This window comes from Nocardiopsis sp. NPDC101807, from assembly GCF_044766605.1.
GTDB lineage: Bacteria > Actinomycetota > Actinomycetes > Streptosporangiales > Streptosporangiaceae > Nocardiopsis > Nocardiopsis tropica.
This window is the reverse complement of the sequence record NZ_JBIWMK010000007.1, coordinates 324,358-439,035: the sequence shown is the minus strand read 5'-3', so window position 1 is coordinate 439,035 and position 114,678 is coordinate 324,358. Positions and strand designations below refer to the sequence as shown.

At 73.7% G+C, this 114,678-nt stretch carries 96 protein-coding genes and 3 tRNA genes (1 of these 99 only partly in view); 59 read left to right on the top strand and 40 right to left on the bottom strand.

From position 1 onward, the window contains the following. A tRNA-Ala gene (locus ACIRPH_RS23275) sits at positions 1-52 on the top strand; it begins 21 nt to the left of the window's first position. A gap of 606 nt (positions 53-658) precedes the next feature. On the opposite strand, the gene ACIRPH_RS23270 is transcribed toward ACIRPH_RS23275, so the two are convergent. Next, the gene (locus ACIRPH_RS23270; RefSeq protein WP_402917646.1) at positions 659-1,891 is read right to left on the bottom strand and encodes an epoxide hydrolase family protein; all 1,233 of its coding nucleotides are present in this window, start codon (positions 1,889-1,891) and stop codon (positions 659-661) included. A gap of 63 nt (positions 1,892-1,954) precedes the next feature. Between ACIRPH_RS23270 and ACIRPH_RS23265 the strand changes: the two genes are divergently transcribed. Together ACIRPH_RS23265 and ACIRPH_RS23260 are read left to right on the top strand one after the other, a co-directional pair. After that, positions 1,955-2,956, top strand: coding sequence for a helix-turn-helix transcriptional regulator (locus tag ACIRPH_RS23265; protein ID WP_402917643.1), 1,002 nt, complete (start codon positions 1,955-1,957; stop codon positions 2,954-2,956). A gap of 163 nt (positions 2,957-3,119) precedes the next feature. Beyond that, positions 3,120-3,758: a dihydrofolate reductase family protein gene (locus tag ACIRPH_RS23260; RefSeq protein WP_402917641.1), complete on the top strand. Its 639-nt coding sequence runs from the start codon at positions 3,120-3,122 to the stop codon at positions 3,756-3,758. A gap of 61 nt (positions 3,759-3,819) precedes the next feature. Here the strand turns inward: ACIRPH_RS23260 and ACIRPH_RS23255 are convergent, their stop codons facing one another. Further along, positions 3,820-5,442: a glycoside hydrolase family 13 protein gene (locus tag ACIRPH_RS23255; RefSeq protein WP_402917638.1), complete on the bottom strand. Its 1,623-nt coding sequence runs from the start codon at positions 5,440-5,442 to the stop codon at positions 3,820-3,822. A gap of 99 nt (positions 5,443-5,541) precedes the next feature. After that, on the bottom strand, positions 5,542-6,564 hold the full coding sequence (locus tag ACIRPH_RS23250; protein ID WP_402917635.1) for a LacI family DNA-binding transcriptional regulator: 1,023 nt from the start codon (positions 6,562-6,564) through the stop codon (positions 5,542-5,544). A 220-nt stretch (positions 6,565-6,784) separates the two neighbouring features. Here ACIRPH_RS23250 and ACIRPH_RS23245 point away from each other — a divergent pair, with 220 nt between their 5' ends. From ACIRPH_RS23245 to ACIRPH_RS23235, 3 genes are read left to right on the top strand one after another with little or no spacing between them, the layout of a single operon-like run. Then, entirely contained in the window at positions 6,785-8,092 is a 1,308-nt protein-coding gene (locus ACIRPH_RS23245) for an ABC transporter substrate-binding protein (RefSeq protein ID WP_402917632.1), read from the top strand. A gap of 56 nt (positions 8,093-8,148) precedes the next feature. Then, entirely contained in the window at positions 8,149-8,994 is an 846-nt protein-coding gene (locus ACIRPH_RS23240; RefSeq protein ID WP_402917841.1) for a carbohydrate ABC transporter permease, read from the top strand. Further along, on the top strand, positions 8,994-9,893 hold the full coding sequence (locus ACIRPH_RS23235) for a carbohydrate ABC transporter permease (protein WP_402917629.1): 900 nt from the start codon (positions 8,994-8,996) through the stop codon (positions 9,891-9,893). The genes ACIRPH_RS23240 and ACIRPH_RS23235 overlap by 1 nt, the downstream gene beginning before the upstream one ends. An 88-nt stretch (positions 9,894-9,981) precedes the next feature. On the opposite strand, the gene ACIRPH_RS23230 is transcribed toward ACIRPH_RS23235, so the two are convergent. After that, the gene (locus ACIRPH_RS23230; protein ID WP_402917626.1) at positions 9,982-10,530 is read right to left on the bottom strand and encodes a TetR/AcrR family transcriptional regulator; all 549 of its coding nucleotides are present in this window, start codon (positions 10,528-10,530) and stop codon (positions 9,982-9,984) included. A gap of 53 nt (positions 10,531-10,583) precedes the next feature. Here ACIRPH_RS23230 and ACIRPH_RS23225 point away from each other — a divergent pair, with 53 nt between their 5' ends. Next, positions 10,584-11,669, top strand: a complete 1,086-nt coding sequence (locus ACIRPH_RS23225; RefSeq protein ID WP_402917623.1) for an FAD-dependent monooxygenase — start codon at positions 10,584-10,586, stop codon at positions 11,667-11,669. On the opposite strand, the gene ACIRPH_RS23220 is transcribed toward ACIRPH_RS23225, so the two are convergent. Together ACIRPH_RS23220 and ACIRPH_RS23215 are read right to left on the bottom strand one after the other, a co-directional pair. Then, entirely contained in the window at positions 11,656-12,825 is a 1,170-nt protein-coding gene (locus ACIRPH_RS23220) for an alpha-hydroxy-acid oxidizing protein (RefSeq protein WP_402917620.1), read from the bottom strand. The genes ACIRPH_RS23225 and ACIRPH_RS23220 overlap by 14 nt on opposite strands. Before the next feature lie 241 nt (positions 12,826-13,066). Continuing rightward, complete coding sequence (locus ACIRPH_RS23215) at positions 13,067-14,824, bottom strand: ABC transporter ATP-binding protein (RefSeq protein ID WP_402917838.1); 1,758 nt, start codon at positions 14,822-14,824, stop codon at positions 13,067-13,069. Between the two features lie 138 nt (positions 14,825-14,962). Between ACIRPH_RS23215 and ACIRPH_RS23210 the strand changes: the two genes are divergently transcribed. After that, entirely contained in the window at positions 14,963-15,562 is a 600-nt protein-coding gene (locus ACIRPH_RS23210) for a TetR/AcrR family transcriptional regulator (protein WP_402917617.1), read from the top strand. A gap of 49 nt (positions 15,563-15,611) precedes the next feature. Here the strand turns inward: ACIRPH_RS23210 and ACIRPH_RS23205 are convergent, their stop codons facing one another. Beyond that, a complete protein-coding gene (locus tag ACIRPH_RS23205) occupies positions 15,612-15,905 on the bottom strand; it encodes a co-chaperone GroES (protein WP_267950283.1) in 294 nt (97 codons plus the stop codon). Between the two features lie 154 nt (positions 15,906-16,059). Here ACIRPH_RS23205 and ACIRPH_RS23200 point away from each other — a divergent pair. The 4 genes from ACIRPH_RS23200 (at position 16,060) to ACIRPH_RS23185 (ending at position 19,356) form a co-directional block, all read left to right on the top strand. After that, positions 16,060-16,132, top strand: a tRNA-Ala gene (locus tag ACIRPH_RS23200). 518 nt (positions 16,133-16,650) lie between these two features. After that, entirely contained in the window at positions 16,651-18,036 is a 1,386-nt protein-coding gene (locus ACIRPH_RS23195; protein WP_402917614.1) for a CoA transferase, read from the top strand. A 154-nt stretch (positions 18,037-18,190) separates the two neighbouring features. Continuing rightward, the gene (locus tag ACIRPH_RS23190; protein WP_402917611.1) at positions 18,191-19,057 is read left to right on the top strand and encodes an SRPBCC domain-containing protein; all 867 of its coding nucleotides are present in this window, start codon (positions 18,191-18,193) and stop codon (positions 19,055-19,057) included. After that, positions 19,054-19,356: an ArsR/SmtB family transcription factor gene (locus ACIRPH_RS23185; protein WP_402917608.1), complete on the top strand. Its 303-nt coding sequence runs from the start codon at positions 19,054-19,056 to the stop codon at positions 19,354-19,356. Before ACIRPH_RS23190 ends, ACIRPH_RS23185 begins: the two co-directional genes overlap by 4 nt. On the opposite strand, the gene ACIRPH_RS23180 is transcribed toward ACIRPH_RS23185, so the two are convergent. After that, a complete protein-coding gene (locus ACIRPH_RS23180) occupies positions 19,334-19,540 on the bottom strand; it encodes a hypothetical protein (RefSeq protein ID WP_402917605.1) in 207 nt (68 codons plus the stop codon). The genes ACIRPH_RS23185 and ACIRPH_RS23180 overlap by 23 nt on opposite strands. 190 nt (positions 19,541-19,730) lie before the next feature. On the opposite strand from ACIRPH_RS23180, the gene ACIRPH_RS23175 reads away from it, so the two are divergent. The 4 genes from ACIRPH_RS23175 to ACIRPH_RS23160 all read left to right on the top strand — a co-directional run bounded on the left by ACIRPH_RS23175 (position 19,731) and on the right by ACIRPH_RS23160 (position 23,294). Continuing rightward, positions 19,731-19,803 (top strand) — tRNA-Ala (locus ACIRPH_RS23175). Between the two features lie 448 nt (positions 19,804-20,251). Beyond that, positions 20,252-20,623 carry an ArsR/SmtB family transcription factor gene (locus ACIRPH_RS23170; protein WP_402917603.1) on the top strand — a complete coding sequence of 124 codons (372 nt, stop codon included), beginning with the start codon at positions 20,252-20,254 and terminating at the stop codon, positions 20,621-20,623. Next, positions 20,616-21,089 (top strand): SRPBCC family protein, encoded by a 474-nt coding sequence (locus ACIRPH_RS23165; protein WP_402917600.1) that lies wholly within the window; start codon positions 20,616-20,618, stop codon positions 21,087-21,089. The genes ACIRPH_RS23170 and ACIRPH_RS23165 overlap by 8 nt, the downstream gene beginning before the upstream one ends. Positions 21,090-21,185: 96 nt before the next feature. Beyond that, positions 21,186-23,294 carry an ATP-dependent DNA helicase gene (locus ACIRPH_RS23160; protein WP_402917597.1) on the top strand — a complete coding sequence of 703 codons (2,109 nt, stop codon included), beginning with the start codon at positions 21,186-21,188 and terminating at the stop codon, positions 23,292-23,294. A 105-nt stretch (positions 23,295-23,399) separates the two neighbouring features. On the opposite strand, the gene ACIRPH_RS23155 is transcribed toward ACIRPH_RS23160, so the two are convergent. Then, on the bottom strand, positions 23,400-23,927 hold the full coding sequence (locus ACIRPH_RS23155) for a DUF6315 family protein (RefSeq protein WP_402917594.1): 528 nt from the start codon (positions 23,925-23,927) through the stop codon (positions 23,400-23,402). Positions 23,928-24,101: 174 nt separating this feature from the next. Beyond that, positions 24,102-24,449: a hypothetical protein gene (locus ACIRPH_RS23150; RefSeq protein WP_402917591.1), complete on the bottom strand. Its 348-nt coding sequence runs from the start codon at positions 24,447-24,449 to the stop codon at positions 24,102-24,104. A 220-nt stretch (positions 24,450-24,669) separates the two neighbouring features. On the opposite strand from ACIRPH_RS23150, the gene ACIRPH_RS23145 reads away from it, so the two are divergent. Next, positions 24,670-26,214: a hypothetical protein gene (locus tag ACIRPH_RS23145; protein WP_402917588.1), complete on the top strand. Its 1,545-nt coding sequence runs from the start codon at positions 24,670-24,672 to the stop codon at positions 26,212-26,214. 215 nt (positions 26,215-26,429) lie between these two features. Here ACIRPH_RS23145 and ACIRPH_RS23140 read toward each other — a convergent pair whose 3' ends face one another. Continuing rightward, positions 26,430-27,263, bottom strand: a complete 834-nt coding sequence (locus tag ACIRPH_RS23140) for a glutamate racemase (RefSeq protein ID WP_402917586.1) — start codon at positions 27,261-27,263, stop codon at positions 26,430-26,432. A gap of 243 nt (positions 27,264-27,506) precedes the next feature. Between ACIRPH_RS23140 and ACIRPH_RS23135 the strand changes: the two genes are divergently transcribed. The 5 genes from ACIRPH_RS23135 (at position 27,507) to ACIRPH_RS23115 (ending at position 33,459) form a co-directional block, all read left to right on the top strand. Next, positions 27,507-28,958 (top strand): FAD-binding oxidoreductase, encoded by a 1,452-nt coding sequence (locus ACIRPH_RS23135; protein WP_402917584.1) that lies wholly within the window; start codon positions 27,507-27,509, stop codon positions 28,956-28,958. A 60-nt stretch (positions 28,959-29,018) separates the two neighbouring features. Continuing rightward, complete coding sequence (locus ACIRPH_RS23130) at positions 29,019-30,305, top strand: class I SAM-dependent methyltransferase (protein WP_402917581.1); 1,287 nt, start codon at positions 29,019-29,021, stop codon at positions 30,303-30,305. A gap of 154 nt (positions 30,306-30,459) precedes the next feature. Beyond that, positions 30,460-30,960 carry a hypothetical protein gene (locus tag ACIRPH_RS23125; protein ID WP_402917578.1) on the top strand — a complete coding sequence of 167 codons (501 nt, stop codon included), beginning with the start codon at positions 30,460-30,462 and terminating at the stop codon, positions 30,958-30,960. A gap of 198 nt (positions 30,961-31,158) precedes the next feature. Then, positions 31,159-32,445, top strand: coding sequence for a sugar ABC transporter substrate-binding protein (locus ACIRPH_RS23120; RefSeq protein WP_402917576.1), 1,287 nt, complete (start codon positions 31,159-31,161; stop codon positions 32,443-32,445). Between the two features lie 108 nt (positions 32,446-32,553). Continuing rightward, a complete protein-coding gene (locus tag ACIRPH_RS23115) occupies positions 32,554-33,459 on the top strand; it encodes a carbohydrate ABC transporter permease (RefSeq protein WP_402917835.1) in 906 nt (301 codons plus the stop codon). A gap of 38 nt (positions 33,460-33,497) precedes the next feature. Here ACIRPH_RS23115 and ACIRPH_RS23110 read toward each other — a convergent pair whose 3' ends face one another. Then, positions 33,498-33,785 (bottom strand): hypothetical protein, encoded by a 288-nt coding sequence (locus ACIRPH_RS23110; protein ID WP_402917573.1) that lies wholly within the window; start codon positions 33,783-33,785, stop codon positions 33,498-33,500. 177 nt (positions 33,786-33,962) lie between these two features. Here ACIRPH_RS23110 and ACIRPH_RS23105 point away from each other — a divergent pair, with 177 nt between their 5' ends. Beyond that, complete coding sequence (locus ACIRPH_RS23105) at positions 33,963-34,865, top strand: carbohydrate ABC transporter permease (RefSeq protein WP_402917572.1); 903 nt, start codon at positions 33,963-33,965, stop codon at positions 34,863-34,865. A gap of 250 nt (positions 34,866-35,115) precedes the next feature. Here ACIRPH_RS23105 and ACIRPH_RS23100 read toward each other — a convergent pair whose 3' ends face one another. Further along, the gene (locus tag ACIRPH_RS23100; RefSeq protein ID WP_402917569.1) at positions 35,116-36,693 is read right to left on the bottom strand and encodes a long-chain fatty acid--CoA ligase; all 1,578 of its coding nucleotides are present in this window, start codon (positions 36,691-36,693) and stop codon (positions 35,116-35,118) included. A gap of 332 nt (positions 36,694-37,025) precedes the next feature. On the opposite strand from ACIRPH_RS23100, the gene leuS reads away from it, so the two are divergent. The 3 genes from leuS (at position 37,026) to ACIRPH_RS23085 (ending at position 40,853) form a co-directional block, all read left to right on the top strand. Continuing rightward, entirely contained in the window at positions 37,026-39,521 is a 2,496-nt protein-coding gene (leuS, locus tag ACIRPH_RS23095; RefSeq protein ID WP_402917566.1) for a leucine--tRNA ligase, read from the top strand. 70 nt (positions 39,522-39,591) lie between these two features. Then, positions 39,592-40,182 carry a hypothetical protein gene (locus ACIRPH_RS23090; protein ID WP_402917564.1) on the top strand — a complete coding sequence of 197 codons (591 nt, stop codon included), beginning with the start codon at positions 39,592-39,594 and terminating at the stop codon, positions 40,180-40,182. 44 nt (positions 40,183-40,226) lie between these two features. Then, positions 40,227-40,853 (top strand): hypothetical protein, encoded by a 627-nt coding sequence (locus tag ACIRPH_RS23085; RefSeq protein ID WP_402917832.1) that lies wholly within the window; start codon positions 40,227-40,229, stop codon positions 40,851-40,853. A gap of 40 nt (positions 40,854-40,893) precedes the next feature. On the opposite strand, the gene ACIRPH_RS23080 is transcribed toward ACIRPH_RS23085, so the two are convergent. Then, positions 40,894-41,994, bottom strand: a complete 1,101-nt coding sequence (locus ACIRPH_RS23080; protein WP_402917561.1) for an alpha/beta hydrolase family protein — start codon at positions 41,992-41,994, stop codon at positions 40,894-40,896. A 230-nt stretch (positions 41,995-42,224) separates the two neighbouring features. Then, on the bottom strand, positions 42,225-42,944 hold the full coding sequence (lexA, locus tag ACIRPH_RS23075) for a transcriptional repressor LexA (protein ID WP_402917559.1): 720 nt from the start codon (positions 42,942-42,944) through the stop codon (positions 42,225-42,227). A gap of 715 nt (positions 42,945-43,659) precedes the next feature. Here lexA and nrdR point away from each other — a divergent pair. Next, positions 43,660-44,160 (top strand): transcriptional regulator NrdR, encoded by a 501-nt coding sequence (gene nrdR, locus ACIRPH_RS23070; RefSeq protein ID WP_402917556.1) that lies wholly within the window; start codon positions 43,660-43,662, stop codon positions 44,158-44,160. Positions 44,161-44,316: 156 nt separating this feature from the next. Further along, entirely contained in the window at positions 44,317-47,154 is a 2,838-nt protein-coding gene (locus tag ACIRPH_RS23065; protein WP_402917553.1) for a vitamin B12-dependent ribonucleotide reductase, read from the top strand. A 289-nt stretch (positions 47,155-47,443) separates the two neighbouring features. Here ACIRPH_RS23065 and ACIRPH_RS23060 read toward each other — a convergent pair whose 3' ends face one another. Beyond that, complete coding sequence (locus ACIRPH_RS23060; RefSeq protein ID WP_402917551.1) at positions 47,444-47,743, bottom strand: hypothetical protein; 300 nt, start codon at positions 47,741-47,743, stop codon at positions 47,444-47,446. A gap of 314 nt (positions 47,744-48,057) precedes the next feature. On the opposite strand from ACIRPH_RS23060, the gene ACIRPH_RS23055 reads away from it, so the two are divergent. Together ACIRPH_RS23055 and ACIRPH_RS23050 are read left to right on the top strand one after the other, a co-directional pair. After that, complete coding sequence (locus ACIRPH_RS23055) at positions 48,058-49,845, top strand: SPFH domain-containing protein (protein WP_402917548.1); 1,788 nt, start codon at positions 48,058-48,060, stop codon at positions 49,843-49,845. After that, positions 49,846-51,303, top strand: coding sequence for an SPFH domain-containing protein (locus tag ACIRPH_RS23050; RefSeq protein WP_402917545.1), 1,458 nt, complete (start codon positions 49,846-49,848; stop codon positions 51,301-51,303). It abuts the gene before it with no gap. Positions 51,304-51,591: 288 nt separating this feature from the next. Here the strand turns inward: ACIRPH_RS23050 and ACIRPH_RS23045 are convergent, their stop codons facing one another. The 3 genes from ACIRPH_RS23045 to ACIRPH_RS23035 all read right to left on the bottom strand — a co-directional run bounded on the left by ACIRPH_RS23045 (position 51,592) and on the right by ACIRPH_RS23035 (position 53,331). Beyond that, positions 51,592-51,783, bottom strand: coding sequence for a hypothetical protein (locus ACIRPH_RS23045; protein WP_402917542.1), 192 nt, complete (start codon positions 51,781-51,783; stop codon positions 51,592-51,594). Positions 51,784-52,027: 244 nt separating this feature from the next. Further along, a complete protein-coding gene (locus tag ACIRPH_RS23040) occupies positions 52,028-52,684 on the bottom strand; it encodes a hypothetical protein (RefSeq protein WP_402917539.1) in 657 nt (218 codons plus the stop codon). A 74-nt stretch (positions 52,685-52,758) separates the two neighbouring features. Then, complete coding sequence (locus tag ACIRPH_RS23035; protein ID WP_402917536.1) at positions 52,759-53,331, bottom strand: DoxX family protein; 573 nt, start codon at positions 53,329-53,331, stop codon at positions 52,759-52,761. A 380-nt stretch (positions 53,332-53,711) separates the two neighbouring features. Between ACIRPH_RS23035 and ACIRPH_RS23030 the strand changes: the two genes are divergently transcribed. The 4 genes from ACIRPH_RS23030 to ACIRPH_RS23015 all read left to right on the top strand — a co-directional run bounded on the left by ACIRPH_RS23030 (position 53,712) and on the right by ACIRPH_RS23015 (position 58,905). Then, positions 53,712-54,410 carry a ribonuclease HII gene (locus tag ACIRPH_RS23030; RefSeq protein WP_402917533.1) on the top strand — a complete coding sequence of 233 codons (699 nt, stop codon included), beginning with the start codon at positions 53,712-53,714 and terminating at the stop codon, positions 54,408-54,410. A gap of 217 nt (positions 54,411-54,627) precedes the next feature. Beyond that, a complete protein-coding gene (locus tag ACIRPH_RS23025) occupies positions 54,628-57,099 on the top strand; it encodes an AAA family ATPase (protein WP_402917530.1) in 2,472 nt (823 codons plus the stop codon). 231 nt (positions 57,100-57,330) lie between these two features. Then, on the top strand, positions 57,331-58,062 hold the full coding sequence (locus ACIRPH_RS23020) for an NDP-sugar synthase (protein WP_402917527.1): 732 nt from the start codon (positions 57,331-57,333) through the stop codon (positions 58,060-58,062). Between the two features lie 45 nt (positions 58,063-58,107). Further along, positions 58,108-58,905: a tyrosine-protein phosphatase gene (locus tag ACIRPH_RS23015; protein WP_402917524.1), complete on the top strand. Its 798-nt coding sequence runs from the start codon at positions 58,108-58,110 to the stop codon at positions 58,903-58,905. Positions 58,906-58,948: 43 nt separating this feature from the next. Here the strand turns inward: ACIRPH_RS23015 and ACIRPH_RS23010 are convergent, their stop codons facing one another. Together ACIRPH_RS23010 and ACIRPH_RS23005 are read right to left on the bottom strand one after the other, a co-directional pair. Then, positions 58,949-60,565, bottom strand: coding sequence for a hypothetical protein (locus tag ACIRPH_RS23010; RefSeq protein WP_402917829.1), 1,617 nt, complete (start codon positions 60,563-60,565; stop codon positions 58,949-58,951). Positions 60,566-60,768: 203 nt separating this feature from the next. Beyond that, complete coding sequence (locus tag ACIRPH_RS23005) at positions 60,769-61,056, bottom strand: three-helix bundle dimerization domain-containing protein (RefSeq protein ID WP_402917522.1); 288 nt, start codon at positions 61,054-61,056, stop codon at positions 60,769-60,771. A 568-nt stretch (positions 61,057-61,624) separates the two neighbouring features. Between ACIRPH_RS23005 and ACIRPH_RS23000 the strand changes: the two genes are divergently transcribed. Further along, positions 61,625-63,676 (top strand): SpoIIE family protein phosphatase, encoded by a 2,052-nt coding sequence (locus ACIRPH_RS23000; RefSeq protein ID WP_402917519.1) that lies wholly within the window; start codon positions 61,625-61,627, stop codon positions 63,674-63,676. Positions 63,677-63,914: 238 nt separating this feature from the next. Continuing rightward, complete coding sequence (locus ACIRPH_RS22995) at positions 63,915-65,612, top strand: RNA polymerase sigma factor (protein WP_402917516.1); 1,698 nt, start codon at positions 63,915-63,917, stop codon at positions 65,610-65,612. 307 nt (positions 65,613-65,919) lie between these two features. Here the strand turns inward: ACIRPH_RS22995 and yaaA are convergent, their stop codons facing one another. After that, a complete protein-coding gene (yaaA, locus tag ACIRPH_RS22990; RefSeq protein WP_402917513.1) occupies positions 65,920-66,717 on the bottom strand; it encodes a peroxide stress protein YaaA in 798 nt (265 codons plus the stop codon). A 300-nt stretch (positions 66,718-67,017) separates the two neighbouring features. On the opposite strand from yaaA, the gene ACIRPH_RS22985 reads away from it, so the two are divergent. Continuing rightward, positions 67,018-67,707, top strand: a complete 690-nt coding sequence (locus ACIRPH_RS22985; RefSeq protein ID WP_402917510.1) for a GNAT family N-acetyltransferase — start codon at positions 67,018-67,020, stop codon at positions 67,705-67,707. 88 nt (positions 67,708-67,795) lie between these two features. On the opposite strand, the gene ACIRPH_RS22980 is transcribed toward ACIRPH_RS22985, so the two are convergent. After that, complete coding sequence (locus ACIRPH_RS22980) at positions 67,796-68,020, bottom strand: hypothetical protein (RefSeq protein ID WP_267948676.1); 225 nt, start codon at positions 68,018-68,020, stop codon at positions 67,796-67,798. 471 nt (positions 68,021-68,491) lie between these two features. On the opposite strand from ACIRPH_RS22980, the gene ACIRPH_RS22975 reads away from it, so the two are divergent. Continuing rightward, entirely contained in the window at positions 68,492-70,597 is a 2,106-nt protein-coding gene (locus tag ACIRPH_RS22975) for a type IIA DNA topoisomerase subunit B (protein WP_402917506.1), read from the top strand. 66 nt (positions 70,598-70,663) lie between these two features. Here ACIRPH_RS22975 and ACIRPH_RS22970 read toward each other — a convergent pair whose 3' ends face one another. The 5 genes from ACIRPH_RS22970 to ACIRPH_RS22950 all read right to left on the bottom strand — a co-directional run bounded on the left by ACIRPH_RS22970 (position 70,664) and on the right by ACIRPH_RS22950 (position 78,109). Further along, entirely contained in the window at positions 70,664-71,806 is a 1,143-nt protein-coding gene (locus tag ACIRPH_RS22970; RefSeq protein WP_402917503.1) for a PLP-dependent cysteine synthase family protein, read from the bottom strand. Between the two features lie 147 nt (positions 71,807-71,953). Beyond that, a complete protein-coding gene (locus ACIRPH_RS22965) occupies positions 71,954-72,280 on the bottom strand; it encodes a tetratricopeptide repeat protein (RefSeq protein ID WP_402917500.1) in 327 nt (108 codons plus the stop codon). Between the two features lie 223 nt (positions 72,281-72,503). Then, positions 72,504-73,034 carry a beta-class carbonic anhydrase gene (locus tag ACIRPH_RS22960; RefSeq protein WP_402917497.1) on the bottom strand — a complete coding sequence of 177 codons (531 nt, stop codon included), beginning with the start codon at positions 73,032-73,034 and terminating at the stop codon, positions 72,504-72,506. Positions 73,035-73,116: 82 nt separating this feature from the next. After that, a complete protein-coding gene (locus ACIRPH_RS22955; RefSeq protein ID WP_402917494.1) occupies positions 73,117-75,597 on the bottom strand; it encodes a DNA topoisomerase (ATP-hydrolyzing) subunit A in 2,481 nt (826 codons plus the stop codon). Positions 75,598-75,757: 160 nt separating this feature from the next. Then, positions 75,758-78,109 (bottom strand): glycosyl hydrolase, encoded by a 2,352-nt coding sequence (locus ACIRPH_RS22950; protein ID WP_402917492.1) that lies wholly within the window; start codon positions 78,107-78,109, stop codon positions 75,758-75,760. Between the two features lie 295 nt (positions 78,110-78,404). Between ACIRPH_RS22950 and ACIRPH_RS22945 the strand changes: the two genes are divergently transcribed. Next, on the top strand, positions 78,405-80,570 hold the full coding sequence (locus ACIRPH_RS22945; protein ID WP_402917489.1) for a RecQ family ATP-dependent DNA helicase: 2,166 nt from the start codon (positions 78,405-78,407) through the stop codon (positions 80,568-80,570). Between the two features lie 95 nt (positions 80,571-80,665). Here ACIRPH_RS22945 and ACIRPH_RS22940 read toward each other — a convergent pair whose 3' ends face one another. After that, on the bottom strand, positions 80,666-81,601 hold the full coding sequence (locus tag ACIRPH_RS22940) for a carbohydrate kinase family protein (RefSeq protein ID WP_267950288.1): 936 nt from the start codon (positions 81,599-81,601) through the stop codon (positions 80,666-80,668). Between the two features lie 321 nt (positions 81,602-81,922). Here ACIRPH_RS22940 and ACIRPH_RS22935 point away from each other — a divergent pair, with 321 nt between their 5' ends. The 4 genes from ACIRPH_RS22935 (at position 81,923) to ACIRPH_RS22920 (ending at position 87,245) form a co-directional block, all read left to right on the top strand. Further along, positions 81,923-84,643: a GNAT family N-acetyltransferase gene (locus ACIRPH_RS22935; RefSeq protein ID WP_402917486.1), complete on the top strand. Its 2,721-nt coding sequence runs from the start codon at positions 81,923-81,925 to the stop codon at positions 84,641-84,643. Between the two features lie 86 nt (positions 84,644-84,729). Continuing rightward, positions 84,730-85,305: a DUF5998 family protein gene (locus ACIRPH_RS22930; RefSeq protein WP_402917826.1), complete on the top strand. Its 576-nt coding sequence runs from the start codon at positions 84,730-84,732 to the stop codon at positions 85,303-85,305. 349 nt (positions 85,306-85,654) lie between these two features. Further along, positions 85,655-86,476: an enoyl-CoA hydratase-related protein gene (locus ACIRPH_RS22925; RefSeq protein ID WP_402917483.1), complete on the top strand. Its 822-nt coding sequence runs from the start codon at positions 85,655-85,657 to the stop codon at positions 86,474-86,476. A 115-nt stretch (positions 86,477-86,591) separates the two neighbouring features. After that, on the top strand, positions 86,592-87,245 hold the full coding sequence (locus ACIRPH_RS22920; RefSeq protein ID WP_402917480.1) for an MBL fold metallo-hydrolase: 654 nt from the start codon (positions 86,592-86,594) through the stop codon (positions 87,243-87,245). 59 nt (positions 87,246-87,304) lie between these two features. Here ACIRPH_RS22920 and ACIRPH_RS22915 read toward each other — a convergent pair whose 3' ends face one another. From ACIRPH_RS22915 to ACIRPH_RS22905, 3 genes are all read right to left on the bottom strand, one after another. After that, a complete protein-coding gene (locus ACIRPH_RS22915; protein WP_402917477.1) occupies positions 87,305-89,464 on the bottom strand; it encodes a CHAT domain-containing protein in 2,160 nt (719 codons plus the stop codon). A gap of 209 nt (positions 89,465-89,673) precedes the next feature. Then, positions 89,674-90,108: a hypothetical protein gene (locus tag ACIRPH_RS22910; RefSeq protein ID WP_402917474.1), complete on the bottom strand. Its 435-nt coding sequence runs from the start codon at positions 90,106-90,108 to the stop codon at positions 89,674-89,676. Then, entirely contained in the window at positions 90,105-90,860 is a 756-nt protein-coding gene (locus ACIRPH_RS22905) for an RNA polymerase sigma factor (RefSeq protein ID WP_402917471.1), read from the bottom strand. Before ACIRPH_RS22905 ends, ACIRPH_RS22910 begins: the two co-directional genes overlap by 4 nt. Positions 90,861-91,170: 310 nt before the next feature. Here ACIRPH_RS22905 and ACIRPH_RS22900 point away from each other — a divergent pair, with 310 nt between their 5' ends. Next, entirely contained in the window at positions 91,171-91,665 is a 495-nt protein-coding gene (locus tag ACIRPH_RS22900) for a DUF3145 domain-containing protein (protein WP_402917469.1), read from the top strand. Between the two features lie 133 nt (positions 91,666-91,798). Here ACIRPH_RS22900 and ACIRPH_RS22895 read toward each other — a convergent pair whose 3' ends face one another. From ACIRPH_RS22895 to ACIRPH_RS22880, 4 genes are all read right to left on the bottom strand, one after another. Next, a complete protein-coding gene (locus ACIRPH_RS22895; RefSeq protein ID WP_402917466.1) occupies positions 91,799-92,269 on the bottom strand; it encodes a DUF1707 domain-containing protein in 471 nt (156 codons plus the stop codon). Positions 92,270-92,383: 114 nt separating this feature from the next. After that, positions 92,384-93,142: an inositol monophosphatase family protein gene (locus ACIRPH_RS22890; protein WP_402917823.1), complete on the bottom strand. Its 759-nt coding sequence runs from the start codon at positions 93,140-93,142 to the stop codon at positions 92,384-92,386. A gap of 44 nt (positions 93,143-93,186) precedes the next feature. Beyond that, on the bottom strand, positions 93,187-94,248 hold the full coding sequence (locus tag ACIRPH_RS22885; protein ID WP_402917464.1) for an ATP-grasp domain-containing protein: 1,062 nt from the start codon (positions 94,246-94,248) through the stop codon (positions 93,187-93,189). Positions 94,249-94,472: 224 nt separating this feature from the next. Further along, on the bottom strand, positions 94,473-95,003 hold the full coding sequence (locus tag ACIRPH_RS22880; RefSeq protein WP_402917462.1) for a YbhB/YbcL family Raf kinase inhibitor-like protein: 531 nt from the start codon (positions 95,001-95,003) through the stop codon (positions 94,473-94,475). Between the two features lie 270 nt (positions 95,004-95,273). On the opposite strand from ACIRPH_RS22880, the gene ACIRPH_RS22875 reads away from it, so the two are divergent. Continuing rightward, positions 95,274-96,239, top strand: a complete 966-nt coding sequence (locus ACIRPH_RS22875) for an LLM class F420-dependent oxidoreductase (protein ID WP_402917460.1) — start codon at positions 95,274-95,276, stop codon at positions 96,237-96,239. Between the two features lie 27 nt (positions 96,240-96,266). On the opposite strand, the gene ACIRPH_RS22870 is transcribed toward ACIRPH_RS22875, so the two are convergent. Continuing rightward, positions 96,267-97,490, bottom strand: coding sequence for a PucR family transcriptional regulator (locus ACIRPH_RS22870; RefSeq protein WP_402917457.1), 1,224 nt, complete (start codon positions 97,488-97,490; stop codon positions 96,267-96,269). A 451-nt stretch (positions 97,491-97,941) separates the two neighbouring features. On the opposite strand from ACIRPH_RS22870, the gene ACIRPH_RS22865 reads away from it, so the two are divergent. Next, positions 97,942-98,436, top strand: a complete 495-nt coding sequence (locus ACIRPH_RS22865; protein WP_402917454.1) for a hypothetical protein — start codon at positions 97,942-97,944, stop codon at positions 98,434-98,436. Positions 98,437-98,587: 151 nt separating this feature from the next. On the opposite strand, the gene ACIRPH_RS22860 is transcribed toward ACIRPH_RS22865, so the two are convergent. Together ACIRPH_RS22860 and ACIRPH_RS22855 are read right to left on the bottom strand one after the other, a co-directional pair. Then, the gene (locus ACIRPH_RS22860; protein ID WP_402917451.1) at positions 98,588-99,673 is read right to left on the bottom strand and encodes an SRPBCC domain-containing protein; all 1,086 of its coding nucleotides are present in this window, start codon (positions 99,671-99,673) and stop codon (positions 98,588-98,590) included. Positions 99,674-99,879: 206 nt separating this feature from the next. Continuing rightward, positions 99,880-100,584 (bottom strand): IclR family transcriptional regulator, encoded by a 705-nt coding sequence (locus ACIRPH_RS22855; RefSeq protein ID WP_402917449.1) that lies wholly within the window; start codon positions 100,582-100,584, stop codon positions 99,880-99,882. Positions 100,585-100,703: 119 nt separating this feature from the next. On the opposite strand from ACIRPH_RS22855, the gene ACIRPH_RS22850 reads away from it, so the two are divergent. The 5 genes from ACIRPH_RS22850 to ACIRPH_RS22830 all read left to right on the top strand — a co-directional run bounded on the left by ACIRPH_RS22850 (position 100,704) and on the right by ACIRPH_RS22830 (position 105,669). Continuing rightward, complete coding sequence (locus ACIRPH_RS22850) at positions 100,704-101,117, top strand: nuclear transport factor 2 family protein (RefSeq protein WP_402917447.1); 414 nt, start codon at positions 100,704-100,706, stop codon at positions 101,115-101,117. A gap of 56 nt (positions 101,118-101,173) precedes the next feature. Further along, complete coding sequence (locus ACIRPH_RS22845) at positions 101,174-102,007, top strand: SDR family NAD(P)-dependent oxidoreductase (RefSeq protein WP_402917444.1); 834 nt, start codon at positions 101,174-101,176, stop codon at positions 102,005-102,007. After that, on the top strand, positions 102,000-103,430 hold the full coding sequence (locus ACIRPH_RS22840; RefSeq protein ID WP_402917441.1) for an FAD-dependent oxidoreductase: 1,431 nt from the start codon (positions 102,000-102,002) through the stop codon (positions 103,428-103,430). Before ACIRPH_RS22845 ends, ACIRPH_RS22840 begins: the two co-directional genes overlap by 8 nt. Positions 103,431-103,519: 89 nt before the next feature. Then, complete coding sequence (locus ACIRPH_RS22835) at positions 103,520-104,845, top strand: MFS transporter (protein ID WP_402917438.1); 1,326 nt, start codon at positions 103,520-103,522, stop codon at positions 104,843-104,845. A 29-nt stretch (positions 104,846-104,874) separates the two neighbouring features. Beyond that, on the top strand, positions 104,875-105,669 hold the full coding sequence (locus tag ACIRPH_RS22830; protein WP_402917435.1) for an SDR family NAD(P)-dependent oxidoreductase: 795 nt from the start codon (positions 104,875-104,877) through the stop codon (positions 105,667-105,669). Positions 105,670-105,787: 118 nt separating this feature from the next. On the opposite strand, the gene ACIRPH_RS22825 is transcribed toward ACIRPH_RS22830, so the two are convergent. Then, complete coding sequence (locus tag ACIRPH_RS22825) at positions 105,788-106,999, bottom strand: FAD-dependent monooxygenase (RefSeq protein ID WP_402917433.1); 1,212 nt, start codon at positions 106,997-106,999, stop codon at positions 105,788-105,790. 614 nt (positions 107,000-107,613) lie between these two features. Here ACIRPH_RS22825 and ACIRPH_RS22820 point away from each other — a divergent pair. From ACIRPH_RS22820 to ACIRPH_RS22785, 8 genes are all read left to right on the top strand, one after another. Next, positions 107,614-107,922 (top strand): hypothetical protein, encoded by a 309-nt coding sequence (locus tag ACIRPH_RS22820; RefSeq protein ID WP_402917431.1) that lies wholly within the window; start codon positions 107,614-107,616, stop codon positions 107,920-107,922. A gap of 231 nt (positions 107,923-108,153) precedes the next feature. Further along, complete coding sequence (locus ACIRPH_RS22815; RefSeq protein ID WP_402917429.1) at positions 108,154-109,170, top strand: oxidoreductase; 1,017 nt, start codon at positions 108,154-108,156, stop codon at positions 109,168-109,170. Continuing rightward, positions 109,154-110,032, top strand: coding sequence for a sugar phosphate isomerase/epimerase family protein (locus tag ACIRPH_RS22810; protein WP_402917426.1), 879 nt, complete (start codon positions 109,154-109,156; stop codon positions 110,030-110,032). Before ACIRPH_RS22815 ends, ACIRPH_RS22810 begins: the two co-directional genes overlap by 17 nt. Beyond that, positions 110,029-111,309 carry a M20/M25/M40 family metallo-hydrolase gene (locus tag ACIRPH_RS22805; protein ID WP_402917423.1) on the top strand — a complete coding sequence of 427 codons (1,281 nt, stop codon included), beginning with the start codon at positions 110,029-110,031 and terminating at the stop codon, positions 111,307-111,309. Before ACIRPH_RS22810 ends, ACIRPH_RS22805 begins: the two co-directional genes overlap by 4 nt. Positions 111,310-111,353: 44 nt before the next feature. Further along, positions 111,354-112,442, top strand: a complete 1,089-nt coding sequence (locus ACIRPH_RS22800; RefSeq protein ID WP_402917420.1) for an Ldh family oxidoreductase — start codon at positions 111,354-111,356, stop codon at positions 112,440-112,442. Further along, positions 112,439-113,362 (top strand): Gfo/Idh/MocA family protein, encoded by a 924-nt coding sequence (locus ACIRPH_RS22795; RefSeq protein WP_402917417.1) that lies wholly within the window; start codon positions 112,439-112,441, stop codon positions 113,360-113,362. Before ACIRPH_RS22800 ends, ACIRPH_RS22795 begins: the two co-directional genes overlap by 4 nt. Beyond that, positions 113,359-113,829 (top strand): DUF6917 domain-containing protein, encoded by a 471-nt coding sequence (locus ACIRPH_RS22790; RefSeq protein ID WP_402917414.1) that lies wholly within the window; start codon positions 113,359-113,361, stop codon positions 113,827-113,829. The genes ACIRPH_RS22795 and ACIRPH_RS22790 overlap by 4 nt, the downstream gene beginning before the upstream one ends. Before the next feature lie 159 nt (positions 113,830-113,988). Next, positions 113,989-114,519, top strand: a complete 531-nt coding sequence (locus tag ACIRPH_RS22785; RefSeq protein WP_402917412.1) for an EF-hand domain-containing protein — start codon at positions 113,989-113,991, stop codon at positions 114,517-114,519. The last annotated feature ends 159 nt before the right edge of the window (positions 114,520-114,678 follow it).

Genomic DNA, 114,678 nt, shown 5'->3' with positions numbered 1-114,678 from the left:
GCGCGCCTCCATGGCATGGAGGAGGTCTGGGGTTCGAATCCCCATAGCTCCACGGACTGAGGACGATCCTGCTCGCGCGTGAACGCGCTCGCCGGGTCGTCCTTCGTGTTTACCGGGGGGAGACCCCCCGAACCCCCCGGGGTGACCCCCTGTGGCTGGGGTGGCGGTGGTCGGTGGGGCGGTGGTGCCGGGCCTGCCGACGGGGGAGTCCGTCCGGTCGTGGTGATTTCCCGTACCGGCGGTCTGTGTTCTGCGTTTTCCGGGGCGGTCCTGCTCGGGGGCCTTCGGCCTCCTCGCCGGGTCGTCCTTCGTGTTTACCGGGGGGAGACCCCCCGAACCCCCCGAGGCACCCCCCTGTGGCTGGGGTAGTGGTGATCGGTGGGGCGGCGGTGCCGGGCCTGCCGACGGGGGAGTCCGCCTGTCGCGACGTTTTCCTGTGCACAGGTCTTGCTGTCCCGCATTCTCTGGGACGACCCTGCTCGGGGGCCTTCGGCCTCCTCGCAGGGTCGTCTTCGTCATGCCTGCCGGGGGGAGACCCCCCGAACCCCCCGGGGTGACCCCCTGTGGCTGGGGTGGCGGTGGTCGGTGGGGCGGCGGTGCCGGGCCTGTCGACGGGGGAGTCCGTCCGGTCGTGACGGGGCCCCGCGGGGAGCGGGGGTCAGGACAGCTCCCGGAAGAACGCGCGGACGTCCTCCACCAGGAGCTCCGGCTCCTCCATGGACAGGAAGTGGCCGCCCCGGCCGAGCTCGGTCCACCGCACCACGTGGTGGTCGCGCTCCGCCCAGCGCCGCACGGTCACGTCCTGTGCGGAGACCAGCACCCCCGTGGGCACCGTCCCCCGCCCGGGGGTCCAGTCGCCGGCGCCCCAGCCCTCGTCCGTCCCCCCGTCCGCGGCCTCCCCGCCGTCCCACCCGTCCGCGGAGCCGTCACTCCAGGAGTTCGCGGACATCTCCTCGTAGTAGATCTGCGCGGACGAGCCCGCGGTGCCGGTCAGCCAGTAGAGCGACACGCACGTGAGCATCCGGTCGCGGTCGAGGGCGGCCTCGGGCAGGGCCTCCTCCGGCTCGCTGAGCTCCTTGAACTTCTCCACCATCCAGGCGAGCTGGCCCACGGGCGAGTCGTTGAGCCCGTAGGCCACCGTCTGCGGGCGCTTCGCGTTGCACTGGAGGTACCCGTCGTTGAAGTCCTGCATCGACTTCCACCGCTCCTCCTCCACCCCCGTCAGGCCCTCGGTGTCGCCCTCCGCGACGGGGAACGTGATCATGGCGTTGAGGTGCACCCCGAGGACCCGCTCCGGCGCCTGCCTCCCCACCTCGGGGGCGACCCACGAGCCCGTGTCGTAGCCCTGGACGCCGTAGCGCTCGTAGCCGAGCCGCGACATCAGCCCGATCATGACCCCGGCCATCCCGGCCGCCCCCATCCCGGGGCCGGCCAGCGGCGTGGAGGGGCCGAACCCCGGCAGGGACGGGACGACCAGGTGGAACGCCTCCGCGGGGTCGCCCCCGTGGGCGCGCGGGTCGGTGAGCGGACCGATGACGTCCAGGAAATCGGTGACAGCCCCGGGCCAGCCGTGCAGCATGAGCAGCGGAGTGGCGCCGGGCTCCGGCGAGCGCACGTGCAGGAAGTGGAGGTTCTGCCCGTCCACGACGGTGGTGAACTGGGGGTGGGCGTTGAGCTCCGCCTCGCAGGCCCGCCAGTCGTAGGCCGAACGCCAGTACTCGGCCAGCTCCCTCAGGTATCCCACCGGGACGCCGCGGTCCCAGCCCACCCCCGGGACCTCGTCCGGCCACCGTGTGTTGCCCAGCCTCTCCGCGAGGTCGGTCAGCTGCTCCTGCGGAACCTCCATGCGGAAGGGCCGGATCTCCTGCTGGTCCTGCTCCGTGTTCGTCATGGGTGGAAGCCTAGGAACCGGTTAGGTCGGGTTCGTTCCCAACCGGAGGGGAGAATCGGATCCATGGCAGAAACCTCGGCGCGCCTGCTCGCGCTGCTCTCGCTGTTGCAGGCCCGCCGCGAGCGGTCCGGCGCCGAGCTGGCGGAGCGGCTCGGCGTCACCGCGCGCACGATCCGCCGCGACGTGGACCGCCTGCGGGGGCTCGGCTACCCGGTGGACGCGACCAGGGGCACCGCCGGATACCGGCTGGGGGCCGGCGCCGCGATGCCGCCGCTGCTGCTCGACGACGAGGAGGCCGTCGCCGTCGTGGTGGGCCTGCGCACCGCCGCCGACGGCTCCGTCAGCGGCGGCGAGGACGCCTCGCTGCGCGCCCTCGCCAAGCTCGAACAGGTCCTGCCCTCGCGTCTGCGCAGCCGGGTCGCCACCCTGCACGGCGCCACCCTGCGAGCCGGGGCGGAACCGGGGCCGACCGTGTCGCACGAGACGCTCATGACCGTCGCCGAGGCCTGCCGGCGCAGGGAGCGCCTGCGCTTCGGCTACACGAGCCCGCGCGGGGGCCCCACGGTCCGGACGGTCGAACCGCACAGCCTGGTCAGCTTCGGCCGGCGCTGGTACCTGGTCGCCTTCGACACCGACCGGCAGGACTGGCGCAGCTTCCGCGTGGACCGGCTCACCCCGCGGTCCCCCACGGGCCCCGTGTTCGTCCCCCGCGATCCTCCCCACGGTGACGCGGCCGCCTATCTCGCCCGTCAGCTGTCCTCGGAGACCTGGCCCTTCCGCGCCGTGGTCAGGCTGCACGCCTCCTCCGAGGCCGTCGCCGACCGCGTGTGGCCGGGCATGGGTGTCCTGGAGGCGGTGGACGAGCACAGCTGCCTGTTCCACGTGGGCGCGGAGACACCGTCCGACCTGGTCTGGATGATCACGTCGGTGCGGGTGGACTTCACCCTGGTCAGCGGCCCGGACGGGCTCGCCGACGCCTTCCGCGACCAGGCCGCCCGCTGCACGGCCGCGGTGGAGGGCCCGCCCGCGTCGCCCGCGGAGGAGGGCCCGGCCCGGCCGCGGTGACGTCCCCCCGGGGCGAGGGGTCTCCGGGGGCGGCGGCAGGCGGGCCCGCGGGCGCCTCCGCGTGCCTTTGTGACACCCTGCCCGGCATGTCGGGGCCCTGACCAGCGGAACGGCGTCATGATGGAGACGGGAACGGGGGCCGGTCGGCGGGACAGGAGACACCATGGAGCTCAGCGTCAACACCTTGCTCAGCCTTGACGGCGTGATGCAGGGGCCGGGTGCGCCGGACGAGGACACCAGCGGCGGCTTCACCAGAGGGGGCTGGCTTGTCCCCCACGCCGACGAGGACATGGGCCGGATCGTGGACGGGTGGTTCGCCGCGGGCGAGGCACTGCTGTTCGGCCGCTCCACCTACGCCATGATGCGCGACTACTGGCGGGAGGTCACCGACCCCGGGGACCGGGTGGCCACGGCGCTCAACAGCCGTCCCAAGTACCTGGTCTCGACCACCGCGGGCCGGACGGGCGCGGACTGGGGCGACACCACGCTCATCGCCGAGGACGTCCTCGGGAGCGTGCGGGCGCTCAAGGAGCGCCCGGGCGGCGAGATCCAGGTCCACGGCAGCTGGCGGCTCGCCCGTACCCTCCACGCGGCCGGGCTGGTCGACGTGTTCCGCCTGCTGGTCTTCCCGACGGTCGTGGGAGACGGCAAGCGGCTGTTCGACGAGAGGACGGAGCCGCTCGGCTTCACCGTCGAGGGGAGCGCCGCCACGCCCGCCGGGCTCGTCTCGCTCACCCTGCGCCCCGCGCCCTTCACCACCGGCGGCTTCGGGGTCGTGGACGGGCGTGAGACGGTCCTCTGACGGGGGCCGCCGCGTGCCGTCCCCGCACCGGCCGGGGGCGGGTTCCGCGGGCGCCCGTCCCTCAGACCCGGCGCAGCCAGACCGCGGCGTCCCCGGGAAGCCGTCCGTCCAGCTCCGCGCTGGCCACCAGCACCTCGCCGGGCGGCAGCTCCACGGGCTCCCGGCCCGTGTTGACCAGGACCAGCACCTCGGGCCCCCGCCAGAAGGCCAGCACCGGGCCCAGGTTCAGCGTGTCGTCCCAGACCAGGGTCCGGTCCGCGCAGAAGTCCGGGCGGTGCGCCAGAGCCCTGCGGTACAGGTTGAGCACCGAACCGGGGTCCCCGGACTCGGCCTGCACGGACCACCGCCCCCACCCCTCGGGCTGGGGGAGCCAGGAGCCGCCCGCACCGAACCCGTACGAGGGACCGTCCGGGGCCCACGGCAGCGGTACCCGGCACCCGTCGCGCCCCTTGTCGGTGCGGCCGCTGCGCTCCCAGCGGGGGTCCTCCAGGGACTCGGCGGGCAGGCCGGCCGCCTCGGGCAGGCCCAGCTCCTCGCCCTGGTAGACGTACGCGGACCCGGGCAGCGCCAGCTCCAGCAGTGCGAGCGCCCGGGCCCGCCGGGTCCCCAGCTCCAGGTCGGGCTCGGGGACGCGCCCGTCCGAGAGCAGCCACGCCCCCTGGTCGGTCCCGCGGGGCAGTCCCAGCACCGACACCGGGCGCACGACGTCGTGGTTGCCCACCACCCACGTGGGCGCCGTGCCGACGTGGGCGGCGTCCGCGATCGACGCGTCGATCACGCGGCGGTAGGAGTCGGCGTCCCACTCCGTCCTCAGGAAGTCGAAGTTGAACGCCTGGTCGAGCTCGTCCGGCCGGGTGTACAGCCGCCGCCGGTCGCCGGGCAGCCACACCTCGCCCACCGTGGCCCGGGGCGGGTCGAACTCCGCCAGCACGCGGCGCCAGTCCCGGTACACCTCGTGGACCCCGGGCCGGTCGAGGAGCGGGTGGTCGGGGTTGGCCGCGATGTCCTCGAACCGGCCGCCGTCCACCAGGACCAGGTCGCGCAGCGGCTCACGCAGGTCCTTGACCAGCGCGTAGGCGACGTCGATGCGGAACCCGTCCACCCCGCGACCGCTCCAGAACCGCAGGATGCCCCGGAACTCCTCGCGCACCCTCGGGTCGTCCCAGTTCAGGTCGGGCTGCTCGGGCGCGAACAGGTGCAGGTACCACTGGCCGTCCTCCACGCGCGTCCACGCCGGTCCGCCGAACGTCGACCGCCAGTTGGTCGGGGGGAGCCCTCCGTCCTCGCCCCTGCCGTCGCGGAACACGTACAGGTCGCGCTCGGGCGAGCCGGGACCGGCGGCCAGGGCGTCCCGGAACCACGGGTGCTCCTCGGAGGTGTGGTTGGGCACGATGTCGACCATCACGCGCAGGCCGAGTCCGTGCGCGGCCGCCACCATCGCGTCGAAGTCCTCCAGGGTGCCCAGCCGCGGGTCCACGTCCCGGAAGTCGGACACGTCGTACCCGCCGTCCGCCCACGGGGAGGCGTAGAACGGCGACAGCCAGATCCCGTCCGCGCCCAGGTCGGCGATGTGGCCGAGCCGGGCGGTGATGCCGGGGAGGTCCCCGACCCCGTCCCCGTCGGCGTCCGCGAAACTGCGCGGGTAGATCTGGTACAGGACCGCGTCGCGCCACCACTGCTGCATGGTTTCCCCTCGCTGATCGGGTGTTCGGGCCGCCGGGGGGCCGTGCGGGCGGCCCGCCCCGGCGCGCCCACGCCGTTGCCCCGCCCCCGGGGGCCGGGGTCAGGCGGACAGCCCGCGCGAGCCCCGGGGGGCCGCGGTGGACTGCCGGAGGATGATCTGTGTGGGCATCTCCACGTGCGTTTCGGTCCGGGCCTTCCCGTCGAGGATGCCCACGGTGAGGCGACCGGCGGTCAGGCCGGTGTCGTAGGGGGCCTGGTCCACGGTCGTCAGGTCCAGGACGGCGGCGGCGGCGTGGTTGTCGAACCCCATGAGGGAGAGGGAGCCGGGCACGCGGACCCCCGAGCGCCGCAGGATCCGGTGCGCGCCCATCGCGATGTCGTCGAACTCGGCGAGCACCGCCGTGGGCGGGTCCCGGTCGGACAGGAGCTCTCCCATGGCGAGCTCGCCCCCCGCGTGGCCGGTCGCCTTGCCGACGCTCCAGGGCACCAGGCCCGCCGTGGCCATCGCCGCCCCGTAGCCCTCCAGCCGGTGCCGGGAGCTGGTGCTGGACCACTCCTCCCGCCGGGATCCGATGTAGGCGATACGGGTGTGCCCCAGGTTGAGCAGGTGCCGGGTGGCTCCGGCGGCGCCCGCGCGGTCGTCGATGTACACGCTCGCCCGCCCCGGGACGCACTGGCCGACGAGCACCACCGGCACCCCGACGTCGTCCAGGCGGTGGCACTCGTCCTCGGACAGGTCCATCGCCACGGTGACGACGGCGTCGGAGTTGCGCCGGAGGGGAAGCGCGCGCGTCCAGCCCTCGCGGGACCGGGTCTCGCCGACCTGGTACACGAGCATGTCGAGGTCCGCTTCGCGCAGCGCGTCGCTGATCCCCGAGAGGACCACCCCGAAGAACCACGGCTGGAGGAAGGGGACGACCACCGCGACCCGGCCCGTGCGGCCGGTGACCAGGCCCGACGCGTTCCGCGAGACCACGTAGGAGAGTTCGTCCGCGGCGCGCTGGACGCGCCGGCGCACATCGGGGGCGACACCGGGGGCGCCGCGCAGGACACGGGAGACCGTCGAGAGCGAGACGCCCGCCCGGTGGGCGACGTCCCGCATGCTCGCGGGTTGACTGGCCATGCTGCCTACGTTAAGAGCGTGGCCCGTGTCATGGCAACGTTTTCACCGAGTCTGCCGACACGAGGAACGCCATTCCCCCTGTAGCAGGCAGATCCGGATAAGTTTTGTGTTGACTGGATCACATGGCGGTGGCATCGTTCTCGCACGACCCCGGAGGGATGACCCAGGACACACTCGACGGCGTGCGCCCGGCCACCGCCCGGCGCGGAAGGAGAGAGTCATGTCAGAGCTTTCACGCCACAAGAGGTACGCGGTGCGCGCCGGTGCGGCGGGCCTGGCCGCACTCGGCCTGACGCTGGCCACCGCGTGCGGAACGCCTCCGGGGGAGGGGTCGGAAGAGGAGGGGGAGAGCGCGGGGCTCGCCGAGGACCCGCAGTTCGTGTGGGCGGTCACCGGCGCGGACCGGCAGGCCCACGAGGAGGTCGCCCGCCTCTGGAACGAGCGGAACCCCGACCGGCAGGTCGACATCTTCTTCCTCGCGCCGACCGCGGACGAACAGCGGCAGGCGATGTTCCAGGACCTCCAGAGCCAGGCCGGTGAGTTCGACGTCCTCGGCCTCGACGTCATCTGGACCGGCGAGTTCGCCGACTACGGGTACATCGAGAGCCTGGAGGACCTGAGATCCGAGGTCGACGGCGTCAGCCTGGACGGCTCCGTCGACAGCGCGCAGTGGCGGCAGGAGCTGTACGCGCTCCCGTACTCCTCCAACGGAGCGTTCCTCTACTACCGCACCGACCTCGTCGACGAGCCCCCCACCACGTGGGAGGAGCTGTACGAGACCGGCGCCGAGGCCGCGGAGGAGGCCGGTATCTCCGGCTACGTCGGCCAGGGCGACCAGTACGAGGGGCTCGTCGTCAACTTCCTCGAGCTGTACTGGTCCGCGGGAGGGGAGCTGTTCGACGACGCCCAGTCGCGGAGCACCTTCCTGGAGGGCGACGCCGCCACCACGGCGCTGGACTTCATGACCGAGGCCTACGACAGCGGCTTCTACGCCGAGGGCTTCGACTCCATGGTCGAGGACGACGCACGCGCCCTCTTCCAAGCAGGAGAGGCCGTGTACATGCGCAACTGGTCCTACGCCATCCCGCTCCTGGAGGGCGAGGGAGGCGAGGAGAGCGCGGTCGCCGACGACTTCGCCGTGGCGCCGCTGCCCACCTTCACGGGCGAGGGCACGACCAGCGCGCTCGGCGGGCTCAACAACGCGGTCAGCACCCTGAGCGAGAACAAGGACCTGGCCCGCGAGTTCGTCCTGTGGGCGGCCACCGACCCCGAGGCCCAGGACCTCCTGGCCTCCAACAGCCTGCCGCCGACCATGCAGAGCGCCTACGAGGACACGGAGGACCCCCACCTGGAGGTGCTCGGCGAGATCCTCGGCGACGCGCACGCGCGCCCGCCGGTGCCGGGATACAACTCGATGTCGCTGGCCATGCAGGAGAACCTGCACGCCGCCTACCTGGGGCAGGAGGATCCGGCCACGGCCCTGGAGGCAGTGGACCGGTCGGCCGGCGAAGCCCTAGAGCAAGAGTAGGTCCGATGGCGAAGACCCAGAGCGTCAGTACGCGCCGCGGCCTGGGCGAGCGGGCGATGGGCAGGATCTTCCTCGCCCCGTCGTTCGCGTTCATGGCCGTCATCGCCCTCTTCCCGGTGTTCTACGCGATCGGGATGAGCCTCTACAGCATCCGCGGGTTCCACCAGGAGTTCACCGGGCTCGACAACTACGCGCGGGTCCTGACCGACGCGGGGTTCTTCAACGCGGTCGGGAACACCCTGGTCTTCACCGTCGCCTCGGTGTCGCTGGAGTTCGTCGTCGGTATGGCGTTCGCGCTGATCATGCACCAGGTGTTCGTCGGCCGCGGACTGACCCGCGCCGTCATCCTCGTGCCGTGGGTGATCCCGACGGCCGTCGCCGCCCAGGTGTGGCGGTTCATGTTCGACCACAACCCGGGCTTCGTGAACTCGGTCCTGGGCACGGACGTCAACTGGCTGCGCGACCCCGCGTGGTCCATGGTCGGCATCATCAGCGCCGACGTGTGGAAGACCGCCCCGTTCGTCGCCCTGCTGCTCCTGGCCGGGCTGCAGACCATCCCGAAGGACTACTACGAGGCGGCCAGGGTCGACGGCGCCACCGTGGTCCAGCGGTTCTGGTTCATCACCCTGCCCCTGCTGAGGCCGGCGATCGTCGTGGCCCTGCTGTTCCGCACGGTGGACGCGCTGCGCATGTTCGACTTCGCGTACGTGTTCGCCGGGTACTCGAACTCGCTCGCCACCCTGTCCGTGTACGCCCAACGCTTCCTGGTCGCCGAACCGGAGCTGGGCTACGCCAACGCCCTGTCCACCGTCACGTTCGTCATCGTCATGGTCGTCGGCCTGGCCTTCATCAGCCGCATGGGCCGCCACATGGTCGGCGACGTGGCGCGGAAGGAGAAGTGATGACGGCCGAGACGGTGAAGCCGAGCGGGCCGGTCCACCGGCCGCGCCGCAGGACGCACCCGGCGGTGGTCAACGGGCTCAAACTGCTGGGCCTGCTCCTGGTGCTGGGCTGGTGCCTGTTCCCGTTCCTGTGGATGGGGATGACCAGCCTCCGGTCGGGGTCCGTGGCGCTCACGGACCCGAACATCTTCCAGGGGCCGTTCAGCCTGTCCAACTACGAGCAGGTCTTCGACCTCGGGTTCCAGTTCGCCCTGCGCAACTCGCTCATCGTGGCGGCGGTGACCACGGCGATCTGCATCCCGGTCGCGTCCCTGGCCGGCTACGCGCTGGCGCGCCTGCCCATGGCGGGCAAGTTCGCGCTGCTGGCGGCCACCCTGGTGGCCACGCTGTTCCCGCCGGTGGCACTGGTCAACCCGCTGTACCAGGTGTACCTGAAGCTCCACCAGTGGACCGGGATCAACCTGCTCAACTCCTACGCGGGCATGATCATCCCGTACGTGGCGCTGACCCTGCCGCTGGCCATCTTCATCCTCGCCACCTTCTTCGCGGGCATCCCCCGGGAGATCGAGGAGTCGGCGAAGGTGGACGGGGCCACCCCGTTCCAGGCGTTCCTGCGCGTGGTGGCGCCGCTGGCGGCGCCGGGCGTGGGCGCCGCCGCCATCCTGACGTTCGTGTACTCCACGAACGAGTTCCTGCTGGCCTTCTCCTTCGCGCCGCGCGACCTGAACGTCCAGACGGTGCCGGTGTTCGTGGGAACGTTCGAGCGGGTCGGCTACGAGAACCCGATCGGCCAGATCATGGCGGCGTCGGTGCTGGTCTCGGTACCGCTCATCCTGTTCGCCCTGGTCCTGCAGCGCAGGATCGTGGCAGGGCTGACCTCGGGGGCCGTGAAGGGCTGACCGCGGTGGGGGAGGGGCCCGGGCTCCTCCCCGCCTGCCGGCGCCCCGCTCCCTCCGGCCCCGCGCGCCCACGGGGAGTTCCTCGGCGTCAGTTCAGGCAGGCCCGGACCACGCGCAGGACCTGCGCGCGCGGCTCCACGACGTCGGGGCGGGTGAGCCCGCGCATGACGAGCCCGTCCACGTAGGAGGTCAGGGTGCGCGTTGCCGCCTCGGGGTCCGTGGCGCCGAGGTCGAGGGCGATCCGGACGGCCCACCGGTGGAGGGCCTCGGCCCCCCGGGCCAGCGACTCGCGGATCTCGGGGTTGTGCGCGCTCTCCATGGCCAGTGTGTAGCGGGCGGCGGTGAGGTCGCGGTACGTGGTGGTCGCGGCGGTGACGTACCCGATCAGGGCGTCGGTGAAGTGTTCGTCGTCGGCCAGTGAGACGTCGTAGAGCGTCGCCCAGATCTCCCGGTCCTTCTCCTCCAGCCGGTCCACGACCCCCCGGACCAGGGCCGCCCTGGTGCGGAAGTGGTTGGAGGCCGAGCCCTTCGGCAGCCCGGCGGCGGCGTCCACCCGCCCGTGGGTGAGGGCGTGGAGCCCCTGGGTGCCCAGGAGGGTCAGGGCGGCGTCGGCGGCGCGGGTCCTGGTGTGCGACATGTGTCTACTATAAACATAGTGATTTCTTACTATGATCGTAGTAGTGTGTCGGCATGAACGGAAGAGCGCTCGTCGTCGGAGCGGGTGTCGCAGGACTCGCTGCGGCCCGCGGACTCCTGGAGGGCGGATGGGAGGTCGAGGTCCGCGAACGCCTGGACGGCCCGCCCGACATCGGGGGAGCCCTCATGATGTGGCCGGCGGCCATGGCCGGGCTCGACCGGTGGGGCCTGGGCGACCGGGTGCGCGAGCGCGCCCGGCGCCCCGCGGGAGGGGTGATCGCGTCCCCGTCCGGACGTGCGCTCCTCACTGTCGGCGGCGCGCGGACGGACGACCTGTACCTGGTCTCCCGGTCCTCCCTGCTCGCCACCCTCGCCGAGGGGCTCCCCGAGGGCGTCGTCCGGTGGGGCGCGGCCGTCACGGCCGGGGAGGTCCGCGACGCCGCCGGGTTCGACGCCGTCGTGGGCGCCGACGGGATCAACAGCCTCGTCCGCCGGACCGTCGTCCCCGGGGCCCCCGCTCCCCGGCCCCTCGGCACCGTCGCCTTCCGGGGCGCCGTCGCGGGGCCGGCCGACCTCGCCGTCGAGACATGGGGCAGGGGGAGGCTGTTCGGCGTGACGCCGATGGACGCGGGGACCTCCAACTGGTTCGCCTCCGTCCGCGTCGGCCTCCTCCGCGAGCGGGAGGGCCCGGACCGCGTGGAGCTGTTGCGCGCCCTGTACGGCGACTGGCACCCGGTGGTCGCCCGGGTCCTGGACGCGCTCCCCGGCGGCGGGGTGGACCGGAGGGCCCTGTACGACCTCCCCGCCTTCGGGAGCTATGCGCGGGGCCGCCACGTCCTCATCGGCGACGCCGCCCACGCCATGGCGCCCAACCTCGGGCGCGGTGCCTGCGAGTCGTTGGTCGACGCGGCCGTCCTCGCCGCCGCGCTCACCGCCGAACCCTCCGTGGAACGGGCCCTCGACCGCTACGACCGCGTCCGGCGCCCGCCGACACGCCGGGCCGTCCTGGCCTCCAGGGCGCTCAACGGCTGCGCCACCGCCGTACGGCTCAGCGCTTCCCGGGAGCGTGTGATGCGGGTCGCCGGGCGCCTCGCCCGGCCCCGTCCCGCCCGGACGGGGCCGGGACTCACCGGCGGGTGACGTCGTCGCGGTCCAGGTCGGCGGCGTCCCTGCCCATCAGCTCGGCCGTGATCTGCAACTCGGCCAGGACCGCGCGCAGCACGTGCTCGACCCCCGCGGCCCCGTCCACGGCCAGGCCGTAGACCCAGGGGCGTCCCAGCAGAACCGCCCGTGCGCCCAGCGCCAGCGCCATCGCCACGGCCACGTCCGCGCCCGAGCGCACCCCCGAGTCGAACAGCACCGCGGCCCGGTCGCCGACCGCCTCCACCACCTCGGGCAGGGCGTCCAGGGCCGCCACCGCGTTGTCGACCTGGCGGCCCCCGTGGTTGCTCACCACGAGGCCGTCCACGCCCGCCTCCACCAGCTCGATCGCCTCGTCGCCGCGGACGACGCCCTTGACCAGGACCGGCAGGTCGGTCCAGTCGCGGATGCGCGCGATGTTGTCCGTGCTCAAGGACCTGCTCGCGAACGCACCGAGGAAGTGGAACACCGCCTCCGTGAACACCCCGCCGGGCTCCGGGTCGGCCTTGAGCCGGGAGCGGAACTCCGGGTCGCTGAGGTAGTTCGCCATGCCCTGGCTGCGCAGGAACGGCAGGTGGCCCAGGGCCAGGTCGCGCGGCCTCCACCCCAGCCTCTTGGTGTCGGCGGTGACCACGATCGCCTTCGCTCCCGCCGCGGTCGCCCGTCGCACGAACGACTCGGCGAGCGCGTCGTCGCCGGGCCAGTACAGCTGGTACCACCAGGTGTCGGCCGCCTCCGCGACCTCCTCCATGGGCGTGGACGCGGCCGTGGACAGGACCAGCGGCACGCCCAGGGCGTTCGCGCCCCTGGCCACGGCCAGTTCCGCCTCCTCGTGGACCTGCTCCAGGACCCCGACCGGGGCGGTGAGCAGCGGGGTCGGGTAGCGCTCCCCGAACAGGGTGACCCCCAGGTCCCCGGCGTTCTCCGAGCCCGGCCGCAGGCTGCGAGGGCGGAGCGCGTACCGGGCGAACGCCGCCACGTTGGCGTCGGCGGTGCGCTCCCGGCCGGCGCCGCCCTCCACGTAGCCGAAGGGCCCCGGCTCCATGGCCTTCTCGGCCAGGTCGCGCAGGGCCTCGTGGTCGTAGGGCAGGTGCGGCAGGTCGCCGTTGGTCGCGTCGGCGTAGACGCCGTCCTGGTACTGGGCGAAGTGGCTCATCGTTCCCTCGCTGGCGCCGGGGCGCCCGGTGCGCGCGCCTCGGTGGGCGCACGGGACGGACAGGGGGCCCGCGGGCCGTGGGGGAGGGCCCGCGGCCCGGGCGGTCGAACCGTTCGCGCCGTCCGGCTCACGGAGGATGCTACCGGGCGCCCGAGTGACGCACGTCACCCGGGCGCCCGGAGCCCGGTGCCCGTCGCGTCGGGGGACCCGGTCGGCGGCGCCGTCCGGCCGGGCGCGCGGCTCAGGACGAGCCGACCGGGACCCCCTCGTCCAGGACGCCGCCGTCCCCGGCCCCGGAGATGTGCAGTGCGGCGACCAGTTCCCGGTACAGGGGGTCCCGGTCCAGCAGTTCCCGGTGCGTGCCCCGGGCGCGGACGCGGCCGTCCTCCATCAGGACGATGCTGTCGGCGTGGATCACGGTCGACAGCCGATGGGCGATGGTGACCACGGCCTTCCGGTCGGCGTGACGGCGCAGGCTCTCCGTGATCGCCGCCTCCGTGATCGCGTCCACCTGCGAGGTGGCCTCGTCCAGCAACAGCACGTCCGGGGAGCACAGCAGGGCTCGTGCCAGGGCGATGCGCTGCCGCTGCCCTCCCGAGAACGACGTGGCGTCGAGCCGGGTGTCCAGCCCCTCCTCCAGGGCGTCGACCTTGTCCGCCAACCCGACCTCGCCCAGGACCCGGCGCAGGTCCTCCTCCGAGGCGTCGGGCCTGCTGAACAGCAGGTTCTCGCGGACGGTGCCGGGGATCACCGGGGTGTCCTGCTCGACGTACGCGAAGTGGCCGCGCACCTGCCTGGGGGTGAGCGCCCGGTAGGGCGTCCCGGCCAGCGCGAGCTCCCCCTCCTCGGGTTCGAGGAAGCGCAGCAGCAGCGAGAACACCGTGGTCTTGCCCGCGCCGGACGGTCCGACGATGGCGGTGTGCCCCCGCCGGGGGATGCTCAGGTCGACCCGGTCCAGGGCGGACTCGGCTCCGGGGGCGTAGCGGGCGGTGACCCCGCGCAGCTCCAGCAGCGCGTCCCCGGCGCCGTCGGGGTCGGCGAGCGGGACGTCGGGTCCGTCGGAGGACGGTTCGAGGGGGATGGCCTCGACCTCGCGGATGCGCCTGGCCGCGGCCACGCCGGACTGGAGGGCGGTGATGCTCTGGGAGAGCTCCATGACCGGGTTCATCAGCGTGAACGCGTAGAGCAGGAACGCGATGAGGGAGGACACCTCCATCGCGCCGGAGGTCACCCGCAGGGCGCCCACCCCCAGGATGGCGATGATCGAGATCTGGATGCCGCCGTAGGCGATCGTCCAGGCCACGGCCTCGCGCCTCACCGACCGCACCCCGTGGTGCGCGGCCTGCTGCGCGTGCTCCAGGATCTGGCCGCCGAGCCGGTCCTCGGCGCGGCTCACCTTGACCGTGCGCACGGCGCGCAGGGCGCCGTCCAGGACGCCGCCCATGAGCCCCAGGGAGTTCTGCGCCTTCTCCTGGGCCTTGGCGATGGCCGGCATCAGGGTGAGGAACAGGATCGTGACGACGAGCACGGCGGTGAACGTGACGGCCAGCAGGACCAGGTCCAGCACCCCCATCATCACCAGGGTCCCGACCAGCAGGACACCGCCGTTGACGAGGCTGATGATGCTGCTGGAGGCGGCCTCGCGCAGGAGCACCGTGTCGGAGGTGGCCCGTGTGACGAGTTCGCCCGAAGGGCGCCGGGACATCGGGACGAGAGCGGCCCGGAAGTAGCGGCGCACCAGGGAGGTGCGGGCGTCGAGGACGACCTTCTCGGCGACCGTGCCGAGGAGGATCCAGTGCCACAGTCCGAACGCGATGCCCAGGGCGAACAGCCCGAGCAGGAGCGAGATGGGCACCGCGAGGCTGCCCGCGTCGGCGACGGTGTCCAGGACGAGCTTGATCACCATCGGGTTGGCGAGTTCGAGCGCGGACCCGAGCAGCGCGAGCACCAGTCCGAGGGCGAGCTTCCGCCGGTGCGGGTGCACGAACGACCACAGCACCCGGAGTTGGGCGAAGCGGGGCTCCTGCGTCCCCGGTGAGGAGTCGGTTAATACCGTAGATCGTTCAGTCATGCTCTAAATTAGGTCATATGTGACCGATTATTGTCAAGCAAGTACCGACAAGCTTAGGATGAGGGCATGGTGAACAGCGCTCCCTCAGAGGAAGAGACGAGGACACGCGCGCGCACCCGGCGCGCGATCCTCGAAGCGGCCGTCCAGGTCCTCGGCGAGAACTCCGCGGCCCCCCTGTCGCAGGTCGCCAGGGCCGCGGGGGTCGCCCGCAGCACCCTCCAGCGCTACTTCCCCGAACGCGCCGACCTGACCAACGCCCTGGGGGAGTACGCCGACGAGCTGATCACCGAGGCCATGCAGCGGGCGCGCACCACCGAGGGGACCGGCCTGGAGGCCTTCCGGCGCCTCGTGCCGGAGTACTTCGCGCTCCAGAAGGTGGTCATGCTGGCCTTCGGGCAGGAGGAGGACTTCACCGAGGATGCCGAGGAGGAGTGCGGGGAGGCCGACCTCGCGCTCACCGCCCTCATCGAACGCGGGCACGCCGACGGCAGCATCGACCCCGCGATCTCCGCGAGCTGGATGCAGCAGTTCCTGTGGGCGGGGCTCTACTCCGGGTGGTCCTACGTCAACACAGGGGAGGCCTCCGCGTACGAGGCGCTCAACCTCTGCGTGCTCTCCCTGGAGAAGGTGGCCGCGAACCCGGCGACCAACGGCGGACGCGGCTGACGTCCGCCGGCCGGGCGCCCGGCCCCCGGCGCGGGGGAGGGAGGGCGGGTCACAGGTACAGGCCGGTGCCCCGCTCCGGGGCCTCGTTGGCGACGGCGTGCACGTCGCGCTCGCGCAGGATCACGTAGCGCTCGCCGTTCAGCTCGACCTCGCCCTGCTCCTCCGGGTCGAAGAGCACGCGGTCCCCGGTCTTCACGTGCCGGGCGCCGGTCCCGGCGCCGACGACCTCCCCCCACGCGAGCCTGGTCGCCAGCTTCACCGTGTCCGGGATGACCAGACCGGCGCTGCTGCGCCGCTCGCTCCGGTCCACGACCGTCCGCACGAGGAGGCGGTCGTGGAGCATCTGGATCTCAAGCTTTGATTCGGCCACGACCCCAGGGTATTCAACCCCGCCCACGGCTATCCACCGGCCGCTCTCCCGCCCCGGCGTCCCGACCTGCCCCGGACCTCCGGTACAGTACTTCTATCGCCGAGCGGGGAAACCGCCCGGCACACCAGGGGCTATGGCGCAGTTGGTAGCGCGCCTCCATGGCATGGAGGAGGTCTGGGGTTCGAATCCCCATAGCTCCACGCGACTCTGGGACGACCCTGCTCGGGGGCCTTCGGCCTCCTCGCGGGGTCGTCTTCGTCATGCCTGCCGGGGGGAGACCCCCCGAACCCCCCGGGGTGACCCCCTGTGGCTGGGGTAGTGGTGGTCGGTGGGGCGGTGGTGCCGGGCCTGCCGACGGGGGAGCCCGTCCGGTCGTGGTGATTTCCCGTACCGGCGGGCTGTGTTCTGCGGGACGATCCTGCTCGGGGGCCTTCGGCCTCCTCGCGGGGTCGTCTTCGTCATGTCTGCCGGGGGGAGACCCCCCGAACCCCCCGAGGCGCCCCCCTGTGGCTGGGGTGGCGGTGGTCGGCGGGGCGGTGGTGCCGGGCCTGTCGACGGGGGAGTCCGTCGTTCGGCCGAGGGCCCTGCCCGGCGGTCCTCGTCCGCCTCGACCCCCACCGCGCACCCGGGCACGGTTCCGTCGATGCGGCGGGGTCCGGCACCGCGCCCCGGAGCCCCTCCCGTACGGTGGTGAGCCTTCCGGAGGAAGGGACGGTCGATGGACGGTGGACACGACGATGCGGACGACGTCACCCGGGCCGTGGCGGAGGACATCCTGGGGTCGGGCCGGGGTCCCTCGCGCGCAGGGCTGACGTTCACGGGAACGGGCGGACTCCCCTCGGTCTTTCCCGTCACGGAGCTCGCCGCCGCTTCCGTCGGCGCGGCCGGTGTCGCCGCCGCCGACCTGGCCTCGGCGGGCGACGGGCGCCGCCGGGAGGTCCGCGTCGACCGGCGCCTGGCCTCGATGTGGTTCGCGTGGTCCCTCCGCCCCACGGGGTGGCGGCCCCCCTCCCCGTGGGACGACGTCGCGGGCGACTACCGGACCGCCGACGGGTGGATCAGGCTCCACACCAACGCCGCCGCCCACCGTGAGGCGGCCCTACGCGTCCTCGGCGTCCCCGGCGGGCGGGACCGGGTGCGGCGGGCCGTCGCCGGATGGGACGGGGCCGAACTGGAGTCCCGTGTCGTCCGAGCCGGGGGCTGCGCGGCCGTGATGCGCTCGACGGCCGCGTGGGCCTCCGGTGAGCAGGGACGGAGCGTGGCCCGCGAACCGCTCATCGCCTGGGAGGACGGCGACCGGTCGGAGGCGGCGCCGGTCCTCGCGGGCGGGGCGCGCCCGCTGGAGGGCGTGCGCGTCCTCGACCTCACCCGGGTCCTGGCGGGTCCCGTGGCGACGAGGTTCCTGGCGCTGCTGGGGGCCGACGTCCTGCGCGTGGACCCGCCCTGGTGGGACGAGCCCGGACTGGTCCCCGAGGTCATGCTCGGCAAGAGGTCCGCCCGGCTCGACCTGCGCGAAGCGGGCCCGCGCGGGCTCCTGCTGGAACTGCTGGGGCGGTGCGACGTCCTCGTGCACGGCTACCGACCCGGCGCCCTCGACCGGATGGGCCTCGGCGCGGACGTCCGTCGCAGGGTGCGACCGGGGCTGGTCGAGGTCGGCCTCGACGCCTACGGCTGGACCGGCCCCTGGAGGGCGAGGCGCGGATTCGACAGCCTGGTGCAGATGAGCACCGGCATCGCCGACGCCGCCATGCGCGAAGGCGGGCTGGACGCTCCGAAGCCGCTGCCGGTCCAGGCGCTGGACCACGGGACCGGGTACCTGATGGCCTACGCGGCGCTGGAAGGGCTGAGGCGGCGGATCGGCACCGGTCACGGCTCCCTCGCCCGGCTGTCCCTGGCGCGCACGGCCCTCCTCCTCGCCGGGCGCCGGGGTACGGGCGACCACGGCCCGCTCGCCCCGGAGGGCGACGGCGACCTCGCCCCGGGGGTCGAGGACACGTCGTGGGGGCCGGCCCGCCGGCTCCGGATGCCGCTGGAGGTGGAGGGCGTGGTCCTCGCGGCGCCGAGGCCGGCGGGGGACCTGGGGTCGGGCGGGGCACGGTGGTGACCGGCCCGCCCGAGGACGCGCCCGCGGCCGACCGCCGCCCCGGGGCCGGCCAGGGCGGGCGGCCGTCCTGACAGACCCCACGTGCAACCGGAGGGTTGCTCCCGAAGGGCATTAATGCAACCATGGTGTTGCACATGCGACGAGGGAGGGTGTCATGGACGGGATTTCGGACCGGATCGAACGAGAGGTGGACATCGCGGCGTCGGCGCGCCGCGTCTGGGAGCTGGTGTCACGCCCGGGATGGTTCATCAACGACGGAGCGGTCGTCGACCACGTGATCGAGCAGGACGGCGACGTCAGCGTCGTGCGCGACCCGGTCCACGGCGACTCCCGCATACGCACCGAGAGGCTCGACCCGCCCGGCTACGCGGCGTTCCGCTGGCTGGGCGGCGAGGAAGGCGGGTCGACCCTGGTCGAGTTCTGGATCGAGGAACTCGAGGCGGGCGGCGTGACCCTGCGGGTGGCCGAGAGCGGATTCTCCTCGCTGGGCGGCACGGAGGCCGCGCGGCGCCGGCGCGTCGAGGAGAACACCCGGGGCTGGGAGGAGGAGCTCGGCGCCGCGCGCTCCTTCCTGGACGCCTCGACCGTCGAGCGCTCCGTCCACGTCGGGGTGGCGCCCGAACGGCTCTGGCCGGTGCTGACCCGGCCCGAGCACTCCGCGGCCTGGTACGCCTTCGGCGGGGCGGAATTCGAGGCCGTGCCGGGCGCCCCCATGGAGCTGCGCCGGGACGAGCACGGCACCTTCCGGGGAAGGGTCGTCGCGGTGGACGAGCCCTCGGAGTTCGCCTACCGGATCGCCGCCGAGCCGGACACCGACCCCGGTGAGGGTGTCGGCACGCTGGTGACGATGACGGTGAGGAAGTCGGGGGGCGGCTCGCTGCTCACGGTCTCCCAGAGCGGCTTCGACACCCTGCACCCGCGCTTCGGGACGGTCTCCGACAACGTCGCGCGGGAGGAGGAGGGATGGGCCGGGGGGCTCGCCGCCCTGACGGCGCACCTCTCGGGAGCGGTGGCTCCGTGAACGCCACCGTCTTCGCCGCGCTGGGCGACGAGACCCGCTGGAGCATCCTCGTGAGCCTGGCTCGCGAACCCGCCTCCGCCTCGGCGCTGGCCGGCGAGCTGCCCGTGAGCCGGCAGGCCGTCGTCAAGCACCTGGACGTGCTGCGCTCCGTGGGGCTGGTGGAGTCGGAACGGCGCGGCCGGGAGGTCGTGCACCGGCCGATCGGCTCACGGCTCAGCGAGCTCGGCCGCGACCTCCAGCGCGTCGGAGCGGCCTGGGAGAACAGGCTGGACCGGATCAGGGAGATCGCGGAGTCCTGACCCGTTCGTCGACGAAGGCGAGGAGGGCCGGATCGTCGGAGACCAGGCGGTCCACCTCCTCGCCCCCGTCGCACCTGCACAGGGCCACCGTCACCCGGGAGGGGGAGCGGTCCACCACGCGCCACACGGCGCCGTGGTCCTCCCATCGGGTCAGGACCTCCACCGGGTTCCGTTCGTCGTTCATGGCGCCATCATGCCCGGGAGCCGGGGCCCGACCCCCTTCCGCGCGTGCCCGATTCCCGGGGTGGTGGGGTGCTCCGGGAATCGGAGGCCGTGCACGCCCCCGTGACGCGCCGTGTGGGCCGCCCGACACCTCGCATGTTCACCCCACCCTTCCGCGTCCGATAGAATCGAACCGTTGCCGCACGGCACACGGGGCTATGGCGCAGTTGGTAGCGCGCCTCCATGGCATGGAGGAGGTCTGGGGTTCGAATCCCCATAGCTCCACGCGACTCTGGGACGACCCTGCTCGGAGGCCTTCGGCCTCCTCGCAGGGTCGTCTTCGTCATGCCTGCCGGGGGGAGACCCCCGAACCCCCCGGGGAGACCCCCGAACCCCCCGGGGTGACCCCCTGTGGCTGGGGTAGTGGTGATCGGTGGGGCGGCGGTGCCGGGCCTGCCGACGGGGGAGTCTGCCTGTCGCGACGTTTTCCTGTGCACAGGTCTTGCTGTCCCGCATTCTCTGGGACGACCCTGCTCGGGGGCCTTCGGCCTCCTCGCAGGGTCGTCTTCGTCATGCCTGCCGGGGGGAGACCCCCGAACCCCCCGAGGCACCCCCTTGGGGGCGGTTCCTGCCGCTCGGCGGCCCTCCGGGGCTCTCCCCACCTCTTGACCCGGGGTGTGGCCTGAGTCATAATCAACATATCGGTTGATCAACGAGAAAGTTGAATGCGCAGATGGCGAGTGACCCCCTGAGCCTCACGTTCGCGGCGCTGGCGGATCCGACCCGCCGGGCGCTGCTGGCGCGGCTCGCGGAGGGCGAGGCGACCGTCAACGACCTGGCGGAGCCGTTCCCCATCAGCCTCCAGGCGGTGTCCAGACACCTGAAGGTCCTGGAGAGGGCCGGCCTGGTCAGCCGAGGACGGGACGCGCAGTGGCGCCCCTGCCGACTGGAGACCGCGCCCCTGGAGCAGGCGTCGGTGTGGATCGGGCGCTACCACGACCAGTGGGAGGAGCGCTTCGACCGGCTGGACGAGGAGATCCGCCGCATCCAGGATGCGCAGGGAGCCGGAGACCGCAGCACCGAGGGAGAGAAGACCCATGAGTGACCTCACCGTGACCGTCGAGCCCGGTCGCCAGGACATCGTCGTCACCCGCACCTTCGACGCGCCCAGGGACGTGGTGTTCAAGGCCATGACCGAACCGGAGCACCTGGCCCGGTGGTGGGGGCTGGACGAGACCGACACGGTCGTCGACCGGGCCGAGGCGCGTCCCGGCGGCACCTGGCGGTTCGTCGAGAAGGCCGCCGGCGGCGAGGAGTACGCCTTCCACGGGGTCTTCCACGACGTGGTCGCCCCCGAGCGCATCGTGCAGACCTTCGAGTTCGAGGGGATGCCGGGCCACGTGGCGATGGACACCCACATGCTGGAGGAGAAGGACGGCCGCACCCTCTACCGGGCGATCTCCGTGTTCCAGACCGTCGAGGACCGCGACGGCATGGTCAGCTCGGGCATGGAGGAAGGGCTGGCCCAGTCGCTGGACGCCCTGGAGAGGCTCGCCCGCGGCCTCGCCTGACGTCCGCCGGACCGGTCGGCCGGGCCCCGGAGGGCCCGGCCGATCCCGCCTGTGGACGGAGCCCGTCCTGTCCCCACGGCCCGGTACTGTCGATCCGTGGCAGATCTTCCCGACGTTGCGACCCTGCTCGACGCCGCCGTCACCGCTCTCGGCGGCAGCCGCCGCGAGGGCCAGACGACCATGGCCGACGCCGTGGCCGCGGCGGTCGACCAACGCGAGCACCTGGTGGTCCAGGCCGGCACCGGCACCGGCAAGTCCCTGGCGTACCTGGTACCCGCGGTCAGACACGCGATGGACCGGAAGAACACCGTGGTGGTCTCCACCGCCACCATCGCCCTCCAGAACCAGCTCATCGACCGGGACCTGCCGCGCCTGGCCGGGGCGCTGTCCCCGCTGCTGTCGCGCGAGCCCACGTTCGCCGTGCTGAAGGGCCGCCGCAACTACCTGTGCCGCAACCGGCTCCAGACCGCGGACGAGGACGCGGAGGACGCCGAGCTGTTCGACCCCCGGCAGCTCTCCTCCCTCGGCCGCCAGGTGGCCCGCCTGCACGAGTGGGCGGAGGAGACCGTCACCGGCGACCGCGACGAACTCGTCCCCGGCGTCAGCGACCTCGCCTGGCGGCAGGTGTCCGTGGGCGCCAACGAGTGCATGGGGGCCCGGATCTGCCCCTTCGGGCAGGAGTGCTTCGCGGAGTTCGCACGCGAGGCCACCCAGGGCGTGGACGTGGTGGTCACCAACCACGCCATGCTCTCCATCGACATGGCGCAGGGCCGGCACATCCTGCCCGAGCACGACACGATCATGATCGACGAGGCGCACGAGCTCGTGGACCGGGCGACCTCCGTGTCCACCGGCAGCCTGAGCGAGCGCGTCGTCAACACCGCGGCCAAGCGCGCCGCCCGCCTGGTCGAGCCCGGTATCAGCGAGCGCCTCACGGAGTGCGCCGACGGGCTCGCCCTGATGTTCACCGAGTCGCCCGACGGCCGCCTGGACCACATCGACGACGCCCTGGCCAACGCGGTCGCGGCCACCCGCGACGCCGCCTCCGCCTGCGTCACCGCCATCGGGCCCTCGCCCGGCGAGCTCGACCCCGACGGCGCCAGCGACCGCCGCCTGGCCCTGGCCGCGCTCGAAGAGGTGCGCGAGACCGCCGTACGCGTGCTGGAGTCCTACGAACCCGCCCTGCGCGACCGCACCGAGGTCGTGTGGCTCACCAGGGCCCCGGGCCGCCAGCCCGCCCTCAACGTCGCCCCGCTCGCCGTCGGCGGGCTGCTGCGGGAGAAGCTCTTCGGGGACCGGACCGTCGTGCTGACCTCGGCCACCCTCACCCTCGGCGGTTCCTTCACCTCCCTGGCCAACCAGTGGGGCCTGGGCCGCGAGGTCACCCGGGAGGCCGCGGAGCGGGCCGCCGCGGGCGCCCCCGGGGCGACGCGGGCGCAGACCGGTGACGGGGACGCCGCGGCCGCCGGCCCGGACGAGGACGACGACGGCCCCCACCGCGCGGCGGGGGAGCCCCGCTGGCGAGCGCTGGACGTCGGGTCGCCCTTCGAGCACGCCCGCAGCGGCATCCTGTACGTGGCCACCCACCTGCCGCCGCCCGGGCGCGACGGGCTCGCCCCCTCCTACCTCGACGAGATCGCCGAGCTCATCGAGGCCGCCGACGGTCGGGCCCTGGGCCTCTTCTCCTCCATGCGGGCCGCCCAGCAGGCCGGCGACGAGCTCAGGGACCGGCTCGACCAGCCGATCCTGTGCCAGGGGGAGGACTCCACCGGCCAGCTGGTCCGGCGGTTCGCCGAGGACGAGCGGTCCTGCCTGTTCGGCACCCTGTCGCTGTGGCAGGGCGTGGACGTGCCGGGCCCCTCCCTGTCGCTGGTGATTGTGGACCGCATCCCGTTCCCCCGTCCGGACGACCCCCTCGCCTCCGCCCGCCAGCGGGCCGTGGCCGCGCACGGCGGCAACGGGTTCCTGTCGGTGGCGGCCACCCACGCCGCGCTGCTGCTCGCCCAGGGCACCGGCCGGCTGCTGCGCTCCACCGACGACCGCGGGGTCATCGCGGTCCTGGACCCGCGTCTGGCCACCGCCCGCTACGGCGGCTTCCTGCGCGCCTCGCTGCCGCCCTACTGGGGCACCACGGACCCCGAGGTGGCCCGGTCGGCGCTGCGCCGGCTGTCCCGGCGGGACGCACCCGAGCCGGCCGCGGGCTGAGGGCCGCCGACCGTGCCTGCCCGCCGCGACGCGCGGCGGCCGGGCGCCCGGCCGCCGCGCGTCGCGACGGGGCCGTTGCGCGGTCCGGCGGTGGGGCCGGTCCGGTCAGCCCCGGGTGCGGTAGCCGAAGAGGCGGACCGCGTACGCGGGGGACTCGTCGTCCTCGGACTCCTGGATGAACCAGCGGTCGTCGTGCTCGCCGACCAGGAGCTCGTTCCACATCATGTCGATGAGCTTCAGGCGTGAGACCACGGACGACTCGGGGTCCAGGACGATGGAGTAGGCGTGGTCGGTCAGCCGCTGGGTGACCATGCCGACCGACTGGCCGTCCCAGATGGCGGGGACGGGGGCGTGGCCGACCTCGATCCCGCACAGCCGCAGCTGCTCCATCTCCTCGTCGAGGGCCTCCGCCGCGAGGGCGCCGTCCAGCCTGAGGGCGTCCTCCAGCTCGTCGCGGTCCTCGTCGGTGCGCAGATAGGCGTGGTAGGTGCGGTAGCCGCAGGTGCGGCACTTGCGCCAGACGACGCAGCGGGCCAGTCCGTAGGCCGACTGGGCCTCGCCCACACTCTGGTAGTCGCTCACCTCGCGCATCATGCCGCATTCGCAACACAGGGCCGTGAGATCCTGCTTCATCAGAGTCCCCCCTCCCAGGCGAGTATGCGACGAACGGAGCCCGTTAGGGAACCCGTTCGGAGAGGAAGTCGCGGCAAGGCCTCGTCATCAATGCCCAAAATGACCGGGTAGAGGGTTTCGGACACGTCCTCCCCGGTGTGTCGGTGTGGCGGGTCCTCCACCACCGGGCCGGCGCTACTCGTCCATCGTCAGACCGCGCTTGTTGCGCGCGCTCCAGTCGCGCATGCGCTGGGGGTAACCGACGATCTGCACGTCGTAGGCGGGGACGGCCAGGTCACGGGCGACCTTGCGGATCACCTCGGGGGAGCCGCAGCGGCGCCGGATCCACTCGCCGTCGGTGGCCACGGCGACGGCCGTGGTCCGGGTGGCGAACGTTTCGGGCTCGACGAAGAACTCCACTCCCACCCTGCTCTTCGAGAACTCGATCAGCGCCTTGATGTCCGAATCCTCGGAGGCCCGGTCGAAACGGGCCTTGCCCTTGCGGTTGGCCTTGCGGAGTCCGAAGCGGTCTCGCCATCCCATCGGCGCTCATGTCCCCTCAGGTACTGCTGCGGGTGGTGTGCGGAGCGGGGGCCCTGTCCGGTCCCCCCGGGGCCGCGGTGCCCCAGAGTCTATCCGGCCCAAACGACACGGATCGGGCGTGCGGGCCCCGCCCGGCACCGGTCTCACGCGTTTTCCGGACAGTCCTGTCACCACGCTGCTACGTTCTGTTCTCACGCGGCACCATCAGGGGGAGAAGAGCATGCCGATGTGGACGTGGGCAGGGGAGACCTCCCGCCGGCTCAGGGCGGCGGGGCAGGACGAGCTGGCGGACGGGGTCACGGCGCTGCCCGTGCTCTGCGAGGCGGGGGACGCGGTCCGGGTGGAGGCCGTGGCCAGGTCGGCGATGCGCACCGCGCGCCGGCTCGTCGCCGAGGCGGGGGGCGCGCAGGCCGCGGTGCCGGGGGTCTTCGGGCCGCCGACCCTGTTCTTCCTCGCGCACTGGCCCCTGGCCGTGCGGGTCGGGGTGCTCGCCGAGGGCAGGCGGGCCCTGGCCCAGGTGACAGCGGCCGCCGCCGACGAGCCGGCGCCGCACGAGCACGGCCCGCTGCCGGTGTCCCTCCAGGAGACGCTCGTGCGCTGCCACGCGAACGTGGACGCCCGGGGGACCACCGACCTGCGGCGCGACCTGCTGTCCACCCGCAGCCTGGCCGGCTGGGAGCGCACCCCGGCCTGGCCCGCCCTGACCCTGGCCCGCGTCAACCTGCTGATCGACGAGGACCTGGCCGACCGGGCGGAGACGGAGCTGCGGCGCTACGAGCACACCGCCACCGGGCCGGCCGTGCTCGGCGCCGACGGCGTCTTCACCCTCGTGCGGGCGCTGCGCCACCAGGACAAGCACACGCAGGCCCTGGAGGTCCTCGACCGGATGGAGGCGGAGCTCGCCCTGGACGCGGCGAACCCGCGCCGCGACGCCCTGCGCCGCCGCATCCGCTTCGAGCGGGCGCGGCTCCTCTCCTGGCTCACCAGGCTCGGCCAGTGCGCGCCCCGCGAGGCCATCGCCCCGCTCCCGACGGTCGAGGAGGCGGAGGCCCACCCGAGCCTGCGACTCGCCTGGGTGGAGGCCGTCGAGAACCTCGTCTGCCAGGGAGCCGTCCGCAACGACTGGCGGCTCGGGGTCCGGGTGACCACGTGGTCCCGCTACTTCGAGAGGGTCGGGGCGCCCCGCCGCGGCGCGGAGCTGGCCCTGGCCGCCGCCCGCCTGGCCGCCGGCCGCGGAGCCCGCTGGGTGGCGACCTGCTCCGCCCAGCGCGCGGAGAGGCTGATCGGGGAGCTGGGCCGCACCGACGAGATCCTGGGGGACCTGGTCGAGGCCCGCACGATGATCGGCGGGATCCCCCCGGTCGCCCCGGCGGCGCCCGCGGAGCAGATCCTCGCGTTCCTGCGTGCGCAGCCCTCGGAGCAGGTCGATCCCGAGTTCCAGGCCGAGCAGGTCAACGCGGCCCTGGAGAGCATCCCCCACGACACGCCGCTCCTCAGCGCGCTCGGCCAGGTCGGGCGCACCCTCATGCTGTCGGACGCCGCCACCGAGCCGCAGTGGAGGCACGTGCGCGAACAGCCCGGTGACCAGCGGGCGGCGCTGTCCCTCCTGGAGACGCTGCTCCACGACAACGACACCGCCGGCGTGCGCAACCTGGTGCGCACCCTCGCCGCCGGCGCCCTCAACAGCGGTCCCGACGCGGAGGCCGGGTTCGGTCCGGGCGCGGAACCCCCGGTCCTGGCCACCGCCCCCGGGGCGGCCTTCTAGGACGTGTTCCGCGGGTCGTTCCGGGCCCGCGCGCGCCGGTCCGCCTCGCGCGGGGCCGGCCGCGCGCCAACGGCCGGACCCGGGCCGGCCTTCGCCGCCCGTCCTGCGGGGGGCGGCCCCGCGACCGCTCGCGGTGGCCGGCACGAGCGCCGACCGGCCGAAGGACCCCACGGACCGGCCCCGGGCGCCGCCGAGGAGGACCCGCGGCGCGGAGCTCAGGCGGGCGCCGACCCCCCTGCGACCCCGGCCGCGGCGGGCTGGGCCCCGGCGATCGCGCGCCCGGCCGGGTAGGCGAGGGCGGAGGAGGGCAGCCGGGCGGGCCGCCCGCTGGCCAGCACCCGCACCAGGCCGGTACGGTTGCGGCCGTCGTCCGCGAGGGCGGGCCGGGCGGCCGCGTCGGCGACGCGCCGCAGTGTCTGCGCGGCCACGGCCCCGGCCGCGGTGAAGAGTTCGGCCCGGCCGCCCAGCGCGGCGGAGATCCGCTCGCCCACGAGGTCGTAGTGGGTGCAGCCCAGCACGACGCCGCGCACGTCCCCCGGTGTGAGGTCGGCGGCGTAGGCGACGGCGTCGGCGATGCGCCGGGGATCCGCCGACTCCACGGCCTCGGCGAGCCCGACGCAGGCGACCGGGGTCACGTCCACGCCGCCCGCGAAGGTCTCGATCAGCCGGCGCTGGTAGGCGCTGCGGGTGGTCGCCACGGTGGACCACACGGCGATGGGGCCTCCGCCCGCGGCCGCGGGTTTGATCGCGGGGACCGTACCGATCACCGGCACGTCCGGCTCGAACTCGGCGCGGAGCTCGGCCAGGCCGTGGACCGAGGCCGTGTTGCACGGTACGACCACCGCGTCCAGTCCCCGGCCGCCCGCGGCGCCCGACGCCGCGCGGGCCCCGGCCAGGGCGCGGGCGATCACCTCGTCCGGGGTCCGCCGCCCCCAGGGCATGTGGTCCGGATCCATCGCCAGGAACAGGTCGGCGTCCGGCCTGGCGGCGTGCAGGGCCGCCGCGGTCGAGAGCATGCCGATGCCGGAGTCTACGAGAGCGATACGCACGAACCCAGATCCTACGTCGTGCCCGCCTCCGGCCGCCCACACCGGCTCAGGGACGCCGAAGAACACGTGACCCGGACAACACCCCAGGTAGACGGACTTCTGGGAAGACACGATACAAATGGGGTGGCACAAGACCGTTACCGGTAGGTAGAACTGAGGAGATCGGCCCATCCCAGCCGCTCTCGGCGGCCAGGGCCGATCCGACCCACACTGTGCGTCGCCGACACCGGAACGGGAACTGGGATGACTCCTCAACAGCAGGGAACGGGCAGCGGTACCGCGGCCGGACGGCGGACGGGGTTCGCCGAGCACATAGCGGCGGTCCAGCGGATCCGCCGCGACTACCGGGCGCTTCCGCAGGACGCGCCGGTCCGGCTGGCCAAACCCACCTCCAACCTGTTCCGGTTCCGGGAGCCCTCCTCCGCCCCGGCCCTGGACGCCTCCGGCTTCACCGGCGTCATCGCCATCGACCCGGTCGAGCGCCTCGCCGACGTCGGCGGCATGACCACCTACGAGGACCTCGTCGCGGCGACCCTCCCGCACGGGCTGATGCCGACCGTCGTCCCCCAACTGCGCACCATCACCCTGGGGGGCGCCGTCACCGGCATGGGGATCGAGTCCTCCTCCTTCCGCAACGGCCTCCCGCACGAGGGCGTCCAGGAGATGGAGATCCTCACCGCCGCGGGCGACGTCGTCACCGCCACCCGGGACAACGAGCACAGCGACCTGTTCCACGGCTTCCCCAACTCCTACGGCACGCTCGGCTACGGCCTGCGCCTGCGCATCGAGCTCGAACCCGCGTCCCCCTACGTGCACCTGCGCCACCTGCGCTTCCACGGAGCCGCCGAGGCCATGGACGCGCTCGCCCGGATCTGCGAGGACCTGGAGCACGAGGGCCAGCCGGTCGACTTCGTGGACGGGGTGGCCTTCGGGCCCGGCGAGCTGTACCTCACCCTGGCCCGCTTCACCGACCAGGCGCCCTGGACCAGCGACTACACCGGGAACGACATCTACTACCGGTCCATCCGGCGCCACGCGGGCCGCGGCCCGGGCGACTACCTCACCCTCCACGACTATTTGTGGCGCTGGGACACCGACTGGTTCTGGTGCTCGCGCGCCTTCGGCGCCCAGCACCCGCTCGTGCGCCCCCTGTGGCCGCGCTCCCTGAAGCGCTCCGACGTGTACCGCAGGCTGGTCGCCTGGGACCGGCGGACCGACTTCTTCCGGCTCCTCACCCACTACCGGGGCAAGCGCCCCCAGGAACCCCTGATCCAGGACGTCGAGGTCGGCGTCGAGCGGGGGGCCGAGTTCCTGGACTTCTTCCACTCCGAGATCGGCATGTCCCCGGTCTGGATGTGCCCCCTCCGGCTCCGCGAGCCCCGGCGGCCCGAACTGGGGGAGGGCGAGCACATCTGGCCGCTCTACCCCCTGGAGGACGGCCGCCTCTACGTGAACTTCGGCTTCTGGGGGCTCGTCGACATGAAACCGAACCAGCGCCGCGCCCACCACAACCGGCTCGTCGAGGAGCGCGTCGCCGACCTGGGCGGACACAAGTCCCTGTACTCGGACTCCTTCTACGGCGAGGACGAGTTCCGGCGGCTCTACAACGGTCCCGCGTACTCCGCGCTCAAGGAGGCGTACGACCCCGGGGGGCGGCTGCTGGACCTGTACGCCAAGTGCGTGCGCAACCGCTGACACCACAGGGGCGCGGTCCGCGGGGACGGACCGCCTCCGAGAGAGGTAAGGACAGAGAGCATGCGTCTTGCCGAGATCTTCGAGCGCGTCGTCGGACCTGACGCGCCCCTCCGGTTCACCGCCTACGACGGCAGCAGCGCAGGCGACCCGAACAGCGGCGTCGCCCTGCACGTGCGGACACCGGTCGCCGTCAACTACCTGGCCCAGTCCCCGAACGGGCTCGGGCTGACCCGCGCGTACGTCTCCGGCCACCTGGAGCTGGAGGGCGACATGTACACCGCCCTCAGACACATGGCGGACTTCGCCTTCGCCGAGGGGATCAACGTGTCCGCCCGCGACCTCGCCGAGATCGTCCGCTCCGTGGGCTGGGTCAAGTTCGTCAGCAGGGTGGCCCCGCCGCCGGAGGAGATGACCCGCGGCCGTCTGGCGACACGGGGCTGGCGCCACTCCAAGCAGCGGGACGCCGAGGCCATCCACCACCACTACGACGTCTCCAACGCGTTCTACGAACTGGTGCTGGGCCCGTCCATGACCTACACCTGCGCGGTCTTCGACGACGCGGACGGAGCCCTGGACAGGGTGGGGGAGGAGGACGGCGCGCTGGAGAGCGCCCAGTTCCGCAAGTACGCACTGGTCTCGCGCAAGCTCGGCCTGGAGCCGGGCATGCGCCTGCTCGACGTGGGCTGCGGCTGGGGCGGCATGGTCATGCACGCCGCCCGGGAGCACGGGGTCCGCGCGCTCGGCGTCACCCTGTCCAAGGAGCAGGCCGAGTGGGCGGGCAAGAAGATCGCCCAGGAGGGGCTGTCGGAGCTCGCCGAGGTCCGGCACATGGACTACCGCGACGTCCCCGACGGCAGCTACGACCGGATCAGCTCCATCGGGCTGACCGAGCACATCGGCGCCAGGAACCTGGACGCCTACTTCGCCTCCCTGTACGCCAAGCTGGTCCCCGGGGGACGGCTGCTCAACCACTCCATCACCCGGCCGCGCAACAACCTCAGGCCGATGGACACCGGCGGCGTCATCAACCGGTACGTGTTCCCCGACGGGGAGCTGGAGGGGGCGGGCCGGATCCAGACCGCGATGAACGACGCGGGCTTCGAGATCCGCCACCAGGAGAACCTGCGCGAGCACTACGCGCTCACCCTCCGCCACTGGGGCGCCAACCTGGAACGCAACTGGGACGAGGCGGTCGCCGAGGTCGGCGAGGGCACGGCCCGGGTCTGGCGGCTCTACATGGCGGGGTCGGTGCTGGGGTTCGAGAGGGACGTGGTGCAGCTGCACCAGATCCTCGGGGTGAAACTGGACGGCACCGCCTCCCACATGCCCCTGCGCCCGGTGTTCTGACGCCGGCGCGGGCCCCGGCGCCCCGGGGCCCGCGCTGCCAGGGGCCCGTCGGCCCCTGTTCGCCGGAAGGGGATCCCGGCCTGTCCGGGGCTCCGCCGGGACCCGTTCGCGGCATCATGGACCCGAGCCCCACCACCCAGAAGGGACCACCACCGTGTCCTCAGAGTCATTCTCCGGACCATCCCACGATCCCCGCGACGGCCGCACACAGCCGCAGGAGACGCCGGACCGCGTCCGGCGGACCGCGATCGAGCTGATCGAGGCCTACGCGGACCGGGACCGGGAGGCGCTCGACGCGGTCGTCCCGCGCGCCGCCGACGACGTGGACGAGGTCCTGTCGGAACTGAAGGTCGTCGCCGCGTTCCTCGGCCGCAGGGTGCAGCAGACCGGCGTGGTGTGGAAGCCCGCCGACTCCCGCGAGGCCGTCGCCCGTACCGTCGCCGAGATGCTCCCGCCCGAACTGGAGTTCGCGGTCGCCACCGCGTGGGAGGCCCACTCGGTCGGTGAGGAGGAGGCCGCCGAGCGCTTCACCCGGGGCGACCCCATGGTCTACGTCCACATGCTCGCCGCGTTCGGCGCCGCCATCGGCCTGGCCGTCTACAAGCGCGCCGAACTCCTGTCCGTCCTGCGCCAGGTCACCGGACTGTCGGAGTAGGGCGACGACACGCGGGGCCGGGCCGCCGGGGGCGGAGGGGCCGGGCGTGCCGGGGGACGCGCGGTGAGCCGGTTCCCGGGCCCCGACCCCTAACGGGTCAGACACAAATCACAGTGGTTTACTTCACTGGAGGCCGTTCTTTACGTAGGTTTCCTACCAACCCTCAGGGGACCCTCGAAAGGAACGGGAGGCGTGCCGATGGCCCGCAGACGAACCCACAAGTACGTTCCACTCCCCGCCGCCGCGGTGGCGCTGGTCCTGGCCGCCACGGCGTGCGGGTCCGGCGGGGGCGGTGACGGCTCCGGCGCCGACGGGCTCACGGTGTGGATCATGCAGGGCACCAACCCCGACGAGACCGGGTTCTTCGAGGAGGCCAACGCCGCGTTCACCGAGGAGACCGGTGTCGAGGTCGACGTCGAGTTCATCCCGTGGCAGGACGCCCAGAACAAGATCTCCACGGCCATCGCCGGAGGGACCACACCCGACGTGGTCGAGCTCGGCAACACGCTCACCCCCGGGTTCGCCGACGCCGGGGCGCTGCACGACCTGTCCGGCTACGGCATCGACACCGACCAGTACATCCCCGGCCTCATGGAGATGGGCCGGCTCGGCGAAGGCGTGTACGGCGTCCCCTGGTACGCCTCCATCCGCTCCGTCGTCTACCGCTCGGACCTCTTCGAGGAGCACGGCCTGGAGACGCCGGAGAACTGGGAGGAGCTGCGCGAGACCGCGACGGCCCTCGCCGAGGCGGAGGACGGCATGATCGCCTTCCCCGTCCCCGGTGACGCCCAGTACTCGGTCATGCCCTGGATCTGGGGCGGCGGCGGGGAGATCGCCGTCGAGCAGCCGGACGGCACCTGGGTGTCGGAGATCGACACCCCCGAGGCCCGGGCGGGGATCGAGTTCTTCACCGGCCTCGCCCTGGAGGACGGCACCTCCACCACGGGCGCGGTCAACTGGACCGAGATCGAGGTCATGGAGTCGATCGCCAACGAGGAGGCGGCGATGGCCATCCTCGGCAGCGCCAACCCGAAGGCCATCCTGGAGAGCAACCCCGAGCTGGAGGGGAGGATCGACTCCTTCACCCTCCCCGGCCAGGAGGAGGGGTACATGCCCTCCTTCGCGGGCGGCTCCCTGCTCTCGGTCTTCGAGGGCACCGGCAACGAGGAGGCGGCCTGGCAGTACGTCCAGCACCTCACCGGCGACGAGTTCTCCATGCAGTGGTCCGAGGAGACTGGGTTCTTCCCGGGCGTCACCGCGAAGGTCGAGGAGTTCTCCGAGTCGGCCGACCCGATCCTGGGACCGTTCGCGGTCCAGCTCAACGAGGCGAGCCGCGGCGTTCCGGTGACCCCGGCCTGGACCCAGGTCGAGGCCGAGAAGCTCCTGGTCGGCATGCAGCAGTCCATCCTCAACGGCGAGGCCTCGGTGGACGAGGCCACCGCGGACACCGCCGCGGAGATCGAGCGCATCCTCAACGGGGGTTAGGCAGTGGGAACACCGGTCGGGCTGGGAACCAGTGGACCGGGGCAGGGCGTCCGCCGCCCCTCCGGACCGTCCCCGAGGCGGTCCGGGGCCGGGCGGCGGACCCCGCTCCTGGGCCGTCGCGCACGGAGGACCCTCCTCCCGTGGGCGCTGCTCGCCCCCGCGCTGACGGTCATCGGGCTGCTTCTGCTGTTCCCGCTCGGCCGGATCCTGTGGCTCTCCTTCCGCGACTTCAAGCTGCGCAACCTGATGTCCGGCGAGTCCGACTTCATCGGCCTGGACAACTACGTCGCGCTGCTGACCGACCCGTACCTGTGGCAGGTCGCCATGGTGAACACGGTCGTGTTCGCCGTGGTCGCGGTCCTCACCACGATCGTCGTCGGCACGCTCGTGGCACTGCTGCTGTCGACGCTGTCCACGGTCCCCCGGCTCGTCGTGGTCTCCTGCATCATGGTCGCCTGGGCCATGCCCGCCGTCAGCGGCACCTACGTCTGGGTCTGGATCTTCGACGTCGACAACGGAGTCGTCGCCCAGGCGCTGACCTCCCTCGGCCTGCTCGACCCCTCGGGGCACAACTGGTTCGCCGACCGGCTGTTCTTCTACGCCATCGTCACCCTCAACGTGGTGCACGGCGGTTTCCCGTTCGTGGCGGTCACCGTCCTGGCGGGACTGCTCACCGTCCCCGCCGAACTCCACGAGGCGGCCCGGATCGACGGGGCCGGCGCCTGGAAGCGCTTCTGGCACGTCACCTTCCCGGTACTGCGGCCCGTGTTCGCCGTGGTCACGGTGCTGTCGACGATCTGGGACTTCAAGGTGTTCGCGCAGATCTACCTGATGCCCGGCGGCGACGTCGGCGGCTCGGACATGCTCAACCTCGGCGTGTGGTCCTACGTGAGGTCCTTCGGCCACAACGACTACGGGCTGGGCGCGGCCATCGCCGTCCTGCTCACCCTGCTGCTGCTGGTGGTCACGGTGTTCTACCTCAGGGCGCTGTTCAGAGAGGACGGGCTGAGATGACCGGGCGCGGCCCCGGGGCGCGCGCGGGGGTCCGCGGCTCAGTGGACGCCCGAGACCAGCTTGTCCCGCACCCGGCGCCAGTCCACGGAGGCCAGGGAACGCCGGTTGAGGTCCTCCCGGACCGCGGCCATGGTGCGCAGGTCGTACTCGTCGAGCGGGCGCCCGTCGTCGTTGTCCTGGTTGACCAGGTTGTCGACGTAGGCGAACAGCAGCCGGCCGCCCGTGTCGGCGAGGGCGTGCCGGACCGCCCTGTCACGGAACCGCGCGTCGTGCGGGATCCAGCTGATGACGACCTCGGTGGGGGAGGGGCCCGGGGAGTCGTGCACGGCGCTACCCCACCGCTTCCGTCGGTCCCGACCATCCTGGAGACACGGCCCTCACCCCTCCTCGCCCGCCGGGGCCGGACAGGCGTCCCGCACCGGGCAGAGGTGGATTCTAACGGCCCGTCCCGGCCGCCGGACAACCCGATCCCGCCCTACGGGCGCCGCTGACGAGGAGGACCGTTGGGCACGACCGCACACGCATCAGCCCCCGCCGACCGCGACTGGGAGGAACGGGTCCGCCGGGCCAGGCGCAGGGGCGACGCCGTCCGCTCCGGCCGGCTCCTGGCCAAGGGCGCCGCGGTGGGGGCACTGCTGCTGTTCACCCTGTTCCCGGTGTACTTCATGCTGACGAGCGCGTTCTCGGACCGGAGCACCTCGGGCACCGGGGCGCTGCTGCCGACCGCGCCGACCCTGGACAACTTCGCCTACGTCCTGACCGAGGGCAACTTCGACACGTACATGGCCAACTCGCTGGCGGTCGCCTGCATCACGGTGGCCGGCGCGTGCGTGCTGTCGCTGCTGGCCGCGGTGGCGGTGGCCCGGTTCCGCTTCCGGTTCCGCACCGCCGTGCTGGTCATGATCCTCATCGTGCAGATGGTGCCGCTGGAGGCACTGGTCATCCCGCTCTTCCTCCAGGTGCGCGACCTCCAGATGCTCAACACCCTGCTCGGCCTGGGGATCGTGTACGTGGCCCTGTCCCTGCCGCTGGCGGTGTGGATGATGCGGGGCTTCGTCGCGGCCGTGCCCGTGGAGGTGGAGGAGGCCGCCTACATCGACGGCGCCTCCTGGCTCCAGATGTTCTGGAAGGTCCTGTTCCCGCTCGTCGCGCCCGGCCTGGTGGCGACCGCGATCTTCTCGTTCATCGTGGCCTGGAACGAGTTCGTGCTCGCCCTGACCTTCATGACCCAGAGCGAGAACTACACCGTGGCGGTCGGCCTGCGCCAGTTCTTCGGCCAGTACGCCAACGAGTGGGGGCACGTGATGGCCGCGTCCACCCTCATCACCCTCCCGGTCATGGTCTTCTTCATCCTCGTCCAGCGCTTCCTGGTCTCGGGACTGGTCCAGGGCGCGGTCAAGGGATAGGGGCCGGCCCCGACAGGACCGGCCCCGCGCCCCCGGGGGCCGACGGCCGCGGAGCCGCCCGCGCGGGTGCACCGGGCGCACGCCGGCGACGGGGCCGGGGCGTCCCCGCGCGTGCGCGCCCGCACGGCGGGAACCCCCGGCGCCCCTCCGGGGGGAGCGGCGTCCCCGCGTGTGCACCCGCGTGGCGGGGGAGGCGTCGGCAGAACCTCCACCGTGCCGTCCCCGCGCGTGCGCGCGGGGACGGCGCGTGTCAGCCGCGCAGCTCGCGCTTGAGGATCTTCCCGGTGGACGTCATCGGCAGCTCGGTGCGGAACTCGACCTCGCGCGGGTACTTGTAGCCCGCCAGGCGCTCCTTGGACCAGGAGACGAGCTCGTCGGCGGTGAGGTCGGAGCCCTCCTTGGGGATCACGAACGCCTTGACCTCCTCGCCGTGGGTGTCGTGCGGGACGCCGACGACCGCGGCGAGGCTGACCGCGTCGTGGGTCATCAGGACCTCCTCGACCTCGCGCGGGTACACGTTGTACCCGCCGCGGATGATCATGTCCTTCGAGCGGTCGATGATGAAGTAGAAGCCCTCCTCGTCCCGGCGGGCGATGTCGCCGGTGCGGAACCATCCGTCCCGGATGACCTCCGCGTTCACCTCGGGACGGTTGTGGTAGCCCTTCATCACCAGGTGGCCGCGGACGGCGATCTCCCCGACCGGCTCCCTGTCCTCCTCCTGGACGACCTCGTTCCAGTCCGGGTCGATGAGCTTCATCTCCACACCCCACACCGGGCGGCCGATCGAACCGGTCTTGGCCTTGACCCGGGGGTTGTTGAAGGAGGCGACCGGCGAGGTCTCGGACAGGCCGTAGCCCTCCTTGATGCCGACGCCGAACACCTTGGTGAAGTCCTCGGCGAGCCGGCCGGGCAGGGCGGCGCCACCGGAGACGGCGTCGACCATGTTCGCGGCGATGCCCTCGAGGTCGTACTCGCCGGCCCCGGCGCTCTGGACCGCGTTGAGCAGGCCCCAGTACATGGTGGGCACTCCGGCGAACCCGGTGACGCCCTCCTTCTCCATGAGGCGCAGGGCCTCGCCCCCGTCGAAGCGCGGCATGAGGACCATGGTCCCGTGGCGGTACAGGCAGGCGTTGAGCATGACCGTCTGGCCGAAGATGTGGAACAGCGGGAGGACCACCAGGGAGACGTCGCGGCCCTCCGGGTGCGCGTTCACCAGCTTGGCCGAGCCGATGGCGTTCATCATCAGGTTGTTGTGGCTCAGCTCGGCGCCCTTGGGCTTGCCGGTCGTGCCGCTCGTGTAGATGATGACCGCCGTGTCCTCGGCGCTCGTCTGCACGCTCTCGAACTCGCCGGACCGGCCCTCCAGCGCCTTCCAGAAGGTCTCGGCGCCGTCGATGGCGGACTCGGTGGCGCCGGGCACGGCGGGGAGGTCCACGTAGATGTCGCAGCCGTCCGTCTGCTGGAAGGCCTCGTAGGCGCGCGTGCCCAGCGGCAGCTCCGGGGTGCCGGTGAACGCGAACAGCGCCTTGGCCCCGGAGTCCTCCAGGTGGTAGGCGATCTCACGGGGGGTCAGGAGCACGTTCAGGGGGACGACCACCGCGCCCGCCTTGAGGGCGCCGAAGTAGACGAACGGGAAGTAGGGCACGTTCGGGCTGGCGAGTGCGACCCGGTCGCCGGGTCTGATCCCCCGGGAGACGAGGAGGTCGGCCACCTGGTTGGCGATCATGTCGGTGAGGGCGTAGTTCAGGCGCAGGTCCCCGAAGACCAGGCACTCCTTCTCGGGCGCCGAGCGGGCGCCGTCCTCCAGAAGCACGGACAGGTTGAACATGGGGGCCTCCCGCAGGCAGATGAACCCGGTGGGTCCGGATAAGTCAGGACACGCACGAAGGGCACCGGTGTGACCGGGATCGCGTGTTCTGTGCCACTTTCACGGCAGAGTAACAAACCGAACAGTCGGTGTGGAGAGGACGCGGGTCCGTAATCTCACCGATCTTCCAGCCACGCTCCGTCACGGTTCCCGGCGCCGGGGCGGAGCCCCGACGGCCCCCGGGCGGGCGGAGGCCGTCCGGGGCGCGAGGGGCGTGAACGCGTCCTGCGCCCGACCCGCCAACCGCTAACCTGTGGGAAGTACACCCAGACGCGGCTAAGGAACCTTCAGCGATGACAGCGGTAGACGGCGACCAGACGACGGGCGACACCTACGACGCCCGCGCCCTCCAGGACAAATGGCAGGCGCGCTGGGCCGCCGAGCTTCCGTTCCAGGCCGAGGAGGACCCCGGGGACACCCGTCCGCGCTCCTACATCGTCGACATGTTCGCCTACCCCTCCGGCGACCTGCACATGGGTCACGCGGAGGCGTACGCCATCGGCGACGTCATCGGCCGCTACCGCTTCCAGCGCGGCGACAACGTCCTGCACCCCGTCGGCTGGGACTCCTTCGGGCTGCCCGCCGAGAACGCGGCGATCAGGAACGACTCGCACCCGGCCGAGTGGACCTACGCCAACATCGAGACCCAGGCGGCCTCGTTCCGGCGCTACGGCATCGGCGTGGACTGGTCGCGCCGCCTGCACACCTCGGACCCCGAGTACTACAAGTGGAACCAGTGGCTGTTCACCCGCTTCTTCGAGCGCGGGCTGGCCTACCGCAAGGACGGCCAGGTCAACTGGTGCCCCAAGGACCAGACGGTGCTCGCCAACGAGCAGGTCGTCCAGGGCAGGTGCGAGCGCTGCGGCTCCGACGTGGTCCGCCGCAGCCTGAACCAGTGGTACTTCAAGATCACCGACTACGCCCAGCGCCTGCTGGACGACATGGACCAGCTCGACGGAGGCCGCTGGCCCGACGAGATCCTGGCCATGCAGCGCAACTGGATCGGCCGCTCCACCGGCGCCGACGTGCACTTCCGGATCGAGGGCCGCGACGAGCCGGTCACGGTGTTCACCACGCGCCCGGACACCCTCTACGGCGCCACGTTCTTCGTGGTGGCCGCCGACGCCGACCTGGCGGAGGAGCTGTGCGCCCCCGAGCAGCGGGAGGCCTTCGACGCCTACCGCGCCGAGGTCGCCAAGCTCTCCGACATCGAGCGGCAGGCCACCGAGCGCCCCAAGACCGGTGTCTTCCTGGGCCGCTACGCCGTCAACCCCGTCAACGGCGAGCGCATGCCCGTCTGGGCCGCCGACTACGTCCTGGCCGACTACGGCCACGGCGCCATCATGGCGGTGCCCGCGCACGACCAGCGCGACCTCGACTTCGCCCTGGCCTTCGACCTGCCGGTCAGGGTCGTGGTGGAGACCGGGGAGCCCGACCCGGCGGAGACCGGCGTGGCCACCGCGGGCGAGGGCACGCTGCGCGACTCCGGTCCGCTGGACGGCCTGGCCAAGGCCGAGGCGATCGAGCGCATCATCGGGGTGCTCGCCGAGCGCGGCACCGGCGAGGGCACGGTCAACTACCGGCTGCGCGACTGGCTGCTGTCCCGCCAGCGCTACTGGGGCACGCCCATCCCGATCGTCCACTGCCCCTCGTGCGGCGAGGTCGCGGTCCCCGACGACCAGCTGCCCGTCACCCTCCCGGAGCTGAAGGGCGCCGAGCTGGCGCCCAAGGGCGTGTCGCCCCTGGCCTCGGCCGAGGAGTGGGTCAACGTGGACTGCCCGTCCTGCGCGGGCCCCGCCCTGCGGGACACCGACACCATGGACACCTTCGTGGACTCGTCCTGGTACTTCCTGCGCTACTGCTCGCCCCGCCTGGACACCGCCCCGTTCGACGTCGAGGCCGTCGACAAGTGGGGGCCGGTCGACCACTACATCGGCGGCAAGGAGCACGCGACGCTCCACCTGATGTACGCCCGCTTCTTCACCAAGGTCCTGTACGACCTGGGCATGGTGTCCTTCACCGAGCCCTTCCGCCGCCTGACCAACCAGGGGCAGGTCATCAACCAGGGCCGGGCGATGTCCAAGTCCCTGGGCAACGGCGTCGACCTGGGCAAGGAGATCGACGCCTACGGCGTGGACGCCGTCCGTCTGACCATGCTCTTCGCCTCCCCCCCGGAGGAGGACGTCGACTGGGCCGACGTGTCCGCCGTCGCGGCGCAGAAGTTCCTCAACCGCGCCTACCGCGTGATGAGCGAGGCGGGAGCGGCGAGCGAGCCCGGCACCGACCCCGCCGGGGGCGACACCGCCCTGCGCAGGGTCACGCACCACACCATCGACCAGATCACGAACCTGGTCGAGTCGCGGCGGTTCAACGTGGCCATCGCCCGCACCATGGAGCTGGTCTCGGCGACCCGCAAGGCCATCGACTCCGGTCCCGGGGCGGGCGACCCCGCGGTGCGCGAGGCCGCCGAGTTCGTGGCCGTCGCCCTGTCCCTGTTCGCGCCCTACGTGGCGGAGGAGGGCTGGGAGAAGCTGGGGCACGTGGGCACCGTCGCCGTCGGCCACTGGCCCGAGGCGGACCCCGGCCTGCTGGTGCAGGAGACCGTGACCTGCGTCGTGCAGGTGCAGAGCAAGGTCCGTGACAAGCTGTCCGTGGCGCCCGACATCGACCCCGCCGAGCTGGAGAAGCTGGCGCTGGCCTCGGAGCGGGCGCAGGGCTTCATCGGCGACAAGCAGATCCGCAAGGTCATCGTGCGCGCGCCGAAGCTGGTGAACATCGTCGTCGGCTGACCGGAACGGGGGACGGCGTCCGCCGTCCCCCGCGGTCGGCGCGGTGACCGACAGGGAGGCGGGTGGCCGGGTGGGTCCCCTCGTACGGGTGGCCGTGGTCGGTGCGGGCGCCGTGGTGCTGTCCGCGGCCGCCGTCGGCGGCGGGCTGTGGCTGTCCGGGAACGACCCGGACGTCCCCGAGAGCGGTGACGTGCACGCCGCGGCGACCGGCTGCGACGCCGTCACCGGCGAACTCCTCGCGGAGCTCCTGCCCGGGGCGGTCGCGCAGCCCCGGGAGCAGGGCCCCCTGGAGGGCGGCGACAACCTCGTGTGCGCGTGGTCCTCGCCCGGGGCCCCCGGCGGCGACGGGGGAGCGCTGCGCGTCGACGTGTCGGCGCTCTTCACCGACGCCACGGGGGAGGAACCGGTGACCGGGGCCGAGCGCGCGGCGGAGGCGTACACGGCCCTGCTCCCCGTGCGCGCCGAGGAGGTGGACCTGCCGACGGGCGAGGGCGCGGTGTGGCACGGGCAGGTGCCCGGCACGTCCGAACTCGCCTTCCACAGCGACAACCTGTTCGTGCGCGTGTCCTACGCGGGCCTGTCCGGGCAGGAGCCGGTCGACCCCGGGGACGCGGCCGATCTGGCCGCCGAGTTCGCCGGTCGGATCGGGGAGTCCCTGTGAGCCCGCAGTACCCCGCCCAGCCTCCGTACGGCCCTCCTCCCGAGGTGGTGCCGTCGGCGCAGCCGCAGAGCAGGGGCTGCGCGACGGCGGGAGTGGTCGCCGCCGGCCTGGCCCTGCTCCTGCTCGCGGCCGGCGCGATCTGGTACGTCGTCACGCGGGACTCCCCGGAGACGGGCGAGTACGGGTCGGCCCCCGAGTGCGCCGCCGTCGTGACGGAGACGCTGGACGCGCTGGTGCCGGGGCACGAACTGGAGCTGGAGGAGCCGGTCGGCGGCCCGGAGGACCCGGCCGGGTCCGGATGGCAGTGCCGCTGGGCGACCCCGCAGGGCCCGGGAGAGGCGGTCCCGGCCACGGCGACGCTGGTGATGGTGGCCGCCCCCGACCCCGGCGGGGTGACGACCGCCGCCGACAACCTGCGCGCGACCACGGAACAGCACGACACCACCGGGCTGGACGGTGTCGGCGAGGAGGCGGTGCGCTGGACCCGCGGGGCGCCGTTCACGGTCGGCTGCGTGGGGACGCGGGTCTCCAACCTGTACCTGGAGTCCTGCTACAGCGTGGCGTCCCGCTACGACGCCACCGAGCCGGCCGACGAGGAGCGGATCGTCGCCGATGCGGAGGAGCTCGCCCTGGCCGTGGTCGGGGCCCTCCCGGAGTCGATCCCCGAGTGACGGGCGGCGCCCCGCAGGGCGCCCCCGGCGGCCGGGAACCCTACCAGGCGGTGCCGAGGAACTCCTCCAGCGCGGGGGCGACCCCCTCGGCGAAGGGTCTGTCCGAGTCCAGGACCGCCGCTCCGGGCTCGTCCTCGAAGGCCCGGAGGATGTGGTCGGTACCGGGCAGGTCCACGCGTTCGGCGCCGTCCAGACCCGTCATGAGCCGGTCCACGTCCTCCCGGGAGACCTGGGCGTCGTCCTCCCCCCACAGGACCAGGACCGGTGTGCCCTCGGGCAGGTCGCGCCCGAGCTCGACGGGGTCGAGGCCGTCCATGAAGGAGAGGAAGTCGGCGTTCCACGGTGTGTAGACGCCGAACTGGTCGCTCTCCTGCGACGTGAGGTCGCGCCCTCCCCTGACCGCGGCCCGCCCGGCGCGCATGTCCGAGAGGAGCTGCACGGCCTCCGCCTCCCCGATCTGGCCCGCCCCCTCCGCCAGACGGACCTGCTCGGTGACCTGGCGGTCGAGGAGGTCCAGGTAGCGCGTGCCCGGAGGGGCGGCCAGCACCAGCGCGGGCGAGGGGCGCCCGGAACCGATGAGCTCGTGGGCGCGCAGGGCGTAGAGGGCGCCCTCGCTGTGGCCGACGACGACCACGCGGTCGGGGTCCACCTCGGGCTGCGCGACGAGCTCCTCGTACGCCGCCACGACCTGCCGGTCGAAGACCTCGGGGTCCACCGGGGCGATCGTCCGGACGCCTCCGGGGCCGGTCTCCTCCCCGGTCTGGGGATCCGGGCCGCTGCCGAACTTGTCGTAGCGCAGCGAGGCCACACCGGCGTCGGCGAGGACGCGGGAGAGGTTGCGGTTGGTGTCGGCGTCGGGCCGCGCGGGCGCGTTGCCGTCGCGGTCGGTGGGGCCGCTGCCGGAGACGATGAGTGCGCCGGGGACGCTCCCGGACGCGCCGTGCGGCGTGCGGAAGCTCGCGGCCACCTCGTGCCCGCCGCCCTCGAAGGTGAGTTCGCGCTCGACCCCGCCGACCCCGGGGGGCTCGGCGCCGCCGGTGTCGGCCGGGGCGCAGGCGGCGGTGGAGAGCAGGACTGCGAGGGCACCGCCGACCAGTGCGGCACGCGGCCGGGCGGAGGGGGAGGAGAGTGGTGTGGACACGGTTCCAGCCTAGCGGCCCCGCCCGGCGGGCCCCCGTCGTCCACAGGCCGTCCCGCGGCCGTGCGCGGGCCGAGCGGCCCGGGCCGGTCCGGCCGTCGGGCGCCCGCGCGCACGGTACGGCGCCGCGACCACGCGTAGGGCAGCGGCGTGCTGGGCGCGCCCACGGCACGGCGCCCCCGGGCCGTCGGGGGACGGCGCCGGAGGCGCGGGGCGGTGGGGCCGGACCGGGCTCAGACGCGTCGCATGACCGCGACGACCTTGCCCAGGACGGTGGCGGCGTCCCCGTTGATCGGCTCGTAGGCCTCGTTGCGCGGCATCAGCCAGACGTGGCCGTCCTCCTCGCGGCGCAGGACCTTGACGGTCGCCTCGTCGTCCAGCAGGGCCGCCACGATGTCGCCGTTGTTGGCGTCCTGCTGCTGGCGGACCACGACCAGGTCGCCGTCGGTGATGGCGGCGTCGATCATCGAGTCGCCGACCACGGTGAGCATGAACAGGCGGCCCTCCCCGACCAGCTGGCGGGGCAGCGCGAGCACGTCCTCCACCGACTCCTCGGCCAGGATGGGCCCGCCGGCGGCGATGCGGCCGACCAGGGGCACGGCCGCGGCGCGCGAGGGGTCGATGTCCTCGGGGGTCACGGTCTGGCCGGAGGAGCGGCCGGGCGAGCGCAGCTCCACGGCCCGGGGCCGGTTCTGGTCCCGGTGCAGGTAGCCCTTGCGCTGGAGGACCTTGAGCTGGTGCGCCACGCTGGACGGGCTGGAGAGGCCGACCGCTTCCCCGATTTCCCTTATCGAGGGGGGGAAGCCGCGCTCGCGTACATACCGCTGGATGCAGTTCAGGACGCTCTGCTGTCGGGCGGTGAGTTTGGGGGCGTCGGGCGTGGATCCCCCCGTGTTCCCCACTGCGGTGAGAACGGCGGTGGAATCTGCGGTTCCGGGATTCTCCTCCGGCACGGCCGGGCCTCCTCGGCATTCGGTTCGGTCAGGGCCTGATTGCGTGACTGGCCGCCACCGGTCCGCAACCGCGCCGACCTGGGGTCCGCGTGATGGCGAAACCAGCGTGAAATCACAGTCAACATTAGACGTTGCGCACGGTGATATCAAACAAGCGTTCGATGGCTCGGGCCATTGTGCCGCGTGTTTTCGCGGTCAATTTCCGGCCTCTACCGACGTGTGTACACGTGTTCACGTGGTGTTGTCCCCGGAATGCGCGAAGACGTCTCCCCGAGGGCGGTTCCGGCAGATGTGGGACTGGTCTCCCGGATCCCGGGCGCGAGGACGGAACCCCCTCGTGGGACGCGTTTCCGGCCGTGACGGGCCGCCGGTCGCAGCGGGCGCCGGGGGCCTCCGCCGCTATTCTTGTCGACGGAGCCCGCCGCCCCCGGGGCGTCCCGGCCTCCCCGCGCCCCCGTGTCCGGCCCCTTCCCCGCCGTCGCCCCCGACTCCCGTCCGCGTGCGGGACGCGCGGGACCTGGCGCCCAGACCCCCTCGCGACGGGGCGCTCTCCCGCCCGCGTGCGGGACACGCGGGCCGCGGAGTTGCGGGCCACCCCTTGCTGCGCCTAAGTTCGACCACAACATCTGGTGCTCTCGTGGGATGGATTGCCCAGGAGTTGTGGTTTAGTAGAGATACAGGGTGTCGATTCGGTGAGGGAAGCAGGTGAACCAGGATGCACTGTCCGTTCTGCCGCCATCCGGACACCAGGGTGATCGACAGCAGGTCCACCGACGACGGCGCGGCCATCAGGCGCCGCCGGTCCTGCCCCGTGTGCGAGCGCAGGTTCACCACGCAGGAGACCGTCCTGCTGATGGTCGCCAAGCGCTCCGGGGTCACCGAGCCCTTCAGCCGTACCAAGATCATCGCCGGGGTGCGCCGGGCCTGCCAGGGCCGGCCCGTCTCCGAGGACGCGCTCGCCAAGCTCGGCCAGAAGGTCGAGGAGGAGATCCGCGGACGCGGCGTCGCCGAGGTGCCGGCCCACGAGATCGGCCTGGCCATCCTCGGCCCCATGCGTGACCTGGACGAGGTGGCCTACCTGCACTTCGCCAGCGTCTACCGCGGCTTCGAGAGCCTCGCCGACTTCGAGGCCGAGATCGCCAGCCTGCGGCAGGACCGGGAGGGCGGCGACGGCGCGGCCGGACCCCTCCCCGAGAGCAGCACCACCACCGGGTAGCGCCCCCGCGGCCGGGAGAGGGCCGCGGGCGGGGCACCGCAGGGGCCGGCCGGACACCGCGGGACACGTCCTCCCGTGACCGGCCGTCCCGTATTTTCCGAGGACGCCGTGCACGGTTGGGCAGGCCGTGCCCACGAGGTAGGGGGAGAATCAACGATGACGGAAACCGCCAGCGGTTCGACGGGGCGCAAGGGCAAGGGGAGCCGCAAGGGCCTGAAGATCAAGCGGGTCTTCACGACCCCCGGGACGCACCCGTACGACTCCCTGGAATGGGAGCGCCGCGACGTCGTCATGACCAACTGGCGTGACGGCACGGTCAACTTCGAGCAGCGCGGCGTGGAGTTCCCCGCCTCCTGGTCCATGAACGCCACCCAGATCGTGGCGAGCAAGTACTTCCGCGGAGCCGTCGGCACCCCCGAGCGCGAGTGGAGCCTCAAGCAGCTCATCGACCGCGTCGTCGGCGTCTACACCGCGACCGGCGTCGAGCACGGCTACTTCGCCGGCGACGAGGACGCGGAGATCTTCGACCACGAGCTCAAGCACGCCCTCGCCAACCAGCTGTTCAGCTTCAACTCGCCGGTGTGGTTCAACGTCGGGACGGCCTCCGCGCAGCAGGTCAGCGCGTGCTTCATCCTCTCCGTCGACGACACCATGGAGTCGATCCTCGACTGGTACAAGGAAGAGGGGATCATCTTCAAGGGCGGGTCCGGCGCGGGTGTGAACCTCTCCCGCATCCGCTCCAGCAAGGAGCTGCTGTCCTCGGGCGGCACGGCCTCCGGTCCCGTGTCCTTCATGCGCGGCGCCGACGCCTCGGCCGGGACCATCAAGTCCGGAGGGGCCACCCGCCGGGCCGCCAAGATGGTCGTCCTGGACGTCGACCACCCCGACATCGAGGAGTTCGTCGAGACCAAGGCCCGCGAGGAGCACAAGATCCGCGCCCTGCGCGACGCGGGCTTCGACGTGGACCTGGGCGGCGCCGACATGTTCAGCGTCCAGTACCAGAACGCCAACAACTCCGTCCGCGTCTCCGACGCGTTCATGCGCGCCGTCGACACCGGATCGGAGTTCGGCCTCACCTCCCGCACCACCGGCGAGGTCGTCGCCACCGTGGACGCCAAGGACCTCTTCACCCGCATGGCCAGGGCCGCCTGGGAGTGCGCCGACCCCGGCATCCAGTACGACGGCACGATCCAGGACTGGCACACCAACCCCGAGACCGGGCGGATCAGCGCCAGCAACCCGTGCAGCGAGTACCTGTCCCTGGACGACTCCTCCTGCAACCTGGCCTCGATCAACCTGCTGAAGTTCCTGCGCGAGGACGACACCTTCGACGTCGAGGGCTTCACCAGGCTCACCGAGCTGGTCATCACGGCGATGGACATCTCCATCACCTTCGCGGACTTCCCGACCGAGAAGATCGGTGGGACGACCCGCGCCTACCGCCAGCTCGGCATCGGCTACGCCAACCTCGGCGCCCTCCTCATGGCCACCGGCCACGCCTACGACTCCGAGGGGGGCCGCGCCGTCGCCGCCGCCGTCACCTCGCTGATGACCGGCACCGCCTACCGCCGCAGCGCGGAGCTGGCCGGGGTGGTCGGACCCTACGACGGCTACAAGCGCAACGAGCAGGCCCACAAGCGCGTCATGCGCAAGCACGCCGCCGCCAACGACGACCTGCGCACGGTGACCACCCTGGAGGAGCCCGTGCACGCCGCGGCCACACGCGAGTGGGCCGAGTGCCTCCGGGTCGGGGAGCGCAACGGCTGGCGCAACGCCCAGGCGAGCCTGCTCGCGCCCACCGGCACCATCGGCTTCATGATGGACTGCGACACCACCGGCATCGAGCCCGACTTCTCGCTGGTCAAGTTCAAGAAGCTGGTCGGCGGCGGCTCGATGCAGATCGTCAACCAGGCCATCCCGCGCGCGCTCGCGAACCTGGGCTACCAGGACGAGCAGGCCGAGGCGATCGTCGAGTACGTCGCCGGGAACGGCCACGTCGTGGACGCCCCCTCCCTGCGCCCCGAGCACTACGAGGTGTTCGACTGCGCGATGGGCCGCCGCTACATCAAGCCCATGGGCCACGTGCGGATGATGGCCGCCGTGCAGCCGTTCCTGTCCGGAGCGATCTCCAAGACGGTGAACGTGCCGGAGGACGCCACGGTCGAGGACTTCGAGCACATCTACTTCCAGGGCTGGAAGCTGGGCCTGAAGGCGCTCGCCGTCTACCGCGACAACTGCAAGGTCGGCCAGCCGCTGTCGACGGGCTCGTCGGAGGAGAAGGAGGAGGCGGCGCCCGAGGCGCGGACCGTCGAGGCGCCCCGCCCGGTCCGCCGCCGCCTGCCCAAGAAGCGTCCGAGCGAGACCACCTCGTTCTCCGTGGGCGGCGCCGAGGGGTACATCACGGCGGGCTCCTACCCGGACGACGGCCTGGGCGAGGTGTTCATGAAGCTCGGCAAGCAGGGTTCGACCCTGGCCGGGGTCATGGACGCGTTCTCCATCGCGATCTCCATCGCCCTCCAGTACGGGGTGCCGCTGGAGACCTACGTGGACAAGTTCACCAACATGCGGTTCGACCCGGCGGGCATGACCGACGACCCGGACATCCGCATGGCCCAGTCGGTGGTGGACTACATCTTCCGCCGCCTGGCCCTGGACCACCTGCCCTACGAGGAGCGCGCGGCCCTGGGCGTCCTGTCGGCCTCCGAGCGCCAGGCGCAGCTCGCGGGCGAGGACCCGGCCCAGGTCGCGGCCCAGGTGGAGTCCTACGCCCAGTCCGCCGCCACCCACGGGGCGGAGGCGTCCGGGACCACGGCCGCGCCCGCTCCGCAGGCGTCCCCGGCGGAGCCCGCCGAGGTGCACTCCACGGCGGACCTGCTGGCCGGCCAGGGGTTCGTCGCCGACGCGCCGCTGTGCGTCACCTGCGGCACCAGGATGCGGCCCTCCGGCAGCTGCTACGCCTGCGAGGGCTGCGGCTCCACCAGCGGCTGCAGCTGATATGACGACGGCCCCGACCGGGGCCGGGGCCCGCCCCGGGGGGGGGGGCGGTTACGCCCCCCCCCCCCCCGGCGTGCCCGGGGGGCCCCCCCGCCATCCCGGGCCGGCCCCGGGCCCACCCGCGCGGGGCCCCCCGGCGGGGGGGGGGGCCCCCCCCCGGGCGCCCCCGCCCCCCCCGCCCCCCCCCGGGGGGGGCGGCCCCCGGGGGGGGGGGGGGCGGCCCGCCCCCCCCCCCCCCCCCGCGGCGTTCCCGGGGTGCCCGCCCGGCCTTCCGGGCCGGGCCCGGGCCTCAGCCGCGGTCGCCCGCGGCGACGGCGACCGCCGCGGTGGCGGCGGTCACGCCGAGCACGGCGGGCCACGGGCCGACCTTTCCGGCCAGGGGGTGCGCGAGGCCGAACGCTCCCACGTACACCGCGGTGAGCGCGACCGCCGTGCCCACGCCCGACCGGCGGCGCCACGTCTCGAACGCCGCTGCGCCGAAACCGGCCAGCACCGCCCCGCCCAGCGGCCGGTTGCCGGTGGCGCGGGCCACCGAGTATCCGCCGACCAGACCCGCGGTGGTGAGGACGGCGCTGGGTACTGCTGGCATCGTGCTTCCTTCCCTCGTCCCGGCCGGATCCGGCGCGGTGCGTGCGGGACCGACGTTATCCCCGTGCCCGTGGGCGCGCCACGCGGCACGCACGCGTCGGGGGAGGGGCGCGGCGGTGACCAGGGAGGTGACGGGAGAGCCCGCCAGTCACACTCCGGACACGAGGGCTGGGTTTCGGGCATAGCTCATGACAGGGTTGATGCTGTCCTCTAACGCCTCGCAGTGCACGAAACCGGTTCCGACCTGGAACCGGACCGCGGTACGCGGCGTCGAAGCGGACAGTTCCCCGACCTCCGACCAAGGAGTTCCCGCCTATGTCGTTCGCGCAGACCGTGCGCGGCGCGGCCGGCGCCGTCGCCCAAGGGGGCGATCCGCGCCAGGCCGTGTCCGACGCGCTCCACCAGGCCTCCTCGCAGGTCACCGAAGGCAGCGGCCTCGACCCCCGCGACTTCGTCGCCGCCCGAGAACAGGGTGACTCCGTGGGCACCCGGATCGAGCAGAAGAGCACCTCGCTCAACAACGCGGGCGAGGCGCTCAACCGCAGCTACTACGAGCGCGGCAGCGGCGGCCCGGTCCACGTCATCTGCACGATGGTGATCCCCAAGGGCCGCACCCTCGTGACGATGCTCCCCGCGATCCTGCTCCTCGTCCTGGGGGTCCTCGGCGCCTTCACCGTGCTCCTCCCGCAGGCCGTCGCGGGCGGCAACCCGCTGATCAACCCGTTCTTCGGCCTCCACTACTGGATCATCACCCTCGCGATCGCCGCGTTCATGTGGTGGCGCCAGGGCATGGTGATGGTGCCGGAGGGCTGCGAGGCGATCGTCACCCGGTTCGGCAAGATGGAGAACATCTACCAGCCCGGCCGGGTCACGCTCCTCAACCCCTGGAAGCGCGTCTCCTACATCGTCAACACCACCCGCGAGTACCCCTTCAACGCGCCGATCCGCTCGGCCCCCACCAAGAGCGGCGTGCAGGCCTCCATCGACCTGTTCGTGCAGTTCAGGATCAAGAACGCCACCGACTTCGTCTACACGCTGGGCGGGGTGAACGGCTTCCAGGAGAAGCTCAACAACGCGATCAGCGAGACCACCCGGAGCCTGGTCTACGAGCAGGAGGCGTCGGCGATCTACGACATGGTCGGCGACAACACGCAGAGCCTCGTGGAGCAGCTCAACCGGCAGTTCAGCGGGATCGTCGAGCTGACCAGCGCCAACATCACCCACGCCGAGCCCTCCAACCAGGAGTACCGGATGGACCTGGCGGCGCCGGAGATGGTCCGCGTGGCCAAGGACGCCTACACGTTCGAGTACGAGCTCCAGCTGCGCAAGGAGCAGAACGAGGGCGACCTCAACAAGGAGCTCGCGACCCTCAACGAGACGCTCTCCGCGATCCAGGCCGACATCGCGCAGTACCAGGCGCAGATGGACACCGCGCTGGAGCGGGAGACCAACCGGGCGCGGGCCACCGCCCGCCAGCGCTTCGTCGAGGCCGAGTCCGAGGCCAACGCCAACGCCGCGCTCCTCCAGGCGCAGGCCCTGGACATCCGCGCGGTCAGCGCGGCCGAGGCCCCCGAGATCCTCAACTACCGCTTCCGGGAGAACCTCCTGGACAAGCTGGAGTCCGTCGCCGACAGCCTCCCGCAGGTCCTGCGGATCGGCTCCGGCGACGCCGCGAGCGTCGACTACCTGCGCATCGCGCAGGAGATCATCGGACAGGCCGACACCGCCCTGTTCTCCCAGGAGGACATGGAGGCCATCCGCTCCCGGCTGGGCGAGATCCGGGGCCGCATCGGCGAGCGCCAGCAGGAGATCGACTCGCTCCTCGCGGAGGACGGCGGCGCCGCGGGCCGCCCGGCCGGGGAGGACCCGGGCGAGGACCTGGTGGAGGAGATCCGCCAGTCCGTCTCCGAGCAGGCCATCGACGAGCGCCTCGCCGAGACGCCCCGGCAGTCCCCGGAGGACGGGGAGGCGGACGCCTCCGCCGCGCCGTCCGACGCCCCGGCGTCCCCCGGCGGACCGCGCCACGACCCCGAGCACCCGCCCCCGCCCCCGTGGTCGCAGCAAGGTCCGCAGGGGTCCGGCCCGAACCAGGGAGGTCAGTAGATGAGCCAGTCCGTGAACGTCGGCAGCGGCTCCAGCATCAAGGAGTCCCTCGCCTCCTGGGGCGACCTGGCAGGCCTGCTGCGCGGAGGCGACCAGGGCGCGATCGTCCCGGTCGTCATACCGCGCGACAACCGGGGCCTGCGCTGGATGGTCCTGGTCTGGTTCGGCTTCTTCGCCCTGTGCTCGGCGCTGATGATGACCCTCAACGCCTTCGTCGGCGGGGTCGCGGCCGGGGTCGCCTACAGCGTCCTGTCCATCCCGACGCTGATCGTCGGCGTGCTCAGCATCGTCGCGGCCGGGCTGTGGTGGTGGCGCGGCTCGATCATCGAGATCGAGGAGGGTACCCACGGCATCCTCACCAAGTACGGCGCGATCGTGCGGCCGATCGGCCCGGGCCGCCACTACCTGTGGCACCCCTGGTCGCGCGTGGACTTCGTGGTGGACACCCGGACGGAGATCCCCTACACGGCTCCGGTCCTGGCCTGCCCCACGCGCGAGAACGTGCCGCTCAAGTCGATCGAGTTCTTCCTCAAGTTCCAGATCACCGACCCGATCCGGTTCGTGACGATCATCGGCGCCAGCAACTTCGACCTGGTCCTGTCCAGCGCGGTGCAGGACGCCATCCGCCAGCGCAGCCGCCAGGTCAACACCGAGTCGGCCTACGACCTGCGCGGCTCCAACGTCGAGGACATGCGCCGCCTCCTCAACGGCCAGCTGGAGAAGTACGGCGTGCGGATCACCGGCTGCAACATCCCCGACGTGCAGCTGCCCAACCAGTACCAGCAGCACCTGGCCACCCGCGAGCGGGTCGCCAAGGAGCTGGTGGCCTACGAGCAGGAGTGGGAGCTGACGCGCAAGCGCCGCATCGACACCCTGCTGATGGACATCGAGCGCTCCAAGAAGACCCGCGACGCGAAGATCGTCGAGGTCAACGCCTCCCTCAACAAGGCGCGCAAGGACGTGGCGCAGATGCTGGAGGAGCAGGTGACCGAGGCCCAGCGGGTGCGCTACGAGATCGAGACGCGCGGCCGGGCCGACCTGGTCGCCGCGGAGAACGAGGCCAAGGCGCAGCAGCGCCTCGCCACCGCCTACCGGGACAACCGGGCCGTGCTGGAGTACGAGCTGGCGCGCCGCCGCCTGGACGTCGGCGCGGCCCTGGCCGGGCGGGCCCCGCGCCCGGTCGTCGTGCAGACCGAGGGGGGCTCCGGCGACGGTTCGGCGCTGTCGACGCTGATCACCGCGCAGCTGTTGCCCCAGGTGCTGAACGGCGCGGGGTCCCCGCGCACGCCGCTGGGCGCGTCGTCGGACGCCGCGCGCGAGGCCGTGGAATCGGCCCAGGGAGCGGTCGCCGCCGCGGCGGAGCGCCAGCAGCAGATGGCGGACGAGTACCAGCGCCGGCAGGAGGGCGCGATGCGCCGGCAGTTCGAGAACGGCGAGGGCTACGGCGGCCGCGGCTAGGGCGTGTTCCGCGGGCACTCGCCCTGCTGCGCGTCGCCCCGGCACGCCCCTCGCGGCGTTCTCCTCCGTCGACAGGACCCCGCCCTGACTCCTTCGTCGGCCTTGCGATGAACGCACCGGATGCGCCGCTCGCGACGGACGGCGTCCACGGAACACGCCCCGGCCGTGCAGCCGACCCGGGCGGGGAGCCCGGGGCCGGAGGCGGAAGCAGGGGAGGACCCGCGCCCGGGACCGGGCGCGGGTCCTCCCCGTGTGTGGGGGCCCGCCCGGGTCCGCGGCGGCTCGGGCTCAGCCCGCGAGGGTGAGGTCGGCGTAGCCCGCCTCGATGTCGACCCCGTGGCGGGCCGCGATCTCCACCAGTCCCCGGATCTCGCCCGCCTGGGCGCTGGCCAGGTCGTCGTCGCCGACGGCGTGCGCACGGTGCAGCGCGGTGACCGAATCGTGGATGCGCAGGTGAAGGGTGAGCATGAACTCGCGCATGAAGCATCTCCTCAGTGTTGGCGACGCTGCCGCGGGAGGAGCCGCGCTCCTCTCCGGGGGGACGCCCTCCTGTGTACACGGTGAGGGTGAGAGCAGTGTTGGAACGGCACAGGGGGCGGCAAAGAACGCGGTGGGACCACCGCGGACCGACGGGCGGAGCCGGATCCCCGGGCGGGGGAACGACGGCGCCCCGGGCCCCCGGGAGCCGGGGGCGCCGGGGCGCCGCGGGTGCGGACGGAGCGGGTCAGTGGTCGACCCACACGTACCAGTCGCCGGAGACGTGCTCGTAGATCTTCGACCCCTGTCCGGGGACGAAGACCCCTTCGGGCACCTCGTCCGTGCTGTAGGCCAGGCCGGAGGGGCCGAAGAGCCCCGAGCCCTCGACCGCGAAGTGCGTGATGTCCTCGGAGACCGAGATGCTGCGCAGCGAGTACAGGCCCACCTGCTCGCCGTTGAGGGGGATGGTGGTGGGATCCTCCGCCTCCTGCCGCAGGGCCAGCAGGTCCTCGGAGGACGCCTGTATCCGCGCCTGGAGCGGGAGGTCGGCCGCGGACACGCCGATCGCCGCCGCGGCGATCAGGGGGGCGGAGATCCAGCGGAGCCAGTAGTGGCGGATCATCGGCCGGGCGACGGCCAGGGCGATCCCCAGGCGAAGGGCGCCCATCCCGGCGAGCAGGAGCCCGCCCACCAGGCCGACGAGGAACGTCGGCAGGTGCCCGGCCGGGACGCTGTCCTCGAACAGCAGCAGGAGGCCGACCGCTCCGCAGGCGGGGATGTAGAGCCGGCCGGGCGGGCGCGAGGCCCAGCCGATCATGCGCTGGCCGAGCGTCGGCTTGCCGGCGATCTCGATCAGTTTGGCCACGGACCCTTCAGGGGTCGGGCCGGGAGCTGCGGCGGACATGGCGTTCTCCCCCACCGAATCCGTGTGGAGACGCGAGCCCGCGGCACGATGGAGAGGGGCCGGGCGGGGCCGCGTCACAGGCGATACGGCCGTCGTAGCGCGGCCTGTCCCACAGGATAGAGCAGTGGTGGCGCGTGTTCGGGGCGGCGCGGGGAATCGGCGGTGGTTTTCCTCGGTGTCACAGGATGTTTGCGGTCGTGTTCCCGGGGCCTCCCGACCACCTTCGGCGCCAGGACGAGGTAGTCCCAGGACCACCGGCCGGCGCTGACCGCCATCAGCAGGCACACCGCTGTGACCAGGGACGTCGTGGCCCATGAGGAGAACGGGGACAGGTCGGGGGAGCCCGCAGTGAGGGTGCCGAGCACGGCCGCCCCGGCGAGCGCGGGACCGGTGAGCCATGTGAGCAGACCCACGGCGAAGGCGAGTGAGAGGGAGACGAGGAGGGCGGGGACGATCTGCGCGCCGAAGGACGCCCCGGGCATCCCCGAGGCGGACAGGTGCTCGGCCACCGCACCCTCCCGCCCCCGCAGCGCGAGGCCGTACTCGGCGAACATCCCTCCCACCCCCACCCGGGTGAGGGCGGCGACGACGTCGTAGAGGCGTCCTCGGGGGATCCGCGGCCGGGGGTAGGGCTTGGCGCGCTGCATGTCGATTCCTCCCGGGCGACCCGGTGCGGCAGTCCTCACAAGCGGAAACTACCTAAAGTAATCACCCATGACTCGTTGTGACGTACGGCGAGTCGTGCAAAGAACCCCGGGCCGGGCCGCTCCGGACCCGCGGCGCCGCACCGCCCCCGGGTCGGTCCCTGCCCGTGCCCCGGCGCGCGGGGGCTCCGGCCCGCGGCGGGGACGCCCGGTGAGGGCGCGGCGCCGTCGGCGGTCCCGCCGAGGGGCGCGCTCCCGGGGCCCCGGACGGTCGACGGGCCCCGTGTCCGCCCCCGGCGCCGCCGCGCCGGCGGTCGCCCCGCCGCGGTCCGCACCCCCGGGGACGGGCACGAGGGGGTCCCCTCCCGTCCTAGGCTGGGAGGGTGCCGACGACTTCCAGGACAGCCACGCCGCCCGCCGCCCCCACGTTCGACGTCGAGAACGAGCTCCGCTTGCTCGGGGCGCGGGTGGTCGCCGGTGTGGACGAGGTGGGCCGGGGCGCCTGGGCCGGGCCCCTCCTCGTCTGCGCCGCCGTCCCGGGCGAGGGGGAACCGCCCGCCGGTCTGACCGACTCCAAGCGCCTCACCCCCAAACGCCGCCGGGAGCTCGCCGAGCAGCTCCGGCCCTGGGTCGCCGACCACGCCTTCGGATGGTCCGCGCCCGAGGAGATCGACGAGTGCGGCATGACCGAGGCCCTCCACCGGGCCTCCCGCCGGGCCCTGGACGCCCTCGCGCCGCGCCCGGACGCCGTCGTCCTCGACGGCGTCCACGACTTCATCGGCCGCCCCTGGAGGGTCCGCACCCAGGTCAAGGGCGACCTCACCTGCGTCAGCGTCGCCGCCGCCGCGATCCTGGCCAAGGTCTGTCGCGACGACCTCATGGCGGAGCTCGCCGCCGACCACCCCGGGTACGGGTTCGAGAGGGCCGCCGGGTACCCCTCGCCCGTGCACCGGGCCGCGCTCGCCGAGTCCGGGCCCACCCCCCACCACCGCATGAGCTGGGCCTACCTGGACGACCTGCCCCGATGGAAGCACCTGCGCCGGATCCGCCCCGCGCAGGGCGGACAGATCTCCCTCCTGTGAGACCGCCCGGACGGTCCGGGAGGGGCGCCGCGCCCGTCGGCCCCGGGGCCTCGGACGGGGGCCCCGCGAGGACGACACGCCGCCCCGCACTGGACATCCGCCCCACTTGGGGCAAGGCTTTGGCTGTGGACGTCGGTCCCCCCGACTCCAACCGGCCCCTCCCTCCACGGCCAGGAGAGCCGACCGCCCACGGACCCCCACGCAGGAAGGGGCACGGATGACGCGCGAGATGCGCTCCACCGCCGCCGCGGAGCCGGGACGCGCCTCGGGGCTCGACCGCATGCGCGCGCTCTACCACGGCGTGCCCCTCCCCAGGAGGCTCGTGGCGGCCCTGGTCCTCGTCACGGTCGTCGCCGTCGCCGCCCTGGTCACCGGCGTCGGTGTCCTGGGAACGGTCGGCGCGACCCTCGTCCTGCTGACGGCGTTCGCCGCGCTCATGCGCTCCCTCGACTCCTTCGTCACCGTCCTGGTGTGCGTCGTGTGGCTGGCGGTGACCGTCCCCCTCTTCCAGATCCCCCTCACCGGCGAACCCGTCTCCCTGCTCGTGCTGCCGCTGCCGCTGCTCGTCGTGCTCGCCGCCGGGCGGGCCAGGGAGTTCCCCGTCTGGCACACCGCCCTGCTCTCCCTCACCGCGGGGCTGATCGCCGGGTTCTCGGTGGCCCTGGTGGGGATGGTCGTCGACCCCTCCTCCGCGTCCTGGGGCATCGTCGCGCTGTACGCCGCCGCCGGCGCGTGCCTGCTCTGGCGCCTCTCCGCCTCCCGCCAGATCACCCGGGAGAGCGAGGCCAACCGGCGCGAGGCGGCCTCGTCCATGCCCGTGTCCCGCTCCGACCGCCCCCGCCGGGCCGACGGAACCGAGCGCAGGGGCCGCCCGCAGCCGCTGCGCGGACGCTCGGACGCCGGGGCCGGCACGGCCCGGCCGGCCGGGGGCGGGGCCCCCGACGACGAGCCGGTCCCCGTCGACCAGGCCCTGGCCGAGCTGGAGGACATGATCGGCCTCGACCCGGTCAAACAGCAGGTGCGCGGCATCGCGGCCTCCATCGAGGCCGCCCGGCTGCGCGCGGACGCCGGGTTCCCCGTCGAGCGCCCGCTGCGCCACCTGGTCTTCTCCGGGCCGCCCGGCACGGGCAAGACCAGCGTCGCCCGCACCCTGGCCACGATCTTCCACTCCTTCGGCCTGCTGCCCACCTCCCGGGTGGTCGAGGCCCAGCGCGCCGACCTGGTGGGGGAGTACCTGGGCGCCACCGCCATCAAGACCAACGAGCTCATCGACCGCTCCCTCGGCGGTGTCCTGTTCATCGACGAGGCGTACTCGCTGGTCAACGAGGGGGACGGCCAGTCGGACCGGTTCGGCAACGAGGCGGTGCAGACCCTGCTCAAGAGGGCCGAGGACGACCGCGACCAGCTCGTCGTGGTCCTCGCCGGGTACGAGAAGGAGATGGACGCCTTCCTGGCCTCCAACCCCGGCCTGGCCTCGCGCTTCGCCACCCGGATCAGCTTTCCCAGCTACTCCGCCGACGAGCTGTTCCGCATCGCCGAATCCCTCGTCCACCAGCGCGGCGACACCCTGGAGGCCGACGCGGCGCGTGCCCTCAGGCGAAGATTCGACCAGGTGGTCCAGCGGGAGGTGGTCGACGACCTGGGCAACGGCCGCTTCGCCCGCTCCGTGGTGGAGAAGGCCGCCCAGGCCCGCGACGTGCGCGTGGTCACCACCGGGGTGGACGGGGACACGCCCGCGCCGCGCCCCGAGGCGGAGGACCTCATCACGGTCCGCGCCGCGGACGTCGAGGCGGCCCACGCCGAGCTGACCGCACGCCTGCCGGGGTTCGGGACCGCGCCCGGGATCGACGAGGCACTGGCCGAGCTGGACGCCATGATCGGGCTGGAACCGGTCAAACAGCAGGTCCGCTCCATCGTCGCCCAGCTGAGGGTGGCCAAGCTCCGCGAGGAGCAGGGCCTGCTCAACCAGGCGCCCATGCGGCACTTCGTGTTCTCGGGGCCGCCCGGCACGGGCAAGACCACGGTCGCCCGGGTGCTCGGCCGGGTGTTCTCCGCCCTCGGCCTGCTCGGGCGCGCCGACGTGGTCGAGGCCCAGCGGGCGGACCTGGTCGGCGAGCACCTGGGGGCGACCGCCGTCAAGACCAACCGGCTGGTGGACCGCGCCCTGGGAGGGGTGCTGTTCGTGGACGAGGCGTACTCCCTGGTCAACCCCGGCTACAGCGGCGGGGACGCGTTCGGGGCCGAGGCCATCCAGACCCTGCTCAAGCGCGCCGAGGACGACCGCTCGCGGCTCGTGGTGGTGCTCGCGGGCTACCCGGCCGAGATGGAGCGCTTCCTGGCCTCCAACGCCGGCCTCTCCTCCCGGTTCAACGTGCGGGTGCGCTTCCCCTCCTACAGCGCGGACGAGCTCACCGAGATCGCCGAGGCGGTGGCCGCCCGCACCGGCGACACCTTCGACGACACCGCCCGCGAGGACCTGCGCAGCATCTTCGGGCACGTGTGCGGGGCCGGGTGGATCGACGACCTGGGCAACGGGCGCTTCGCGCGCTCCCTGTTCGAGAAGGCGTGCTCCCACCGGGACCTGCGGGTGTCCCAGGAGAGGGGAGAGGATGCCACGGCCGTCGAGCTCACCCTCGTCACGAGCGCCGACGTCCGCAAGGCCTACGCCGAGGCCACCCAGCAGGCGTAGGACGCGTTCCGCGGACCGTTCCGGGCCCACGGCGATCGGCGCGGGCGCCGATACGCCGGGGGCGCCCGCGGGCCGCGGCCGGGAGGGATCGGGTCCCGCCCCTCCGCAGCGGCGCCCCCACGCCGGTCGGCGGGCCCCTCACCCCCGCCGGCGACGTGCCCGGCCGCCTCGGGCGCGGGCCTCCCGGGCGCGCCCCGGAGCGCCCGGAGGCGTGGTGCTAGTGTCCGACGCATGACCGCTGCACCCTCATCTCCCGCGTCCCCCGTCACCCAGGCGCTCATCCTCGCCGGTGGGCAGGCCACCCGGCTGCGGCCCTACACCGACACGCGCCCCAAGGCGATGGTGGAGGTGGCCGGGAGGCCCATCATCGACTACCAGCTGGAGTGGTTGACCGGCCACGGCGTCGAGCAGGTCGTGGTCTCCTGCGGATACAAGGCCGAGGTCCTGCGCGAGCACCTCGCCGCACGCGAGGGCGGACCGGAGGTGACGCTCCTGGTCGAGGACGAGCCGCTGGGGCGCGGCGGCGCCCTGCGCTACGCCGCCACCGGCCTGCGCGACCAGGAAGCCCCCTACTTCGCGCTCAACGGCGACGTGCTCACGTGGTTCCCCCTGGACGAGCTGGCCGCCCACCACCGGGCCAAGGACGGCCTGGCCACCCTCGCCCTCGCCCGGTTCCGCACGACCTGGGGCATCGTGGACGTGGACGACCAGGACCGGATCGAGGGGTTCACCCAGAGCCCGCTCCTGCCGGTGTGGATCAACGCCGGCGTGTACCTGTTCGAGCCGGGCATCACGCCGCTGCTGCCGGAGAGGGGCGACCACGAGTCCTCGACCTTCCCCGAGCTGGCCGCGGGGGGGCGCCTGACCGCGTACCGGATCGACGGGTTCTGGCGCGGCGTGGACACCGCCAAGGACGTCAAGGAGGCGGGGGAGGAGATCACCGCCATGCGCGGCGGAGGGTGACCCCGCCCGGCAAGCCGGGCACGGACCGACGGGACACCGGGGCGGGTGGGTATCGTCGCGGACGTGACGAATGACGGTTTCATCCTCTCCAGTGTCCCCAACTTCCGCGACCTGGGCGGGCTCCGCACCGCGACCGGGCGTACGGTGCGCCACGGCCTGCTGTACCGCTCCGACGCCCTCCACTCTGTCTCCGAGGAGGAGGTGGCGGTCTACAACGGCCTGGGCATCCGGCAGCTCGTGGACCTGCGCACCGCCCACGAGCGGGAGAGCCTTCCCGACATCACGCCCGAGGGCGCCGCGTACACCGCCGTGTCCGTGCAGAACCCGGAGGCGGCGGGCGCCAACTTCTCCGCCGCGCTCACCGATCCCGAGGTCGCCAGGCGCATGTTCGCCGACGGCGCCGCCGAGCGCTTCATGCACGGCGTCTACCGCGAGCTGGTCACCGACGCCGAGGCGCTCACCGGCTACCGCGACCTGGTCGAACGGGCGGCCAAGGGCCCGACCGCCCTCGTCTTCCACTGCAGCGCGGGCAAGGACCGCACGGGCTGGGGCGCCGCCCTGCTGCTCGGCCTGCTGGGGGTGGACCGCGAGACGGTGGTCGCCGACTACCTGGCCAGCAACGATCGCCAGGCGAACACCGACAAGTGGATGCGGCTGCTGGCCGAGAACAGCGGCCTGCCCTGGGAGGAGGTCGTGCCGATGACCCGGGTCCGGGCCGAGTACCTGGACACCTCGTTCCGCTGCATCGACGAGGTGTACGGCTCCTTCGACAACTACGTCGTGGACGGCCTGAAGCTGTCCGGGGGCACCGTGGACCTGCTCCGGGAGCGCATGCTCCGGTAGCGCCCTCCGGGGGTGGGCGTCCGGACGGCACGGGAGAGCCGCCCTACAGGGAGTCCAGGCGACGGCGCAGGTCGCTCTCGGAGGTCGCCGTGTCCAGGACCTCTCCCAGGGCGGCCAGCACGGCGGTGCGGGCCACACCGCGGTCCAGCATCCGCCGTGCCGCGGCCCACAGGTTCGCGGGCCTGCCGTGCCACAGCCGCCGGGCCAGGCGCTCGTGGCGGTCCAGCGCCCTCTCCCGTTCGGGGTCGTCGCCGGTGACCGGCCGGTACCACCGGTCCCGGCCGCTGGAGTGGCGGCCGCTGTGCGGCGTGGCCGCCTCGTACTCGCCGTAGTGGTCCAGCCGCAGCAGAGCCCGGCGGCCGTGCGGGGTGTCCGGGTCGAACTCCTCCGGGGCCCACGTCACCAACTCGCTCGCCAGCAGGGGGAACGCGAACATCCTCCGGGCCAGCGAGGCGAAGTCGCCGTCCGGCAGCAGTCGGCGCACCGCCTCCTGGCGCAGCCCCAGCGGGCGCGCGGGGTCGCGGTAGACCCGGGCGAACTCCGCGGTGGACTCCCACACCGCGTCCAGGGTGGCGCCCACGGCCACGTCCGGAAGCCCGCCCCGGGCGCCCGCCCAGCGCACCCACGCGGCCAGCACGTGCGGCATGGCCTCCTGCTCCTCCGGCAGCAGCACCACGCGGCCGGGCAGCCAGTGCAGGAGGAAGGACTCCACCTTGCGCGGGCTGATCCGCGTCGGGCGTCCGCCGTCGACGTCGCAGCCGTGCGCGATGATGTGGTCGGCGCAGCGGCTCGCCGCGTACGAGTCGGAGAGCTCGGCCGCCTCGTCCGAGGCCAGGAAGCGGGCGGCCAGCACGGCGCGCCGGTCGCGCCGCCACACGGGGGGCTGCGGTGCGCCGGCCCCGGAGGGCGGGCCGGGCAGCGTGCGAACCCGGGCGCTGGCCAGGGCGAAGTGGGAGGCCAGGGAGCCCCCGGTCAGATCGGAGACGGTCAGGCCGATCGGCTCGACGGTCGGCCCCGAGGACCGGTCGGTCGACGCCCCCTCCACCATGCGCTCGGTGCGTTCCAGCGCCCGGGTCAGCAGGGCCCGTGCCTCCGTGAGCTCGACCTGGGAGAACCGGGCGAACTCGTCCGCGTCGGCCCGCTCGCGGCAGCGGTCGAGCAGCCGGTCGACCTTGGTGGTGACCCAGGCGTCGCGGAGGACACCGCCGCCGTTGTGGTCCAGGACCAGGATCAGCGCGTGCTCGGGAGGGAGCGGCCCGGCACCGGGGGCGCGGGCCCCGTCGCGGCTGAACACGCACACCACGTCGTCGGTGTCGCCGAACTGGTCGCTGTTGACATAGGCGGCCACCGGGGTGACCGCGCCCAGCTGGGAGGCCCAGCCGGGCACCTGGAGACCGCGCTCCTGGAGGGCGATCACCCCCTGCCCGGCGAGCTCGCGCTGTTCGGAGGACGTGCCCAGGGCGGCGACCGCCGCCAGGACGCCGAGGCCGGCCGGCTTGCCGGAGGCGGTGGCGTGCGCGATCAGGCCCTCCCCGAGCAGCCGGCCGACGTCCACGCCCGGCATCCGCTCGCCCCACCAGCTGCCGAGCAGTTCGCTGAACGCCAGCTCGGCGTCGAGGGGATGGCGCATGGCGAGCATCGCCCGGGAGGCGCGCAGCATCTCGTCGAAGACGGCGCCGGGCACCGGTTCCGGACCTGTGGGCGTGGGAGGTGTAGGGGAGGGCACCATCCGAGCGTATGACAGCTCCGGGCGTGGGACTCCCCGTCCGCGCGATCCGGCGCCGGGCCCCTCCGCGGCCGGACACGGGCGGGGCGCCGCGTCCCGGGGGGCGCGGCGCCCGGGGTCCGGTCCGGGGGAGGGGGTCAGCGGGGCCGGGGGGCGGCGCGGTGTCCGGCGAGGAGCGTGGCGCCGGTCCTGAGCGGCGCCTGCGGGACGGCCCGGGAGGGCGGTACGGAGTTCACCATCGCCCGCAGGTGCTCGCGGGCGACCCGCTCCACGAGGTGGGGGGTGACCGTGATGCCCAGGTGCTCGAAGCACTGCCAGGTGTCGCTGACGCAGCGCTCGACACAGCGGTGGGACAGGCCGCCGAACTCGTCGTGGAGCCGTGCCGAGATCCGTCTGAGATCCTGGACCGGGAAGGTCGGGAGCATGCGTGCTCACACCCCTAGCTGGAGATGGCCTGGACGGTGACCTCACCCATTCCACTTGTTCTGGACGTACTGTCAACCCCTCCTACGGCACGCGGTTGATAAAACATCATGGATGCACCGTTTACCCGGGGTGCGCAGTTCCCCCAGGTCACGGTGGCGAAAGGGATCAATCGGACGGATGACATTCGTGTTTCGCGGGTTCGAGGCCAAAACGACACCCACCACCCATTGCCGGTAATTGCGGGAAAACACGCCGGGAAAACCGCCGGTCCGCCGTGTCCGGACCGTCCGGTGACCTACCATTTACCTTCCGCCGCCACGGGCGGTCGCCCGCACGAGGGCCGTTGCGCGCGGGCGGGTGTGTCTTATGCTTGAGCCGTGACAGCGGCCGAGAGGGGTCATGGAGCGTGACTCCCGGGAGCCGCGGATCCTTCGATCCCCCTCGGCGCCGCACCCTCCGGTTCCACCCCGTGGACGGCCCGCGCGGTCGACGGAGGCCACGCGGCCAAGGCAGAAGCCCCAGCGAAAAACGGGTGGGGAATCCGACGGTTCCGGAGGTGTCGAGCAGTTGAGCGCCGAGACGTCCATTCCCCCTCCCCGGCTCAGCGGGGCGCATCTCCCCGACGCGGTGAAATCCCTTCTCACCGACTCCCCGATCGGATTCGCCCTCCTCGGCCCCGACGACGTCTTCGGCACGGTCAACCAGCGGCTCGCCGTCCTCCTCGGACGCACCCCCGCCGAATGCCTCGGCCGGACGCCCGACGACCTCCTGGAGGAGAGCGGCGACCGGGTCGCCGCCGCCAGCCACCGCGCCTCGCTGGCCGGCGTGCGCGAGAGCGGGCACGCGATCCGCGACCGCCACCGCACGCCCTCCGGGCAGGTCTGGGACCTGACCTGGTTCCCCGTCACCGACCCCGGCACGGGGGACGAGCACGTCGCCCTCATCGCCGCGCACGACGGCGGCACCACCCGCCGGGACGAGCAGCGGCTGCGGGCCCTGCTCCAGGCGGGCAACCAGATCGTCTGGGCGGCGGGCGCCGGCGGCGACGTCCACGAGGACTGCCCCCAGTGGAGGGCCGTCACCGGCCAGGACCTCGACCGCTACCTCGGCCGCGGCTGGCTCGACGCGCTCCACCCCGACGACCGCCCCCGCGTCGAACGCGCCTGGGACGACGCCGTCCTCGACACCACGCCCTTCGACGCCATGTTCCGGGTGCGCACCCGCTCCGGCGCCTACAGCCACTACCGTGCGCGCGCCAACCCGATCATGGACGGCGCCGAGACGGCCGAATGGGTCGGCACCCTCGTCGACATCACCACCGAGCGCGAGGCGGACGAGCTGCGCCAGCGCCTCAACCAGCAGCTCAGCGAGGCGGCCATGCGGACCGCACGCCTCCAGAAGGCCACCTCCGACCTCGCCGAGGCGCTCACCGCCGACGAGGTCGTCGACGCCATGTCGGAGATCGGCCGCTCCGGGGTCGGCGCCGACCACACCTGCGTGGTCCTGCTCGACCGCGAACGCCTGCGCCTTCGCACCATCGCCGCCGCGCAGGCCCACCCCCTGCCCAGACCCGCGTTCCCCCTGGACCACCCCGACATCGCGGCCCGCGCGGTCGCCGACGGCCAGCCCCGCCTGGCCGCCAACCCGGCCGAACTCGCCGCACTGCTCGACGACGCGCCCATGGCCGCCGAACTCGTCCGGTCCACACCCGAGCGCGCCTGGGTGGCGCTGCCGATGATGGTCGCCGGACGGCCCATCGGGGCGCTGCGCTTCGCCTTCTCCACGCCGCGCGCGGTCACCGACGAGGAGCGCGTGTTCCTGGAGGCCCTGGCCGGCCAGTGCGCGCTCGCGATCGGCCGCGCCACCCTCTACGAGCAGGAGCACAGCACCGCGGAGGAGCTCCAGCGCAGCCTGCTGCCGGAGGAGCTGCCGGCGATCCGGGGCCTCCGGCTCGCCGCCTACTACCGCTCCGGCTCCCAGAACGTGCAGGTCGGGGGCGACTGGTACGACGCCTTCCCGCTGCCCGACGGGCGCGTGGCCGGGGTGCTCGGCGACGTCATGGGCAAGGGGATCCCGGCCGCGGCGGGAATGAGCCGCATCCGGAACGCGTTGCGGGCACTGGCGTTCTCCATGCCGGAGCCCGCCGACGTCCTGACCGGACTCGACCGCATGTTCACCGCGACGGAGGGTATGGACCAGGTCACCACACTGGTCTACTTCGTCCTCGACCCCGTCACCGGCCAGCTCGACCTCAGCAACGCGGGCCACCTCCCGCCGCTGGTCGTGGCCGGCAGCGCCGGGCCCTCACTGCTCGACACCGAACCCGACACACCGCTCGGGATCAGCTCGCCACGAGGTCACCACAAATTCTTCGTGCAACCCGGTAACACCGTCGCCCTGTACTCCGATGGACTGGTTGAGAACCGCAAACGGTCCGTCGACTCCGGACTCGACGAGCTCGTCAGCGTGGCGGCGTCGGCTCCTCCGGAGGTGGTGGGCGATCCACAGCAGATGCTGGAGTACCTTGTTGAGAGCATGCTCGATGGGTATGAGCAGGACGACGACGTCACTCTGCTCGCCGTTCAGCTTCCGGTGATCGATTCCGTGTCGGAGCGGTAGACCGTACGAACAAGTCCATTGCCTTGCCTACAGTGAAGAAGCCGTTCCGCCCCGCGACGCGGCGGTGATCCCCCAGGGGGATGACCTCCGGGAGCGCATACGCTTGAAAGACAAACGGCTTCCCCGCCCCAGTGGGGACGATCCCAGGCCGCAGGTGGGAGAGGGTGTCGTGCCCGGTCCCGACCGGGCGGACCACCGGGTCCGACAATCTCGCCACACGTCCGTTCGAGAGGTGTTTGTGTCATCTGCCAGTTCGACTCGCTCGAAGCAGTCCGAGTCACTGCAAGAGCCCGTCATTCAGCAGCTGATCGAGCGTGGGCGGTCCCAGGGCTTTCTTGAGCCCGAGGACGTGCGCCGTGCCTTCGAAGAGGCCGAAATTCCGATGTCGCAGGCGCAGTCCGTGCTCCGCAGCCTCGCCAAGGAGGGTGTGACCGTACTCGTTCCCGAGTCGGCCTCCTCCCGGCGCAAGGCCCCGCGGCGCAAGACGGCGACCACGCGGTCCACCTCGACCAAGTCCACCACGACGACCACGACGAGCCGGGCCGCCAAGCCCGTGCGCGCCGCGGCCGCCCACGAGCAGCCCGAGACGGTCACCGCGGTGGTCGACTCCGCGGAGGGCGCCTCCGGCGCCGCCCGCAAGCCCGCGGCCAAGAAGGCCGCGACCGCCAAGAAGGCGACCGCCCCCAAGAAGGCCGCGGCGGCCAAGAAGACGACCGCGTCCAAGGGCCCGGCGGCCAAGAAGGCCGCGACCGCCAAGAAGGCGGGCAAGAAGGACCTCGAACTGGCCGCCGAGGGCGAGTTCGAGGACGACGACGAGGTCCTGGACGACCTGGAGCACACCGGCGCCGAGCTGGAGCTGGTCGAGGACGCCCCGGACGTCCCGGACCCCTCGGACAAGGACGCCAAGCCGGCCAAGCCCGAGGCCGTGGGCGCGCCGACCAAGAAGCCCGACAAGGAGGACGAGTCCTTCGTCCTCTACGACGACGACGACGACGCGCCCGCCGCCCAGGTGGTCGCGGCCGGAGCCACCGCGGACCCGGTCAAGGACTACCTGAAGCAGATCGGCAAGGTTCCGCTCCTCAACGCCGAGCAGGAGGTCGAGCTCGCCAAGCGGATCGAGGCCGGCCTGTTCGCCGAGGAGAAGCTCTCGGACGAGGCCGACATCCTCACCTTCGAGCTGCGCGACGAGCTGGAGTGGATCGCCGAGGACGGCGGCCGGGCCAAGAAGCACCTGCTGGAGGCCAACCTCCGGCTGGTCGTGTCGCTCGCCAAGCGCTACACGGGGCGCGGCATGCTGTTCCTGGACCTGATCCAGGAGGGCAACCTCGGCCTGATCCGCGCGGTGGAGAAGTTCGACTACACCAAGGGCTTCAAGTTCTCGACCTACGCCACGTGGTGGATCCGCCAGGCGATCACCCGCGCGATGGCCGACCAGGCCCGCACCATCCGCATCCCGGTGCACATGGTCGAGGTCATCAACAAGCTGGCCCGCGTCCAGCGCCAGATGCTCCAGGACCTGGGCCGCGAGCCCACCCCGGAGGAGCTGGCCAAGGAACTCGACATGACCCCGGAGAAGGTCGTCGAGGTGCAGAAGTACGGTCGCGAGCCGATCTCCCTGCACACTCCGCTGGGCGAGGACGGCGACAGCGAGTTCGGTGACCTCATCGAGGACTCCGAGGCGATCCAGCCGGGCGAGGCCGTCAGCTTCACCCTGCTCCAGGAGCAGCTGCACTCGGTGCTGGACACCCTGTCCGAGCGCGAGGCCGGCGTCGTCTCCATGCGGTTCGGGCTCACCGACGGCCAGCCGAAGACTTTAGACGAGATCGGCAAGGTCTACGGGGTCACCCGTGAGCGCATCCGGCAGATCGAGAGCAAAACGATGTCGAAGCTCCGTCACCCGTCGCGTTCGCAGGTGCTCCGCGACTACCTGGACTAGGTCCCCCGGGTAGTCCCGACCGAAGCAGGACCCAGACCGTTGTGCCGTCCCGCCCGCGTGCGGGGCGGCACAACGGCTTCCGGCACCGCGTCGGCCCACGGGCGTGGCGACCCCCGCGTGTCCTCCGGCGTCCGGTGGGAGCGTCCCTCCCCGCACGCGCGGGTCCGGCCCCTCCCGGGGTGTGTCCTTCATCCATCCGACGCCGCCCATGGTGTCGCATGCGCTGTAGGTGCGGCATAAAGTTGCGATACCGAGTCGTTATGTCGCAGGGAGTGGCTGTGCGTCACCCCCGCCTCACGCGTCCGTCTCAGTCGCGGACGACCACGTCCATGACGCGAGGGGCCCCCGCCCGCGCCGCGGGCGCCAGCTCAGCGGTGTGCCCGAGGTCGCGCAGAGCCGCCACCAGCTCCTCCGGGGTGTCGGCCTCCACCCCCTCCGCCAGGAGCGCGCGGGCGATGTCCCCCCTGGTGGCCTTGGCCATGTGGCTGACCACCGACCGCTCGACGGTCCCGTCCACCTCGCGCTCGCGCAGCACGCGCACCGCGACGGTGCGCCCGGCCGAGGCGCCGGTCGGCCTGAAGGCCGCCGCGTAGGCGGCCGAACGGCAGTCCACCAGCAGCCGCCCCTCGGCGAGCGCGCCCAGGGGGCCCGCCAGGGCACGGCGCCAGTGGGCGCCCAGCCCGCCCAGAGGGGGCAGCCGCACCCCCATGGACAGCCGGTAGGGCGGAAGCAGGTCGGCGGGGCCGACGACGCCCCACAGGCCGGAGAAGACCAGCACCCGCTCGCGGACGCGGCCGGCCGCGGGGGAGTCGAGGAGGCCGGGCAGCCCCAGCCGCTCGTAGAGGACGCCCGTGTACAGCTCGGCGGCGCGCAGCGTCGGCGCGGTGGCCGCGTCCAGGTTGCGCTTGAGGGCGTCGCCCTGGTTGGCGGTCAGGCCCAGCACGTCCATGGCGACGTCCTCGGGCCCCGCGCACAGCTCCGTCAGCGCCGCCAGCACCTGTTCGCGGACCGGGGCGAGCTCGGGCAGCGTGAGCGAGCCCGGGTCCAGGCGCGGCCCCTCCCCGGAACCGGCCTTGCCCTCGGACGGCGGCAGCAGGACGAGCATGGTGCGGACTCCAGAAGGGGTGGGACGGTGGGTTCCCGCCCATGTTAGGGCGTGTTCGGCGGTGCTGGGCGGAACCCCGGGGATCCGGGCCGCGGGGCCGGCGGCGCCCGGTCCCGCGGCGGGCCGGGAAGCCCCGCCGGCCCCCGCGCGGGGGGCGTCCTCCCGCCGGGACCGCCGCCGCGGGCGCGGCGTGCGGGCCGCGCCGGGCGGCCGCACGGGGCCGGCCCCGTGCCCACGGGACCGCCGCGGCGGGCCGCACGGTAGCATCTGCGCTTCCGACGAGGTCTCCGGGGAGCGGGCATGCACGAGTGGGCGGCGAGGGTGGCACGGGACTGGCCCGCGTTCACCGTGGAGACGCGCGGGGGCTGGAGGCTCGGCCTCGCCGACGGGGTGACCAAGCGGGCGAACTCCGCGCTGGTCCTGGACCCCGGCGCGGACGTCGCGGAGGTCACCGCCTACTACACCGCGCGCGGGGTGAGGCCCTGCGCGCAGGTGTGGCCGGGGGAGGAGGCCGTGGACGCCAGGCTGGCGGAACACGGCTACGAGGTGGTGGAGCCCACGCTCGTCCTCGCCCGCGGCCTGGACGAGCGCCCCGCCGCCGAGGGCGCCTCCCTGATCACCGCGCGTCCCACCCCCGGGTGGTCCGCCCTGTTCGGGCGCACGGGCGTGGACGCGCGCACGGCGGACACCGTCACGCGCATCCTCGGACGGGTCGGCGCGGCCTACGGGGTCGCCGCCTCGGGCGAGGGCCGGGGCTGCGCGGTCCTGGACGGGGAGTCGGTCGGGATCTGCGCCATGGTCACCGACCCCGGGGCCCGCGGGAAGGGCGTGGCCACGGGCCTCCTCGCCGACCTGCTGCGGTGGGCGTACGACGCGGGGGCCCGGAGCGCCTACCTGTGCGTCGTGGAGGGGAACGGGCCGGCCCTGCGGCTGTACGGCGGCGCCGGGTTCGCCCCGGTCTCCCGCTACCACAACCGGGTCCTGGGCTGAGGGGGAGGGAGACCCCGCACACAACGGGACGGCGGCCCCTGTCGGGGCCGCCGTCGCTGTCGGGCCGTCTTCTCTTGTGCTCGTGTGGCTAACGCTCGTCCGCGGAGTTCTTGCTCTCGGTGAGCTTGTCGGTCTCGTCCTGGATGTCCGAAGCGATCTTTCGGAGAGAGTCGTCGTGCTTGCGCATGTGGTGCGCGCAGAACAGGAGTTCGCCGCCGGAGTTCAGCAGCACCCGGACGTAAGCCTGTGCACCACAGCGGTCGCAACGGTCAGCAGCCGTCAGCGGCTGGGTGGGGGCAAGGGTTCCAGTCACTTCGCCATCCTCAATACTCGGCGTTAGTCACCTCTGACAACATCTAACCCGACCCAGACGTTCCCAACCAGCTGCCGTGTACGCCGACAGCGGAATCTGCCTGGTTGGTGCCTGGAAGGAACGCTTTGGGACCTTTCTCGTCGGTCGTCTGCTCTCGGTCTGGTTCTACCCCGGGGAGGGCCCTGCATCCCCGGAAAAGGGGAGTATCCAGGTCGCATCCACCAGAGGTGGTAGTCTCGCGCGGGGCGGGACCCGTGCTCCCTTCGCCCCTGTACCAGCGGAACACGCTCGTGCGCTCCCGGCGACGACGCCGGACGGCGCCCCGGCGGCGCACGCCCGCCCAGCCCGCCACGTGCGAGGGAAAGCGACCGGCGCGCCGTGGCCAGGCCCCCCTTTCGTCGGTGCGGCGCGGTACAAAGGGCACGCACCGCATCAGACCCCGATGGCCCTCGAAACGCAGGAGATGTCCGAGTGACCGCCTTGACCGCAGCCGTCCACGACCCGGGGGACTACTCAGCCCGGCACCTGTCGGTCCTCGAGGGTCTGGAGGCGGTGCGCAAACGCCCGGGCATGTACATCGGGTCCACCGACAGCCGCGGCCTCACCCACTGCATGTGGGAGATCATCGACAACTCCGTGGACGAGGCCCTGGGTGAATTCTGCAGCCGGATCGACGTCACGCTCCACGCCGACGGATCGGTGGCGGTGAGCGACGACGGGCGCGGCATCCCGGTCGACCTGGAGCCCAAGTCCGGGCTCTCCGGGGTGGAGCTGGTCATGACCAAGCTCCACGCGGGCGGCAAGTTCGGCTCCGGCTCCTACACCGCCTCCGGCGGTCTGCACGGCGTCGGCGCCTCGGTCGTCAACGCCCTCTCCGCCCGGGTCGACGTGGAGGTGGACCGCCAGGGCCGCACCCACGCGATGAGCTTCCGCCGGGGCATCCCCGGCCGCTTCGCGGGCCCCGGGCCCGACGCCGAGTTCACCCCCTCGTCCGGGCTGGACCAGATCCGCAAGGTCGCCCAGAGGACCACGGGCACCCGCATCCGGTTCTGGCCGGACATGCAGATCTTCCTCAAGGACGCGGAGATCGCCCGCGAGAACCTGCTGGACCGGGCCCGCCAGACCGCCTTCCTCGTCCCGGGGCTGACCATCTCGGTGCGCGACGAGCGCGCGGAGGGGGAGCCCGCCCACGAGGAGGAGTTCCGTTTCGACGGCGGCATCGGCGAGTTCTGCACCTTCCTGGCGCCGGACGACCCGATCAGCGACGTCCTGCGCATCCAGGGCAGCGGGAGCTTCACCGAGACCGTCCCCGTCCTGGACGACGCCGGCCACATGGTGCCCGCCGACGTCGAGCGCCGCCTCGACGTCGACGTCGCGCTGCGCTGGGGCACGGGCTACGACACCACCGTGCGCTCCTTCGTCAACGTGATCTCCACCCCCAAGGGCGGAACCCACATCAACGGCTTCGAGCGCGCCCTGGTGCGGGTCGTCAACGACCAGCTGCGCGCCACCAAGCTGCTCCGCAACAGCGACGACCCCGTCACCAAGGACGACACGCAGGAGGGGCTCACCGCGGTCGTCACCGTCCGCCTGCCCGAACCCCAGTTCGAGGGCCAGACCAAGGAGATCCTCGGCACCTCCGCCGCGGCCCGCATCGTCTCCCAGGTGGTCGGCAAGGAGCTCCGCGAGTTCCTCACCTCCACCAAGAAGCCGGAGAAGGCCAAGGCCCGCACCGTGCTGGAGAAGGTCGTGGGCGCCGCCAAGGCGCGTCTGGCCGCCCGCCAGCAGAGGGAGACCCAGCGGCGCAAGAACGCCCTGGAGAACTCGGCGCTGCCCGCCAAGCTGGTGGACTGCCGCAGCGAGGGGCTGGAGCACAGCGAGCTGTTCATCGTGGAGGGGGACTCCGCGCTGGGCACCGCCAAGCTCGCGCGCAACTCGGAGTTCCAGGCGCTGCTGCCGATCCGGGGCAAGATCCTCAACGTGCAGAAGTCGTCGGTCACCGACATGCTCAAGAACGCCGAGTGCGCCGCGATCCTGCAGGTCATCGGGGCGGGCTCGGGCCGGACCTTCGACATCGACGCCGCCCGCTACGGCCGGATGATCCTCATGGCCGACGCGGACGTGGACGGCGCGCACATCCGCTGCCTGCTGCTCACGCTCATCTACCGCTACATGCGGCCGATGCTGGAGGCCGGCCGGGTGTTCGCGGCGGTGCCGCCGCTGCACCGCATCGAGCTGACCAACGTCCGTCGCAAGCGGGGCGCCAAGCCCGAGGACCGCTACATCTACACCTACTCCGACGCCGAGCTCCAGCGCACGCTGCTGGACCTGGAGAAGCGCAAGATCGGCTGGAAGGAGCCGGTGCAGCGGTACAAGGGCCTGGGCGAGATGGACGCCGACCAGCTGGCGGAGACCACCATGGACCCGCGCCACCGGACCCTGCGCCGGATCCGGGTGGAGCAGGCCGAGGAGGCCGCGGCCGTGTTCAACCTGCTGATGGGCAACGAAGTGGCGCCGCGCCGCAAGTTCATCCAGCAGGGCGCCCAGGAGCTGGACATCGCCCGCGTCGACATCTGACCGGGACGGGGCCGAGAGGTCCTCGTGCGAAGGGCCCGCACCGGGGTGCGGGCCCTTCGCACGTCCTCAGGGCGCGGCGGGGGGCTCCCACACGCCGTCCCCGAGGAACCGGTCGATGGAGGCCCGGTAGGGGGCGGGGTCCAGGCCCTTCTGCGCCACCCAGCCGTCGTCGTAGTAGCTGTGCTGGTAGCGTTCGCCGCCGTCGCAGATCAGGGTGACCACACTGCCTCTGCGGCCCTCACGGAGCATCCTGGCGACGAGGTGCCACACCCCCCACAGGCTGGTGCCCGTCGAGCCGCCCGCGGACAGGCCGGTGTGGTCGTACAGGTGCCGCATCGCGGCGATGCTCGCCGCGTCGGGCACGGGGATCATGAGGTCGATCACGGAGGGGACGAAGCTCGGCTCCATCCGGGGGCGGCCGATGCCCTCGATCCTGGAGGGCATCCCCGTGGCGTAGTCCGGGGCGCCGGTGACCCAGCCGGGGAAGAACGCCGAGTTCTCCGGGTCCACCACGGCCAGCCGGGTGTCCAACCGCCGGTACCGCAGGTACCTCCCGATGGTCGCGGACGTGCCCCCGGTGCCCGCCCCCACCACGATCCAGTCGGGACAGGGGTAGCGCTCCATGCCGAGCTGCTCGAAGATCGACTCGGCGATGTTGTTGTTCCCGCGCCAGTCGGTGGCCCGCTCGGCGTAGGTGAACTGGTCCATGTAGTGGCCGCCGCTCTCCGCCGCGAGCCGCTCCGCCTCGGTGTACATCGCGGGCGGGCTGTCCACGAAGTGGCACCGGCCGCCGTACCGCTCGATGAGGGCGATCTTCTCCGGGCTGGTCCTGCGCGGGATGACCGTGATGAAGTCCAGCCCGATCAGCCGCGCGAAGTAGGCCTCCGAGACCGCGGTGGACCCCGAGCTGGCCTCCACGATCGTGGTGCCCTCGCGGATCCACCCGTTGGCGAGCCCGTACAGGAACAGCGAACGCGCCAGCCGGTGCTTGAGGCTGCCGGTGGGGTGCACCGACTCGTCCTTCAGGTACAGGTCGATGCCCCACTCCGGGGGCAGGGGGAACGCGTGCAGGTGGGTGTCGGCCGAACGGTTCGCGTCCGCCACGACCTTGCGGACCGCCTCGTCGACCCAGGCGCGGGTACCGTCGTCGCTGCGGTCCACCCACGGGGCGGCGTCGTCCGGTTCCGGAACGGTTGGTGAGGATGCCATGGTCAGCAGGGTAGCCCTCCCCGGCCCCGGCCCCTCCGGGCCCCGGGGGCACGGGGACGCGCCGGATCCGCCCGCGGCCGCCCCGGCACACGGGAGGCCGGGCCCCGAAGGGCCCGGCCCCGGTGCGGGGGCGCCGGTCGGCGCCCCTCAGTCCAGCGATCCCCCGGACATCACCGAGTACATGCGCCGGTAGGTGGCCGCCTCGTCGTGGCGGCTCTGGCGCTCCAGCGTGCGGGCGAGCGCGATGTGCGCCCAGTTGTCCACCGGGTCCAGCTCGATGATCCTGCGGAAGGTCTTCTCGGCCTTGTTGAGCTGAGCGGAGTGGAAGTAGGCGCGTCCGAGCAGCTCCAGCAGCGACCTGCTGTCGGGATCGTGCTCGACGACCGGTTCGAGGGTGCGGGCCGCGTAGATCGGGTCGCCCAGTTCCATGAACATGCGGGCGCGGTTGTAGGTCTCGTAGGTGCTCTCTTCCACGGTGCTCCTTCCGACGGCGCGAACCGTCCCGGATCACAACGGCCGGGGGCCTGGCCGCATTCCCTGGTGTGGCGTGTGGGGTGGAGGCGCTTTGTGAGGTCTGGTGTGACCCACTGGCGCCACCACCCCCATCAGAGAGATCCCCGCACACGTGGCCCGCACACGCGGTCCGCCCTCCGGACCGGGGCGCCGGGGACCGCGGACGGCGCCCCGCGCCGCGTCGTCAGAGGTCCGTGGGGGAGATCCGCCCGGTGTCCACGTCGTAGATCGCACCCGCGACGGGCAGGCCGGCGGGGAGCAGCGGGTGGTGGCGGATGCGCTCCAGGTCGTGCCCCAGCGCGCCCAGCTGGTCGCTGTTCGTGTGGAACTCCAGGCTCCGCGTGTCGATCCCGTACTCCTGCTGGATGAGGTCGTGGACGGCGTCGTCGCCGGCCACCGACGCCATCTTGCAGCGGGTGTGCGGGAGGACCAGCACCCGCTCGACCCCGAGCAGGTACACCGCCAGCACCAGGGTGCGCAGCGTGTCGTCGGTCACCCGTGCGCCCGCGTTGCGCAGGATCTTGGCGTCGCCCGGTTCCAGGCCGAGCATGTCCAAGGGCTCGATCCTGGAGTCCATGCAGGTCACCAGGGCGAGGCCGCGCGCCGCGACCGGTTTGAGCCCGGCCAGCGAGAAGTCGGCCGCGTAGTCCGCGTTGGCCGCGAACACGTCGTCGAAGGCGCCTGCGGAGGGGACGGCACCGTTGTTGTCACCCACGTGGAGTCACTCCCTTGTCCTTGGTCACAGCCGTGCCGTGCGCACCGGAGCACTCCGGTGTGCACGGCACGGGGTGGAGGGGTCAGGCGCCGGGACCGGTGATCCCGGAATCGGTCTGACCGCTACCAACAGTAACGATCGCCCTCGGCAGGGCGTCACCCGACCCGTCCCGACGGTCGCTGGTGTCAGGCAGCCGGACGGGCTTGCCGTCCGCCCGCGAGGCGCGGGCCGGGGCCCGGCCGATCCAGCCGAACAGCAGGGTGTCCTCGCCCTTCAGGTAGCGGTGGCACCGCACGCCGCCCGTGGCGCGGCCCTTCGTCGGATAGGTCTCGAACGGCGTCACCTTGGCCGAACCGGCCTGTGTGCCCTCCGGCGCGCTGGAGGAGCCGGAGACGGTGACCACCACCGAGTCCTCCGGGCTGGGGACGGCGCCGAACCAGAGCACGCGGGCCTCCTCCGACAGGCGCACGCCCGCCACGCCCCCCGCCGGCCTGCCCTGCGGGCGCACGGTGCTCGCCGAGAAGCGCAGCAGCTGGGCCTCCGAGGTGATGAAGGCGAGGTCCTCCTCGCCCGAGGAGAGCTGTGTCACGCCGATGACGCGGTCGTCGTCCTTGAGCGCGATGACCTCGAAGTCGTCCTTGTTGGGCGGGTAGTCCGGGGCCACGCGCTTGACCACGCCGCCGACCGTGCCCACGGCGAAGCCGGGGCCCGACGCGTCCATGGCCACCACCGACACGACGCGCTCGCCCTCCTCGAGCTGGACGAACTCCCCGACGTCCAGGCCCGAGGCCAGGGGCGGGCGCTCGTCGTCGCTGTCCGGCAGCTCGGGCAGCTCCACCACCGGGACGCGGATCATCCGGCCGAGGTCGGTGACCAGGCCGATGTCCGAGCGCGAGGTGGTGGGCACCGAGACGTGGATCGCGTCGTGCCGGGTGCGCAGCCCCTCGTAGACGCGCGGCGCCGCGGCGCCCTTGCTGCGGCCGATGGCGCCGTCGACGCCGAACAGCACGTGGCAGGGCTGGTCGGCCATCTCCAGCGGGACGACCGCGCTGCGGGCGACCCCGTCGCTCTCGCGCAGCTGGGTGCGGCGCGGGGTGGCGAACTCCTTGGAGACGTCGGCGAGCTCCTTGGAGACCACGCGGCGCAGCTTCTTGTCCGACTCCAGGATCGCGGTGAGGGAGTCGATCTCCTGGTTGAGCTTCTCCCGCTCGGTCTCCAGCTCCAGCCTGTCGAACCTGGTCAGGCGGCGCAGCGGGGTGTCCAGGATGTAGCGGGCCTGGGTGTCGGAGAGGCCGTAGGCGCCCATCAGGGACTCGCGGGCCGCCGCCGTGTCGTCGGCCTCGCGGATGAGGGCGATGACGCGGTCGATGTCCAGCAGGGCCGTGACCAGGCCGTCCACCAGGTGCAGGCGCTCCTGCCGCTTCGCGCGACGGTGCTCGCTGCGGCGGCGGACGACCTCCAGGCGGTGGTTGACGTACACCTCGAGGAGTTCGCGCAGGCCCAGGGTCTGGGGCTGGCCTTCCACGAGGGCGACGTTGTTGATGCCGAAGGACTCCTCCATCGGCGTGAGTCGGTAGAGCTCCTCCAGCACGGCCTCGGGGTTGAAGCCGTTCTTGAGCTCGATGACCAGGCGCAGGCCCTGGGTGCGGTCGGTGAGGTCCTTCAGGTCGGAGATGCCCTGGAGCTTCTTGGACTGCACCAGCTCCTTGATGCGGCTGACGACCTTCTCGGGGCCCACGTTGTAGGGGAGGGCCGTGACGACCAGTCCGGTGCGGCGCGCGGAGACCTTCTCGATGGCGACGGTGGCGCGCGTCTTGAAGGTGCCCCGGCCGCTGCGGTAGGCGTCGCGGACGCCGTCCAGCCCGACGATGGTGCCGCCCGTGGGCAGGTCCGGGCCGGGCACGAACTCGGTGAGCTCCTCCAGGGTCGCGTCGGGGTGGGAGATCAGGTGGCGCGCGGCGGCGATCACCTCGCCCAGGTTGTGGGGGGCCATGTTGGTGGCCATGCCCACGGCGATGCCGGACGCCCCGTTGACCAGCAGGTTGGGGAAGGCGGCGGGGAGGACCTCGGGTTCGGTCTCCTGGCCGTCGTAGTTGGGCTTGAAGTCGACGACGTTCTCGTCGATGGACGAGACCAGCAGCTCGGCGGCGCGGTCCAGACGGGCCTCGGTGTAGCGCATGGCGGCGGGGGCGTCGTCGCCGCCCAGCGAGCCGAAGTTGCCGTGGCCGTCGACCAGGGGCACGCGCATGGCGAAGGACTGGCTGAGGCGGACGAGGGCGTCGTAGATGGCGCTGTCACCGTGGGGGTGGAGCCGTCCCATCACGTCCCCGACCACACGGGCGCACTTGACGTGCCCGCGGTCGTGGCGGAGCCCCATCTCGTTCATCTGGTAGAGGATGCGCCGCTGAACCGGCTTCATGCCGTCGCGGGCGTCGGGGAGCGCGCGTTGGTAGATGACCGAGTACGCGTACTCCAGGAAGCTGCCTCGCATCTCCTCGGAGACGTCGATGTCGATGATCTTCTCGGCGAGATCCTCGGGGGGACGGGAAGTAGTACGGGCCATGTCCGTAATTCTGGCCTGTGCCGGAGACTGAAACGTACGCGGACGCGTGGTTGGGCGTGTGTGAGTCGCGCGACTGAGGGGTTTTGACCCCTTGCGACGTGGTTTTCGCCCTGGATGCGCGGAGGGGGCGAAAACCACGTCGCGTGACCGGGACACCCGGTCAGCCGCGGGTCACGGCCTGCTCGCCGGCGGGGACCTCCAGCGAGGCCCCGTCGGAGAAGGTGACGGTCACCGGGGCCGGGCCCGGGTTGAAGGCGGTGTAGGTGCGGGTCCCGCCGTCGTCGAACACCGCGTAGTGGGCGGTGTCGGCGGTGACGGAGGCGTCGACGGTGCCGACCTCGGCGAGGGTGGACACCCACTGGTAGGTGTGCGGCTTGGAGCTGCCCGCCTCGGGCTCGTAGCTCTGCCACTGCTCCTCGAACATGCGCAGGGCGTCGTCGCCGTCGGAGAGGGCCCGGTGGGCCCAGTGGATGTCCCTCCAGATCTCCGGCTCGCGTCCGAGCCGGTCCACGAGCGACCGGTAGACGGCCCCGGCGTGCTCGGGGTCGTGCCCGAGGTAGAGCGACCCGGCGGTGATGGGCAGGTAGTTGATGCCGTAGTGCTCCTCGTCCCCGCCGTCCCACCAGATGCGGTAGTCGCCTCCGTCGCCCCACACCATGCCGACGACGTCGTGCCCGAAGTCCTCGGGGAACGTGTCGCCGTCCCCGTTCTGCCAGTAGCGGGAGACGGTGGAGGCCTGCGTGGTGTGCAGGTACACGCCCAGGTCGCGGATCTCCTCGTCGCCGGTCAGGGAGCCGAACAGGGCGGTGGCGGCGGCGAAGTGCATGCCCTCGGAGGAGGACTCCTGGTTGTTGCCCGCGGCGAAGCCGGCGTGCCCGGACGCCCACCCGTGCCCGGCGTAGGGCGAGAAGGAGCGCAGGCGCGGGAACATCGGGTCGTCGGGGTCGGTGGCGGCCACGTCGCGGATCAGGAGGCGGACCATGCCGCCCCAGGCGTCCTCGGCCGCCCACGCGCGGTCGTAGCGGGCGACGACGGCGGCGGCCGAGACGATGTAGCCGTAGTGGAAGTCGTGGTCGTTGAGCTCCTGGGCGGCTCCGAAGCTGTCGGGGTAGCCGAGCATGGTCCCCCACTCGGCGTCGTAGTGGAACTGGCGGCCGCCCCCGGCCGTCAGCCAGTCCTCCAGGCGGCCCCTGACCAGGTCGAGGAGCGCGTCACGGCCCTCGGTGTGACCGATGGAGTCGGCGATGGGGACGAGCTGGGCGAGGCGGCCCATGGCCTTGCCGTCCCAGTAGGTGTCGCCGGGCTCGGGGAACGGCTCGCCGTCGGCGAGGACCTCGTCGATGAGCTGCCGCATCCGGTCGCGGTCGGCGCCCTCGGCCGTGGGCAGGCCGGGCAGCACGCCGTTGGCGGTCAGCTCCGTCGTGAAGCTCCCGCCCTCGGCGACGCGCATCTCGCCGCGCGGCGACGTGTAGGACAGGCCGGTCACGTCGGTGACGGCGTTGTCCCACTGGTGGGGGTAGAGCGCCATGAGGGTGCCGGTGCGGTCGCCCTCGACCGCCTCGGTCTCCACCCGGTAGGTACTGGTCAGGGTGGCCCCGGCCTCGTCGTAGTCGTAGTCGACCACGGAGCCGGTGACGACGGAGTGGGCGTAGGGGGCGAAGGCGTCCAGGTCCCCGGGGGAGGGGAGGACGGCGACGGAGTAGTGGCCGCCGTCGCCTGTGGCGGCGGTGAAGGTGTCGCCCGACCGGGTCCAGGGGGAACCCGACGGCGCGAACAGCGCGTAGTGGCGGCCGCCGACGCTCGCGCCGACGACGGAGCCGTCCTCGTGCCAGACGTCGGGCGCGCTCTGGAAGCTCACCTCGGCGTCGCCGCCGCTGGTCTCGGCGTAGGCGAAGGGCAGGCCCTGCCCGATGGTGACGCGCAGGGTGGGGCCGCCGCCCGCCCACTCGGCGGTGACCGTCCAGTCGCCGCTGTCGGCGACCCGGGTGTCGGGGGAGTCGAGGCCGACCGCGCCCAGGGACAGGTCGGGGACGTGGGGGAACTCGTACTTGAGGCCGTCGGCCACGAGCCGGGGGGTGTCGGGGTAGCCCATCTCCAGGCCGCCCTCGTGGGGGTGGTAGCTGGCCGGGTGGGCGAAGAGGTTCTCGCCGTGGGGGTTCTCCGGATAGCGCTGGAAGATGAGGGACGACCACCACTCGTTGGTGGGGGCCGCGCCCTCGTAGTCCTCGGTGACCTTGGGGGAGACCGGGGCGCCGCTGAGGTCGGAGGGGCCGGAGGCCCCGGCCGGGAGGGTGTCCGTGTAGCTGCCGGACCCCACGGGGACGGCCGCGGCGCCCGGGGCCGCCGCGGTCGACGCGGGGACGGGCCCGGTGAGCGCCGGGAGGGCGGCGCCGGTGAGGAGGAGGGCGGCGCCGGCCGCCAGGAGCGCGGGCCGCGCGGGCCCTCTCCGCCGTCGGGCCGGGGCCTCGGGGGAGGTGTGTCGGGGGCCGGTCCGGCCCCGTGGTCGGTGCATGTCCGTGTCCTTTTCCGCCGTGTGTGCCGCAAGAAGTCGGGAGCGCTCCCAGACGCGAGCGCCCCAGACGTGAGCCCTGGCGTCGAGTGTTCAGATACCGGTTCGCGAGTGCAATGCCGGGAAGACGGATAGTTTCCGTTTCGTTACGCGGTGTGTTCTGCGGGTTCTCCGGGCGCGGCTCCCCCCGGCACCGGGGGCGGCGGGCGCCCCGGCGCCGCGCCGGAGCGGGGGTCCGCGCGCGTTCCGCCTGTGGACGACCCCTCCGATGTCCTCCGGCTCTGGTACCAAGGAGGACATGGCCACACCCACCGCTGACACCACCGTCCCCGCCGACGCCTCCGGCGACGCCCTCCGCGAGCAGGCCGAGGCGCACCTCCGGGCCCTGGCCGGGGACTCCGCACGACTGCGCGAGGACCAGTGGACCGCCATCCGCGCCCTGGTCGCCGAGCACCGCAGGGCCCTCGTCGTCCAGCGCACCGGCTGGGGCAAGTCGGCGGTGTACTTCGTGGCCACCGCCCTGCGCCGGGCGCAGGGCGCGGGCCCGACCGTCATCGTCTCGCCGCTCCTCGCCCTGATGCGCAACCAGATCTCGGCCGCGGAGCGGGCCGGCATCCGGGCCCGCACCATCAACAGCTCCAACACCACCGCGTGGGAGGCGACCTACGCCGACGTCGCCGCGGGCGAGGTCGACGTCCTGCTGGTCAGCCCCGAGCGCCTCAACAACCCGGAGTTCCGCGACCGGGTCCTGCCGGAGCTGGCCGCGGGCGCGGGCCTGGTCGTCATCGACGAGGCCCACTGCGTCTCCGACTGGGGCCACGACTTCCGCCCCGACTACCGGCGCATCCGGTCCCTGCTGCACGACCTGCCGGACGGGGTGCCCGTCCTGGCCACCACGGCCACGGCGAACGAACGGGTCACCCGCGACGTCGCCGAACAGCTCCAGGCGGGCGGCGAGCGCCAGGACACCCTGGTGCTGCGCGGCTCGCTGGAGAGGGAGAGCCTGCGCCTGGCCGTGGCGCGGCTGCCCGACCCCACGGCCAGGCTCAGCTGGCTCGCGGAGCACCTCCCCAAGATCCACGGGTCGGGCATCGTGTACACGCTGACCGTCAGCGCCGCCCAGGAGACCGCCCGCTTCCTCCGGGAGCAGGGGCTGGAGGTGCGCGCCTACACCGGGCAGACCGACCCCGACGAGCGCCGGGAGGCCGAGGACGACCTCCTCGCCAACCGGGTCAAGGCGCTGGTGGCCACCAGCGCGCTCGGCATGGGCTTCGACAAGCCCGACCTGGGGTTCGTCGTGCACCTCGGCGCGCCGCAGTCCCCGATCTCCTACTACCAGCAGGTCGGCCGCGCCGGACGCGGCGTGGAGCGGGCCGAGGTGGTGCTGCTGCCCGGCCGCGAGGACACCCAGATCTGGGAGTACTTCGCGGGGCTGTCGTTCCCGCCGGAGCAGACCGTCCGCCAGACCCTGGACGTGCTCGCGGCGGAGGGCCGGCCCCTGTCCGTGGCCGCCCTGGAGACCCGGGTGGACCTGCGCCGCACCCGCCTGGAGCAGATGCTGAAGGTGCTGGACGTGGACGGCGCGGTCCGCCGGGTCCGCGGCGGGTGGGAGGCCACCGGCCGACCGTGGAGCTACGACGCGGAGCGGTACGCGGCCGTCACCGAGGCGCGTGAGCGGGAGCAGCGCGCCATGCTCGACTACATCGACCTCGACACCTGCCGCATGGAGTTCCTGCGACGCCAGCTGGACGACCCCGAGAGCGTCGCCTGCGGGCGCTGCGACGTGTGCACCGGCGAGTACTGGGGCACCGACGTGGACCCCGGGCGCCGGGAGGCCGCGGCGGAGCACCTCGACCGGCCGGGCACGCCCATCGCCCCGAGGCGGCAGTGGCCGTCCGGCATGGACACCCTGGGGGTGGGCCTGACCGGAAAGATCAAGGAGGACCTCCGCGCCGGGGAGGGGCGGGCCCTGGGCCGCCTCACCGACATCGGGTGGGGCAACGAGCTGAGGCGCGTGCTCGCGGACGACGCGCCGGACGCCCCGGTGGACGAGCGGATGCTCCAGGGCGTCGTGCGGGTCCTGGCCACGTGGGGCTGGGAGCGCCGGCCGGTCGGCGTCGTCGTGATGCCGTCCCGCACACGGCCCGCCCTGATCGAGGACCTCGCCTCCCGCCTGTCCCGGCTGGGGAGGCTGACCCCGGTCGGGGCGCTGGAGTACGCAGGGGCCGTGGAGCAGAGGAAGCACAACAGCGCCATGCGCCTGGCCCAGGTGTACGCGTCCCTGCGCGTCGGCGACGGACTGCGCGAGCGGCTGGCGGCGGTCCAGGCCGAGACGCCCGGACCGGTCCTGCTGGTGGACGACTACACCGACACCGGCTGGAGCCTGACCGTGGGCGCCGCCCTGCTCAGGAGCGCGGGCGCCCCCGAGGTGCTGCCGCTGACCCTGGCCACCACCGGGGGCTGAGCGCCGCCGCGGGGGGCGGGTCCGTCGCCCGCGGCGCGGACCGGCGGGCGTACGGCGCCGCCGCGCCACGGCCGCCGGAAGGCGGACGCGCGGGGTCAGCGGATGCGCTGGCCCCGTGGGGCGCCGCGCCGGACGGGCTGGCCCTCGCCCAGGTCGGGGCGGGCGCCCGGCTGGTGCAGGGCCCGCGCGGCCAGGCGGTGGGCGCGGCCCAGCGCCTCCTTGGGGTGGCGTCCGGCGAGCCACGCCGGGAGGAACCCCGCGATGAAGGCGTCCCCGGCCCCCACGGAACCGGGGGAGGGCTCCACCGGCTCGGCGGGAGCGGTCACGCAGTCGTCACGGGTCTTGGACGCCCACAGGCCGCCGCCCTGGCCCAGCTTGAGCACCACGTTGGGGAACCAGGCGGTCAGCACCTTGGCCGCGGCCTCGGGGTCCTCCCGGCCGGTCAGCACCCTGGCCTGGTCGACGTTGGCGAACAGCAGCCGCGCGCCCTGGGTCCAGTCCAGGAAGTTCTCGGCGCCCGCGCGCTCCAGCGGCGCGTGCGAGCCGCCGTCGACCGAGATCGACATCCCGCTCTCGCGGGCCATCCGCAGCGCCACCCGGGCCGCGCGCCGGGAGTCGGCGTTGATCAGGGTGTACCCCGACACGTGCAGGTGCCCGTCGGGGCCGAACACGTCGCGGGGGAGGTCCTCGGGCTGGAGGCGGGCGTTGGCGCCGGGGTCGCTCAGCATCGTGCGGTCGCCCCGGTGGGTGATCATCACCACGCAGGTCCCCGTGGGCCGCTCGGGGTCCATCACCATGCGCGAGTCCAGGCCGTAGCCCATGAGCTCCATCTCACGGGTCCGGCCGGTGATGTCGGAGCCGCGGCGGCCGACGAAGGTGGTGTCGGTACCCTCCACGGCCAGCCACGAGGCGATGTTCGCCCCGGAGCCCCCGCCATACATGATCACGGACGCCGGAGTGTCGCTGCCGCGGGCCAACGGGTGGAACGCGCGCGCGACGGCGTCGGTCATCAGGTCACCGATCACGACCACTCGTGTCATTTCGCCAGCCACCACCGAGGGTTATAAGAATCCGTGCTCGCACGACGTTAACAGGTGAACCGTCAGCGGCGTGTAACGAAGTGAACGCGCCCCGGCCACACGTCGGGGGGAGGACGCCGATCGCCGCTGTGGAGGGCGTCGCCGCGCCCCGGGAGCCCGCCGCGATGAGCATTGCGTCACGTGGGGCCGGTCGGCCCGCACGGGCCGACCGGGGGCCGGGGAGGACGTACCGTGCGGGCGCCCCGGGGCGTTTTCGCGGTGCCCGCATGGACTTTCCCCGGATTCGGCCGATTGTCGTCTAGTCTCGCAGTCGTGCAGTCCTACCCGAATCACTGGGAAGCCGACGTCGTCCTGACCGACGGAGGCACCGCGCACCTGCGCCCCATCACCCCTGAAGACGCCGACCTGCTGCGCGAGTTCCACGCACGCCTCTCCCCGGAGACGATCTACTACCGGTTCTTCGCGCCCTACCCCAAGCTCTCCGACCGCGACGTGAAACGGTTCACGACGGTCGACTACGAGGACCGCGTGGCCCTGGTCGCCACCATCTCCGACTCCCTGGTCTCCGTGGTGCGCTACGACAAGGTCGCGCCCGAGGAGGCCGAGGTCGCCTTCGTCGTGGAGGACGGCCACCAGGGCCGCGGCCTGGCGTCGGTGCTGCTGGAGCACATCGGCGCCGCCGCGCGCGAACGGGGGGTGCGCCGCTTCATCGCCGACGTGCTGCCCGAGAACCGGCGGATGATCAACGTCTTCCGCGAGGCCGGGTACACCGCCCAGCAGACCTTCGACGAGGGGGTCATCCGCCTCACGCTGGACCTCCAGCCCACGGACGACTCCACCGAGGTCATGCGGGCCCGCGAGCAGCGCGCGGAGTCGCGCTCCATCGCCCGGCTCCTGTTCCCCGACTCGGTCGCCGTCATCGGCGCGAGCCGGACCGCCCACACCATCGGCCAGACGGCCCTGCGCAACCTCCTCGGAGGCGAGTTCCAGGGGCCCGTCTACCCGGTGCACCCCGAGGCCAAGGCCGTCGTGGGCGTGCGCGCCTACCCCTCGGTCCTGGACATCCCCGACCAGGTGGACCTCGCCGTCGTGGCGGTCCGCGCCGACATGGTCGTCGATGTCGTCGAGCAGTGCGCGGAAAAGGGCGTGCTCGGGCTGGTCGTGGTCAGCTCCGGGTTCGGGGAGACCGGGCCGGAGGGCCGCGCGCGCCAGGACGAGCTGGTGCGCACCGCCCGCGCCGCCGGCATGCGCGTCGTCGGCCCCAACTGCCTGGGCATCGCCAACAGCGACCCCCGGGTGTCGCTCAACGCGACCCTGTCCCCCGACCTGCCCCCGGTGGGGTCGATCGGCTTCTTCTCCCAGTCCGGAGCCCTGGGGCGCGCCATCCTCCAGCGGGTGGCCGAGCGGGGGATGGGCCTGTCCACGTTCGTCTCCGCGGGCAACCGCGCCGACGTGTCCGGCAACGACCTCATGCAGTACTGGCAGGAGGACCCCGCCACCGAGGTCGTCCTGCAGTACCTGGAGTCGCTCGGCAACCCGCGCAAGTTCACGCGCCTGGCCCGGCGCCTGGCCAAGCAGAAGCCCGTCGTGGCGGTGCGCAGCGGCGGTTCCGCGCAGACCACCCCCACCGGCCACGCCGCGGGAGGGCTCGCCCTGCCCGACTACGCCGTCACCTCGCTGTTCCAGCAGGCCGGGGTGGTCCGGGTCGACGACATCACGCAGATGTTCGACGCCGCCCAGGTGTTCGCCTACCAGCCACTGCCCAAGGGCCCCAGGGTGGGCGTCATCGGCAACTCCGACTCCCTGGAGCTGCTGGTCAAGGACGCCGCGGTGCGCCAGGGCCTCAAGCCCCACGACCCGGTCAACCTCGGCCCCCAGGCCACCGCCGAGGACTTCGACCTCGCGCTGGAGACGGCCCTGGCGGCCGAGGACGTGCACTCGGTCGTGGTCGTGTTCATCCCCGCCCTCCACCCCATCTCCGACGACGTCGCGCGGGTCCTGCGAGCGCGCTCGCTCAACTCCGACAAGCCCATCGTGGCCACCTACCTGGGACGCCAGGGGCTCCCCGAGGAGCTGCGCCACGTCGGCGACGGCGGCGAGACCCTGCGCGGATCGGTCCCCTCCTACCCCTCGCCCGAGGACGCGGTCCGCGCCCTGGCCTACGCGACCCGCTACACGCAGTGGCGCAACCGCAAGCCGGGACGCCACCCCGAACTGCCGGACATCGACGGGGCCCGTGCCCGCGCGACGCTGGTCCGCGCGCTCAGGAACGCCAAGCCGTCCGCGGACGACGTCGCCTGGTTCGGCGGCGAGCGCCGCTACGACGAGGAGACGGCGATCTCCGGTGAGGACGCCCGCGACCTGCTGTCCTGCTACGGCATCACCGCCTACCCGGACATCCCGGTGTCCTCGGCGGAGGGCGCCGTGGTCGCCGCCGGGCACCTCGGCTACCCGGTCGTCGTCAAGGCCGACTCGCCCGACCTGCGGGTCCGTGCGGGGGGCGCGTTCGTCCGGGCGGACCTGCGCACGCCGGAGGACGTGCGCAGCGCCTTCCTGTCGCTGTACGACCGGTTCGGCGCCGAGGCCGGGCTCGTCGTCCAGCGCATGGCCGCGCCCGGCGTGCCCACGGTGATCCGTGCCGGGGACAACCAGTCCTTCGGGTCGGTGGTCTCGTTCGGCCTGGCCGACGTGACCGCCGAACTCCTGGACGACCGGGCGTTCCGCCTGGCGCCCCTCACCGACATGGACGCCGCCGACCTCATCCACGCGGTGCGCGCGGCGCCCCTGCTGTTCGGCCTCCCCGCGGGCGCGACCTCGCTCGCGGAGCAGCCCGACGTGGAGGCGCTGGAGGAACTCCTCATCCGGGTGTCGCGCCTGGTGGAGGCGTTCCCCGAGATCGGCTACGTGGACCTGGACCCGGTGCTCGTCAACGCCACCGGCGCCCACGTGCTGGGCGCGCGCATGTGGCTGCGGGAGGCGCCCGAGGTACGGCCCGACGCGGGGCCGCGGAGGCTGCGCGGGGTGACGTTCTGATCAGGGGGTGGTCCGCCCGCTTCTCGGCCCGGTCGCGAAGTGTCACGGGAAAGGGGCAGGATAGGGGTATGAGGAAAACACGTGCCGTGTCCACGGACTGGCGACTGGAGATCGAGCGCAGCGGGTACTACCCCGCGCTGGTGATCGACGCCGTCGCGCAGGCCCTGGGCGGAGAGAGCGCCGAGGCGTTCATCGTGCACCACGAGGCGACCTTCGACCCGGCGATGGAGATGCGGCGGCACATCACCGTGATGCTGCTGACCGCGACCCGGCTCGTGGTGTGCCACACGGACGAGCACCCGCCGAACGAGACGGAGGACACCTCGCACGCGTCCACCACGACGGACAGCATCCAGATGGGCAACATCCAGTCGGTCGCCCTGACCAGGGTGGTGCCCAACCCGGCCCAGTACACCCCGGGCAGCCTGCCCAGCGAACTGGTGCTGAGCGTCAACCTCTCGGTCAACTGGGGCGCCGTCGCCAACATCGACCTCGAACCGGCCGCCTGCGCCGACGAGACGTGCGAGCTCGACCACGGCTACACCGGCGCGATCACCGCGGAGCCCCTCACACTGCGGGTGAGCGAGGCCGCCGACGGCGCCGCGGCGGTCTCCGCGATGATGCACTTCGCCGAGGCCCTGTCCACGGCCACCACGCGCTGAACCGCCGGGCGCACCGGGCCGTCCTCCCGGGGGGCGCGGACCAGTTGGGTCCGCGCCCCCCGGGCGTGCGGGCCGGGGGCGCCGGTCGGCGACGGAGAGGGGCCGTCCCCGCCGGCGCGCGTAACACTCCCGCGTCGGGGTGTGACGGGGACTTAACGAACCGGGTGTGACGAAGCGTGGTGCCTCGGCGATCGCTCCGTCTAAGGTGGAAGCGGATTCGCGCATACCGCCACAAGCGAGACGCGACCGGCCACGAACCGCCTGCGTACGCGCGCGTCCGACAGGTCCGCGCGCGGTACACCCCCTCTCCGCGCACGCGGGGATGGACACGGAGAAAGGTCAGCCTGCGATGACGCAGCACCCGTCCCCGATGCCCCCGGACGACGCCCCCCTGGTGCGCCTGTCCGTCGACCGCGCCATCGCCACGGTCACCCTGGACTCCCCCGGCAACCGCAACGCGCTCTCCGCGCGGCTGCGCTCCGAACTGTCCGCGGCCCTCGCCGAGGCGGTGGCCGACGACGGGGTGCGGGGGATCGTGCTCACCGGCACGGGCCCCGTGTTCTGCGCCGGGGCCGACCTGAAGGAGGTCGCCGCGGCGCTCCAGGGCGCCCCGACCGAACCGGCCCCCGAGCTCCCCGAGATCTTCGAGCAGGTCATGGGCGCCCCGAAACCGGTGATCGCCGTCCTCAACGGCGCCGCCCGCGCCGGGGGGATCGGGCTGGTGGCCGCCGCCGACATCGCGCTCGCGCCCAAGAGCGCCACCTTCGCCTTCACGGAGGTGCGGATCGGCGTGGTCCCCGCCGTCATCTCCGTCCCGGTGTCCGCGCGCATGCACTCGCGCCAGCTGAGCCGTTACTTCCTCACCGGCGAGCTGTTCGACGCCTCGGCCGCGGCCAGGGCGGGCCTGCTCACCCAGGCCGTCCCCGACCGCGACATGGCCCACGCCGTGGACGCGGTCCTCCAGGGGCTGAGGGGGGCGGCCCCGCGCGCGCTGTCCCGCACCAAGGAGCTCCTGGGGGAGCTCGCCTCGGGCGCGCTGGCCGCGCCCGAACGGCGCAAGGAGGCGTTCACGAGGATGGGCGAGCTGTCCGCCGAGTTCTTCTCCGGTGAGGACGCCGCCGAGGGGCGGGCCGCCTTCTTCGAGAAGCGCGCCCCCCGGTGGGCGCGGTAGCTCCGGCCCGGTGCGGGGGCGGATCCCGGCGGGGAGGCGGGGCGTCCGGACCGCCGCGCGTCCGGCGCGCGCGGCCCGGGTGCGCCCGCTCCCCCCGGCAGGCCACAATGGTCGGGTGAGCTACTCCGGAGATACGAGGGTCGGCGGTCCAGCCGACCTGCGACGACTGACCAACCTGACGATCAGCAAACTCACCGTCGGCCCGATGGACAACAACGCCTACCTGCTGCGTTGCCACTCCACCGGTGAGGCGGTACTCATCGACGCCGCCGCGGAGCCGGACCGGATCCTGGACATGGTCGGCGAGGACGGACTCGCGCGGGTGGTCACCACCCACCGCCACCAGGACCACTGGTCGGCCCTCGCGGAGGTGGTCGGCCAGACCGGGGCCCGGACGGTGGCCCACCCCGACGACGGGGAGGAGCTCCCGGTGTCGGTGGACGAGCCCGTCGTCCACGGGACCCGGATCCCGGTCGGCGAGAGCTCCCTCACCGTCATCCACCTCCGCGGACACACGCCCGGGTCGATCGCCCTGCGCTACGACGACCCGGACGGGCGCACCCACCTCTTCACGGGCGACTCGCTCTTCCCGGGCGGCGTCGGCCGTACGTGGTCGGACGAGGACTTCCGCACCCTCTTCGGGGACGTGGAGGAGCGCGTGTTCGGAGCGCTCGCCGACGACACCTGGGTCTACCCCGGGCACGGCGCCGACACCACCCTGGGCGCGGAGCGGCCCAGTCTCGGGGAGTGGCGCGAACGCGGCTGGTGACGGCGTTCCCCACGGAGCGGTGGCCGCCGCCCCCGGGGCGCACGGTCCGGCGGCGCGGCTCAGGCGCCGAAGCAGCAGAAGCCGGCCCGTCCGAGGTGGACGGCCACCGCCTCGGGCACGGGCACGCCGCCGACCAGGGCGCGGTGGAAGCGGCGCATGGCCTCGCCGGTCCCGGAGTCGCCCACGGGGACGGGGCTGGCCACGACGGTGCGGGCCCCGGCGGCCAGGAGGGCGCCGGCGAACCCCAGCGGGGCGCCGGTCCGCCCCGCGAAGTCCCTGCCGCTCCAGCAGGTGGACAGGACCACGGTGTCCGGCACACGCGGCAGGGCCGACAGGTCGCAGGCGAGCATCGGACCGTCGGAGAGGCCGACGGAGGCCAGCATGGGCGAGCGGTCGGGCACGCGCCCGTGCCCGGCCAGGTGCGCCAGGTCGGCCTGCCCGAGCCCGGCCAGCACCTCCCCGCGCCCGGCCCGGTCCCCGGTGAGCACCCGCGCCCCCGGGTAGAGGTCCGCCAGCCGGGAGACCTCGCGGACGGCTCCGCCGGGTTCGGGAGCGGCCACCAGGAGGACGCGCCCGGGGCGGGGCGCCCCCGGGCCGGGATCCCGTCGGCGGTCCAGCCAGAAGCGGGCGGTGGGCACCAGGTTCACGGGGCGTCCGCGCAGCGCCGGCAGCATGCCCCAGGGCGGGTCGCCCAGGAAGGGGTCGCTGGCCACGACCAGCGGCCGGTCCCCGACCAGCGGCAGTGCGGGGCCGAGCAGGGCCCGCGTGGCGAGGGCGGCCGCCTCGCGCGCAGCGGCGCCGGGCGGGCGGCCGGGGACGAGGATCGGGTGGACGAACCGGGCGAGGGCCCGCGCCACCCGGGGGAGCGGGCCCAGCACGCGTGCGTGTACGCGTCCGGCCACCGCGACGAGCACCACCGCGTCCCCCGCGGCCCTGGTGTACCGCAGGAACGCCCTGTCCCCGAGCCGCTCCAGGAGGGGGCCGGTGACGGGGTGCGGACGGCCGACGCGGTCCGGGGAGCCCGGACGCGGCGCGGGGACGGTGCGGGGCGGCCGGTTCCCGGCCTGGCGGGCGGGCGGTGCGCCGCCGGGGTCCCCCGCGGTCCGGGCCTCGTGGTGGGCCCGCCAGCGCGCCGACTCCCAGAGGCGGGCCGCCGCGTCCGCGTCCCGGTCGTGGACCAGGGCCTCGCGGTACCCGTCCGCCAGCGCGGCCGTCCCGGGGCCGTGCGCCAGGGGGCCGGGAAGGCGCGGAACGGCCCAGGTCCGGGCCAGCTCCGCCCACTCCATGGCGGCGGACGCGTCCCCGCAGGCCAGGGCGCTCTCCAACCCCGCCCGCACGACGTGCGGGTCCTCGGCCGGCCCGTCCGACCGGGGCGCGGCAGGCCCGCCCTCCGCGGCCAGCGACGCCAGCGCCCCGCGCCGGGCGGGCGGCGCGCCCCGCGCGGTGACGGCCAGCGGGACCCTCGCCGCCAGCGCGTTCTCGGCCCGCTCGACGGGTGAGAGCGGACGGGGGCGCGCCTCGCGCAGGGCCCTGCGCTCCAGGCGGGAGGCCAGCCGGTACCAGAGCGAGCCCCCGCCGAAACCGCTGCGGACGCGGCGGGCCAGCTCCGCCGCCCGGCGGTGGTCGCCCCGCAGGAGCCACAGCTTGGACTCCACCAGCAGCGTGCTCGCCGATGACGACCTCCCGTCGGCCCAGGGGCCGTCCGCGAGGACCTCCGCGGCCTCCTCCACCAGCCCCTCGGCCAGCAGCGCCTCCGCGAGGTCCACGTGCAGGGCCTCCCTCCGTGAGGACGGCAGGCGCGGGGCGAGCGCGTGGAACGCCGCGATGGCCGTGGAGGCGTCGCCCCGGTAGAGGCTGAGGCAGCCCAGGTTCTGGCCGGCCGCCATGCCCAGCAGGGGCAGTCCCCGCTCCTCGGCGAGGGAGAGGGCCTCGCGCAACTGGTCCTCGGCCCGGTCGAGGCGGCCGCACAGGATCTGCGCCAGGCCCAGGTTGACCAGGAGCCCGGGAACCACCTGGGCCGCCTCGGACACGGGGTGGCCGTCCAGGCGCAGGCGGGTGTCGGTGAGGAGGTCCACGGTCTCCTCGAACCTGCCGTCCTGGGCGAGCCGGACCCCGTGGGTGACCCGGGCGAGGAGGGTTCCCCCGGAGCGCGACACGCGGTCGCCGGACCGGAGCGCGGGAGGGGAGGCGGAGGGGGACGTCGGTGGACCGAGGGACACGACCGGCTGCCTTTCGCCGAGGGGCGGGCCGGAACCAGTGATAGCAGGGTCGGAGTCCGCGGGGGAACGGTGTCCGCGCCGCTGTGGACGAACCGGGGGGAGCGAAGACGGACGAAGCGGTGCGGGCACGGGCGAACGGGGGCGGGTTCGCGCGCGTCCCCAACCCGGGTTCGGAGCGTCCTGTTCCGGGTGTCGGCCCCGGCCCGCCGTCACACGGTGAACCAGGCGGTGACCACCGGAGGGCGTCCCGTCCTGAGCAGGGACAGGCTGATCGGCCCCCGTGGCAGCCCGTCCAGGGAGAACCGGCCGTCCTCGCCCACCGTCGGGCTGGCGGTGGCGCCGGGGCGGCGCACGCGCAGGACGGCGTGCTCGAAGTCCCCGGTGACGAGCCCGGACAGTGAGCGCGTAGGACCGTGCGCCCGGACCTGGAGGTCCACGGCCACGCCCCCGTGCTCGAACCGCAGCGCGGCGGTCACGGCGCCGTCCTCCGAGCGTGCCGCCTCGGTGTCCGGGACCGTGTCCGCGTGGGTCCGCGCCAGGTCCGCGGCGTCGTCCGAGCGGTCGAAGGCCGCCAGGGCGGCGGCCCTCCCGTCCGCCGGGCGTGGGGGCCGGGGGGCGGGGCCGGTGTCGGGGCGGTTCCTCACGTGGGTTCCTCCAGGAGGCGGCGGAGTCGGCGGAACACGCGGCGCCGCTGGTTCGAGGCCGCCCGGGGGTTCGCCGGGCCGTCGCCCTCCTCCGGGCGCCCGGTCCGGCCGGCGGCGCCGGGGCCGGACGGGTCGGCGAGGTAGGCGAGGGCGGCTCGCCGCTCGGCCGGGTCCGTGAGGCTGCGGATCGCGCGGTGGAGTTCCTCGCCGCGCTCGCCGCGCAGGTACTCCGCCTCGGGGTCCGGGGCCCCGGCGAGCGGGAGGGCCGCCAGGTCGTGGGGGTCCACGGCGCGGTCGAGGGATCCGGTGCGCCGCTGGCGGGCACAGGTCCGGTGGGCCACCCGGCGCAGCCAGGCGCGGAGCCGCCCGGGGTGGCGCAGGCGGGGCAGGTGCTGGTTGAGGGTGAGCCACACCGTCTGCACGGCGTCCTCGCGGTCGGGGCCGGAGAGCCGGTAGGAGCGGGCGATCGCGTTCACCACCGGCAGGTGGCGGTCCACGATCCCCTCCCAGGCGAGGTGGTCGCCGCGCAGCGCGCGCCGCACCAGGTCGGCGTCCTCCGCCGACCCGTCCGGGGCCTCGTCCGCCGCGCCCTGCGGGGGACGGTCGTCGGCCCTGTGCGGGGCCCCGGCGCCGTGGGCGGACGGCGGCCCCCCGCCACCCGCGCAGGCGGGGCCGGTTTCCGCGCGGTCCGGGAGGAGGCCGGGGCCGGGCGGCTCGGCGCGGGCGAGGCCGGTTCTGGCCGAAACCGACAACAGGAGGGGGGCTTCCTCCCCCGAAGGGGTCGAAAGTACGGTTTGAGGAGATGCCTGGGTGCCACGGATGTCCTCGTGCGACTGGTCTGACAAACCCGCCCCCACTATGATCGGACTCCCTGCTCGTCCGGGGCCCACGCTAATCCCTGGGGTCGCGGTCCGGGAGGGGAACGCTGGAAAATACCAGCTGGTGAGCTGGTTCTCAGGGTGCCCTTGGGGCACAATGGGGCAAAAGTATTCAGGCGGGTATGCAACCTTCTCGTGGTACGAGGGCGTCGGGGAAGCGCACTCGTTCGTATCAGGAGGTTCGGTGTCCGCACGTGGCGTCTTGTACGTCCACTCCGCGCCGGCGGCGCTGTGCCCACATGTCGAGTGGGCGGTCGCGGGCGTCGTTGGAGTACCCGTGAAACTCGACTGGGTCGCCCAACCGGCGGCTCCCGGCAACCACCGGGCCGAGCTCAACTGGCAGGGGAAGCCGGGAACCGCGGGCGCGGTGGCCTCGGCGCTGAACGAATGGCAGCGCCTGCGCTTCGAGGTGACCGAGGAGGGGTCGCCCGGGTGCGACGGCGTGCGCTACAGCTACACGCCGTCGCTCGGAATGTTCACCGCCGTCACCAGTGCCGCCGGCGAGGTCCTCGTGCCCGAGGGGCGGCTGCGCCACGCCATGGAGCGCGCCGCCGCGGACGGGACCGACCTCGCGGCCGAGATCGAACTGCTCACCGGGCGCGCGTGGGACGAGGAGCTGGAGCCGTTCCGCTACGCGGGCGACGGCGCGCCCGTCCGCTGGCTCCACGCCGTGGGCTGACCCGGGACCCGCCCCGCCGCGCGCCGCGGCGGACCGGCCCCGTCGGGTACGGGCGCCGCATGCGGCGCCCGCCGCGGCGGGGCGGGACCGCACCCCTTCGGCGTCCCGGCCGCGCCCGGTCGCCGGAGCGGCCTCAGGGCGGCTCCTCGTCGCCGGGCCAGATGGCCGAGGCCAGCAGGACGGCGGCCCAGATCCCCAGGGGCACCAGCGGCCAGTACGGCACGAGTTCCCCGCCCATCAGGCTGACCGTCCCCCACACACCGGTGAGGGCGACCGCCACCCCCGTCCACCAGCGCCACTCGTCCCCCCACTCCCGCCAGGGCACGGAGAGGGAGGGCAGGTCGCCCCCGGAGGGCGTGTCGCGGAACCGGGGGCCGTGGCGCGGATCCGCGCGGGGCGCCCCCGGCCCGGGGTCGGGGAGGTCCTCCGTGAGCGGCCGCAGGTCGCCGACGAGCACGGCGGTGAGGGCCAGGCCCACCCGGCGGTCGTACTCCTCGTGGTCCAGGCGGCCCTCGACGAACGCGACGGTGAGGCGGTCGACCGCCTGGTCGCGCTCGGCGTCCGAGGCGCGCATCCGGTTCGGCGGCAGAGTTCGGCCTTCCACTTCCCACCCCCAAAGGCGCGAGTTGGTGACCACACGATACGCGCCACGACCGGTGGGGAAAAGGGATCCGTGCCACCGGTTGGGACGCCTTGCGGGGACCTGTGGGACCGCAGGTCAGGAGGCCAGCCAGCGGGCGACGGCGCGGCATGCGGAGGGGTCCGCGCCGCCGACCAGGCCGGTGTGCTCGTAGGGCCCCCGGTACCCGAAGGGGGAGCCGTCCAGACGGGTGACCAGACCGCCCACCTCCTCCAGGACGAGCGCGGGCGCGGCCACGTCCCAGTCGCGCACCGGCACGTCCTTCACGAACAGGTGCGCCGATCCGTCGGCGATCAGGCACAGCTTCAGGGAGATGCTCCCGCTCTCCAGGTACCCGCCGTAGCCGAAGCGCTCCCGGACCCGGAGGGCGATCCCACGGGGCTCGGGGGTGTTGTCGGTGAGCACGCCCCGGCCGGGCGGGACGGCCCCGAGCCGGGGGAGGGGGCGCCCGTCGCGGCGCGCGCCCCGCCCGCGCACGGCGGTGTACAGGGTCTCCGTCTCCGGTGCGAACACCGCGGCGACCTCGGGCCGCCCCCCGATCACCAGCGCGGCCTGGGTGACGTATCCGGGGAACCCGTGCGCGTAGCTCGCCGTCCCGTCGACCGGGTCGATCAGCCAGTACCGGGGCGGCCGCTCCCGGCGCAGCGACGCGGGGTCCTCCTCGCTGACCACGGGGATGCGGTCGTCGATCGCGGCCAGGCGCTCCGACAGCGCCCGGTGGGCCAGGGCGTCGGCCCCGGCCTTGAACTGGTCCCCGTCCCAGGCCCCGCCGCGCGCGGCCGGGTCGGAGCGCCACGCGCGGAGCCGGTCGCCGACCGCCACGACCGCCTCGGCCATCGCCTCCGACAGGGGGTGGGAGGGGCTCGGGTACGGGCCGGGGGTCACCGCGCACGCGCCGGGGCGACGGGGACGGCGGCCGGCGCCGGAGGTGTGGCCGGCGGTGCGGGGGAGAGGCCGTGCGAGGCGAAGCTGGCCTCGCTGATGAACTCGTCCGTCCACCGCCGCACCATCGCCACGCCCTCCCGCCACTCATCGGTGAGCCCGGGGCCGCCGCAGACGGCCTGCCGGAGCAGCCCGGCGATCTCGTCCACCCCGGCGGCCGCGGTCAGCGCCGCCGTCGAGGAGAAGCGCGGGTTGATCTCGAAGACCCTCGGACGGCCCGCCCCGTCCAGGGCCAGCTGCACGTTGAAGGGCCCGTCGGCGCGCATCGCGGCCTGGACGGCCCGGCAGGTCCGGGCCACCTCGGGGTGGCGACGCGTCACCGCGTACCTGGTGACCCCCTGCTTGAGGACGACCTCCTTGGGCACGACGGCCTGGACGGCGCCGTCGCGCCACACCACCACCGAGACCGTGTACTCCGGTCCGGTGATCCGCTCCTGCACGATGAGCTCGTCGGCCGCGTAGCCGCTCTCGGCCACGGCCCGGGCCACGTCGCCGACCGATGCGACGACCGCCACCCCGCGGCTGCCGCGCCCCCTGCGCGGTTTGACGACGAGGCCGTCCGGGGCGGCGGACTCCGGCACGGGGGGCCGCTCCGAGGCGAGCCAGGTGCGGGGGGTCCCGACGCCGGCGTGCTCCAGCTCCCGCATGAGGGCGTACTTGTCCAGGCAGGTGGCGACGAACTCCGGCCGGGGCAGGAGCACGGCCAGGCCGTCCCCCGAGAGCTCCCCGGCCCGGGCCAGCTCCTCGTCCACGAGCGGGACGATCGCGACGGCCCCCTCCTCGGCGCACAGGGCCCTCATCCGCGGCAGGAACGCCTCGCTGTCCCCGGGCGGGACCAGGTGGCCGCGGTCGGCGAGGTACAGGCCGGGAGCGGCGGGGTCGATGTCGGTGGCCACCACACGGAACCCCTGCTCGCGCAGGTGGAGGATGGTGCCGGGGGTGGGAGCGGACCCCGCCGTCGTGACGACGACGGTCGGCTTGCTCGGCGTCTGCTGTGGCACCGGTTGCACCCTTCCAAGCGTGTTCGGGAGGCGGGCCGGGGGACAGCCCGAGCCTAGACCGCGACGCGCCGGTAAGCCCGTGATTGGCCGAATCCGGTTGCCGGGACAACCGGACGGGCGGGTTGCGCGTGTATCAGGCGCCCCCGGGAGGAAAGGGCAGGGGGCGGTCGGCGCCGTGCCGCGCCGACCGCCCCCTCGGGTGCGCACGGGACCCGCCCGCGGGCCTACCCCTGCTCGTACACCGGAGTGACGAGGGCGCGGCCGATCGCGTGCGAGAACAGGTTGAAGCCGAGGAAGGCCGGGCTCGCCGACCCGTCCACGTCGAGGCGGGGGACGTCCACCGCGTGCACCGCGAAGAAGTAGCGGTGCGGTCCGTGCCCGGCGGGCGGAGCGGCGCCCACGTAGCGGTGGCCGCCCGCGTCGTTGCGGAGGGTGACGGCCCCCTCGGGGAGGCCGGAACCGTCACCGGCGCCCGTGGCCAGTTCCGTGACCCCGACGGGGATGTTCGCCACGGCCCAGTGCCAGAAGCCGCTGGCGGTGGGCGCGTCGGGGTCGAAGCAGGTGACGGCGAAGCTCCGGGTCCCCTCGGGGAAGCCGCTCCAGGCCAGGTGCGGCGAGGCGTCCTCGCCTCCGGCGCCCATGATCCCGCTGACCTGGGCGGTGGGCAGGGTCTGCCCGTCGGCGACGTCGTCGCTGGTCACGGTGAACGACGCGACCTGGGGCAGGAAGTCGTAGGGGGAGGGTGGCGTGGCCACGGAAGGGGCCTCCTTCGTTGGTCCGGGATGGCTGCCTCCGCCCGGCCGGGCGGGCCCGGGGGCGGATCCTACGAACATACGCCCCGGCGGCCGTGCCCGCTGCGGGCCGCGGCACCGTGTCGGCCGGCCCCGGAAGGGGGAGCGCGCGGGCCGCGCGGCCCGGTCCCGGCGGGGAGGGGGAGAAGACAACAAACCGACCGGGCGGTACGGTGCTTGTCGACACGGGGGAACGCACCCGAGCCGGTCCCCGGACACCGACAGGGAGTCGCCATGACCACTCGCTGGGGCATCACCATCCCGCTGGAGGGCGTCCCGCTGCCCGACCAGCGCGCCGTCGTCGAGCGGATGCCGGACCTGGGGTACACCGACGTGTGGTCGGCCGAGGCCAACGGCACCGACGGGTTCACCCCGCTGGCCCTGGCCAGCGTCTGGGCGCCGGCGCTGCGCCTCGGCACGGCGATCGTGCCCGCGTACACGCGCGGCCCCGCCACCCTGGCGATGAGCGCGGCGACCATGGCCGCGGCGGCGCCGGGCAGGTTCGCCCTGGGGATCGGCACCTCCTCCGGCGTGATCGTGGAACGCTGGAACTCCATCCCGTTCGACGAGCCGTACAAGAAGGTCCGGGACACCGTGCGGTTCCTGCGGACCGCGTTCACCGGCCGGAAGGTCACGGCCGACTACGACACGTTCAGCGTCCGGGGCTTCACCCTCGGCGCGGTTCCCGAGCAGGCCCCGCCGCTGCTGGTGGCGGCCCTGCGGCCGGGCATGCTCAGGCTCGCGGGCCGAGAGGGCGACGGCGCCGTCGTCAACTGGCTCTCGGCCGAGGACGTGCGCACGGTCGCCCCGTACGTCCGCGGGGACGGGGAGGACAAGGAGATCGTGGCCAGGATCTTCGTCGTCCCCGACACCGATCCGGACACCGCCCGCGGGATCGGCAGGTGGGCCGTGTCCGCCTACCTCAACGTCCCCGTGTACCGGGCCTTCCACGAGTGGCTGGGGCGCGAGGAGCTGAACCCGATGTGGCGCAAGTGGGACGAGGGGGACCGCAAGGGAGCCCTGGCCGCGATCCCCGACTCGGTGGTGGACGAGCTGATCGTGCACGGCCCCGCCGAGTACTGCCGCGAGCGCGTGCGCGCCTACGCGGACAACGGTGTGACGACCCCGGTGCTGGCCCCGATCGGCCAGGCGTCCGCGGACCCGGCGGCCCTCGTGCGGGCCCTGGCCCCCGGGGACTGACCGGAGCCCTCCGGGGCGGCGGGGGCGCTACCCGCCGCCCTCCGGCAGGGGGCCGAGCAGGCCGCGCGCCCGCAGCACCAGCTCCAGCTCGAAGCGCTCGGCCGGGTCGCGCAGCCGCTCGCCGAACAGCTCCTCCAGCTGGCGCATCCGGTAGCGCACCGTCTGGGGGTGGATGCGCAGCCGGTCCGCCGCCTCGTTGGCGTTCAGCCCCGACTCCAGCCAGGCCAGCAGGGTGTCGGCCATGCGCTCGCGCTGCGGCGCGCGGAGCCCCGCCAGCGGGGCCAGCCGGGTCCGCGCCATCTCGCCGACCAGCGCCGGGTCGCGCGTCAGCAGCAGGGCGGGCAGGTGGTCGCTCCACCGCTGCACGCCCCCGCCGGTGACGAGCCCGGCCCTCACCAGCTCGGAGAGGTCGCGGGCACGCGCCAGCGACACGGGCACGCGGTCCAGGGGGACGCTCGGCCCGAGCACGGCGTCGGCCCCGCGCAGCGAGCGCTCCAGCGACCGCAGCCTGCCGGGCCCCTCCGGGTCGGGCACCAGCGCGCACGGCTCCGCCCGGTCCAGGTCGGCCAGCACGTCCGGCGGCAGGGCTGCCGTCCGTCCGGCCGGTCCGTCCTGGAGCAGCAGGGCCACGGCCACCCGCTCGGGGGCCCGCCACCGGGCGGCCCCGGCCAGCGCCGCCACCGCGCGCGCGTCGTACTCCGCGCCCGTCTCGGCCAGCAGCGCCTCCAGCAGGCGGACCCGGCGCCGGTGCAGCGCGTCCGCGCCGGCGCCGCGCACGCGGGCGTGCCCCTCGGCGGCGGCGCCCGAGACCTCCTCCTGGAACACGAAGATCGCCTCGCCCACCACACCCATGTGCTCGCGGGTGAGGGCGTCCGCGCCGGCGAGCCTCCGCCACGCCACGGCGGCCGCCGCGCGCATCCCCGTGTGCAGGCACTCCAGCGTGCGCCCGTGTCGCGCCTCGGCGGCGCCCAGCGCCCGGAACTCCGCGGCCAGCGCGTCCGCGAGCGCGGGGGAGGGGCCGCCGACCTCCACCCGGTCCAGGAAGCCGTGCACACCGGCCGCCAGCGCCCGGCGCAGCCTCTCGGCGTCGGCGGGCCCCAGGGGGGCCGAGTGCTCACGCGACCTGCGCCGGAGGTCCTCCAGGGCCTCGTCGACGAGGGAGGGGACCTGCGCGCGCAGCCGCGCGCCGAGTTCCGGCGGGATCCGCGAGAACGGTTCCGTCCCCCGGTCCTCCCGCAGTGGGTGGGTCATGTCACCTCCGGCGCGGACGCGCGGCGGAGCCGCCCGTGGCACGCCCGCGCGTGCTCTGTGCGCCAGAAAGTACGGGTCTCGGCGGGACCCGCCGCGGTGACGGGTACCACACGGTTCCATATCACCAGAGCCCGGACGCGCGGACAACCCCGCCCCGCGCGGGGGAGGACGGCGCCGGAGGCCGGCGGGGCCCGGACCGTGGCCTTCCCGGCCCGTCCCGCGAAGCCGTCCGCGTCGCGGGCCCTCCGCGCGTCCGCCCGGGGCGAGGGGGCCGGGGCCGGCCCGCCCGGCGGCGCGCCTTCGGGGGCCCGGGCCGGGGAGGACCGTGCCCTCGGCCGTGCCCCGCCCGGAGGGCGCCGGGAACCCGGCGGTGCGCACCGGTGGTCGCCGGCCGGGTGGATGCGGTAACAATGGTGCGGACGCCCCGCCCGCCCCCTTCGGAAGGCCCCCCATGCGACGGCTGCTGCCCGCCCTGCCCCTGGCCCTGCTCCTCGCCGTGACGGCCTGCTCGGGAGGGGAGGAGCGGGAGGAGGCCGCCGGGCAGGCGGAGGAGGCGGACGCGGGGACGGGAGGGGACGCGGCGCCGGACGCCGAGGCCGACGCCCTGCGCGCCGCCGGGGGGTTCGTCGCCTCCCTCCAGGCCGTCGACGGCGAGGCGGGCTGCGCCCTGATCGACCCCGCCGCCCGGAACGTGCTGGTCGAGGCGTACGGGGGCGCCGACTGCGCCGAGGCCTTCCCCGCCTACGCCGAGTCCCTCCCGGACGCGGAGGGGGCCGAGGTCGGGGAGGCCGTGATGGGGACCGACCTGGACGGGGACATCCCGATCGCCACGGTCACCCTGGTCTTCCCGGGGGAGGACGACCCCGAATCCCTGGAGATGCGCCGGGACTCCGACGACCAGTGGCTGGCCACCCGGCTGCCCGGCATCAGCCTGGGCGGGGCCTGAGGAGCGGTTCGGGGGGCGCGGAAGGCCGCCGGGCGCGACCGTCCCGCCCCCGGCCCGCCGCCGAAGGCGGAGCCCCCGGGAGAGGGGCCGCGGGCCCGCAGCTCCGGGCGGGCCCCGCCGCGGAACGGGGCGGGGCCGCGGAGGCGCGGGCTCAGGTGAAGAGGACGTAGCCCAGGATCATCCCGCCCGCCACGACCACGACGGCCAGGAGCGGCCAGAGCCGGTCGGCGACGGCCCCCGCGGGGGAGGCCGCCGCGGCCGAGGGGGAGATATCCGCACGGTCGGGGAACTTCTGCGCACCGGTCACATCGCCTGTGATACCAGACACGGTGGGTCCCGCGGAGCCCCCCTCGACCCCGGAGGCGCCGGGGCGGGGGCCGGAGTCCCGGTGTCCTCCCTGGTCGGAGCGCTGTTCCTCCCCCACGGAGGGGGTGGGGTTTTTTGTTGCTCTTTTTCTGGCTCCGTCGGGAAAGGCGTGGTCCGCCCGAGGGGTTTCCCGTGGTCCGCCGGTCCCGGCGTCCGCGCCGACCGGGTTCGTTCCGGCGTCCGCGCCGGTTCCGCCGGCCCTGTCGTCCACGTCGACCGCGCCCGTTCCCGCGTCCGCGCCCGTCCCGGCGTCCGCCCGGCTCCGGCCGGTCTCCGGCGGCCCCTCCGCTCCGGCTCCGACGGACTCCGGGGTTCCCTCCGGCCCCGCCGACTCCGGGCTCCCGGCCACGGCCGCGCCGGAAGCGGCGTTCCCCGGCGCGTCGGGGACGGGCGCGGGGGGCTCCTCCGCGCTCCCGTGCCGGGCAGGGGCGAAGCCGTACTTCTCCTCCAGGGCCGCGGCGAAGCGTGCCGCGAGTGAGGCCGACACGGCGCTGACCGTGCCGGCGTCCAGTTCGGCGAACCGGCCGGTGAGGAGCAGGTCGGTGTCGACGGCGACCACCGTCCTCCCGGCCTCGGCCCACAGCCGTGCGGTCACCGTCGCCGAGGCGCCTCCGGCGCCCCGGCTGGCACGCCCGGACGCCTCGACCACCGCCCGGCGCGCCCCCTCGTCCAGCTCCGTGAAACGGGCGGTGCCGGAGTAGGCGGCCACGAGCGGGCCGACCTTCACCCGCACCGCGCCGGAGTACAGGGGGCCGTCGACGCCGGTCAGTCGCACGCCGGGCACGCACGGGGCCACCGCCTCCACGTCGGTGAGCAGGCGCCACACGCGCCCGACCGGCGCGTTCACGGTGAACTCGGTGCTGATCCTCACGGGGCGGTCTCCACTCGGGCCCTGGGGGAGGGGTGGGCCCCGGCGGGGCCGTGCCCGGGGTCCGTCGACAGGTCGGCGGACCCGTCCTCCGGAATCCGCCGACGCCGCCAGCGTACGCACCGCGCGGAGGTGGGGCGGTCCGTCCGGGAAACGCGGACGGGCCGATCAGCCGCGGCCGGTCCTCCGCTCCGCCCCGGGGCCGGGGGTCAGGGCAGGTGCAGCATGCCGGCGATCAGCCGGGCCGCCTCGACCACGGCCTCGCCGAAGGGCGCCGGGTCGTCCAGTTCGAGCACCGAGATCCCGATGCTCGCCACGGGGTCGCCGCGGGGGCCGGCCACCGGGGCGGAGACCCCCGTGACGGCGTTGGTCACCTCGGCGTGGGAGACCGCGTAGCCGCGGCGCCGGGCCAGCGAGACCTCCTCCCGCTCCCCCCGGCGCGGCGGCATGGCCGACAGCAGGGCCAGCCCGGCGGAGCCCTTGTCGAGGGGGTCCACCCGGCCGGTGCGGAAGGCGATGTGCGCCCTGGCGTGCCGCGGTTCGACGACCATGAGCGCGCGCGCCTCGTCCCCGCCCTCGGGCACCACCAGGTGCGCGGTGGCGCCCTGCGCCTCCGCGAGGTCGGCCAGGACCGGCCTCGCGACCTCGCGGAGGTCGACCTCGACCGACTCGGCGAGGGCGACCAGCCCGGGGCCGAGCGTGATCCGCTTGAAGGAGTCGCGCTTGCACAGCCGGTGCTCCTCCAGGGTGCGCACCAGCCGGTGGGCGACCGTGCGGTGCACCCCGATCCCCTCGGCGACCTCGGTCACCGACAGCCCGTGCGGGCTGCGGCTGAGCAGTTCGAGCACCTCGATCCCGTTGTGCAGGGTCTTGGACGTCCGTGTGTCCGGCTGTGGGGCCGGTGTGGTGGGCATCGGGCTCCTCTCGCAGGGCGAACATACACCCCCGCCCCCTTGACGCAGGTGACGTGGGACACATACGTTGACTTTTAATTGCACACCTAGTGCGATTATCGCACACCTGGGAGGGGCTCATGGACGGCACGCAGGTCATCGGCATCCACCAGCTCTACGCGCGCCAGTCCCACCTGATCGACTCCGGGGACGCCGGGGGATGGGCGGACACCTTCACCCCCGACGGCGAGTTCCACTCCCCGACCTATCCGGCCCCGGTCGTGGGCCGGACTCCGCTCCGCGACTTCGCCCGGGGCTTCGCCCGCGACGCCCGGGCCGGGGGAGAGGTGCACCGCCACGTGGTCACCAACGTGTACGTGGAGTCCCTGGACACGGAGGAGGCACGGGTCAGCGCCTACCTCCAGGTCATGGCGACGCGTGTGGCCGGCGGCACCCGGGTGCTGCGCCTCACCGCGCTCCACGACCGGCTCGTCCGGCACGGGGAGGACTGGCGCGTCGCGCGCCGCGACGTCCGGCGCGACGACACCGCCTGACCGGCCCCGGCCCCTCCCGCCGAGAACCCCCGCACATCCACCGAAAGGCACTTCCCATGACCCAGCACGAGGGCACCGGTCCGGCACGCGTCGTCGACCGCCCCATGGAGGCCGTCCACCCCGAGATGGCCGGGCGCACCGCCGTCGTCACCGGCGCGGCGCGCGGCATGGGCCGCGCCTTCACGGCGGCGCTGGCCGCCCGGGGGGTCGACGTCGTCGGCGCGGACCTCGACCACGCCGGGATGGAGCGGACCGCCGACGAGATCAACCGCGAGCTGGCCGGGAGGCCGGCCGGAGCCCGGCCGGGACGGGTCCGCGCCCACCGCGTCGACGTCGCCGACCCGGCCCAGCAGGACGAACTCGCCCTCGCCGCCGTCCGGGGGTCCGGCTCCCTCGACTACTGGGTCAACAACGCCGGGGTCTTCCCGTACGCCCTGGTCGGGGACATCTCCGCGGACCAGGTCTCCGCCGTCCTCGACGTCAACGTCAAGGGGGTCCTGCACGGGGCCCAGGCCGCCGCCCGCCACATGGGGCCGGGCGGCGCCATCGTGAACATGTCCTCGGTCTCCGCGGTGCGGGTGCGCCGGGGCCGCGCGGCCTACTGCGCCTCCAAGGCAGCCGTCGCCCACCTGACGGAGTCGCTCGCCGTCGAACTCGGGGACCGCGGCATCCGCGTCAACGCCATCGCCCCCGGGTTCATCGACACCGAGATGACCCGCTGGCTCCAGGACGACCCCGAGGCGCTCGCCGCCGCCCTCGACAGAGTCCCCCTGCACCGGGTCGGCTCCCCGGAGGAGGTCGTCGGCGTCCTGCTGTTCCTGCTCTCCGACAGCAGCCGCTACGTGACCGGGCACAGCATCGCCGTGGACGGGGGATCGCGCCATGTCTGAGCCCACCACCGGGGCGGAGGAGACCGTCGACGTCGTCGTCATCGGCGGCGGAGGGGCCGGGCTCGCCGCGGCGGCCACCGCGGCGGAGGCCGGCGCGTGCGTCCTGCTGTTCGAGGCCGAGAGCGGGCTCGGCGGGTCGACCCAGCTCTCCGCCGGGCTGTTCACCGCCGCCGGCACGAGCGTCCAGCGCGGCGCGGGCGTGGAGGACACCGCCGAGCGGTTCTACCAGCACTACATGGACCTGAACCAGTGGATGCTGGAACCGGGGCTCGTCCGCGCCTTCTGCGAGAACGCGGGGCCCACCCTGGAATGGCTCATCGGGCTGGGCGTGGAGTTCCCCGCGCGGATCTCCACGAACGCGCACATGCCCGGCCTGTGCCGGGCCGGCGTCGAGGACGTCCGGCGCGGCCACGTCCCCAGGGACCAGGGCCTCGGCCTGGTCCAGGCGCTGGCTGCCGCCTGCCGCCGGCACGGGGTCGAGACCGTGCTCAACACCCGGGTCGAACGGCTCCTGGCGGAGGACGGCCGGGTGGTCGGCGTCGTTGCCGACGGGGTCGAGGTCCGCGCGGGAGCGGTCGTGGTCACGACCGGGGGGCTCGCCCGGGACCCCGGGCTCCTCGCGGAGTACTACCCCGCGGCGCTGGAGGCGGGCGAGCACGCGTTCGTCGTCGCCGCCCCGGGCAGCCGCGGCGACCACATCCGCTTCGCGGACGGGGTCGGGGCCTCGGTCACCGGGGCGGGCTGGGGGCTGCGCCTGCCCACCGCCTACTTCCAGCGGTACCACCACTGGCAGTCCGGGTTCCCGCCCGTCGCGCGGGTGCACGTCAACCGGGCCGGGCGGCGGTTCATGGACGAGGACGCGTCCTACGCGGTCTCCACCGGCATCATCGACGCCCAGGACGGCCCCGTCTGGTGCGTCTTCGACGACAGGGCCAGGGCCTCCCTGCCCTCCGGCTACGCGGACTGGACGCCGGAGCGCGTCACGGAGGAGGCCGACGCGGGCAGGACGCTGCGGGCCGACACCCTGGAAGGGCTCGCCGGGGCGATGGGAGTGCCGCCCGGAGCCCTGCGCGCCACCGTGGACACCTGGAACGCCCAGCTCCCGCACGGGGAGGACGAGCGCTTCCTGCGCCACCTCAGCCTGCGGGACAAGGGCCAGGCGAACCCCGACCCCATCGAGGAGGGGCCCTTCCACGCGGCGCTCCTCCTCCCGACCGAACTCGTCTGCACGCACGCCGGGATGGAGATCGACCCCCGGGCGGCCGTGCTCGACCGCGAGGGCCGCGCCGTCCCCGGGCTCTTCGCCGCGGGAGAGGCCGGGGCCGGGGTCCTCGGACTGCGCTACGTCGGCGGCGGCAACGCCGTCGCCAACGCGATCACCATGGGCCGCATCGCCGGCCGCGGGGCGGCGGCCCGGGGCTGACCCCCGCGCCGCAACCCCCTCCCACCCCTCCGAACCACCGGGACCGGGCGGCTCGCACGCCCCGGTCCGACCCTGCCCGAGGAGGCAGCATGCCACTGGACCACAGGTCCGCGGACGGACCGGGCACGACGCCCGCCGACGGGGGCTTCCAGTCCCGGGTGAAGGTCATCCGCGCGGCCGTCATCGGCACCGTCGTCGAGTACTACGACTTCGGCATCTACGGGTACATGGCCACCTTCGTGGCGATGCTCTTCTTCGTGTCGGAGGACCCGACGGCGGCGCTCCTGGGCACGTTCGCCGCCTTCGCCGTCGCGTTCTTCATGCGCGTGCCCGGCGGCATCCTCTTCGGGCACATCGGGGACAGGTACGGGCGCAAGAAGGCCCTGTCGTGGACCATCCTCCTGATGGTGGCGGCCACCGCCCTGATCGGGATGCTGCCCACCTACTTCACGCTGGGCGTGTGGGCGACCGCCCTGCTGGTCCTGTGCCGCTGCGTGCAGGGGTTCGCGGCGGGCGGCGAGCTGGGCGGTGCCAACGCGTTCGTCGCGGAGTCGGCCCCCGCCCGCTGGCGGGCCACCCAGACCTCGCTGGTCAACTCCGGGACCTACCTCGGATCGCTGTTCGCCGCGCTGGTGGCGCTCGCGGCCACCTCGCTGTTCACCGAGCAGCAGATGCTGGACTGGGCGTGGCGGATCCCGTTCCTGCTCAGCCTCCCCATCGGCGTGATCGGCCTGTACATCCGCAGCCACCTCGACGACACCCCGCAGTTCAAGGAGCTGGCCGACCAGGGCGAGACGAAGAAGATGCCGGTCAAGACCCTCCTGGTGACCAACTGGCGGTCGGTGCTGAAGATCATCGGCCTGGGCGCGGTCATCACCGGCGGGTACTACATCGTCTCGGTGTACGCGGCCACCTACCTCCAGACCACGGCCGGCCACTCGTCGCAGCTGGCCTTCGCCTCCACCGCGGTGGCGATGGTGGTCGGCGCGGCCACTCTCCCGCTCTCCGGGTACCTGGCCGACACGATCGGCCGGAAGAAGGTCATCCTCCTCGGGAGCGTCGGCGCGACGCTCCTCGGGTTCCCGATGTTCATGATGATGGCCGCGGGCCCCGCCTGGGCCGCGGTCGTCGGGCAGTCGGTCCTGTTCGTCTGCGTCTCGGTCGTCAACGGGGCCTCGTTCGTCACCTACGCGGAGATGCTCAGCGCCTCCACCCGCTACAGCGGGATCGCGCTCGGCAACAACGTGACCAACACGGTTCTCGGCGGTACCGCGCCGTTCGTGGCGACCTGGCTGATCGGCGCGACCGGCCACTCGCTGGCGCCCGCGGCCTACTTCGTCCTGACCGCACTGATCACCCTGGTGACGGTCTTCTTCGTCACCGAGACACGCGGCACCGAGCTGCGCGTCGACTGAGCACCGGGCACACCGGGGAAGGAGCGGACATGAAGCACGGACTGGCCGGAAGGACCGTCCTGGTGACCGGGGCGGCCGGGGGCATGGGCCGGGCGGAGGCCCTGGCGCTGGGCGCCGAGGGGGCGCGAGTCTGGGTGGCGGACCTCGCGGAGGAAGGAGGGGAGGAGGTCGCGGCCCGGATCCGCGCGGAGGGGGGCTCGGCGCGGTCCGCGCGCCTGGACGTCCGCGACCCCGCGGGCTGGCGGGAGCTGCGCGACCGGATCGGGCGGGAGGACGGGCGGCTCGACGGCCTCGTCAACAACGCCGGGGTCAGCCACCGCTTCGGCATCGAGGACACCGCGGACGAGGACTGGCGGCGGGTGGTCGACATCAACCTGTCCGGCGTGTTCTACGGGATGAAGTACACGGCGCCGCTGCTGCGGGCCGCCGGTTCCGCCTCGGTGGTCAACGTGTCCTCCGTCGCGGGCATGACCGGCTACTTCGCGGCCGGCTACGGCGCGAGCAAGTGGGGCGTGCGCGGGCTGAGCAAGGTCGGCGCCCTGGAGTTCGCCGGGGCGGGGGTGCGGGTGAACTCCCTGCACCCCGGCCTGGTGGACACGCCGCTGCTCCGCTCCGGGTCGGACGACTTCGTCGACGAGAGCCTGCGCTCGGTACCCGCCGGGCGGGTCGCCGGCGCCGACGAGATCGCCGAGGTCGTGCTCTTCCTGCTGTCCGACGCCTCCCGCTACGTCACGGGCGCGGAGACGGTCGTGGACGGCGGCCTCACCTCCGGGGGCCTCTACCACCGGATCACCGGCGCCCTGCGGGAGGGCGGGGCGCGCTGACCGCGCACCGGCCCGGCCCCGCCCGCTCCGGCGCCCCCGTGCCGTCCGCGCGGGGGCGCCGGCCCTCCGGCACACCCCGGCCGCGCCGGTCCGGGGCCGGCGGCCCTCCCGGGGCCGGTCAGGGGGAGAGGACGCGCGCGTAGCGGTCGGCGGGGAAGCCGTCGCCCACGTACTCGTAGCCGGACCGCGCGCCGTACTGGGCCATGAGGCGGCTGCCCAGCAGCAGGGCGGCGTCGGCCCGCTCGCGCAGCCACACCTCGCCCCTGCTGCCCTCCGGCGCGTAGTCCCTGGTGAGGGCGGGCCCCAGGCTCTGGGCCTCCCGCACCGTCCCGCGCATGGACGCCTCGTACGAGAAGTAGGCCCGCTCGTGGTCGCCCTCGGCGAAGACCAGCTCCCCGGCCAGCGCCGTCGCGCCCATCAGGGCCAGGGCCGTCCCCTGGCCCGCCATCGGGTCCGCGGCGTGGGCCGCGTCGCCCACCAGGACGGTCCGGCCCCTGCTCCACACGTCCAGCCTGATCTGGGTCGACGGAGCGAGGCGCACGTCCGCCCCGCGCATGGCGCGCAGCAGGCCGGGGACCTCCCAGCCGTCCTCCCCGTAGACCTCCTCCAGGAAGCGGTACCTCGCCTCCATGTCCATCTCGGCCGGGGCGGCCGGGGTCCTGTTGCGCATCAGGAGCTCCACCTCCAGCCGGTCGTTGCCGGGGAACGTCGTGACGACGCACCCCCGGTAGGGCCACACGCGGCACATCATCACGTCGCTGACGCCGAGGTGGTTGTCGATCTCGAATGCGGCGAGGTTGGCGTCCAGGTGCTCGACCCGCCCGTCGGCGTCGGGGCCGAACACCAGCCGGCGGACGGGGGAGTCCGGGCCGTCGGCGCCCACCACCAGGTCGAAGCGGCGCCCGGGCGCGTGCGCGAAGCCGACGTCCACGCCGTCGGCGTCCTCGACCAGGGAGGTGACGGAGTCGCCGAAGAGGTACTCGACGCCGTCGCCCGCCCGATCGCGCAGGAGGCGGGACAGGTTCCCGCTCCTGATCGCGACCGCGCCCACGTGCCCCTGCGGCAGCACGATCGGCCGCTCGCGCCCGCTGATGTAGGAGTGCACGTCGGGGAGGGGCCCGCCCTCGGCCCGGACCCTCTCGCCCACGCCCATCCGGTCCAGCACGCCCATCCCCTGCGGGGACACCTCGACGAGGTGGCCGCCCGCCGCCGGCTCCGGCGCGCGTTCGACGACCGTCGGCGCGAACCCGTGCCGGGCCAGCCAGTGGGCGAGCACGGGGCCGGCCGCCCCGCCGCCCGCGATGAGCACGTTCCTGTTCCTGATCGGCACTCGAATCCTCCGGGTCGGGGACGAGGGCGGGGGGTCCGTCCGCCTCGCCCGCTGCGTGTGGGAGCCGTCCACGGGCCGTGGAACCCCCCAGGGGAACCGTACCGTCCGGACGGTGCACACCGCCGGGGAAGGAGAGCGCGGCGGGGTTCGCGGGCGGGGCCTTCCCGGCGGCGGTCCCGGGGGCTCGCGACGCCGCGTTCCCCGGGCGGCGCGGAGGGGCGGCGCGCGGCGCGGGACCGCGCCGGAGGGGGCCGGGGGCGCGTTCCCCCCGGGCGGGGCACGCGTGCCGTGCGGCCGTCGCCCCTGGCCCCGGCCCGTGCCGGGGAAGGCCGTCGGCCGGGTCCTCCGCACGCTCCGGGGGCCCCGTCCCGCAGGGCCGGAGAGGGCGCCGACAGGGGTCCACTTTGTCAGCATAAGAATAACTTTATTGATTTTATGTAGCCACGTCGTGATGCTTCTATCCACGTTCGGCCAGTGGGCCGAAAATGCCTTTCGGCATTCCGGTTGTGTCGGGCGAGGGTTTCGGAGAAGATCGTTCCGGCGAACCTCCGCGTCCTCCCCGGGTGAGGGGGTCGCCTCCGTGAAACGCACATGAGATCAGAAAGGATGGTGGAATGAAGTTTCTGTCCACCGTGGCCGCGGCGCTCCTGGGAAGCGTCCTCCTGGGGGCCTCCCCCGCACAGGCGGCGACCGGTGAGGTCGTGGTCTTCACGACCGAGTTCGAGGACCTCGTGCGCTACTCCGACCCCGCCTCGGGGAGCTGCGTGCGCCTCCCCGGAACGGCCCACGTCCTGGTCAACCTGACCGACGCGGACGTGCGCCTCCACGCCGGGACGCGGTGCCTGGGGCCCGGGGTGACCGTGGCGCCCGACCGGGGCTGGCACGCCCCGCCCAGCGGCCTGTTCAGCTTCTCCGTGGCCTGACCCGCGAAGAACGGACAAAGCGGCAAAATTAAGATTTTCTAGACCGTCTGTTTTGTCTGATTTTTCCCCCGGTTAAGGAATGGCCGAGGGCGGGGTTTGGGACGCGGGTGGAGGTTTCGCGTTTTGACGCCTTTTCCGTGGTGCTCCACGCTGGGTCTCCGTTCGATGGTTCCCTCCGCCCGGAAGGGCGCGGAACGAGGACGACGGCGAACGGAAAGGCGCGCACCCTCCATGCTGCACACCCTCATCGTCGGCCTGGGCAGATCGGGAAGAGGGCTGCACCTGCCGTCGCTCGCCAAGGCGCGGGCGGCGGCCCCCACCCTCTTCGCGCCGGGTCCGGTGATGGGCCACGACCCCCTGCGCCCCGGGGCGGACGGGCTCCTGGCGGTCGCCTCCCCCGAGGAGGCGGCGCGCCGGCGCCCGCCGCAGGACACCGTGGTCCACCTGTGCACCCCGCCCCACCTGCGCGCGGAGCCGCTGGAAACCCTGGCCCGCCTGGGCTACCGCAGCATCATCGTGGAGAAGCCGCTGGCCCTGGACCTCGTCGAACTGGCCGCGATCGCGCGGCTGCGCCGCCGCTGGGACCTCGACCTCGCCGTCTCCACACCCTGGTCGGCCAGCGCGCTGAGCAAGCGGCTGTCGGCCGCCCGGAGCTCCGGCGCCTTCGGGGAGCTGCGCGCGATCACGGTGCTCCAGCACAAGCCCCGGTTCACCAGGTCCCTGGGGACGCCGGGGCACCCCACCGCCTTCGACATCGAGGTCCCCCACGCGCTCGCCGTGGTCGTGGCGCTCGCGGGAGGCGCCGACGTCGCCGCGGCCGAACTGGAGGACATGGTCGTCGACGGGACGCGCCTGCCGGGCCTGGGCGGCGCCCGCCTGGACCTCGTGCACCACGCCGGCGTGCTCACCCGGGTCGAGTCCGACCTGACCTCCCCGCTGCGCGAGCGGCGCATCGTGCTGGAGTTCGACGAGGTCGTCCTGACCGGCCACTACCCGTGCAGCGAGGCCGACCACACCGCCCAGCTGTCGGTGGCGGCGCCGGGGCGGGCCCCCAGCCGCTCGGTCTTCCACGACGACGCCTTCACCGCGTTCCTGCGCGCCTGCTACACCCGCTACTCCCGGCCCCGGCGCGTCCGGGGGGACCTGCCCGTCCACGTGGAGGCCGTCCGCCTGCTGTCCGAGGCCAAGAACCTCTGCTCCCCCCGCACCGACGACCCCCGGGAGGCCGGCAGTGCCGTCCGCGTCTGAGACCCCCCGCCTGGCCGGGATCGGCGACGAGGCCGCCCCCGGGCTGCCCGGCCAGATCGCCGCCGTGCGCGCGCTCGGCTGGAACCTGCTGGAGCTGCGCACCCTGGACGGGGTGCCGGTGGCAGAGACGGACGACGCCGCCTTCGCGCGGGCCGCGGAGCGCATCCGCGCGGCCGGGGTGGAGGTGGTCGCCGTCGCCGCCAAGATCGGCGACTGGTCCCGGCCCGCCACCGGGGACTTCGCCGTCGACCTGGCCGAGCTGGACGTGCTCGCCCGGCGCTGCGCGGCCCTGGGCACGCGCACGGTGCGGATCATGTCCTTCCCCTCCGGGGGCCTGGCCGAGCCCGAGTGGGGGCGCGTGGTCCGCACGCGGATGCGCGTGCTGGCCGACCGCGCCGAGGACGCCGGCCTGGTCCTGGCGCACGAGAACTGCGCCGGATGGGCGGGGGAGGACGCCGCCCGCGTCCTGGACCTGCTGGCCCACGTCGACAGCCCGGCGCTGCGGGTGCTCTTCGACACCGGCAACGGCGTCGCCCACGGCTACGACGCCGCCGCGATGCTGCGTCCGCTCGTGGAGTACGTGGCCCACGTCCACGTCAAGGACGCCGTCGACGCCCCCGGCGGGGACACCGCCTACGTGCTGCCCGGCCGGGGGCGGGCCGGGGTGGAGGAATGCCTGCGGATCCTCGCCGACCACGGCTACCGGGGCGCACTGTCCATCGAGCCCCACCTGCACCTGCGGCCCCACCTCCGGGGAGGCGGCGGCGACCCCGGCCGGGGGGACGCGGCCGGGTTCGTCGAGTACGGGCGGGTCCTGGAGGAGACGGTGCGCCGGGTCTGGCGCACGGAGGAGGTCCGATGACGCTCACCGGTGACGAGCGCTCCCTCCTGATGCGGCTGCTGACCACCCCCACGGCCGGCCCCCTGGAGACCGGGGACCGAGGCCCGGCGCCCCGGCTGTGGGAGGCCCAGCGCGACTACGCCCGCGCCGCCGCGCGGCTCGGGTTCCGGGTGGTCCGCCACGCCCCCGCCGACCCCGCCGACCTGGAGGCGCCCGGCGTGCCCGAGACGGTGCGCGAGGCCGCAGCGGACCCCGGCTTCCTCGCCTGCCAGCCCAGCCTGGTCCTGCGGCTCGGACCCGACACCGTGCCGCGCGAGCGCACGGTGATGTTCAACGTGCACATGGACACCGTCGCGGGCGGCCCCGCCGCCTCCTTCGACGGCGAGGTCTTCCGCGGCCGCGGCGCCGTCGACGCCAAGGGGCCCGCGGTGGCGCTCCTGGCCGGGGTGCGCGCCGCCCGGGAGCGCTCGCCGGGCCTGGGCCGCGACAGCGCCGTCCTCGTCCAGGCGGTCGCGGGGGAGGAGGGCGGGGCCATGGGGGTCCTCGGCACCCGCCCCCTGGTCGGACTGGGGCACACCGGCCGCCTCAACGTGTTCTGCGAGCCCACGTCCGGACGGTTCCTCACCCGCTCCACGGCCTCGATGACCGCCCGCGTCTCGGTGCGCGGCGACGACGCCGTGGACGACCGGCCCCACAGCGGGCACAACGCCTCGGTGCTGCTGGGGTACCTCGCCCAGCGCATGGGCCGCTCCCTGGACGCCCACGCCCGGAACGGCGCGGTGTGCGTGGCCGGGCTGCACACGGGCACGCTGCACAACCGCGTGTACGGCTCCGGCGACCTGCTCCTCAACCTGTCCTACGCCGACGCCCGCGCCGGCAGGACCCTGGAGGAGGCGGTGCGGGACGCCTTCGACACCGCGCTGGCGGAGTTCGGCTCCGCCTTCGCCGACACCGCCCTCTTCGCCCGGACCGCGGCCGACGCGCGCCGCCTCACCCGCCTGGACTGGCCCAAGCGCGGCCTGCCCGTCCTGGACGACCGCGACCGGTGGGGCCACGACCTGCTGCGCCGGGCGGGGGTGCCCGCCTGGCCGGCCGGCGAGCCCGCCTTCACCTGCGACGCCATCTGGATGGCGGACGTCCCGGGCTCCTGCACCGTCGTGCTGGGGCCGGGCGACCTGGACGCCGACGGCGCGCACGGCGACGACGAGCGCGTCCGCCTCAGCGACCTCGACGGGTACGCCGACACGGTGGCCCGTCTCCTGACCGCCTTCACCGACGAGACCGACGGAGGATCGTGACCACCCTCTCCCCAGAGTCACCGCAAGCACAGGAACGGTCGACCGTGACGGTCGACCACGGCGCGCTGCTCGCCTTCCTCACGGAGGTCTTCGCGGGCAGGGGCCTGCCCCGCGGCCGTGCCGCGGAGGCGGCGCGCGCCCTGTGCCACGGGGACCTCACCGGAATGGACTCCCACGGGGTCGCCAACCTGGCCGGGCTCTACCTCCCCCTGCTCGACGAGGGGAGGGCGGACCCCGGCGCGGAGCCACGCGTGGTGGCCGACCTCGGCGCCGCCGTGCTGCTCGACGCCCGGCGCTCCCTCGGCCTGTGGGCCGCCTCGGAGGCGATGGACCTCGCCGCGCAGCGGGCCGGGGAGCACGGGGTGGGCCTGGTGTCGGTACGCGGGGCCACGCACCTGGGCTGCGCCGGCTACCACGCACTGCGCGCGGTCGAACGCGGCATGATCGGCGTGGTCGCGAGCAACTGCGGCCGCCAGCGCATCGCACGGCCGCCGGGCGGGGCCGTGGCCCTGCTGGGGACCAACCCGCTCAGCGCCGCGGCCCCGGCCGGCGCGCACCCGCCGTTCCTGCTGGACATGAGCACCACGGCGGCGCCCACCGGCCGGGTCCGGCAGGCCGCCCGCGAGGGGCGGCGGCTGCCGGAGGGGGTGCTGTGCGACGACGACGGGGCCCCCGTCACCGACCCGGCGGAGTTCGACGCGGGGCGCGCGCACCTGATGTGGCTGGGCGGCGAGGCGGGGCGGTTCAAGGGTTTCGGCCTCGGACTGCTGGTGGAGGTGCTGTCCGCGGTGGTCTCCGGCGCCGGGCGGGGGCCGGACCCCGACGCCCTGGCCGGGGACGGCGGGCCCACCGGCCGGGACGACGACATCGGCTTCCTGATGCTGGCCATCGCCCCGGACGCGCTGCGCGAGGGGGCTCCGGCCGATGCCGAGGAGCTGTTCGGCGTGGTGACGGCGTGCCCTCCGGCCGCCCCCGGCGACCCGGTGCGCTACCCCGGCTGGCACGAGCACCGCACGGCGCGGGAGCGCCGGGCCGAGGGGGTGCCGCTGGCCGCCGGCCTGTACGCCGAACTGTCGGACGTGGCCGCACGGGCGGGGATCCCGGCGCCGGCGCTCGCGGGGGAGGGACGATGACGGAACCCCTGCGCGTGGGAGTGGTCGGCCTGGGGGTCATCTCCCGGTTCCACCTGGCGGCGCTGTCGGCCTCCCCCGACTGGGAGCTCGCGGCCGTGTGCGACCTCGACCCGTCGAGGGTCGCGGACCCGCCGCCGGGGGCGGCGGGCTACACCGACCACACGCGGATGCTGGCGGAGGCGGACCTGGCCGCGGTCGTGGTCACGGCCCCCAACGACGCGCACGCCCGGATCTGCGCCGACGCCCTCGCGGCCGGTGTGGCGGTGTGCGCGGAGAAGCCGCTCGCCCTGGACCTCGCGGAGGGGGAGGCCCTGGCCGCCCTGTCCCGGGACCGGGGGGTGCCGCTGACCACGGCCTTCCACCGCCGGTACAACTCCGGGTTCGCCGCGCTGCGGCACCGGATCGGGGAGCGCGCGGTGGCGGAGGTGACCGTGCGCTACCTGGAGCGGATCGAGGAGCACGCCGGGGAGGACACCTGGTACCTGGATCCGGGCCGCTGCGGCGGCGGGTGCGTGGCCGACAACGGACCCAACGCCTTCGACCTGGTGGAGGCCCTGCTGGGCCGGGCCGAGGTGACCGGGGCCCGGGTGGAGTACGACGCCGCGGGGGTGGACCGGAGGGCGGACGTCGCCCTGCGGGCGGGGGGAGCCCGTGCCCGGGTGCTGCTGGACTGGTCCCATCCGGGGGAGTGCAAGGACGTGGTGGTGAGAACGGCGGACGGGCAGGTGTGGGCGGCCGACCTGCTGGCCGGACGCCCCGCCTTCAAGGAGTCCCTGTGGCACGAGTACGAGGGCATCGCCGCCGACTTCGCGCGCCGGGTGCGCGAGGGCCGGACCGACGACGGCGCGGGGGTGTCGGCGCTGCGCCTGGTCGGCGAGGCCTACCGCGCGGCGGAGCTCGAAGAGAGGGCCGCCCGGTGAACCCGCACGAGGACGGTGCCAAGCGCGACGTGGCCGCCACCCTGCTCAAGGTCCTGGTCCACCGCAGGACCGAGCGCGGCATGCGGCTGGAACCGTTCGCGAGCCGGTGCGTGCGCGCGGGAGAGGTCCACGAGCTGGTCGCCACCGACCACACCGACACCGCGGAGGGCGCCCGGATCGACCGGGTGGGGTTCCTGGGGTTCGCCGAGATCACCGCCGCCGGCGTCGTGGACCGGGGCGACGAGGTGTGGATCGGTCCGCGCCGGGTGGGCGTGGTGCTGGGGTTCGACGCCTGCCACACGCCGAACCACTACAACGTGCTCATCCACGCGGACCCGGCCCCCACGGGGCGCGACCTGGCGCTGCGCCCCGAGGAGCCGGTGGTGTTCCGGCAGGGGAGCCCCCGGACCGTGGCCGATCTCTTCCGGACACCGTCCGCGAAAATTGTCGAAGAATGTCCGAAATAAATTTGACGCAGCATCGATGATTTTCCCGGATTGGCTTTTCCGGGACCCTGGGGTCGGTAATATTCGAGTCGGGGGAAGGTGGTTCTCGAATCGCATTCGAGCCTCCTGTTCCCTGTTATTAATTCTGTTGTTCCCAACTATTCTCTTGAAGGAGAACGGATGACGACCGCCGTCAAGGCCAACGACCGCCTCGAAGAGCGCTTCCGCCTGTGGGACCACAACGGCAACGGCGTGATCGAGCGCGCGGACTTCGAGCAGGAGATCGAGGGCATCCTCAGCCGCTTCGGCGTCGAGGCCTCGGCCCCCGGCGCGGAGGGCCTGCGTGGCGCCTACCTCGGCCTGTTCGACCGCCTGGCGCGGGCCGCGGGCACCGAGCGGATGAGCAAGGAGGACTTCGTCCGGGCCGCCGAGAGCGAGATCGTCAGCAAGGGCGACGCCGGTTTCTCGGAGGTCCTCCAGCCGACCGTCCAGGCGATCATGGCCATCGCCGACGCCGACGGCGACGGCCGGATCAGCCCGACCGAGCTGGAGCGGTGGTTCGACGCCATCGGCCTGAACGCCGCCCAGGCCGCCGACGCCTTCGGTGAGATCGACACCGACGGCGACGGCGTCCTCACCGTCACCGAGCTGGTCGCCGCGGTGCGCGACTACCACCTCGGCAAGAACGACATCCCCCTCCTGGGCGTCTGACCCCCCTCGGGTCCCGTCCCCCTTCCGGCCCCGCCCCCCCCCCCCGCCGCCCGGGGCCCGGCCCCCCCCCCCCCCCCCCCCCCAAAAAACCCCCCCCCCCCCCCCCCCCCCCCGCGCGGCGCCCCGGGGGGGGGCGCGGCGGGGGGGGGCCCCCCCCCG

Coding starts and splice junctions, on each gene's coding strand:
- ACIRPH_RS22785 (WP_402917412.1), top strand. CDS start 113,989: ATGACGACCGCCGTCAAGGCCAACGACCGCCTCGAAGAGCGCTTCCGC.
- ACIRPH_RS22865 (WP_402917454.1), top strand. CDS start 97,942: ATGCGACGGCTGCTGCCCGCCCTGCCCCTGGCCCTGCTCCTCGCCGTG.
- ACIRPH_RS23220 (WP_402917620.1), bottom strand. CDS start 12,825: ATGAGCCACTTCGCCCAGTACCAGGACGGCGTCTACGCCGACGCGACC.
- ACIRPH_RS23260 (WP_402917641.1), top strand. CDS start 3,120: ATGGAGCTCAGCGTCAACACCTTGCTCAGCCTTGACGGCGTGATGCAG.
- ACIRPH_RS23265 (WP_402917643.1), top strand. CDS start 1,955: ATGGCAGAAACCTCGGCGCGCCTGCTCGCGCTGCTCTCGCTGTTGCAG.
- ACIRPH_RS23120 (WP_402917576.1), top strand. CDS start 31,159: ATGGCCCGCAGACGAACCCACAAGTACGTTCCACTCCCCGCCGCCGCG.
- ACIRPH_RS23170 (WP_402917603.1), top strand. CDS start 20,252: ATGGCGAGTGACCCCCTGAGCCTCACGTTCGCGGCGCTGGCGGATCCG.
- ACIRPH_RS22925 (WP_402917483.1), top strand. CDS start 85,655: ATGACGCAGCACCCGTCCCCGATGCCCCCGGACGACGCCCCCCTGGTG.
- nrdR (WP_402917556.1), top strand. CDS start 43,660: ATGCACTGTCCGTTCTGCCGCCATCCGGACACCAGGGTGATCGACAGC.
- ACIRPH_RS23270 (WP_402917646.1), bottom strand. CDS start 1,891: ATGACGAACACGGAGCAGGACCAGCAGGAGATCCGGCCCTTCCGCATG.
- ACIRPH_RS22830 (WP_402917435.1), top strand. CDS start 104,875: ATGAAGCACGGACTGGCCGGAAGGACCGTCCTGGTGACCGGGGCGGCC.
- ACIRPH_RS22985 (WP_402917510.1), top strand. CDS start 67,018: ATGCACGAGTGGGCGGCGAGGGTGGCACGGGACTGGCCCGCGTTCACC.
- ACIRPH_RS22835 (WP_402917438.1), top strand. CDS start 103,520: ATGCCACTGGACCACAGGTCCGCGGACGGACCGGGCACGACGCCCGCC.
- yaaA (WP_402917513.1), bottom strand. CDS start 66,717: ATGCTCGTCCTGCTGCCGCCGTCCGAGGGCAAGGCCGGTTCCGGGGAG.
- leuS (WP_402917566.1), top strand. CDS start 37,026: ATGACAGCGGTAGACGGCGACCAGACGACGGGCGACACCTACGACGCC.
- ACIRPH_RS23240 (WP_402917841.1), top strand. CDS start 8,149: ATGGGCAGGATCTTCCTCGCCCCGTCGTTCGCGTTCATGGCCGTCATC.
- ACIRPH_RS23130 (WP_402917581.1), top strand. CDS start 29,019: ATGCGTCTTGCCGAGATCTTCGAGCGCGTCGTCGGACCTGACGCGCCC.
- ACIRPH_RS22945 (WP_402917489.1), top strand. CDS start 78,405: ATGGCCACACCCACCGCTGACACCACCGTCCCCGCCGACGCCTCCGGC.
- ACIRPH_RS22815 (WP_402917429.1), top strand. CDS start 108,154: ATGCTGCACACCCTCATCGTCGGCCTGGGCAGATCGGGAAGAGGGCTG.
- ACIRPH_RS23065 (WP_402917553.1), top strand. CDS start 44,317: ATGACGGAAACCGCCAGCGGTTCGACGGGGCGCAAGGGCAAGGGGAGC.
- ACIRPH_RS23025 (WP_402917530.1), top strand. CDS start 54,628: ATGACGCGCGAGATGCGCTCCACCGCCGCCGCGGAGCCGGGACGCGCC.
- ACIRPH_RS22845 (WP_402917444.1), top strand. CDS start 101,174: ATGACCCAGCACGAGGGCACCGGTCCGGCACGCGTCGTCGACCGCCCC.
- ACIRPH_RS22970 (WP_402917503.1), bottom strand. CDS start 71,806: ATGGCATCCTCACCAACCGTTCCGGAACCGGACGACGCCGCCCCGTGG.
- ACIRPH_RS23245 (WP_402917632.1), top strand. CDS start 6,785: ATGTCAGAGCTTTCACGCCACAAGAGGTACGCGGTGCGCGCCGGTGCG.
- ACIRPH_RS22795 (WP_402917417.1), top strand. CDS start 112,439: ATGACGGAACCCCTGCGCGTGGGAGTGGTCGGCCTGGGGGTCATCTCC.
- ACIRPH_RS23055 (WP_402917548.1), top strand. CDS start 48,058: ATGTCGTTCGCGCAGACCGTGCGCGGCGCGGCCGGCGCCGTCGCCCAA.
- ACIRPH_RS23250 (WP_402917635.1), bottom strand. CDS start 6,564: ATGGCCAGTCAACCCGCGAGCATGCGGGACGTCGCCCACCGGGCGGGC.
- ACIRPH_RS23035 (WP_402917536.1), bottom strand. CDS start 53,331: ATGCAGCGCGCCAAGCCCTACCCCCGGCCGCGGATCCCCCGAGGACGC.
- ACIRPH_RS23190 (WP_402917611.1), top strand. CDS start 18,191: ATGGACGGGATTTCGGACCGGATCGAACGAGAGGTGGACATCGCGGCG.
- ACIRPH_RS22840 (WP_402917441.1), top strand. CDS start 102,000: ATGTCTGAGCCCACCACCGGGGCGGAGGAGACCGTCGACGTCGTCGTC.
- ACIRPH_RS23060 (WP_402917551.1), bottom strand. CDS start 47,743: ATGCCAGCAGTACCCAGCGCCGTCCTCACCACCGCGGGTCTGGTCGGC.
- ACIRPH_RS23205 (WP_267950283.1), bottom strand. CDS start 15,905: ATGCTCCACGACCGCCTCCTCGTGCGGACGGTCGTGGACCGGAGCGAG.
- ACIRPH_RS22950 (WP_402917492.1), bottom strand. CDS start 78,109: ATGCACCGACCACGGGGCCGGACCGGCCCCCGACACACCTCCCCCGAG.
- ACIRPH_RS22855 (WP_402917449.1), bottom strand. CDS start 100,584: ATGCCCACCACACCGGCCCCACAGCCGGACACACGGACGTCCAAGACC.
- ACIRPH_RS23135 (WP_402917584.1), top strand. CDS start 27,507: ATGACTCCTCAACAGCAGGGAACGGGCAGCGGTACCGCGGCCGGACGG.
- ACIRPH_RS22850 (WP_402917447.1), top strand. CDS start 100,704: ATGGACGGCACGCAGGTCATCGGCATCCACCAGCTCTACGCGCGCCAG.
- ACIRPH_RS22870 (WP_402917457.1), bottom strand. CDS start 97,490: ATGACCCACCCACTGCGGGAGGACCGGGGGACGGAACCGTTCTCGCGG.
- ACIRPH_RS22890 (WP_402917823.1), bottom strand. CDS start 93,142: ATGGCCGAGGCGGTCGTGGCGGTCGGCGACCGGCTCCGCGCGTGGCGC.
- ACIRPH_RS23210 (WP_402917617.1), top strand. CDS start 14,963: ATGGTGAACAGCGCTCCCTCAGAGGAAGAGACGAGGACACGCGCGCGC.
- ACIRPH_RS23165 (WP_402917600.1), top strand. CDS start 20,616: ATGAGTGACCTCACCGTGACCGTCGAGCCCGGTCGCCAGGACATCGTC.
- ACIRPH_RS22955 (WP_402917494.1), bottom strand. CDS start 75,597: ATGGCCCGTACTACTTCCCGTCCCCCCGAGGATCTCGCCGAGAAGATC.
- ACIRPH_RS22820 (WP_402917431.1), top strand. CDS start 107,614: ATGAAGTTTCTGTCCACCGTGGCCGCGGCGCTCCTGGGAAGCGTCCTC.
- ACIRPH_RS23040 (WP_402917539.1), bottom strand. CDS start 52,684: ATGTCCGCCGCAGCTCCCGGCCCGACCCCTGAAGGGTCCGTGGCCAAA.
- ACIRPH_RS23010 (WP_402917829.1), bottom strand. CDS start 60,565: ATGCTGCGCGCCTCCCGGGCGATGCTCGCCATGCGCCATCCCCTCGAC.
- ACIRPH_RS23145 (WP_402917588.1), top strand. CDS start 24,670: ATGCCGATGTGGACGTGGGCAGGGGAGACCTCCCGCCGGCTCAGGGCG.
- ACIRPH_RS23235 (WP_402917629.1), top strand. CDS start 8,994: ATGACGGCCGAGACGGTGAAGCCGAGCGGGCCGGTCCACCGGCCGCGC.
- ACIRPH_RS23180 (WP_402917605.1), bottom strand. CDS start 19,540: ATGAACGACGAACGGAACCCGGTGGAGGTCCTGACCCGATGGGAGGAC.
- ACIRPH_RS23230 (WP_402917626.1), bottom strand. CDS start 10,530: ATGTCGCACACCAGGACCCGCGCCGCCGACGCCGCCCTGACCCTCCTG.
- ACIRPH_RS23150 (WP_402917591.1), bottom strand. CDS start 24,449: ATGGGATGGCGAGACCGCTTCGGACTCCGCAAGGCCAACCGCAAGGGC.
- ACIRPH_RS23050 (WP_402917545.1), top strand. CDS start 49,846: ATGAGCCAGTCCGTGAACGTCGGCAGCGGCTCCAGCATCAAGGAGTCC.
- ACIRPH_RS23255 (WP_402917638.1), bottom strand. CDS start 5,442: ATGCAGCAGTGGTGGCGCGACGCGGTCCTGTACCAGATCTACCCGCGC.
- ACIRPH_RS23225 (WP_402917623.1), top strand. CDS start 10,584: ATGAACGGAAGAGCGCTCGTCGTCGGAGCGGGTGTCGCAGGACTCGCT.
- ACIRPH_RS22875 (WP_402917460.1), top strand. CDS start 95,274: ATGACCACTCGCTGGGGCATCACCATCCCGCTGGAGGGCGTCCCGCTG.
- ACIRPH_RS23005 (WP_402917522.1), bottom strand. CDS start 61,056: ATGCTCCCGACCTTCCCGGTCCAGGATCTCAGACGGATCTCGGCACGG.
- ACIRPH_RS23155 (WP_402917594.1), bottom strand. CDS start 23,927: ATGAAGCAGGATCTCACGGCCCTGTGTTGCGAATGCGGCATGATGCGC.
- ACIRPH_RS23100 (WP_402917569.1), bottom strand. CDS start 36,693: ATGTTCAACCTGTCCGTGCTTCTGGAGGACGGCGCCCGCTCGGCGCCC.
- ACIRPH_RS23045 (WP_402917542.1), bottom strand. CDS start 51,783: ATGCGCGAGTTCATGCTCACCCTTCACCTGCGCATCCACGATTCGGTC.
- ACIRPH_RS23195 (WP_402917614.1), top strand. CDS start 16,651: ATGGACGGTGGACACGACGATGCGGACGACGTCACCCGGGCCGTGGCG.
- ACIRPH_RS23020 (WP_402917527.1), top strand. CDS start 57,331: ATGACCGCTGCACCCTCATCTCCCGCGTCCCCCGTCACCCAGGCGCTC.
- ACIRPH_RS22805 (WP_402917423.1), top strand. CDS start 110,029: ATGACGCTCACCGGTGACGAGCGCTCCCTCCTGATGCGGCTGCTGACC.